105 protein-coding genes and 1 riboswitch (2 of these 106 running past the window's edge) are annotated in these 115,343 nt (G+C 56.5%); of the genes, 50 read left to right on the top strand and 55 right to left on the bottom strand.

All coding sequences use genetic code 11. The features are described 5' to 3' along the window. Window positions 1-240, top strand: the final stretch of a protein-coding gene (gene mltF, locus Q334_RS18125; RefSeq protein WP_051527544.1) for a membrane-bound lytic murein transglycosylase MltF. Its footprint begins 1,206 nt before the window's first position; 240 of the gene's 1,446 nt are visible here — the last part of the coding sequence; its start codon lies off the left edge, out of view; it ends in the stop codon at window positions 238-240. On the opposite strand, the gene tadA is transcribed toward mltF, so the two are convergent. Beyond that, window positions 237-731, bottom strand: coding sequence for a tRNA adenosine(34) deaminase TadA (tadA, locus tag Q334_RS0105625; protein ID WP_027312355.1), 495 nt, complete (start codon window positions 729-731; stop codon window positions 237-239). The two genes, mltF and tadA, sit on opposite strands and share 4 nt — an antisense overlap. A gap of 93 nt (window positions 732-824) precedes the next feature. On the opposite strand from tadA, the gene Q334_RS18130 reads away from it, so the two are divergent. Further along, window positions 825-1,295, top strand: a complete 471-nt coding sequence (locus tag Q334_RS18130; RefSeq protein WP_051527545.1) for a CBS domain-containing protein — start codon at window positions 825-827, stop codon at window positions 1,293-1,295. Between the two features lie 137 nt (window positions 1,296-1,432). On the opposite strand, the gene guaA is transcribed toward Q334_RS18130, so the two are convergent. The 3 genes from guaA to Q334_RS0105645 form a co-directional block, all read right to left on the bottom strand. After that, the gene (gene guaA, locus Q334_RS0105635; RefSeq protein WP_027312356.1) at window positions 1,433-3,013 is read right to left on the bottom strand and encodes a glutamine-hydrolyzing GMP synthase; all 1,581 of its coding nucleotides are present in this window, start codon (window positions 3,011-3,013) and stop codon (window positions 1,433-1,435) included. A gap of 93 nt (window positions 3,014-3,106) precedes the next feature. Beyond that, window positions 3,107-4,576: an IMP dehydrogenase gene (gene guaB / locus Q334_RS0105640; protein WP_027312357.1), complete on the bottom strand. Its 1,470-nt coding sequence runs from the start codon at window positions 4,574-4,576 to the stop codon at window positions 3,107-3,109. A gap of 92 nt (window positions 4,577-4,668) precedes the next feature. Then, window positions 4,669-5,253, bottom strand: a complete 585-nt coding sequence (locus tag Q334_RS0105645; protein WP_027312358.1) for a DNA-3-methyladenine glycosylase I — start codon at window positions 5,251-5,253, stop codon at window positions 4,669-4,671. A 79-nt stretch (window positions 5,254-5,332) separates the two neighbouring features. Here Q334_RS0105645 and xseA point away from each other — a divergent pair, with 79 nt between their 5' ends. Beyond that, window positions 5,333-6,745, top strand: coding sequence for an exodeoxyribonuclease VII large subunit (gene xseA, locus Q334_RS0105650; protein ID WP_027312359.1), 1,413 nt, complete (start codon window positions 5,333-5,335; stop codon window positions 6,743-6,745). Window positions 6,746-7,488: 743 nt separating this feature from the next. Here xseA and Q334_RS0105655 read toward each other — a convergent pair. Continuing rightward, a complete protein-coding gene (locus tag Q334_RS0105655) occupies window positions 7,489-7,803 on the bottom strand; it encodes a phasin family protein (RefSeq protein WP_027312360.1) in 315 nt (104 codons plus the stop codon). A 248-nt stretch (window positions 7,804-8,051) separates the two neighbouring features. Here Q334_RS0105655 and Q334_RS0105660 point away from each other — a divergent pair, with 248 nt between their 5' ends. Beyond that, window positions 8,052-8,855 carry a tetratricopeptide repeat protein gene (locus tag Q334_RS0105660; RefSeq protein WP_027312361.1) on the top strand — a complete coding sequence of 268 codons (804 nt, stop codon included), beginning with the start codon at window positions 8,052-8,054 and terminating at the stop codon, window positions 8,853-8,855. A 63-nt stretch (window positions 8,856-8,918) separates the two neighbouring features. Beyond that, entirely contained in the window at window positions 8,919-9,395 is a 477-nt protein-coding gene (locus Q334_RS0105665; protein WP_027312362.1) for an RDD family protein, read from the top strand. Window positions 9,396-9,438: 43 nt separating this feature from the next. On the opposite strand, the gene lptG is transcribed toward Q334_RS0105665, so the two are convergent. Further along, window positions 9,439-10,512, bottom strand: coding sequence for an LPS export ABC transporter permease LptG (gene lptG, locus Q334_RS0105670; RefSeq protein ID WP_035460856.1), 1,074 nt, complete (start codon window positions 10,510-10,512; stop codon window positions 9,439-9,441). After that, window positions 10,509-11,636 carry an LPS export ABC transporter permease LptF gene (lptF, locus tag Q334_RS18135; protein ID WP_035460858.1) on the bottom strand — a complete coding sequence of 376 codons (1,128 nt, stop codon included), beginning with the start codon at window positions 11,634-11,636 and terminating at the stop codon, window positions 10,509-10,511. The genes lptG and lptF overlap by 4 nt, the downstream gene beginning before the upstream one ends. Before the next feature lie 283 nt (window positions 11,637-11,919). On the opposite strand from lptF, the gene Q334_RS0105680 reads away from it, so the two are divergent. Both Q334_RS0105680 and Q334_RS0105685 read left to right on the top strand, forming a co-directional pair. Further along, window positions 11,920-13,401 (top strand): leucyl aminopeptidase, encoded by a 1,482-nt coding sequence (locus Q334_RS0105680; protein ID WP_035460861.1) that lies wholly within the window; start codon window positions 11,920-11,922, stop codon window positions 13,399-13,401. Window positions 13,402-13,505: 104 nt separating this feature from the next. Then, window positions 13,506-13,943 carry a DNA polymerase III subunit chi gene (locus tag Q334_RS0105685; protein WP_027312365.1) on the top strand — a complete coding sequence of 146 codons (438 nt, stop codon included), beginning with the start codon at window positions 13,506-13,508 and terminating at the stop codon, window positions 13,941-13,943. Here the strand turns inward: Q334_RS0105685 and Q334_RS19865 are convergent. Then, a complete protein-coding gene (locus tag Q334_RS19865; RefSeq protein ID WP_051527547.1) occupies window positions 13,926-14,531 on the bottom strand; it encodes a hypothetical protein in 606 nt (201 codons plus the stop codon). The two genes, Q334_RS0105685 and Q334_RS19865, sit on opposite strands and share 18 nt — an antisense overlap. A gap of 208 nt (window positions 14,532-14,739) precedes the next feature. On the opposite strand from Q334_RS19865, the gene Q334_RS0105695 reads away from it, so the two are divergent. The 3 genes from Q334_RS0105695 (at window position 14,740) to Q334_RS0105705 (ending at window position 19,091) form a co-directional block, all read left to right on the top strand. Continuing rightward, window positions 14,740-17,589 carry a valine--tRNA ligase gene (locus Q334_RS0105695; RefSeq protein WP_027312366.1) on the top strand — a complete coding sequence of 950 codons (2,850 nt, stop codon included), beginning with the start codon at window positions 14,740-14,742 and terminating at the stop codon, window positions 17,587-17,589. 108 nt (window positions 17,590-17,697) lie between these two features. Then, window positions 17,698-17,910 (top strand): cold-shock protein, encoded by a 213-nt coding sequence (locus tag Q334_RS0105700; protein ID WP_027312367.1) that lies wholly within the window; start codon window positions 17,698-17,700, stop codon window positions 17,908-17,910. Further along, window positions 17,907-19,091, top strand: a complete 1,185-nt coding sequence (locus Q334_RS0105705; protein ID WP_027312368.1) for a BaiN/RdsA family NAD(P)/FAD-dependent oxidoreductase — start codon at window positions 17,907-17,909, stop codon at window positions 19,089-19,091. The genes Q334_RS0105700 and Q334_RS0105705 overlap by 4 nt, the downstream gene beginning before the upstream one ends. Here Q334_RS0105705 and Q334_RS19870 read toward each other — a convergent pair. The 6 genes from Q334_RS19870 to Q334_RS0105735 form a co-directional block, all read right to left on the bottom strand. Beyond that, on the bottom strand, window positions 19,079-23,557 hold the full coding sequence (locus Q334_RS19870; RefSeq protein ID WP_051527548.1) for a PAS domain-containing protein: 4,479 nt from the start codon (window positions 23,555-23,557) through the stop codon (window positions 19,079-19,081). The two genes, Q334_RS0105705 and Q334_RS19870, sit on opposite strands and share 13 nt — an antisense overlap. Window positions 23,558-23,691: 134 nt before the next feature. Further along, window positions 23,692-24,399 carry a purine-nucleoside phosphorylase gene (deoD, locus tag Q334_RS0105715; protein WP_027312369.1) on the bottom strand — a complete coding sequence of 236 codons (708 nt, stop codon included), beginning with the start codon at window positions 24,397-24,399 and terminating at the stop codon, window positions 23,692-23,694. A gap of 32 nt (window positions 24,400-24,431) precedes the next feature. Further along, window positions 24,432-25,643, bottom strand: a complete 1,212-nt coding sequence (locus Q334_RS0105720; protein ID WP_027312370.1) for a phosphopentomutase — start codon at window positions 25,641-25,643, stop codon at window positions 24,432-24,434. Window positions 25,644-25,653: 10 nt separating this feature from the next. Further along, on the bottom strand, window positions 25,654-26,976 hold the full coding sequence (gene deoA, locus Q334_RS0105725; protein ID WP_027312371.1) for a thymidine phosphorylase: 1,323 nt from the start codon (window positions 26,974-26,976) through the stop codon (window positions 25,654-25,656). A 9-nt stretch (window positions 26,977-26,985) separates the two neighbouring features. Then, entirely contained in the window at window positions 26,986-27,756 is a 771-nt protein-coding gene (gene deoC, locus Q334_RS0105730) for a deoxyribose-phosphate aldolase (protein ID WP_027312372.1), read from the bottom strand. Beyond that, window positions 27,753-28,187 carry a cytidine deaminase gene (locus Q334_RS0105735; RefSeq protein WP_169735595.1) on the bottom strand — a complete coding sequence of 145 codons (435 nt, stop codon included), beginning with the start codon at window positions 28,185-28,187 and terminating at the stop codon, window positions 27,753-27,755. The genes deoC and Q334_RS0105735 overlap by 4 nt, the downstream gene beginning before the upstream one ends. Before the next feature lie 365 nt (window positions 28,188-28,552). On the opposite strand from Q334_RS0105735, the gene Q334_RS0105740 reads away from it, so the two are divergent. Beyond that, window positions 28,553-29,629 (top strand): PA0069 family radical SAM protein, encoded by a 1,077-nt coding sequence (locus tag Q334_RS0105740; RefSeq protein ID WP_027312374.1) that lies wholly within the window; start codon window positions 28,553-28,555, stop codon window positions 29,627-29,629. 79 nt (window positions 29,630-29,708) lie between these two features. On the opposite strand, the gene Q334_RS0105745 is transcribed toward Q334_RS0105740, so the two are convergent. Continuing rightward, complete coding sequence (locus Q334_RS0105745; RefSeq protein ID WP_035460863.1) at window positions 29,709-30,515, bottom strand: ABC transporter substrate-binding protein; 807 nt, start codon at window positions 30,513-30,515, stop codon at window positions 29,709-29,711. 285 nt (window positions 30,516-30,800) lie between these two features. On the opposite strand from Q334_RS0105745, the gene Q334_RS18150 reads away from it, so the two are divergent. Beyond that, window positions 30,801-33,821 (top strand): putative bifunctional diguanylate cyclase/phosphodiesterase, encoded by a 3,021-nt coding sequence (locus Q334_RS18150; RefSeq protein ID WP_051527549.1) that lies wholly within the window; start codon window positions 30,801-30,803, stop codon window positions 33,819-33,821. A gap of 257 nt (window positions 33,822-34,078) precedes the next feature. Continuing rightward, entirely contained in the window at window positions 34,079-35,644 is a 1,566-nt protein-coding gene (locus Q334_RS18155) for a methyl-accepting chemotaxis protein (RefSeq protein WP_051527550.1), read from the top strand. Between the two features lie 14 nt (window positions 35,645-35,658). Here Q334_RS18155 and Q334_RS18160 read toward each other — a convergent pair whose 3' ends face one another. Further along, on the bottom strand, window positions 35,659-36,465 hold the full coding sequence (locus Q334_RS18160) for a substrate-binding periplasmic protein (protein WP_081414350.1): 807 nt from the start codon (window positions 36,463-36,465) through the stop codon (window positions 35,659-35,661). Window positions 36,466-36,504: 39 nt separating this feature from the next. On the opposite strand from Q334_RS18160, the gene Q334_RS18165 reads away from it, so the two are divergent. Continuing rightward, window positions 36,505-36,894, top strand: coding sequence for a GFA family protein (locus Q334_RS18165; protein ID WP_051527552.1), 390 nt, complete (start codon window positions 36,505-36,507; stop codon window positions 36,892-36,894). Here Q334_RS18165 and Q334_RS0105770 read toward each other — a convergent pair. Continuing rightward, entirely contained in the window at window positions 36,891-38,357 is a 1,467-nt protein-coding gene (locus Q334_RS0105770; RefSeq protein WP_035460865.1) for a helicase HerA-like domain-containing protein, read from the bottom strand. The genes Q334_RS18165 and Q334_RS0105770 overlap by 4 nt on opposite strands. A gap of 290 nt (window positions 38,358-38,647) precedes the next feature. Between Q334_RS0105770 and dbpA the strand changes: the two genes are divergently transcribed. Together dbpA and Q334_RS0105780 are read left to right on the top strand one after the other, a co-directional pair. Beyond that, entirely contained in the window at window positions 38,648-40,024 is a 1,377-nt protein-coding gene (gene dbpA / locus Q334_RS0105775) for an ATP-dependent RNA helicase DbpA (RefSeq protein WP_027312377.1), read from the top strand. Between the two features lie 10 nt (window positions 40,025-40,034). Then, window positions 40,035-40,313, top strand: coding sequence for a peptidylprolyl isomerase (locus Q334_RS0105780; RefSeq protein WP_027312378.1), 279 nt, complete (start codon window positions 40,035-40,037; stop codon window positions 40,311-40,313). Here the strand turns inward: Q334_RS0105780 and Q334_RS0105785 are convergent. The 8 genes from Q334_RS0105785 to Q334_RS0105820 all read right to left on the bottom strand — a co-directional run bounded on the left by Q334_RS0105785 (window position 40,264) and on the right by Q334_RS0105820 (window position 52,802). Beyond that, a complete protein-coding gene (locus tag Q334_RS0105785; protein WP_027312379.1) occupies window positions 40,264-43,185 on the bottom strand; it encodes a CHASE domain-containing protein in 2,922 nt (973 codons plus the stop codon). The genes Q334_RS0105780 and Q334_RS0105785 overlap by 50 nt on opposite strands. Before the next feature lie 223 nt (window positions 43,186-43,408). Further along, window positions 43,409-44,908: a CoA-acylating methylmalonate-semialdehyde dehydrogenase gene (locus tag Q334_RS0105790; RefSeq protein ID WP_027312380.1), complete on the bottom strand. Its 1,500-nt coding sequence runs from the start codon at window positions 44,906-44,908 to the stop codon at window positions 43,409-43,411. 62 nt (window positions 44,909-44,970) lie between these two features. After that, window positions 44,971-45,861 carry a myo-inosose-2 dehydratase gene (iolE, locus tag Q334_RS0105795; RefSeq protein WP_027312381.1) on the bottom strand — a complete coding sequence of 297 codons (891 nt, stop codon included), beginning with the start codon at window positions 45,859-45,861 and terminating at the stop codon, window positions 44,971-44,973. A 9-nt stretch (window positions 45,862-45,870) separates the two neighbouring features. Further along, the gene (gene iolD / locus Q334_RS0105800; RefSeq protein ID WP_027312382.1) at window positions 45,871-47,718 is read right to left on the bottom strand and encodes a 3D-(3,5/4)-trihydroxycyclohexane-1,2-dione acylhydrolase (decyclizing); all 1,848 of its coding nucleotides are present in this window, start codon (window positions 47,716-47,718) and stop codon (window positions 45,871-45,873) included. 8 nt (window positions 47,719-47,726) lie between these two features. Beyond that, window positions 47,727-49,646, bottom strand: a complete 1,920-nt coding sequence (locus tag Q334_RS0105805) for a bifunctional 5-dehydro-2-deoxygluconokinase/5-dehydro-2-deoxyphosphogluconate aldolase (RefSeq protein WP_027312383.1) — start codon at window positions 49,644-49,646, stop codon at window positions 47,727-47,729. Window position 49,647: 1 nt separating this feature from the next. Then, window positions 49,648-50,787 carry a Gfo/Idh/MocA family protein gene (locus Q334_RS0105810; protein ID WP_027312384.1) on the bottom strand — a complete coding sequence of 380 codons (1,140 nt, stop codon included), beginning with the start codon at window positions 50,785-50,787 and terminating at the stop codon, window positions 49,648-49,650. A 13-nt stretch (window positions 50,788-50,800) separates the two neighbouring features. Next, entirely contained in the window at window positions 50,801-51,661 is an 861-nt protein-coding gene (locus Q334_RS0105815) for an ATP-binding cassette domain-containing protein (protein ID WP_027312385.1), read from the bottom strand. Between the two features lie 10 nt (window positions 51,662-51,671). Continuing rightward, window positions 51,672-52,802, bottom strand: a complete 1,131-nt coding sequence (locus tag Q334_RS0105820) for an ABC transporter permease (RefSeq protein ID WP_027312386.1) — start codon at window positions 52,800-52,802, stop codon at window positions 51,672-51,674. A gap of 415 nt (window positions 52,803-53,217) precedes the next feature. Here Q334_RS0105820 and Q334_RS0105825 point away from each other — a divergent pair, with 415 nt between their 5' ends. From Q334_RS0105825 to Q334_RS18170, 6 genes are all read left to right on the top strand, one after another. Then, the gene (locus Q334_RS0105825; RefSeq protein ID WP_027312387.1) at window positions 53,218-54,177 is read left to right on the top strand and encodes a sugar ABC transporter substrate-binding protein; all 960 of its coding nucleotides are present in this window, start codon (window positions 53,218-53,220) and stop codon (window positions 54,175-54,177) included. Between the two features lie 185 nt (window positions 54,178-54,362). Further along, a complete protein-coding gene (locus Q334_RS0105830; protein WP_027312388.1) occupies window positions 54,363-55,223 on the top strand; it encodes a MurR/RpiR family transcriptional regulator in 861 nt (286 codons plus the stop codon). A gap of 36 nt (window positions 55,224-55,259) precedes the next feature. Beyond that, window positions 55,260-56,249 (top strand): inositol 2-dehydrogenase, encoded by a 990-nt coding sequence (gene iolG / locus Q334_RS0105835; protein WP_027312389.1) that lies wholly within the window; start codon window positions 55,260-55,262, stop codon window positions 56,247-56,249. Window positions 56,250-56,515: 266 nt separating this feature from the next. Beyond that, on the top strand, window positions 56,516-58,138 hold the full coding sequence (locus tag Q334_RS0105840) for a methyl-accepting chemotaxis protein (protein ID WP_027312390.1): 1,623 nt from the start codon (window positions 56,516-56,518) through the stop codon (window positions 58,136-58,138). A gap of 71 nt (window positions 58,139-58,209) precedes the next feature. Then, on the top strand, window positions 58,210-58,452 hold the full coding sequence (locus Q334_RS0105845) for a DUF3820 family protein (RefSeq protein WP_027312391.1): 243 nt from the start codon (window positions 58,210-58,212) through the stop codon (window positions 58,450-58,452). A gap of 176 nt (window positions 58,453-58,628) precedes the next feature. Continuing rightward, a complete protein-coding gene (locus tag Q334_RS18170; protein WP_051527553.1) occupies window positions 58,629-60,248 on the top strand; it encodes a methyl-accepting chemotaxis protein in 1,620 nt (539 codons plus the stop codon). Here the strand turns inward: Q334_RS18170 and Q334_RS18175 are convergent. Together Q334_RS18175 and Q334_RS0105860 are read right to left on the bottom strand one after the other, a co-directional pair. After that, the gene (locus tag Q334_RS18175) at window positions 60,245-61,588 is read right to left on the bottom strand and encodes a flavin monoamine oxidase family protein (protein WP_035460867.1); all 1,344 of its coding nucleotides are present in this window, start codon (window positions 61,586-61,588) and stop codon (window positions 60,245-60,247) included. The genes Q334_RS18170 and Q334_RS18175 overlap by 4 nt on opposite strands. A 39-nt stretch (window positions 61,589-61,627) precedes the next feature. Next, complete coding sequence (locus Q334_RS0105860; protein WP_027312392.1) at window positions 61,628-62,110, bottom strand: FKBP-type peptidyl-prolyl cis-trans isomerase; 483 nt, start codon at window positions 62,108-62,110, stop codon at window positions 61,628-61,630. A gap of 103 nt (window positions 62,111-62,213) precedes the next feature. Between Q334_RS0105860 and Q334_RS0105865 the strand changes: the two genes are divergently transcribed. Next, window positions 62,214-62,609, top strand: coding sequence for a fosfomycin resistance glutathione transferase (locus Q334_RS0105865; RefSeq protein WP_027312393.1), 396 nt, complete (start codon window positions 62,214-62,216; stop codon window positions 62,607-62,609). Here Q334_RS0105865 and Q334_RS0105870 read toward each other — a convergent pair. Then, window positions 62,599-63,228, bottom strand: a complete 630-nt coding sequence (locus Q334_RS0105870) for a LysE family translocator (RefSeq protein ID WP_027312394.1) — start codon at window positions 63,226-63,228, stop codon at window positions 62,599-62,601. The two genes, Q334_RS0105865 and Q334_RS0105870, sit on opposite strands and share 11 nt — an antisense overlap. A gap of 123 nt (window positions 63,229-63,351) precedes the next feature. Further along, on the bottom strand, window positions 63,352-64,317 hold the full coding sequence (locus tag Q334_RS0105875; RefSeq protein WP_245593662.1) for a LysR family transcriptional regulator: 966 nt from the start codon (window positions 64,315-64,317) through the stop codon (window positions 63,352-63,354). Between the two features lie 93 nt (window positions 64,318-64,410). Here Q334_RS0105875 and Q334_RS0105880 point away from each other — a divergent pair, with 93 nt between their 5' ends. Genes Q334_RS0105880 through Q334_RS0105890 form a run of 3 tightly spaced genes read left to right on the top strand, consistent with a single transcriptional unit; the run spans window position 64,411 to window position 65,678 of the window. Continuing rightward, window positions 64,411-65,016, top strand: coding sequence for a glutathione S-transferase family protein (locus Q334_RS0105880; protein WP_027312396.1), 606 nt, complete (start codon window positions 64,411-64,413; stop codon window positions 65,014-65,016). Between the two features lie 15 nt (window positions 65,017-65,031). Continuing rightward, a complete protein-coding gene (locus tag Q334_RS0105885; protein ID WP_051527554.1) occupies window positions 65,032-65,421 on the top strand; it encodes a nuclear transport factor 2 family protein in 390 nt (129 codons plus the stop codon). A gap of 50 nt (window positions 65,422-65,471) precedes the next feature. Beyond that, on the top strand, window positions 65,472-65,678 hold the full coding sequence (locus tag Q334_RS0105890) for a tautomerase family protein (RefSeq protein ID WP_027312398.1): 207 nt from the start codon (window positions 65,472-65,474) through the stop codon (window positions 65,676-65,678). Window positions 65,679-65,835: 157 nt separating this feature from the next. Here Q334_RS0105890 and Q334_RS0105895 read toward each other — a convergent pair whose 3' ends face one another. Then, window positions 65,836-66,468, bottom strand: a complete 633-nt coding sequence (locus tag Q334_RS0105895; protein ID WP_027312399.1) for an NAD(P)-dependent oxidoreductase — start codon at window positions 66,466-66,468, stop codon at window positions 65,836-65,838. Between the two features lie 103 nt (window positions 66,469-66,571). Here Q334_RS0105895 and Q334_RS0105900 point away from each other — a divergent pair, with 103 nt between their 5' ends. After that, a complete protein-coding gene (locus Q334_RS0105900) occupies window positions 66,572-67,477 on the top strand; it encodes a LysR family transcriptional regulator (protein ID WP_027312400.1) in 906 nt (301 codons plus the stop codon). On the opposite strand, the gene Q334_RS18180 is transcribed toward Q334_RS0105900, so the two are convergent. Continuing rightward, complete coding sequence (locus Q334_RS18180) at window positions 67,474-67,944, bottom strand: MarR family winged helix-turn-helix transcriptional regulator (protein ID WP_051527555.1); 471 nt, start codon at window positions 67,942-67,944, stop codon at window positions 67,474-67,476. The two genes, Q334_RS0105900 and Q334_RS18180, sit on opposite strands and share 4 nt — an antisense overlap. A 174-nt stretch (window positions 67,945-68,118) precedes the next feature. Here Q334_RS18180 and Q334_RS19875 point away from each other — a divergent pair, with 174 nt between their 5' ends. Then, window positions 68,119-68,745, top strand: a complete 627-nt coding sequence (locus Q334_RS19875; protein ID WP_051527556.1) for a class I SAM-dependent methyltransferase — start codon at window positions 68,119-68,121, stop codon at window positions 68,743-68,745. Further along, window positions 68,738-69,130, top strand: coding sequence for a hypothetical protein (locus Q334_RS0105915; RefSeq protein ID WP_027312401.1), 393 nt, complete (start codon window positions 68,738-68,740; stop codon window positions 69,128-69,130). Before Q334_RS19875 ends, Q334_RS0105915 begins: the two co-directional genes overlap by 8 nt. A gap of 47 nt (window positions 69,131-69,177) precedes the next feature. On the opposite strand, the gene Q334_RS0105920 is transcribed toward Q334_RS0105915, so the two are convergent. From Q334_RS0105920 to Q334_RS0105995, 16 genes are all read right to left on the bottom strand, one after another. Then, window positions 69,178-71,055: a putative bifunctional diguanylate cyclase/phosphodiesterase gene (locus Q334_RS0105920; protein ID WP_027312402.1), complete on the bottom strand. Its 1,878-nt coding sequence runs from the start codon at window positions 71,053-71,055 to the stop codon at window positions 69,178-69,180. Window positions 71,056-71,348: 293 nt separating this feature from the next. After that, window positions 71,349-71,912 (bottom strand): HupE/UreJ family protein, encoded by a 564-nt coding sequence (locus Q334_RS0105925; RefSeq protein WP_051527557.1) that lies wholly within the window; start codon window positions 71,910-71,912, stop codon window positions 71,349-71,351. 17 nt (window positions 71,913-71,929) lie between these two features. Further along, on the bottom strand, window positions 71,930-72,604 hold the full coding sequence (gene ureG / locus Q334_RS0105930; RefSeq protein ID WP_027312404.1) for an urease accessory protein UreG: 675 nt from the start codon (window positions 72,602-72,604) through the stop codon (window positions 71,930-71,932). A 49-nt stretch (window positions 72,605-72,653) separates the two neighbouring features. After that, window positions 72,654-73,319, bottom strand: coding sequence for an urease accessory protein UreF (locus tag Q334_RS0105935; protein WP_027312405.1), 666 nt, complete (start codon window positions 73,317-73,319; stop codon window positions 72,654-72,656). Beyond that, the gene (gene ureE, locus Q334_RS0105940; RefSeq protein WP_027312406.1) at window positions 73,312-73,767 is read right to left on the bottom strand and encodes an urease accessory protein UreE; all 456 of its coding nucleotides are present in this window, start codon (window positions 73,765-73,767) and stop codon (window positions 73,312-73,314) included. Before ureE ends, Q334_RS0105935 begins: the two co-directional genes overlap by 8 nt. 26 nt (window positions 73,768-73,793) lie before the next feature. Beyond that, window positions 73,794-75,497 (bottom strand): urease subunit alpha, encoded by a 1,704-nt coding sequence (gene ureC / locus Q334_RS0105945; RefSeq protein ID WP_027312407.1) that lies wholly within the window; start codon window positions 75,495-75,497, stop codon window positions 73,794-73,796. Next, window positions 75,494-75,814: an urease subunit beta gene (locus Q334_RS0105950; protein ID WP_027312408.1), complete on the bottom strand. Its 321-nt coding sequence runs from the start codon at window positions 75,812-75,814 to the stop codon at window positions 75,494-75,496. Before Q334_RS0105950 ends, ureC begins: the two co-directional genes overlap by 4 nt. A gap of 15 nt (window positions 75,815-75,829) precedes the next feature. After that, the gene (locus Q334_RS0105955) at window positions 75,830-76,132 is read right to left on the bottom strand and encodes an urease subunit gamma (RefSeq protein ID WP_027312409.1); all 303 of its coding nucleotides are present in this window, start codon (window positions 76,130-76,132) and stop codon (window positions 75,830-75,832) included. A gap of 9 nt (window positions 76,133-76,141) precedes the next feature. Continuing rightward, the gene (locus tag Q334_RS0105960) at window positions 76,142-77,023 is read right to left on the bottom strand and encodes an urease accessory protein UreD (RefSeq protein WP_035460870.1); all 882 of its coding nucleotides are present in this window, start codon (window positions 77,021-77,023) and stop codon (window positions 76,142-76,144) included. A gap of 9 nt (window positions 77,024-77,032) precedes the next feature. Beyond that, entirely contained in the window at window positions 77,033-77,728 is a 696-nt protein-coding gene (urtE, locus tag Q334_RS0105965) for an urea ABC transporter ATP-binding subunit UrtE (protein WP_027312411.1), read from the bottom strand. Between the two features lie 3 nt (window positions 77,729-77,731). After that, on the bottom strand, window positions 77,732-78,565 hold the full coding sequence (urtD, locus tag Q334_RS0105970) for an urea ABC transporter ATP-binding protein UrtD (protein ID WP_027312412.1): 834 nt from the start codon (window positions 78,563-78,565) through the stop codon (window positions 77,732-77,734). Then, complete coding sequence (gene urtC, locus Q334_RS0105975; protein WP_035460872.1) at window positions 78,562-79,671, bottom strand: urea ABC transporter permease subunit UrtC; 1,110 nt, start codon at window positions 79,669-79,671, stop codon at window positions 78,562-78,564. The genes urtD and urtC overlap by 4 nt, the downstream gene beginning before the upstream one ends. 4 nt (window positions 79,672-79,675) lie before the next feature. Then, window positions 79,676-81,301: an urea ABC transporter permease subunit UrtB gene (gene urtB / locus Q334_RS0105980; protein ID WP_027312414.1), complete on the bottom strand. Its 1,626-nt coding sequence runs from the start codon at window positions 81,299-81,301 to the stop codon at window positions 79,676-79,678. Between the two features lie 74 nt (window positions 81,302-81,375). Next, entirely contained in the window at window positions 81,376-82,665 is a 1,290-nt protein-coding gene (gene urtA, locus Q334_RS0105985) for an urea ABC transporter substrate-binding protein (RefSeq protein WP_027312415.1), read from the bottom strand. A gap of 287 nt (window positions 82,666-82,952) precedes the next feature. Then, on the bottom strand, window positions 82,953-83,534 hold the full coding sequence (locus Q334_RS0105990; protein WP_027312416.1) for a manganese efflux pump MntP: 582 nt from the start codon (window positions 83,532-83,534) through the stop codon (window positions 82,953-82,955). 119 nt (window positions 83,535-83,653) lie between these two features. Beyond that, window positions 83,654-83,747: riboswitch (yybP-ykoY riboswitch) on the bottom strand. A gap of 55 nt (window positions 83,748-83,802) precedes the next feature. Then, window positions 83,803-84,096, bottom strand: a complete 294-nt coding sequence (locus tag Q334_RS0105995; RefSeq protein ID WP_027312417.1) for an ArsR/SmtB family transcription factor — start codon at window positions 84,094-84,096, stop codon at window positions 83,803-83,805. Between the two features lie 140 nt (window positions 84,097-84,236). Here Q334_RS0105995 and Q334_RS0106000 point away from each other — a divergent pair, with 140 nt between their 5' ends. Then, window positions 84,237-85,211, top strand: coding sequence for a permease (locus Q334_RS0106000; protein ID WP_027312418.1), 975 nt, complete (start codon window positions 84,237-84,239; stop codon window positions 85,209-85,211). Between the two features lie 95 nt (window positions 85,212-85,306). Then, complete coding sequence (locus Q334_RS0106005; protein WP_027312419.1) at window positions 85,307-85,972, top strand: Dph6-related ATP pyrophosphatase; 666 nt, start codon at window positions 85,307-85,309, stop codon at window positions 85,970-85,972. Window positions 85,973-86,007: 35 nt separating this feature from the next. Here Q334_RS0106005 and Q334_RS0106010 read toward each other — a convergent pair whose 3' ends face one another. From Q334_RS0106010 to Q334_RS0106025, 4 genes are all read right to left on the bottom strand, one after another. Beyond that, entirely contained in the window at window positions 86,008-86,274 is a 267-nt protein-coding gene (locus Q334_RS0106010) for a hypothetical protein (RefSeq protein ID WP_027312420.1), read from the bottom strand. A gap of 146 nt (window positions 86,275-86,420) precedes the next feature. Next, complete coding sequence (locus Q334_RS0106015) at window positions 86,421-86,939, bottom strand: GNAT family N-acetyltransferase (protein WP_027312421.1); 519 nt, start codon at window positions 86,937-86,939, stop codon at window positions 86,421-86,423. 15 nt (window positions 86,940-86,954) lie between these two features. After that, window positions 86,955-87,908, bottom strand: a complete 954-nt coding sequence (locus Q334_RS0106020; RefSeq protein WP_027312422.1) for a bifunctional Delta(1)-pyrroline-2-carboxylate/Delta(1)-piperideine-2-carboxylate reductase — start codon at window positions 87,906-87,908, stop codon at window positions 86,955-86,957. Between the two features lie 14 nt (window positions 87,909-87,922). Further along, window positions 87,923-88,960 carry a proline racemase family protein gene (locus Q334_RS0106025; RefSeq protein ID WP_027312423.1) on the bottom strand — a complete coding sequence of 346 codons (1,038 nt, stop codon included), beginning with the start codon at window positions 88,958-88,960 and terminating at the stop codon, window positions 87,923-87,925. A 282-nt stretch (window positions 88,961-89,242) separates the two neighbouring features. Here Q334_RS0106025 and Q334_RS0106030 point away from each other — a divergent pair, with 282 nt between their 5' ends. The 10 genes from Q334_RS0106030 to Q334_RS0106075 all read left to right on the top strand — a co-directional run bounded on the left by Q334_RS0106030 (window position 89,243) and on the right by Q334_RS0106075 (window position 101,816). After that, complete coding sequence (locus tag Q334_RS0106030; RefSeq protein ID WP_027312424.1) at window positions 89,243-90,490, top strand: HD-GYP domain-containing protein; 1,248 nt, start codon at window positions 89,243-89,245, stop codon at window positions 90,488-90,490. Between the two features lie 253 nt (window positions 90,491-90,743). Beyond that, window positions 90,744-92,360, top strand: a complete 1,617-nt coding sequence (locus Q334_RS0106035) for a peptide ABC transporter substrate-binding protein (RefSeq protein WP_027312425.1) — start codon at window positions 90,744-90,746, stop codon at window positions 92,358-92,360. Between the two features lie 42 nt (window positions 92,361-92,402). After that, a complete protein-coding gene (gene oppB / locus Q334_RS0106040) occupies window positions 92,403-93,329 on the top strand; it encodes an oligopeptide ABC transporter permease OppB (protein WP_027312426.1) in 927 nt (308 codons plus the stop codon). Between the two features lie 4 nt (window positions 93,330-93,333). Continuing rightward, the gene (locus tag Q334_RS0106045; protein ID WP_081414353.1) at window positions 93,334-94,266 is read left to right on the top strand and encodes an ABC transporter permease subunit; all 933 of its coding nucleotides are present in this window, start codon (window positions 93,334-93,336) and stop codon (window positions 94,264-94,266) included. Between the two features lie 2 nt (window positions 94,267-94,268). Then, window positions 94,269-95,258 carry an oligopeptide/dipeptide ABC transporter ATP-binding protein gene (locus tag Q334_RS0106050; protein ID WP_035460874.1) on the top strand — a complete coding sequence of 330 codons (990 nt, stop codon included), beginning with the start codon at window positions 94,269-94,271 and terminating at the stop codon, window positions 95,256-95,258. Next, entirely contained in the window at window positions 95,251-96,273 is a 1,023-nt protein-coding gene (locus tag Q334_RS18190) for an ABC transporter ATP-binding protein (protein WP_051527558.1), read from the top strand. The genes Q334_RS0106050 and Q334_RS18190 overlap by 8 nt, the downstream gene beginning before the upstream one ends. Window positions 96,274-96,341: 68 nt before the next feature. After that, window positions 96,342-97,754: an SLC13 family permease gene (locus tag Q334_RS0106060; RefSeq protein WP_051527559.1), complete on the top strand. Its 1,413-nt coding sequence runs from the start codon at window positions 96,342-96,344 to the stop codon at window positions 97,752-97,754. 24 nt (window positions 97,755-97,778) lie between these two features. Further along, window positions 97,779-98,657, top strand: coding sequence for a LysR family transcriptional regulator (locus Q334_RS0106065; RefSeq protein ID WP_027312430.1), 879 nt, complete (start codon window positions 97,779-97,781; stop codon window positions 98,655-98,657). A gap of 103 nt (window positions 98,658-98,760) precedes the next feature. After that, entirely contained in the window at window positions 98,761-99,408 is a 648-nt protein-coding gene (locus tag Q334_RS18195) for a methylamine utilization protein (RefSeq protein ID WP_051527560.1), read from the top strand. Window positions 99,409-99,485: 77 nt separating this feature from the next. Continuing rightward, window positions 99,486-101,816 (top strand): bifunctional diguanylate cyclase/phosphodiesterase, encoded by a 2,331-nt coding sequence (locus tag Q334_RS0106075; protein ID WP_027312431.1) that lies wholly within the window; start codon window positions 99,486-99,488, stop codon window positions 101,814-101,816. 9 nt (window positions 101,817-101,825) lie between these two features. Here the strand turns inward: Q334_RS0106075 and Q334_RS18200 are convergent, their stop codons facing one another. Both Q334_RS18200 and Q334_RS0106085 read right to left on the bottom strand, forming a co-directional pair. After that, a complete protein-coding gene (locus tag Q334_RS18200; RefSeq protein ID WP_051527561.1) occupies window positions 101,826-102,353 on the bottom strand; it encodes a YbaN family protein in 528 nt (175 codons plus the stop codon). Between the two features lie 106 nt (window positions 102,354-102,459). Beyond that, on the bottom strand, window positions 102,460-104,238 hold the full coding sequence (locus Q334_RS0106085; protein ID WP_027312432.1) for an aminopeptidase P family protein: 1,779 nt from the start codon (window positions 104,236-104,238) through the stop codon (window positions 102,460-102,462). Between the two features lie 541 nt (window positions 104,239-104,779). On the opposite strand from Q334_RS0106085, the gene Q334_RS0106095 reads away from it, so the two are divergent. The 7 genes from Q334_RS0106095 to Q334_RS0106125 all read left to right on the top strand — a co-directional run bounded on the left by Q334_RS0106095 (window position 104,780) and on the right by Q334_RS0106125 (window position 112,680). Continuing rightward, window positions 104,780-106,579 carry a GGDEF domain-containing protein gene (locus Q334_RS0106095; RefSeq protein WP_027312433.1) on the top strand — a complete coding sequence of 600 codons (1,800 nt, stop codon included), beginning with the start codon at window positions 104,780-104,782 and terminating at the stop codon, window positions 106,577-106,579. A gap of 64 nt (window positions 106,580-106,643) precedes the next feature. After that, window positions 106,644-106,853, top strand: a complete 210-nt coding sequence (gene hemP, locus Q334_RS18205) for a hemin uptake protein HemP (protein WP_245593663.1) — start codon at window positions 106,644-106,646, stop codon at window positions 106,851-106,853. Between the two features lie 128 nt (window positions 106,854-106,981). Beyond that, window positions 106,982-108,949, top strand: a complete 1,968-nt coding sequence (locus Q334_RS0106105; RefSeq protein ID WP_211249497.1) for a TonB-dependent hemoglobin/transferrin/lactoferrin family receptor — start codon at window positions 106,982-106,984, stop codon at window positions 108,947-108,949. An 18-nt stretch (window positions 108,950-108,967) separates the two neighbouring features. Beyond that, window positions 108,968-109,999, top strand: coding sequence for a hemin-degrading factor (locus tag Q334_RS0106110; protein ID WP_027312435.1), 1,032 nt, complete (start codon window positions 108,968-108,970; stop codon window positions 109,997-109,999). A gap of 15 nt (window positions 110,000-110,014) precedes the next feature. Beyond that, window positions 110,015-110,857, top strand: coding sequence for a heme/hemin ABC transporter substrate-binding protein (locus Q334_RS18210; RefSeq protein ID WP_051527562.1), 843 nt, complete (start codon window positions 110,015-110,017; stop codon window positions 110,855-110,857). 4 nt (window positions 110,858-110,861) lie between these two features. Beyond that, window positions 110,862-111,863 carry a FecCD family ABC transporter permease gene (locus Q334_RS0106120; RefSeq protein WP_027312436.1) on the top strand — a complete coding sequence of 334 codons (1,002 nt, stop codon included), beginning with the start codon at window positions 110,862-110,864 and terminating at the stop codon, window positions 111,861-111,863. A 1-nt stretch (window position 111,864) separates the two neighbouring features. After that, entirely contained in the window at window positions 111,865-112,680 is an 816-nt protein-coding gene (locus tag Q334_RS0106125) for a heme ABC transporter ATP-binding protein (RefSeq protein ID WP_035460878.1), read from the top strand. Window positions 112,681-112,736: 56 nt separating this feature from the next. Here Q334_RS0106125 and Q334_RS18215 read toward each other — a convergent pair whose 3' ends face one another. After that, window positions 112,737-113,051 (bottom strand): hypothetical protein, encoded by a 315-nt coding sequence (locus Q334_RS18215; RefSeq protein ID WP_035460879.1) that lies wholly within the window; start codon window positions 113,049-113,051, stop codon window positions 112,737-112,739. Further along, window positions 113,052-113,756: a M48 family metallopeptidase gene (locus Q334_RS19880; protein WP_162157417.1), complete on the bottom strand. Its 705-nt coding sequence runs from the start codon at window positions 113,754-113,756 to the stop codon at window positions 113,052-113,054. A gap of 67 nt (window positions 113,757-113,823) precedes the next feature. On the opposite strand from Q334_RS19880, the gene Q334_RS18225 reads away from it, so the two are divergent. Both Q334_RS18225 and dinB read left to right on the top strand, forming a co-directional pair. Further along, window positions 113,824-114,711 carry an RluA family pseudouridine synthase gene (locus tag Q334_RS18225; protein ID WP_081414356.1) on the top strand — a complete coding sequence of 296 codons (888 nt, stop codon included), beginning with the start codon at window positions 113,824-113,826 and terminating at the stop codon, window positions 114,709-114,711. 66 nt (window positions 114,712-114,777) lie between these two features. Then, a protein-coding gene (dinB, locus tag Q334_RS0106145) for a DNA polymerase IV (RefSeq protein WP_035460881.1) crosses the window boundary here: on the top strand, window positions 114,778-115,343 show its 5' portion. 517 nt of this gene lie beyond the right edge of the window; the window shows 566 of its 1,083 coding nt (coding positions 1-566); the start codon lies at window positions 114,778-114,780; its stop codon lies off the right edge, out of view.

A 115,343-nucleotide genomic window follows, 5' to 3' on the forward strand; every position in this document is an offset into this window, starting at 1 on the left:
AATCCTGACCGCTGGAGCGATGTACGCCAGTTTTTACCCAAGTTGGCGCATAAGCGCTGGTACAGCCAAACCAAGCATGGCTATGCCCGTGGCTGGGAGCCGGTGATCTACGTGCGCAATATCCGTCTTTATCGGGAAATCCTGCGTTTAGAGCAGTTACCCGCCAATACCGTCATTCCAGCGGCCAAACCTAAACTACCCAAAATAGAGGTGTTTAAGCGTATTCCGCCCACTCTTTAGTCATTTTCTTTAGCCGCTTGCTTAGCCTGTTTTTTAGCGGCACGCCGTTGTTGGAAAAATGCACTAAGTTGCTGGCTGCAAGCCTCCGCCAACACCCCCTCCTGCCACTGCACCTGATGATTCAAATAGGGGGCATCCAGTAAGGCGGCACGGCTACACACCGCACCGGCTTTAGGCTCACGGGCGGCAAATACCAACCGCTGTACCCGCGCATGCACCAAGGCACCAGCACACATACTGCAAGGCTCTAGGGTGACATACAGGGTGGTACCGGTCAGACGATAATTGCCCAGCTTGGCCGCCGCCTCACGCAGCACCAGAATTTCCGCATGGGCACAGGGATCATGACGACTAATGGGTGCATTAAACGCCTGAGCCAGGCAACGTCCCTGCTCATCCACCAATACCGCCCCTACCGGCACCTCTCCGGCCGCTGCGCCCTGGGCAGCCAGCTGCATCGCCTGCTCCATCCAATACTCATCTTGCGCCATCTACCCTATCCTCTTTACTACCCTGCCCGCATCAATATCTTTTCCAGCCAGGCTGCTATGCTTCATTCAATACCAAGCCTAAGGGAGACTTGCATGAAGACTGTTGCCGAGCTGATGAGTACCAAGTTGCAGCTACTCAAGGAAACCGACACCCTGGCCCATGCTCGGGATCTGATGCGCCAATACAATATCCGCAACCTGCCTGTAGTGGCCAGTGACGGCCAAACCTTCGCCGGCATTATCAGTCAACGCGCCATTTTGAAGGAATCCTTTCGCCTGGTCAGCCAGCATGGCGTGGCTGGCATGGCCGAACAAGAGAGTATGATCTTAGTGGCCGAAGTGATGGCAAGGGATGTCATTACCGCCACCCCTGAAACCACACTCGTCACCGCGGGCCGTTACTGTATGGAGAACAAACACGGCTGCTTACCCATCCTCAATGACCAGGGCCATTTAATGGGGTTGATCACCCCTTCGGACTATGTGCGCCTCTGTGTCGAGATGCTGGAGAAAAAAGAAACCCAGGCCGCTAAACGGCGGGCAAAAAAACACCCTCAAGCCTGATGGCTGAGGGTGTTGGTTGATAAGAGCGCCAGCAGGCTGGAGAAAAACCTTGAGGCACGCCTCGACAAGCCTTTCAGCAACCTGCCAGTGCTCTGGCAGACAAGCCCGGCGTCAGCAGCCAGGCTCAGCACGGGCCACTATTCCCACTCAATAGTGGCCGGCGGCTTGCTGGAGACGTCATAAGTCACCCGCGAAACCTGTGCAATCTCGTTAATAATCCGGCTGGAAACCGTCTCCAGCAGCTCGTAAGGCAAGTGCGCCCAACGGGCTGTCATAAAATCAATGGTCTCTACTGCACGCAGAGCAATCACATACTCATAACGACGACCATCGCCGACTACCCCCACCGACTTGACCGGCAGGAACACGGCAAAGGCTTGGCTGGTTTTATGGTAGTAATCTGCTTTACGCAGCTCTTCGATGAAGATCGCATCCGCCTCCTGCAGGATAGCCGCATACTCCGGCTTCACCTCCCCCAGAATCCGTACCCCTAAGCCGGGGCCAGGGAAGGGATGGCGGTAAACCATGTCGTAGGGCAGACCTAGCTCCAAACCGATTTTGCGCACTTCGTCTTTGAAGAGTTCGCGCAGCGGCTCAACCAGCTCAAACTTCATATCTTCCGGCAGACCGCCGACGTTATGGTGAGATTTGATCACATGGGCCTTGCCGGTTTTGGCGGCGGCAGACTCGATCACATCAGGGTAGATGGTGCCCTGCGCCAGGAATTTTACATCCTGCAGCTTGGCTGCTTCGTCATCGAAGACTTCAATAAAGGTGTTACCGATAATTTTGCGCTTGGCCTCAGGATCAGCCACGCCCTGCAGTTTACCCAGGAAGGTCTCGGCAGCATTCACCCGGATCACCCGCACGCCCATATTGTTGGCGAACATTTCCATCACCTGGTCGCCTTCGTTTTTGCGCAACAGACCATGATCAACGAATACGCAGGTGAGCTGATCACCAATGGCACGATGTAACAACGCCGCCACCACGGAGGAGTCCACCCCGCCAGACAGGCCGAGCAGGACTTTATTACTGCCTACCTGGGCACGTACGGTGCGGATGGCATCGTCAATAATATTGGCAGCGGTCCACAACGCCTCACAGCCGCAAATGTCTTTGACGAAGCGGGACAGAATACGACCACCCTGCTTGGTGTGGGTCACTTCGGGATGGAACTGCACCCCAAACAGCTGCTTAGCGGGATGGCACATGGCAGCAATAGGCGCGCTCTCAGTGGAAGCCACCACGTGGAAGCCTTCGGGAATTTCGACCACTTTATCGCCGTGGCTCATCCACACATCCAGAATCAGCGAACCGTTGTTGGCGATATGATCTTCAATGCCTTCCAGCAGACGGCTGCCGCCTTCACAGATACGCACCTGGGCATAGCCAAACTCACGCTTGTCGGAGCTGGCTACTTTACCACCCAGCTGCTCCGCCATGGTCTGCATACCGTAGCAAATACCCAGCACCGGTACCCCCAGGGTAAAGACCACTTCCGGCGCACGGGGCGAGTTCAGCTCTGTCACTGACTCAGGGCCACCGGCCAGGATGATACCTTTAGGATTAAAAGCGCGAATATCCGCTTCGCTCATGTCGAAGGGGTAAATTTCGCAGTACACACCGATCTCCCGTACCCGACGCGCGATCAGTTGGGTGTACTGGGAGCCGAAATCGAGGATCAAAATCCGCTGAGCATGAATATCGATAGCCATTCGCTGTCTCCATGTCCGCCTGCCGTTGGCAAACGGCTACGGGAAAACAAAAGTGGGGCTGACAAGCCAGCCCCACCCGAGTCGAGTTAGTAATTAACCAAGGCGGTAGTTAGGCGCTTCCTTGGTGATGGTCACATCATGTACGTGTGACTCACGCATGCCCGCATTGGTAATGCGCACAAACTGAGGCTTGGTACGCATTTCATCGATGCTGGCACAGCCGGTGTAACCCATGGAGGAACGCAGGCCTCCCATCAGTTGATGCACTACCGCTGCCAGCGGGCCCTTACAGGGCACCCGGCCTTCAATCCCTTCGGGAACCAGTTTTTCTTCGCCGGCTTTGGCATCCTGGAAATAACGGTCAGAGGAACCGGTAGCCTGCGCCATCGCCCCGAGCGATCCCATACCACGGTAGGACTTAAACGTCCGCCCCTGGTATAGCTCAACCTCACCAGGTGCTTCATCGGTACCGGCCAGCAGGCCACCAACCATGATCACACTGGCACCCGCTACGATGGCTTTCGCCAGGTCACCGGAGAAGCGCACACCGCCATCGGCAATCACGGGAATGCCTTTTTCATTCATCACTGCAGCAACATTGGCCACTGCACTGATCTGTGGTACCCCAACCCCAGCCACAATACGGGTTGTACAGATAGAGCCAGGACCAATCCCCACTTTTACGCCATCCGCGCCTGCTTCAGCCAGTGCCAAAGCAGCTTCTGCAGTGGCAATGTTACCGCCGATCACCTGTACCTGAGGGAAGGTCTGCTTCACCCAGCGCACCCGATCAATAACCCCTTTGGAGTGACCATGGGCGGTATCCACGATAATGACATCAACACCCGCTTCAACCAGCGCTTTCACCCGCTCGGGGGTTTCTGCACCCGTACCCACGGCGGCGCCGACGCGTAGACGTCCATCCGCATCTTTACAGGCATTGGGGAAGGCTTCTGCTTTGTGCATGTCCTTCACCGTGCGCATCCCTTTCAGGCGGAAATTCGCATCGACCACCAGTACTTTTTCAATGCGATGCTGACGCAGCAAACGAATCACTTCGTTGTTGTTCTCATCTTCCCGCACGGTTACCAGGCGCTCCTTGGGGGTCATAATATCCGCCACCTTGGAGTCCAGGTTTAGCTCAAAGCGCACATCGCGACTGGTCACGATTCCCACCAACTCGCCATTGTCCACCACCGGGAAACCGGAGTAACTGGAGCGACGGGTCAGTTCGAGCACTTCCCGCACGCTGGTGCTGGAGGTGACCGTAACGGGGTCTTTAACAATGCCGCTTTCGTATTTCTTAACCTTGCGCACTTCCTCAGCCTGACGCTCAATCGTCAGGTTTTTGTGGATAATGCCAATCCCGCCTTCCTGGGCCAGAGCAATGGCCAAACGCGCTTCAGTCACGGTATCCATCGCAGCGGATACCAGCGGCAGGTTTAGGGAGATTTCACGGGTCAGACGAGTCTTGAGAGAGACGTCCTTCGGCAGGACTTCGGAATAGCCCGGCACCAGCAGAACATCATCAAAGGTGAGTGCTTCTTCAGCGATACGCAACATAATCCGCCACCTTAAGGGAGAGCAAGGGGGATAAAAAGAAGCGCCTCATTGTACCTTTCCGCGTAGGTTAGGTAAATGCCAATTCGCCTTCCTCAGCGACGGGCCTGCTCACAACAGGCTTGGTAACAATGGCAACTCACTTCGTGATCATTCACCATGCCCACGGCCTGCATAAAGGCATAGCAGATGGTGCTGCCAACAAAGTTAAAGCCTTTCTTTTTCAGGGCCTTCGACATGGCATCAGATTCAGGACTGGTTGCCCTGGGGTCATCGCCATCCCCCAAGCGATTGATCTGGGTTTTACCCCCGACAAACTGCCACAGGAATTCGCTAAAATCCTCTCCCTGCTCCTGCATCGCCAGATACGCCTTGGCATTACGGATAATGGACTGCACTTTTAGACGATTACGCACGATGCCTGGGTTTTGCAGTAGCTCCTCCACCTTAGCCTGGTCAAAGGTTGCGATCAGCGCCGGATCAAAATTGGCAAACGCCTGCTCATAATGGCGCTGCTTTTTCAAAATAGTAATCCAACTCAATCCCGCCTGTTGGCCATCCAGACAAAGTTTGGCAAAGAGTTCCTGCCCATCCACCACCGGACGTCCCCAGACATGGTCGTGGTAGTGTTGATATTCCGCATCCTGGCTCACCCAACGACAACGCTTTAGCTCCGCCACAGTCGCCTCCTGAGAAGATAATCCCGTCATTCATCCATGCTAAGATGGCTCCCTTCATGGCTAAGGAACATGACACCTGATGAGCGAGCTGTCTACCCAGGTTTATCGCGTCAGCCAGTTAACCCGTGAGGTACGGCTGTTATTAGAGCAGGGCTTTGCCCAGATTACCGTTAGCGGGGAAATCTCTAACTTCAGCAGCCCCAGCTCAGGTCATTGGTACTTCACCCTCAAAGATGGCCAGGCGCAAGTACGCTGTGCCCTGTTTCGCCATCGCAATCAGCTGGTGCGCTTTCGTCCCAAAGATGGCGATCAGGTTAACCTACGCTGCAAAGTCAGCCTCTACGAACCCCGGGGGGACTTCCAGTTAATTGGTGACTATCTAGAGCCGGCAGGCCAAGGGCGCTTGCAACTTGCCTTTGAACAACTCAAACAGCGCTTAGCCAGCGAGGGACTGTTTGATCTTGCCAATAAGCAGTCACTACCGACTCACCCTCAGCACATTACCCTGATTACCTCCCCCACCGGCGCCGCTATTCGTGACCTGCTCAGCGTGTTACAACGCCGTTGCCCCAGCATTGCAATTGACCTGATTCCGGTGGCCGTACAAGGACAGGAAGCCACTGGACAAATTTGCCGCGCCCTGGCACTGGCCAATCGCTTACAGCAAACCGATGTGATTATCCTTGGTCGCGGCGGCGGCTCGTTGGAAGATCTCTGGCCCTTCAACGAAGAAAGCGTCGCCCGGGCTATCCACGCCAGCCGCATTCCGGTGGTCTCCGCGGTGGGCCATGAAACCGATGTCACCATCAGCGACTTTGTCGCCGATGTGCGTGCCCCCACCCCTTCTGCGGCGGCAGAGCTAGTCGCCCCGGATCAGCAGCACTGGCACAAGGCCTTGCGGCAACTGGGACAACGCCTACAACTGGCTATCCAGCGCCAGCTGCAACAACAACAGCAGCTTTTACAGCGCTACCAACAACGCCTGCGGCACCCCCAACAACTCCTCCAGCAACGTGCACAACGCCTGGATGAGTGCGAGCAACGCCTGCAGCGTCTGCTCAAAAAACAACTCAGCCAGCAACAGCATCAGCTACGCAGCCTCAGCAATCGCCTGGCGCAACAGCGCCCGGACAAGCGCCTGCAACAGCAACGTTTACGCTTAGAAGCACTGCAACAACGGCTGCAGCGTCAGCCACAGCAACTCCCCTTACAACAGCGGCAACTGCAACAGCTCCGGCAGCGACTAACAGATACCCAGCAACGCTGCCTGCAACAGGCACGGCAGCAACTGCAGCAGCAGGCACAAAGCCTGCATCTGGTCAGCCCACTGGCGACACTGGAGCGCGGCTACGCCATCGTGCAAACGCCACAAGGACAGGTGCTGCGCAGAGCCGATGAGATTCAACCTGGCCAAGCTATCACTATCCGCCTGCATCAAGGCAGACTGGCAGCCCAGGTACAGCAGACTTTGCTTGATAGCGATAAAACTTAATGAGAAATATTATTATTATGATTGACAGCTATGACTAGCCATCTATAATCCCCCCTCAGGAAACGCACATGTTCTCACCCCTGGGTGGTGTTCATCGGTTGTTTTCTCTCATCAAAGCTAATCACGGTTCTTTACCCCGCCCTGTGCGGGGTTTCTTTTTTTCCCACCAATAACGTCAATGCTGCAAGGTCTCACTCGTAGCAATCCCATCACGACAAAAAAATAATGATAATTATTATCATTAGCATTGACACACTAATCCCACACCCTATAATGGTCCCTGAAACGCAGATGTCCTCCTCCCTTCAGGTTGTGTGACATGGGTTGTTTCTCTCATCAAAGCTAATCACGGTTCTTTACCCCGCCTTGTGCGGGGTTTCTTTTTCCCGTCCACATGCTCTCCACTCAGAACGCCCCCCTTAACAACAGCATCCGTCCTGTTGCATGTAAATCCTCTAACCCAGGGAGCACTGAATAGCTGGATATTGGCGAGCACGTATTAATGTCAATTTAACTAAATGAAAATTATTATCATTTTTATTGACTATCAAATACTGCCATCCTACTATGCTTTCCGGGAAAGCAAATTACCTGGTGATACCCAACTCATCAGTTGTTTTCTCTCATCAAAGCTAATCACGGTTCTTTACCCCGCCCTGTGCGGGGTTTCTTTTTTACTTGGCGGCATAAACCACAAAGCCAGGCGAAGGCCTGGCTTTGTGCATGCAATTAAAAGTACCCGCTTACTTATTTAGACCCTGCTCAGCTAACTTCAGTAGGGCCTGACGCGTTTCTTCAAAAATCGCCAGATTGCGTCCTCCTGCCTGGGTCAAGGTCGACTCCATTGCCTTATTGAACTCCTGCTGCAACTGCAACACCTCTTCCGGACTCTCGCACTGGCTCAGGGCCTTAGCCTGCTGCATGGTGGCTTCCACACACTTCTGCGTGCAGGCCATCTGTTCGGCAGCCAGGGCTTCCAGCATCTTGGTTTGAATACCTACCATCTGCTGGACCGGCTGAAGCAGACTTTGCATTTGCTGATTCAAAGTGTCTTTCATGGCTGTTTCCTCATGCCAGGAGTTGCCTACCTATATAAGCACAGTTTTTTACTAAGGGAGAAGCCCAGACATATTTCAACTCAACACCGCTTTCGGTCAATTTTCTTCAAGGGCTGATTTTGCATAGAATAGCGGGGCTGCATTAGCCAACCCTAAAGCAAGCCACATGACAGCCCAGTGCTGCACATGGATCGCCAGATAACCTCCCCCCGTTATCCGGGCATCACGGCATGGAGAGAAGCGAAACCATGAAAAAGTATTTGTTATCCGCCGCCACCCTGTGCTGGCTTAGCCTGCAAACACCTGTACTGTTTGCTGCCAGTCTGGATGTCGCCAACGAAGCCTTTACTGCCAAGGATTACAGCAAGGTATTCCAGCATGCGGAGCCTTTGGCCAAACAAGGCAATCCGGAAGCTCTCTATCTATTAGGACAACTCTATGAGAACGGCTGGGGGGTCAATGCCGATCTGGAGAAAGCCAAGAGCTACTACCAAAACGCCACTATTCAGGGCCATCCTCAAGCCCTTACTGCATTACGCAGCCTGAAAAACCAAGAATATTTGGAAGAACTCAAACAGGTGCAGCCTCAAGCTGAAGCCGGTGACGCCAAAGCACAAAACCGTCTGGGCAAAATGTATGAGTTTGGCCAAGGGGTAGAGCGTGATCCCGCCAAGGCGCTGCACTGGTATACCCAGGCCGCTAATCAGGGCTATGCCGAAGGCCTACTCAACTTGGGCCGTTGCTATAACCTGGCCTTGGGCGTCGGGCAAAATTTTGCTAAAGCGGAGGAGTACTACCGCCAGGCAGCAGGCAAAGGCCTGGATGAAGCCATGTTCTGGCTCGGTTCGCTGTACTTTAACAAGCACGGTCAGGATAGCAGTGAAGACACTGACGTCATTGGCTATGCCTGGCTGAAAAATGCCGCTAATAAAGGCCATGCCATTGCTATCAAAATGATTTCACGACTAGAACTGAAGCTTGATACTGACCAACTGACACGGGCACAGGTACTGGCTGAGAAGCTGCATACCCAGCTCCACCCTGCCCAGTAATGCCGTGTTCATCGACCCAGGCTTTACCCCCAGGGTAAAGCCGCCTCTGTTTAGGATCACCCCATGCCTCGTCGTTTTGCCGATGCAGACACCGCCAGCCAACTCCCACCCGCCTCACTTTGGCGACGTCTGGCGGCTATCTTTTATGACTTTTTACTCTGCGTTGCCATGCTGATGGTGGTCACCGGCATTCTGCTGCTGATCAGCAATCAGGATGTCCCCCTAGGCGAAACCCAAGCCATTGGCGGCCCTGTTTATAAAAGCATTCTGTTTTTGAGCCTGTTTGTCTTTTTTGCCAAGTTTTGGACCTGGCCTGGACAAACCCTGGGCATGCAGTCCTGGCGTATTCGCGTGCAGAACCGCGATGGCAGCCCCATTAGCCTGATGCAGGCCATGCTGCGTTTTTTCGCCGCCTGGTTATCCGCTGCCTGCTTTGGCCTTGGCTATCTGTGGATGCTGTGGGATAAGGAAGGACTGACCTGGCATGACCGCTTTTCCGAAAGCCGGGTCGTGGTGGTACCGAAAATTCTGCGTGAATAACCAAAATGGGGGCCAAGCCCCCATTTTGCAGATCACCACACCATCAGCGCACTCGTTTGAGTAGCCAGGAACCCAGCCCCAAACAAAGCACCAACAACCCCAATACCGCCAGTAGTGGTGAAATGCCCGATAGCGTTACCACCGGCCCCAACAGGTCTTGAGCGAGGCGGAAGGCTACCCCGACAATCACGCCACTAATGACTCTCTGCCCCATACTGACGGAGCGTAATGGGCCAAAAACGAACGACATTCCCACCAGCACCAAAGCAGCCACCGCCAAGGGTTGCAGCATTTTTTGCCAGAACGCGAGCCAATAACGATCCGCTTCCAATCCCTGCTCCTGCAGATAGTTGGCGTACTGCCACAAGCCAGGCATCGGCAGATAGAGCGGATCCAGCACCACCAGATTGAGCAACTCGGGGGTTAGCTCGGTCTGCCATGGTTCCTGTTCGCGTTGCTGTGCCTGCCAGCGCGGAGGCTCTACCGTTTCAAGCTTGGCCTCACGCACCTGACTCAGCAGCCATTGCCCGTCCTGATACTGTGCCTGCTCTGCATAGCTGGAAGACACTAAGCGCTGCTGTTCATCAAACTGATAACGGCTCACGCCATAAATCAGCCCCCGGCTATCCACCGCATTAAAGTGAATAAAGGTATTGCCCTCACGGTGCCACACCCCATAGCGGCTGGCCAACTCATCCTGCTTACCCAGAGCCACCGCCCGGATTGAATTTGCCTGAGGCGCACTTTGCGGCACCCACCATTCCCCCACCAGCATCACCAACAGCATCAACAGCAAGGTGGGCTGCATCACCGCTCTGGCAATACGCCACAGACTAATCCCGGCGGCCCGCATCACGGTTAATTCGCTTGAGCCTGCCAACACCCCCAGGCCAATCAAAGCCCCCAACATCGCACTGATAGGCAACAGTTCATAAAGCCGGGCCGGCAGGGTCAACCACAGATAATGCGCAATCACCTCAAGAGTGTAGGCCTCCCCCAACTCATCCAGTTCATCCAAAAAGGCAAACAGCAAGTCGAGCCCTAATAACACCAGGAGCGCTAACAACACCGCCTGCAACACATGGCGGGCAATGTACTTATCCAGAATGCTGATCATGTTGCGCTCCCCTGCGCTGAAGACTGACCCGCCTGCATACGCCGGTATTGACGCTCACGCCACCAGTCAGGCCCCCACATCAAGGCTGCCCCCAGGACCAAGAACAGCAGATGAATCCACACCAGCCCCAGCTCCGCTGGCAGACGTCCCTTGAGGACCTGGGTGCGCGCCCAGGACAATAAAAACAGATACGCCAAATACAGCAGGATGGAAGGAATCAGTTTGGCAAAGCGTCCCTGACGGGGATTAACCTGAGCCAGGGGGATCGCCAACAGCGTCACCACCAATACCATCAGGGGTAAGGAAAGACGCCACTGCAGATGGGCCCAGTCCCGTTCGGGTTGTTCAAAGCGCAGTAGCTGCAAGGTGTTCAGTGTCTCAGCCCGGTCAATCTCGGCGGCGATGGTAGACTCCTCCACCCGTGCGCCATACTCACTGAAGCGGGTATGCTCCTGCTGCAGTTGGCCCGCTAACAATTGATAGCGATAACCATCCTGCAATACCCAGTAACGGGCCTGCTGCTCATTATCAAACTGCTGACGCCCTTGCTTGGCGATGATCACCACCTGCTGTTTACCATCGCCACTGGGCATCGCAATAAAGACGTTCTCCATCTCGCCTTTGTTTTGCCCCAGACGCTCAATGTAAGTCACCCGGGTTTGATCACTGCTCTTTTGAAAACGACCAGGAGTCAAATGCTCCAGGGCGGCAGCCGAAGATTGTTGCTGCAAGATAATCGCCGCCTGACGCAGCCCCCAGGGAGTCACCACCAGACTAAATAGGCCAATCAGGGCCGCTAACAGCAGGCTGTATTTAAGCGTCCAGCGCAGCACCTGGGGACGACCAATACCGCAGGCATGCAACACCGTCATTTCGCTTTCCAGATAGAGACGGCCATAACCGAGCAGAATGCCAAGAAACAATCCCAACGGCAGAATCAGCTCCAAAAAGCCCGGTAAGCGATAGGCCATAATGCTGAGCAACACGCCTGGGTCGAGCTTTCCCTCTGCCGCCTCAGCCAAATACTTGATCAGGCGTCCCCCCATAATAATCACCAGCAGCACCAAACTGACTGCCAGCAGATTGAAGGTAATTTCGCGCCTTAAATACCGAGCTGCTATCACGCCTGTATCCCTGTCTTGAACCGGTGCCCATTGTAGCGGGCAGGGCTGTCAGGCTCCAGCAGAGCAAGCCACCCCTCGCCAAAATGACCCTGAGTGGTGGGCGCAAGCGAAATCGGAAAAAAAATCCTTCGCAATCCTTCCTCCAGCCCTAGCTGTCTGTTTTATGATGTGACCACTGGGCTGCCGCTTGATGGAACTCAAGTGCAGCAACGCCCCCTTAAAGCGCTCTGATTCTTCGTCACTACCCATGTAGACGCGCTTACAGACAATAAAAGGAAAGCCCATGCCTGTTAGCTATCATCTGACCACGGATTCTGTTCTGCAAAGCCCGCAAAGTTGTGTGGTGGTCGCCCTCTATGACGATGGCAGCCTGAGTCCTGCCGCTGCACAACTCGACCAAGCCAGCCAAGGCCAGTTAAGCCAGCTGGTGCAAGCCGGTCGGGTCAAAGGCAAAAGCGGCAGCACGCTTTATCTCCCCTTAGTCAGTGGAGTGAACAGCAGCGTACTGTTGCTGGGCGCAGGCAGTCCTGGACTCAGCCCCGCCAAATTCACTGGCCTGGCGAAAAGCGCTATCAAAGAATTAAATGAGCGCGGCATCAGCGATGCGGCCCTGTTCCTGGCGGAAGTCGACGTCAAAGGTCGCGGCCAGGCCTGGCGGGTACGCCAACTGGTTGAGGCCAGTGAGCAGGCGCTCTATGTGTTTGATCAGCTGAAGAGCAAAAAAGCCGATGCTCCCAGCCTAAGCAACCTGACCCTGGCGGTCGCCGTCAATGAGGCCCAAGCTGCCAGTGAAGCTCTGAAGCAGGGCATGGCTGTCGCCCAGGGCGTCACCCTGGCGAAAAACCTCGCCAACCTGCCTGGCAATATCTGCACTCCGACCTACCTGTCTGATACCGCCCGCCAACTGGCCGATCAGTATGCCAACCTGCAAGTTCAGGTACTCGATGAAGACGCCATGCGTCAGCTGGGCATGCACTGCCTGCTGTCCGTCGGTAATGGCAGTGACCAGCCCTCCCAGCTGATCACCCTGGAGTACAAGGGCGCAGCAGAAACTGAACAACCCTATGTATTCGTTGGCAAAGGCATCACCTTCGACACCGGCGGCATCAGCCTCAAACCCGGCGAAGGCATGGATGAGATGAAGTTCGACATGGGCGGTGCCGCCAGCGTATTGGGCCTGATGAAAACCGTTAGCGAGCTGCAATTACCGATCAACGTCGTAGGGGTAGTGGCTGCCGCCGAGAATATGCCCAGTGGTCGCGCCACCAAGCCCGGTGATGTGGTGACCACTATGTCCGGTCAGACGGTGGAAATCCTCAATACTGACGCAGAAGGCCGCCTGGTACTCTGCGATGCCTTGACCTACGTTGCCCGCTTCAAGCCCGCCACCGTGGTCGATATCGCCACCCTGACCGGTGCCTGCGTGATTGCCCTGGGCCACCACACCACCGGCCTGATGGCTAACGATCAGGAACTGGCCAATGCGCTGCTGCAAGCAGGTGAGCAGGCTAATGACCGTTGCTGGCAGTTGCCGCTGTTCGATGAATACCAGGAACAGCTGGACTCCAACTTTGCCGATATCGCCAACATCGGTGGCCGTCCTGGCGGCAGTATTACCGCCGCCTGCTTCCTGTCCCGCTTCACCAAGGAGTATCGCTGGGCCCACCTGGATATCGCCGGTACCGCCTGGGTCAGTGGCAAGCAAAAAGGCGCCACTGGACGCTGCGTGCCACTATTGGCGCAATACCTGTTTGATCGCATCTAAGCGTAATCACTCGCTGCACCAAGAAAGCGCCTGACATTCCAGGCGCTTTCTTTATACTGCCGCCTAGTATCTTGCGCAGCAGCTTCAGCAGACGGACTCCTTTTATGCTTGAACGTGCAGACTTTTATCTGCTGGCCCAAACCGATCTCCAGGCGCGTTGGCGCTTACTCACCACCCTGCTCAGCCGTCAGTGGCCGCAAGGCCATCAGTTTCATCTACATTGTGACAGCGCAGAAGAAGCCCAGACGTTGGATACTTTGCTCTGGCAACAGGAGCCCAGCAGCTTTCTGCCCCACCACCGCCTGGACCAGGACTTTAGCGGACACAGCCCCATCACCCTGGGTTATGGCGATTATTGGCCAACGCCTCAGCCCGGCTGCATCCTGGTTAATCTGGCTGCCGATATTCCGCCCCAGCTCAGCCACTTTCAGCGGGTGCTGGAAATTGTGGTGCAGGGAGAACCCTGGCTGAGCCGCCAGCGTGAGCACTACCGCCATTACCGCAGTCTCGGCCTCACCCCTCAACTACATCGGCTGGGTTAGGTCAGTTACGCCATTAAATGCCTCAGGCAGCAACTTACCGGCATCCTGGGGCAAGGCCTGACCTAACCAGGGAGCCATCGCCTGGGGCCACAATACCTGGGCAGCCGCCTGGGCCACGGCGGCTGTAGCCGTGGTGCTGCCAGCCTCCGCTTGCACCGTCTCAGTCGCAGCGCTGGCTAATGGCTCAGCCAACACCTGGGTCTTGCCCTGCTGCACCAGTAGCACAGCCATCTGATTGGTGTCTGCATTCCACACCATTGCCGCCTTATCTGCTAAGGGGGCGGTTACCGGGGCCTTCGACAGCACATAAAACAGTGGCCCCTGCTGTGAAATCTGCTCGGCGGTATAAAGCAACGCCACCGTCTGTTGATAATGCTGCTCCCCCACCAAGGCGGTTAAACGGTCTTTGATCAGGGGTTGTTCAAACAGGCTGACTGCCCGGGGTTCAAACCCCACCAGTGGCTTCAACAGCGCCCACATCAGCTGACTCTGTGCCCCCATCAACAAGGGCGCAGCACAGGCGGACAGCACACACAGCAACACGGCGGCCACTCCCCAACGGGAGGCCACTGTGACAATCGCGTTCATATTTCACTCCGAAGTAAAAGAACCCACAGCGCCTTGGCAGGACACCAAGCGCCCGCATCTTACTCTGGCCAATGCCGCTTCGCCAGGGGTTCGCCCTCAGCCCTCTGGCGGGGTATAATCCCCGCCCAATATCGGGAGCCCGCATCCCCCTTGCGACTGTTCTCCCTAACCCTATTCGGCCCCTTTTCGGCACAGATGCAGAGTTTCCATGGATAAGACCTTTAATCCCCACGCGATTGAACAAAACTGGTACCAAACCTGGGAAGAACGCGGCTATTTCGCCCCACAAGGCGAAGGCCAGCCTTACTCCATCATGATTCCGCCCCCCAACGTCACCGGCAGCCTGCACATGGGCCACGGTTTCAATAATGCGGTGATGGACGCGCTGATTCGCTATCAACGGATGAAGGGCTGTAACACCCTGTGGCAAGTGGGTACCGACCATGCTGGTATCGCCACCCAAATGGTAGTGGAGCGTAAACTGGCAGCGGAAACCGGGCAAAGCCGCCATGATCTGGGCCGGGAAGCCTTTCTGGAAAAAGTGTGGGAGTGGAAAGCCGAATCCGGTGGCAATATCACCCGTCAGATTCGTCGACTGGGCTCCTCGGTGGACTGGTCACGTGAACGCTTCACCATGGACGATGGTTTTTATAAGGCCGTGCAGGAAGTCTTTGTCCGCCTCTATGACGACAAGCTGATTTACCGTGGCAAGCGTCTGGTGAACTGGGATGCCAAGCTGCACACCGCCATTTCTGACCTGGAAGTGCTGTCTGAGGAAGAGCAAGGCTCGCTCTGGCACTTCCGTTATCCCTTGGCCGATGGTGCCACCACCGCCGAGGGCAAAAACTATATCGTTGTGGCTACCACCCGTCCGGAAACCATGCTCGGAGATACCGCCGTTGCGGTTAACCCGGAGGATGAGCGCTATCAGCATCTGGTAGGCAAATTTGTTGACCTGCCCCTGGTCGGCCGTCGTATTCCCATCATTGCCGATGACTACGTTGACCGTGAGTTTGGCACCGGCTGCGTGAAGATCACCCCGGCCCATGACTTTAACGACTACGAAGTGGGCAAGCGTCACGCCCTGCCGATGATCAACATCATGACACTGGACGCGGCTATCCGCAGCGAAGCTGAAGTCCTGGATCAGGATGGCCAGCCCTGTGATGCCTACCCGGCCACACTCCCTGCAGCTTATGCAGGTCTTGATCGTGCCGAGGCGCGCAAGCAAATTGTGGCGGACTTTGAAGCCCAGGGCTTACTGGAAAAAATTGATCCCCACACCCTCAAGGTTCCCCGTGGTGACCGCTCTGGCGTTGTGATTGAGCCCCTGCTGACCGATCAGTGGTTTGTGGCGGTTGCCGAACTGGCCAAGCCTGCCATTGAGGCGGTCGAACAAGGGGAAATCCAGTTCGTTCCCAAGCAGTATGAAAACATGTACTTCGCCTGGATGCGTAACCTGCAGGACTGGTGTATTTCCCGTCAGCTCTGGTGGGGCCACCGTATTCCCGCCTGGTACGATCAGGAGGGCAATGTCTATGTTGCCCGCAGCGAAGCCGAAGCCCGTAGCAAATACCAGCTCGCCGATGAGGTGGTGCTCAGCCAGGATAACGATGTACTCGATACCTGGTTCTCCTCCGCCCTTTGGACCTTTGGTACCCTGGGCTGGCCAGAAAATACTAAAGAGCTGCAAACCTTCCACCCCAGCTCCGTACTGGTAACAGGTTTTGACATCATCTTCTTCTGGGTTGCCCGCATGATCATGATGACCATGCATTTCATCAAAGATGAAAACGGCAAGCCTCAGGTGCCCTTCAAGACCGTTTACGTGCATGGTCTGGTGCGGGATGGTCAGGGTCAGAAGATGTCAAAATCCAAGGGCAACGTGCTGGACCCGATTGACCTGATTGACGGTATCAGCCTGGATGAGCTGGTCGCCAAGCGTACCGCCAACATGATGCAGCCCCAGCTGGCAGCCAAAATCGAAAAAGCGACCCGGGCCGAGTTCCCTGAAGGCATTGCCGCCTACGGTACCGATGCACTGCGCTATACCTTCCTGTCGCTAGCCTCCACCGGTCGCGACATTAAGTTCGACATGAACCGCATGGAAGGCTTCCGCAACTTCTGTAACAAGATCTGGAACGCCGCCAAGTATGTGCTGATGAATACCGAAGAGCACGACTGTGGCCAACAGGGCGGTGAGATGGAATACACCCTGGCTGACCGTTGGATTATCAGCCGCTTGCAGGTGGCCGAACAAAAAGTCACTGAAGCCCTCGACAGCTACCGCTTCGATCTCGCCACCCAGGCGCTCTACGAGTTTGTTTGGAACGAGTACTGCGACTGGTACCTGGAGTTGTCCAAGCCAGTGCTGTGGAACAAAGAGGCAAGTGCAGCCCAGCTGCGTGGCACGCGTCGCACCCTGATCCGGGTGCTGGAAGCCATTCTGCGCCTGGCACATCCCTTTATGCCCTTCATCACCGAAGAAATCTGGCAGAAGGTCAAACCCCTGGCGGGCAAAGAGGGCGACACCCTGATGCTGCAGCCCTGGCCGATCGCCAACATGGATAACTATGATGCCGCCGCAATTGAGGATCTGGAGTGGGTCAAAGGCGTCATTATCGGTATTCGTAATATCCGCGGTGAAATGAATATTTCCCCAGCCAAGACCCTGACCGTGCTGCTACGCAATGGTAGCCCTGACGACCAACGTCGCCTGGAAGAGAACCGCGCCTTCCTGCTCAAGCTGGCCAAGCTGGAAAGCCTGGAGTGGTTAGAAGGCCAGGCCCCCTTGAGCGCCACTGCCTTAGTGGGTGAAATGGAAGTGCTGGTTCCCATGGCAGGCTTGATCGACAAAGAAGCCGAAATCGCACGTCTTAGCAAAGAGCTGGACAAGCTCAGCAAAGATATTGAGCGCACCCAAAGCAAACTGGATAACCCAGGCTTTGTTGCCAAGGCACCGGCACAGTTGGTGGAGCAGGAGCAAAACCGCCTCAATGAGATGCGCCAAACCCAGGCCAAACTGGAAGAAAAACTGGCGCAGATGCAGAGTCTGTAACAACCGCTATACCTTGTCCTCCATGGCACAAGGGTCGATCTAACCCAGCCAAGACCCGGATCACCCGGGTCTTGTAGCTTTTCCCTCGTCTCAATAAAGGAAAAAGATATGTCAGTATGGCTAACTGGCAGCGTGAAATGGTTTAACGACAGCAAAGGCTACGGTTTCATACTGCGTGACGATGACGACGATGAAGTGTTCGTCCATTACAGCGCTATTCTTGGCGAAGGCCATCGCACCCTGAGAGCAAACCAGCGCGTGCGCTTTACCCTCAAGCAAAGTGATCAAGGTATTCAGGCCGATCAGGTCAGCCCCCTATGAAAATTGAACACAGTGAAGTCATCATTATTGGCGCCGGCGCAGCCGGGCTGATGTGCGCGCTCAATGCAGGTTATCGGGGCCGTCAGGTACGGGTGTTAGATCACGCCCGTCAGGCCGGTCGCAAGATTCTGATGTCCGGTGGCGGGCGCTGTAACTTCACTAACCTCAATGCCACTCCGGCAAATTACCTCTCCGCCAATCCACACTTTTGTATTTCCGCCTTGAAGCGTTACCGTCCTCAGGACTTCGTCGAACTGGTGGATCGGCATGGCCTCGAATATCACGAAAAAAGCCCAGGGCAACTATTCTGCGATCATTCCAGCAAAGACATCCTGGCGATTCTGCTGACCGAATGCGAATGGGCTGGGGTGGATATTCAGCTGCAAACCAGTATCGAACAGGTCCACTTTGACGGTCAGCGCTTTATTCTGGATAGCCAGCGCGGACGTTACAGCTGCGACTCCCTGGTGGTGGCCAGTGGCGGTTTATCCATTCCCACCATGGGGGCAAGTGGTTTTGGTTATGATCTGGCCCGCCAGTTTGGTCTGGAGGTACTGCCGGTGCGTGCAGCCTTGGTGCCTTTCACCCTGCAACCCGAGCAAAAGGCCCTCTACGCCCCTCTATCCGGTTTAAGTACCGAGGTAGAAGTCCATTGCCGCGGCAAAAGTTTCCGCGAGCCAATGCTCTTTACCCATCGAGGTATCAGCGGCCCCGCGATGCTACAAATCTCCACCTATTGGGAAGCGGGCGACAGTCTCAGTATCGACTTTTTCCCAGGGCAGAGTGCTTTTGAGCTATTCAAACTTGGCCGCCAGCAACATCCCCGCGCCCAGCTGAGCACCCTGCTCAGCCAATTACTCCCTAAACGACTAGGCCAAACCCTGGCCGAGCAATTAGATGCCCGCCATGAATTACAAAGCTACTCCGATCAGCGTTTAAAGGAGTTAGCAGAACGCCTGCATAGCTGGCAGATCAAGCCTGGCGGCACCGAAGGTTATCGCACCGCCGAGGTCACCCTGGGCGGAGTGGATACCCGTGCACTGTCCTCTAAAACCATGGCGGTCAATGCGCTGCCCCAACTGTACTTTATTGGTGAGGTGGTGGATGTCACCGGTGAACTGGGGGGATACAACTTCCAGTGGGCCTGGGCCTCGGCGGTGGCCGCGGCTCAGGCGGTGTGAGCGCGTAAATACTGCTCAATCTCAGTGGCAAAGACTTGATCAGCCCGCTGTAAGCGCTGCATTAACGCTTCCACCTGATCAGACTGCTCAGCCTTGATCGCTTGTTCCAACTCCGCTGCGGCCTGTTGCAGTGCCAGCGCCATTAATTGGCCGGCACTGCCTTTCAAGCTGTGCGCGTCTTCACGCAAACGGCGCCAATCCTGGCTCTTTAGCGCAGCCTGCATACGCTGCCAGCGAGGCTGTCGCTGGCTTAAAAACAGGTTGAGGATTTCTTCCAAGTCCCCTTGGCTATCGGCAAATAACTGCAGTAGCTCAGCATTATCCCAAGTCGGTAAAGCCGTCGTATCCGCGGCCTCTAGAGTAGAGATAGGCTGCTCTTCCAACTCATCCTGAGTGGCAAACTCCTCCCCCGGTATACCCAATAACCAATGCTGTAATTTGGCTTTCAGGTGTAGCAAACGTAGCGGTTTGCTCAGGTAATCACTCATACCCGCCGCCAAACACTTCTCCCGATCACCTTTCATCGCATTGGCAGTCAAGGCAATAATCGGCAACGCGGTATAACGCTCCCCTCCTGCCCCGGCACGGATTTGTCGGCTAGCTTCATAGCCATCCATGTCCGGCATCTGGCAATCCATCAGCACCAATGAGTAGGGATCCTGAGTGGCCTGCTGCAAAGCTTGCAGAGCCTCCAAGCCATTGGTGGCCAAATCCGCCACCAAGCCCAGCTCTTGTAACATTAAACGCGCAACTTCCTGGTTCACGACATTATCATCCACCAACAAAATGCGCGTACCAGGCGGCCAATTCAGCTGCACATGCTCCTGCTGCTGCAACTGCCCTTGCACGTAGCGCGTTACTCCATCTTCACCTTCAGTCAACAAGGCAATCAGGGCATCGTATAGCAGGCTAGGATTGAGTGGCTGGGTCATTGCCAACCAGAGCTCATCCTGCTCTGCTGAAAGCCAATTGCCCATCACTACGCCTAACTTACCGGCAGGCCAGTGCAACTGACGCCACTGCTGTACTCCTGAATGCTCATCACGCACTTGCTGCTCATGCACTAACAACACCAATGGTCGCTGTGGCTCCAACCCCTGCATATAGGCTAAACAGGTATCCAGATCTGCCAAAAAGACAGGTTGCGCTCCCCAGCTCTGCAATTGTTGCTCCAAAACACGCCGCTGCACAGGGTGGGGCTCTACTGCCAGGATTTGCATACTCTCTAACCCTGTGGGGTAGCGCTGGTTAGCATTTTCACTGGCGGCCAAACACACCTCAAACTCAAAACGACTCCCCTGCCCTGGCTGACTATGAACCCAAATATCCCCCTGCATGAGCTGACAGAGCTGCTTACAAATCGCCAACCCCAGACCTGTCCCGCCATACTCACGGGTGGTGGATGCGTCAACCTGAGTGAAAGGATCAAACAGCCCCTGCTGCTTTTCGCTGGCAATACCAATGCCGCTGTCTTCTACCCATCCATGCAAGCGCCATCCCCCCGCTTGGGGGCTGAGACGACAACCCAGATACACCTCTCCTTGCTCAGTAAACTTCAGGGCATTGCCAAGTAAGTTCAGCCAAATCTGACGCAGGCGCCCAGGATCTCCTTTGACGCTGCTAATGTTAACCCCACTGACATCCATGACCAGCTCCAATCCTTTTTGCTGAGCTTTAATGGCAATGGTCTGACAGACTCCCTCAATCACTTTAACCAGATCAAACTCCAATACCTCAAGCTCCAGCTTACCGGCATCTATCTTGGAAAAATCGAGAATGTCATTAATCAGTCCCAGTAAGGTGTCCGCGCTATTTTGTGCAATCTGTAATTTACGCACGGCCTCTTGATCACGAACCTGGCGGGTTAACAGATTCAACATGCCTAACACGCCATTCAGAGGGGTACGAATCTCATGGCTCATAGTGGCGAGAAATTCGCTTTTCGCCAAAGCTGCCTGTTCGGCTTGCTCTTTGGCTGCAATCAGTTGCATTTCTACCTGGCGTCGCTGCTCCGCCGCGAAAATAGAGCCAATCAGGGTAGCAGAGGCAATAACAAAGGCTTCTTCACTTTGCTGCCATTGCCGCTTAGGCCCTATATGCTCCGCACAGAGCACACCGACGATGCCTTGTCCGGTGGGAATCACCGCATCCAGCATAGAGCTAATGCCATAGGGCTTTAGATAGCCATCAATAAAGCTTTGCGTCGCTGGATGTTTAAAGGTGTCATCAATGGTGAGGTGAGCATCCATCGACATCGCACGAAAATAAGCTGGATGTTCACGCTTATTCAGCACCAGACCTTCACCGCTATGGCCCTGCTGTTGATCAAACAGACTCACACAGGCGAGCTGTTCACCATTTTCACTAAAGCGCCAAATACTAACCCGGCATACCTGCAGTGCCTCACTGATACGTTTGGTCAGCTCTGCTTTGGCCGCCTGCAAATCCCCTTTCATCACCGCTGGATGCAAGGTCAACTGCGCCAAGGTGCGGTTATGCCGCAGCGCCTGTTCATGAGCTAATTGTGTGCGCTTACGCACATCAATATCCTGGAATGAGCCAAACAGACGCACGCAACGTCCATTGCGCATCTCCGCCTCACCATGACTGGCCACCCAATGCTCACGACCATCACTGGTCAACATTTCTAACTCCAGGTACCAGGGGGTACCATCTTGCTTGGCCCGTTCAACCGCCGCTTTTATTTGCTCACGGCTGCGGCCAGGCTTATAGAACGCCAAGGCTTTGGCTTCGCTAGGCTGATAATCTGGCCCCACGCCATGGAGCTCTTTATTCATTGCCGACCAATTCAGCCTGCCACTCGCCATATCCAGATCCCAGGCACCAATACGCATTTGCCGGCTCATGGCCTCCAACATACGTTGCTGGAAGAGTAATTGTTCCTGCCTGTGCTTCTGCTGGCTGATATCCAACTGAGTGCCAACCATCCGTACTGCTTTACCATCACTATCCCACTCGACTACCTGCCCGGTAGTCAGCATCCAGACCCAGCCGCCATCCTTATGACGCATCCGTAACTCACAGGAGCAAATCTCCAACTCCCCTAGCCAGCGACGCCTCACCTGATCTTCCGCCACTGGCAAATCATCGGGATGCACTAACCCACGCCAGGTATCAATGCTTAACGGCTGAAGATCTTCCAGGCTGTAGCCCATGCTCTGTGCCCAGCGCTGATTAAAATCCAACTCACCCGTTTGAATTTGCCAATCCCAAATCCCTACGCCAGTACTAGCAATGACCTGCTCTAGCTGTAGTTGATGAGTTTTCAAAGCTTGGCGTTCACTCAGACTTTCAATAACCGTCCATAAGTATTGTTGGCCACTGCTACCGATATAGGCTGTCGATCTGAGTAAAACAGGATGTTTTTCACCTTTTAGATAAATTTCTTGCGGCTGATCCGCGTTAAGCAACTGCTCAGGCAGAGGACTATTAAAGAGATCGCGCAAATGAGCAGGCATAGACTGAGCGAAACGCTCTGCTAGATAAGGATTCCAGGAAATCAGTTTGCCGCTGGGATATTCACTCAGGGCAATCCCCAACGGCACCAAATTAAGAAAGCCTTCCAATCGTTCTTCATGCTGCTGCTGGCGTTTGCTGACCCGCAATAAGAGTAAACAGGGCAAAATAATCAGCAACCAAGCCCCGACGAGAACGGAGCGAACTAACCGAGCATTATGCGCCTGAACTGGCCAGCCCTGCTGTGGTATCGCAGCTAACTGCCAGCTACCACCAGGTAATATGACTCGCTGTAGCTCTGGCTCTTGTTCAAACAAAGTTTCTTGCCCCCAAAACACTTGGCCCTGGGAGCCCTGGCTATCCTGACCGCGTAAGGCAATTTGCATCCGCTGTGCAGCATCCAGCAATCCACCACGTTGATACAGATGCTCGACATCAATCACCGCGGAGACCAGCCCCCAAAAGTATCGCTCCTCGTCTTGATCAAGGAATACTGGAATACGACCAATAAAGCCCTGTCCGCCCTGCACTAAGTTCACTGGCCCGGCTACGACCATTCGGCCACTATTTTTGACCGCTAATGCAGCTTGGCGCTGTTGTGGATGTGCGCCCAGATCCAGTCCTAATGCCCCCTGGTTATTCTCCAAGGGATAGATCATCCGAATCACCATCTCAGGGGCGGCACTCAAAACACGCAAGCTGGTATTACCAGCAAATAAAGGCGCAGCAAATTGAGCGTAACGGCTTTGATTCATCTGAGGCTCGACACTGATGGCCGCTACGATGCCCTGTGCTGTCTGTAAATCTGCATGAATAGCCCCTTCTAACGAGGCACGAAGATTGGCCAACTGCGCCGCCACTTCCGCACGCACCTGACGCTGATAAAGACTGTTATTTAAGCGATCAAGATAAAAACCAATCGCTGCTAACACTAGAGCCAACACCAAGGTAATCAGGTGAAAAAGACGTAAAATCTGCTTGGCTGTCATGCTCGCTCCTGCGCTCTGCCTCCATGCTATGTAGCTGCACCCGCCAAGGCATTCAAGCAAGCCCAGATTACCAATATAAAAAAACCCCGCAGCGAGCGGGGTTTGGCATCTTTGCTAGCTTATTCGGCAGTGAATTAGGCCGTCAGCGCATCCAGAGCAAGCTTCAACATATCGTTAAAAGTGGTCTGGCGTTCTTCGGCGGTGGTCACTTCGCCGGTACGGATATGATCGGACACCGTCATAATGGCCAGGGCATTGGCATTAAACTCTGCAGCGGCACCGTAAAGGCCTGCCGCTTCCATCTCCACCCCCAACACTCCATGTTTTTCCATCACATCAAACATGCTGGCATCGGGGCTGTAGAACAGGTCCGCCGAGAACACATTACCGATCCGCACCGGCAGGCCGCCTGCTTCGGCGGCATCGGCCACCTTGCGCAGCAAGGAATAGCTGCAGATAGCGGCAAAGTCATAGCCCTTGAAGCGGGTACGGTTAACGTTGGAGTCGGTGCAGGCACCCATGGCAATGATGACATCCCGCACTTTGACATCGGTGCTGATCGCACCACAGGTACCAACCCGTACCAGGTTTTTGACGCCGTATTCGGTGATCAGCTCCTTGGCGTAAATCGAGCAGGAAGGAATGCCCATGCCGGAACCCATCACCGAAATCCGCTTACCCTTGTAGTAGCCGGTGTAGCCAAACATATTGCGTACATCGGTGACCAACTCAGCCTGCTCAAGGAAGTTTTCCGCAATATACTTGGCCCGCAAAGGGTCACCAGGAAACAGGCAGGTTTCGGCAAAGGCACCAGCAGGCGCATTAATATGGGGAGTAGCCATCTGTGTCTCTCTTTATTCAGGGCTGCAGCGAGTTAGAAAAAGGACTCGCCATATTGCATGGGTTCTAACTTAAACAGGGTCGCCAGACTCTGACCCACATCGGCGAAACTGCGCCTTAAACCAAGGCTGCCAGCTTGTACCTGCTGGCCATAGACCAACACCGGCACATGCTCACGGGTATGATCGGAGCCAGGCCAGGTAGGATCACAGCCGTGATCCGCCGACAGAATCAATACATCCTCAGGGCGCAGTTTAGCCATAATCTGCGGCAAACGCTGATCAAAGTACTCCAGCGCCGCAGCATAACCGGCCACATCACGACGATGCCCATAGCTGGAATCAAAGTCGACCAGATTCGTGAAGATGATGCTGTTATCCGCCTGCTCATCCATTTGCGTCAGGGTGGCATCAATCAAGGCCTCAAGTCCGGTTGCCTTGATCTTCTGGGTAATCCCCTGGTGGGCATAGATATCGGCGATTTTACCGATACTCACTACCTCACCACCGGCGGCCACCAGTTTGTCCAGCACCGTTGCCGAGGGGGGGAGAACGGAGTAGTCACGACGGTTGCCTGTACGCTGGAAGCTGGCCGCATCCTCACCAACAAAGGGGCGGGCAATCACCCGGCCAATATTGAGGGGGTCAAGCAGCTCACGCGCCAATTCACACAGAGCATACAGGCGCTCTAAGCCAAAGCTTTGTTCATGGCAGGCAATCTGGAACACTGAGTCCGCCGAGGTATAAAAAATCGGCTTACCCGTGCGCATATGCTCCTCCCCCAAACGCTCGAGGATTTCCGTACCTGAGGCATGGCAGTTACCCAGGTAACCGGGCAGTTGTGCGCGCTGCACCAGTTCGTCCAGCAGGCTTTGTGGGAAGGACTCGCTCTTGGCGTGAAAGTAGCCCCAGTCAAAGAGTACCGGCACCCCGGCCAGCTCCCAGTGACCAGAGGGGGTATCCTTACCGGAGGACAGCTCCTCCGCCCAACCGTAAGCTCCTTTTATCTCCACCTCGGGCAAACCCTGTGGATAGCGCCCCGTCGAGCCTGCGCTGGCTTTACCCAACCCCAGGCTCAACAGATGGGGAATCTGCAAGGGGCCGGTCCGTCCCCGCTCGGCCAATCCCTGGGCACAACGCTCGGCAATATGGCCGAAGGTATCGGCGCCTACATCGCCAAAACGCTCGGCATCAGCAGTAGCGCCAATGCCAAAGGAGTCGAGCACCAGAATGATTGCACGGGCCATGGTTGTCTCCTTAGGGGGCAATACGTTCATACACGGCAGGCAGGGCCGCCGGCGCCTGCTCACCCAGACTGATCGCAGCCTGTACCTGGGCAGCCGCTTCCTGCCAATCGGCCTCAGTACGGGCATGAATCATGGCCAGCGGACGTTGGTTATCAACAGACTCACCCAGAGCAATGATTTCGGTTAGCCCTACTGAGTAATCCAGTTTGTCATCCGCCCGACGCCGTCCGCCTCCCAGTGCCACCACGGCGAGGCCCAGCTCACGGGTATTCATCTGCGTAACCACGCCTGCTTGCTGAGCATAGACAGGCTTAACGATGGCCGCCTGAGCCAGGTGGACATCATAGCGCTCGATAAAGTCCAGCGGGCCACCCAAGGTGCTAACCATCCGCGCAAAGGCTTCTGCGGCGCGGCCGGAATCCAGCGCCTGCTGTAGTTTATCTCTGGCGGCGGCTTCGTTCTCTGCCAAGCCGCCAAGCATCAGCATTTCGGCACAGAGTGCCATGGTGACCTCATGCAGGCGCGGATTACGCTCGTCACCGCGCAGGTAACGTACCGCCTCACGCACTTCCACCGCATTGCCCGCTGACCAGGCTAAAACCTGGCTCATATCGGTAATCAGGGCAGAGGTTTTCACCCCGGCACCATTGGCCACCGTCACCAGGCTTTGCGCCAGCTCTTTGGACAGCTCGTAGCTGGGCATAAAAGCACCGCTACCGGCTTTAACGTCCAATGCCAGGCCTTGCAAACCAGCCGCCAGCTTCTTCGACAGAATGGAAGCGGTGATCAACGGCACAGATTCAACCGTTGAGGTCACATCACGGGTGGCATAAAAGCGCTTATCCGCCGGGGCCAGGTTGCCGGTTTGACCGATAATGGCCACCCCCACTTCCTTCACCACCTGGCGGAACAGGGTGTTATCCGGGGCCGTGTTATAACCGGGAATCGCATCAAACTTATCCAGCGTACCGCCGGTATGACCGAGACCTCGGCCAGAAATCATCGGTACATAACCACCACAGGCAGCGACCATTGGCCCTAACATCAGGCTGACCACATCCCCCACCCCACCGGTGGAGTGCTTATCCAGTACCGGGCCATTGAGGTTGAGACTGGCCCATTCCAGCACCTCGCCAGAATCACGCATAGCCTGGGTCAGGGCAATACGCTCATCCATGCTCATCCCCTGGAAATACACTGCCATTGCCAGCGCAGCAATCTGCCCTTCGGTCACGCTTTCATTGCGAATACCGTCAACAAAAAAGTCGATTTGCGCCTTGGACAGGGCCTTGCCATCGCGTTTAGCCCGAATAATTTCTTGAGGTAAAAACATAATGGCTCCTTAGTATCCCTGAGCGGTGACGCTATCTTTGCCTTCAAGCGTTGCCACCAAGCTACCTAACAGGCTGCTCGCACCGAAGCGAAAATGGGCCGGGGTCACCCACTCCTGCCCCAGAATATCGGCAGCCAACTGCAGGTAGGCTTGCGCCTCTGCTGCACTGCGCACGCCACCCGCGGCTTTAAAGCCACAGGCTTTGCCACTATCACGAATGGCGCTGAGCATAATCTCTGCCGCTTCCAGGGTGGCATTCACAGGCACTTTACCGGTTGAAGTCTTGATAAAGTCCGCACCCGCTTGAATACAAATCTCGCTGGCCTGACGGATTAGAGCAGGGGTTGCCAGCTCACCGCTTTCAATAATCACCTTCAGCTGAGCCTGATTGCCACAAGCCTGTTTACAGGCAGCCACCAGCTCCGCTCCCAGCTCGGCATTGCCTGCCATCAACGCGCGATAGGGGAACACCACATCCACTTCATCGGCCCCTGCGGCTACCGCGCGTTCGGTTTCACGCACCGCTCGCGCCAAATCTTCACTGCCATCAGGGAAGTTAGTCACGGTGGCGACTTTAACCTGGGTTAACCCCTGCGCATCAAGCGCCTGACGGGCGCTGACAATCAATTCGGGATAAACACAGATCGCCGCCGGCGCCCCAAAGGCAGTGTTGGCTGAGGCACAGAGTGCCGCCACCTTGGCCGGGGTATCGGTGCTATTGAGGGTGGTTAAATCCATCATGCTAAGTGCCTGACGGGCAGCCTGTTGCAATGCATTCATGAAGGTATCTCCTGCGCGGGAGCAAACTGGAAAGAAGCGGGTAATAACTCGGCCACCTGCCAGCGCTGTTGCTGCTCAGTATCGCAGGTGGCGATCACTTCTGCCTCAGCGGCAAAAAACTCGGCAATCACCTGGCGACAAGCGCCACAGGGGGAATATAGCCGACCACCCGGCATATAGATCAGTAGATTGGCAAAGTCTTTGGCTTGATAGCCCTGGGCCAGCGCAGCATAAATCGCCGTACGCTCAGCGCAGTTGGATAGGCCATAGGATACGTTTTCAACGTTACAGCCCGGAATCAGGGTGCCATCTTTGAGTTGCAGCGCGGCTCCCACCGGAAAGCGGCTATAGGGAATATATGCACGGCTGGCGGCGGTTTGCGCCAATGACTTCATAGAGGCAAAAACAGCGGGGGTGAGTTCCACGGCCATATTGCACCTTGTTGTTCGTATGATGGATAACCGAAGTGATCAGGCAGGGGCGGGCAAGAATACGCCGCCAGAGAACAGAGATCCAGGTGAGTCCTGCTTAGGATGCTCTAGAACCGTCAACCTTAGTGCAGTAAAACACCGGTAGGCACCTGCCGCAATACAACGATCTCTCCCCTGGCAGGCACCACCGGAGCGGCCTAGATTACCCAGTCTTAAGCTGGTTGCCAAGCACTTTCAGACCACACGGTTAGATTTTTACCTAAAGGTAAGAAGTTTAGTCAACTTTTTCCTTTACAGGTTGATCTTTCTGCCTAAAATACTGTTCATATATACAGCATTCTACCTATCTGAACACTAGGTGCCCTATGTCTGATCCGGACTGGTTATTAGCCCAAGCACACCCCCATCGTGGCGCCTTGAATAATCTGCCCAACCGTTTTGCCAAACATCATAGCGAACGGGAGGACGATGGCTGGCAACTGCTGGTAGCGGACTCTCATCCGCACACTCAGGTACAGCAGGAACGAGTAAAAACCATCCTCAGCCATAATGACTCCCCCGACCTGCCCTTCCACACCACCCTTAACCCCTACCGTGGTTGTGAACATGGCTGCATCTACTGCTTTGCCCGGCCCTCTCATGCTTACTGGGATTTATCGCCAGGCCTGGACTTTGAAACCCGCCTGATTGCCAAAAGCAACGCCGTTGAGGTACTCAAAAATACTCTGCAGGATCCCAAATATCAGGTCGAGCCCCTGGCCTTGGGTGCCAATACCGATGCCTATCAACCGCTGGAAAGCCGGTTGCAAACCACCCGGCAACTCCTCGAAGTATTGTTGGATTATCGTCATCCGGTCGGTCTGGTCACTAAGGGCGCCTTAATTCTACGTGATCTATCCCTCTGGCAAGCCCTGGCTGCACAGGAGTTAGCCAGTGTGCGTATCAGCCTGACCACCTTGGATGAGGATCTGCGCCAGCGTTTAGAGCCCCGTGCCGCCACCGTCAGCGCCCGTCTGAAAGTGATAGAGCGCCTCAGTCAGGCCGGGGTACCGGTGGGGGTGATGCTGGCACCGGTGATTCCAGCTTTAAACGAGCATGAACTAGAGCAGTTATTAGCTGCAGCGGCCAATGCCGGTGCCAAGTGGGCAGGCTATATTCTGCTGCGCTTACCCTTGGAAGTAGCGCCTTTATTTCGTGATTGGCTACAGCAGCATTATCCACAGCGCGCTCAGCATGTGATGAGCCTGGTACAACAAAGCCGCGACGGTAAAGACTACGATGCCCGCTTTGGTCAACGCATGCGGGGCCAGGGCAAATTTGCCGAGTTACTGGCCCAGCGTTTTCGTCTGGCCTGTAAACGCTATGGCCTGAATGAACAGGCCGCACCGCCTTTGCGCACCGATCTGTTTCAGCCGCCTAACCAGCAGTTCAGTCTGTTTTAGCCCAACATCCTAAGCTTGGCCCCTCCACAGCCACACGAAATAGCCAAGCCAATCGTACAGACGCCCATGCAACAGAACCTTATTGCAGCAAAATAGCTGTCAGCCCGGCACGCTGTGCCGCCGCTTGCAAGCGCCCGTCTGCTTGAACCTGCTGCAGGAAACGATTCAGCACCGCCAGCATGCCCTGCTCACCTTTTTTAACGGCGTAGGCATAATCAGTTGGTGCCAAGGCCTGGGGTGGGGCCAATAGTTGCGCCCAAGAGGTCAAACTCGCCATGCGTTTGCCATAGGGGTAATCCGTCATCAAGACATCTGCCCGGCCACTCATCACCTCTTCTTCACGCGCCTTAAAGCTATCGACGGTACGCAGCGTGGCCTGTTTAAGCTGTTCCCGCATCACTGGCTCCATATAGGTGCCCGCCATCACCACCACGACATTGCCTGGCTGGTCAATATCCTGCCAGCGTCGAATAAAACGGGTGTTTTTATTCATCACCGCATAGATGCCACTGCGCAGATACGGCTGGCTAAAATCGAGATACTGCGTACGATCTGCCCGCACGCCAACACCGTGCATCGCCACATCACAGTGCCCTTCCGTCAGATTACTGATCAACTGAGTAAAGCTGCTGTCAACGAAATTCAGCTTAACTTGCAGGCTAGCAGCCAGTGCTTCAGCCATGTCGATATCCAAACCTTCCAGCACCTGGGTACGAGGGTTACGGTAGCTGATAGCGAAATAATCCGGCCAAATGCACACATTGAGCTGCCCACGTGCCTGAACCTGTTGCAATACGTCCGCCGCCGCTCTATCAACTCCCCATAGAGTTAAACTCAGCATCCAGACTACCAACCAGGCAACACTGGGTTTAAGCAAGTTAGGCATAACCGATACTCCTAAGGGATAGCCGATGGGGAAAGGCAGACAGGCTATTATGCAGCCACAAGAGCCGCTTCCATTGATCTACCCCAGGGTTTGAATTGGTCAATGGCTTAAACTAGCCCTTGCACTGTTTATTGCGGTAGGTTGCAGCAGTAAAAAATACTGACGCGTTAGCGGAAATGGCGATTGAGCAATAACAGCTACTGAACGGAAGAGTGCAGCCTAATGTATGCCCTGTTCGTTGTACTGGCCAAAGCCAGAGAATGCATTCATTGAAGTAAGCAGGCGATGCCCACCACTGTCAGTCTGAATCGATTACTGATTATTTTACTTATCAGCACCTGCTCCTTGGTCTTGATCACCCTGCTGCTTATTAACTTCTGGCAATACAGTCTGCAACGCCAAGAGACCCTGCAAACCCAACTGCGCACCGCCGAAGGCAGCATTACTCATATGCTGGAAAGCCTTGATGTCAGCATGCGCGCCCTCAGTGATCAACTTTTGCCCGCGCTGGATGCCCGCGCCCATACCGAGGCACTGGAACGCCGACTCCAGCAAAGCACCGCCTACACCCCTCATATCCGTCAGTTGGTGCTCAGCCAAAATCAACGCATTCTTGCCAGCAGCCTGGGTGACAGTGATCGCGGCCAGTTGCTGGACTTCAATGCCCTGGGCATTCCTGAGCCTAATAGCAGCGCCGTCAATCCTCGTCGTATTCGCCTTGATATTGGCCCCTTAATCAACAGCCGCTACCTCCCCTTAGCGGAGGCCGATGCAGGCCCCCAACCACGCTATTTAATCCCTTTGCTTTACCCTCTGGGCCAGGCCCCTAAGCAAGGTAATCTGCAGTTAATATTGGCCTTAAGCGCCGAATCCTTGCAGGACCTCATCCGCGAGGCTGGACTCAGCTCTGAGCAGGTAGGTCTCTTTACCCTGAGCCATCAATACAGCCTGCTGCCGGGCTTCACTACCACTGATGACGAGCGCCTCAACCGCTGGCATCAATGGCGCCAACAATTGCTCCTGTCCGGAGCCGAAGAACAACGTTTTAGCCAACAGACACTAGGACTGCCCAGCAGTTTTGCCCAACTGCGCCTCTCCCCCCGTGCACCTTTAGTGTTAATTGCAGAAGAATCCCTCAGTGACCATCTGCGCTCCTGGCTAGCAGAAACCTGGGTGCTGTTACTTATTTTGAGTCTGTTGATTCTAGCTACGGTGATTTTGGCTGTTTTCTTTGCCTTGGACATCAAGCAGCGCCTAGCAGTACAACAACAATTGCGCCTGCTTAACCGCGCTCTCGACCAATCCCCCAATGCGGTCGTGATCACTGATCGTCAACGCCGCATCGTTTATATCAATCAAGCCTTTAGTGAACTCTTTGGTTATGCCCCCACTGAAGTGCTGGGCCACAGCCCTAGCCTACTAAAGTCAGAACAAACCCCCGCACAGACCTTTCATGACCTTGATGAACATTTACATAAAGGGGAAACCTGGCACGGTGAGTTTGTTAACCGACGTCGTGAAGGAGAGCTGCTATCCATCGCCTGTTCTATTTCCACCCTGACAACCGATGGAGAGGCCAGCCACCATATCGGGGTCATGCAGGATATCAGCGCCCAAAAGCGAGCCGAGCAGGAAATTCGCATTGCCGCCAAAGCCTTCGATATTCAAGAAGGCTTAATGATTACCGATGCTGCGCAGCGTATCCTGCGGGTCAATCAAACCTTTACCAGCATCACCGGTTATCGCCAGCAAGATGTAGAGGGCTATACCCCTGCCATTCTGAAGTCTGGCCGGCACGATGCCAGCTTCTACTTGGCCATGCAGGAAAGCCTTAACAGCACCGGTTTCTGGGAAGGGGAAATCTGGAATCGTAAAAAAAATGGCGAGATCTACCCAGAGTGGCTGATGATCCGTAGCGTCACCGATGAACAGGGTGCCGTCCTCAACTATATTGGCTCCTTTACCGATATTACCCAACGCAAGGCCCAGGAAGCCCGTATTCACCAACTGGCCTTCTACGACCCCCTGACTCACCTGCCTAACCGCCGCTTACTCAGCGAACGCCTGCAACATGCTTTGCAACGCCGTAACCGCCGCCCTCAATATGGCGCCTTAATCCTGCTGGATTTAGATCACTTCAAACTGATTAACGACACCCAAGGCCATGACAAAGGGGATGCCCTGCTCGGTCAAATGGCCCAACGCCTAAGCCACTGTGTCCGCCGGGAAGACACCGTTGCCCGTATGGGGGGCGATGAGTTTGTAGTGCTGCTGGAAGAACTCAGTGACCACCCAGACCAAGCGTGGCTACAAGTACAGAAGGTGGCGATGAAAATCCTGGTACAGGGACGTACGCCCTTTACCCTGGGGGAGAATGAGTTCCGCATCAGCGCAAGCTTAGGGGTCTGCCTGTTTAATAGTAGTGAACACAGCGCTGATGAGCTGATTAAACAAGCTGATATCGCCCTCTATGAAGCCAAACATGCAGGTCGTGACCGCTATTGCTTATTCTCTACCCCCATGCAAGAGAAGCTGGCCGCTGATACCGAGCTCGAACGCGCCCTGCATTTGGCGCTGCAAGACCACCAACTCAGCCTGCATGTCCAACCACAGTATAATGGCGCGCGGCGCCTAATCGGTGCGGAAGTCCTGCTCCGCTGGCCCGAGCGCAGCGACGTCAGTACCAGCCACTTTATTGCCCTGGCGGAGCACAGTGACCTGATTCTGCAAATTGATGCCTGGGTATTGGAGTACAGCTGCCAGCTGCTCAAACAATGGCAAGCCGACTTGCCCAGCGGCTTCCAACTCAGTATCAACGTCAGTACCCGTCAGTTTATGCAACCAGACTTTGCTGAGCGGGTAGACAAACTCTTACAACGCTATCAGCTCGCCCCTGCCTTACTGCGCCTGGAGATTACAGAAAACCTGCTCATCAGTGATCTGCAGCAGGCCCAACAAATCATGCATGCCCTCTGCCAATTAGGGGTAGAACTGGATCTGGACGACTTTGGCACCGGTTTTTCCTCCCTTGCCTATCTCAAGCGCTTGCCGTTAAAACACCTGAAAATTGACCGGAGTTTCGTGCAGGATCTGCCCCAGGATAGCGCTAGCGTGGCCATTGCCCGCGCCAGTATCCAACTGGCCAATAACCTGGGAATGCAGGCCCTGGCAGAAGGGGTAGAAAACCAAGCCCAATTCGAACTGCTGCAACAGCTCGGCTGTCATGGCTACCAAGGTTACTGGCTGGCACGCCCCATGCCCCCGGCAGCTTTTCTGCGCCTACTGCGGGATAGCCGTTCGGGCTAAATCCTGTCAGATAGTCCTTCGCTATCATTAGCAAAGCTCATCTTGACCACTATCATCGCACTAATATTCATCGCACTAATATGACGGTTCTATGACCTCCACCCCCTGAGACCCAGGCCTTTGATCCAGCGCAACCCTTCCCCCTAGTGACGGCGTAAACTGACACGCGTTCAGTCTGTGAGCGACCTGGAGCCACCGCTCAACTCTACCCACCGCAATTAGCATCAATAGTGCTAACTGAGTGCCAAGGACGCCCCATGAAGGTTAATCAACCCGTCACCGATCAAGCCGTTAGCGTTAGCCCGACAGACCGTATTCTCTCTACTACCGACAGCAAAGGCAGAATCACCTACACCAATCCCGACTTTGAACGCATCAGTGGCTACTCCCAAGCAGAATTGCTCGGTCAGGCGCACAATATTGTGCGCCACCCTGATATGCCTAGCGCCGCCTTCGCTGACCTCTGGGATCACCTCAAACAACAGCAAAACTGGCGAGGCCTGGTGAAAAACCGCTGTAAAAATGGCGATTACTACTGGGTCGATGCATTTGTCACCCCCATTGTCGATCCTCAGGGACAAACGCTGGAGTATCAGTCTGTCCGTATCGCCGCCGATGCGAATGCAGTGAAGCGGGCAGAGCGTGTCTATCAACGCCTCCATCAAGGCCAACGCCCCCTGCCGCCGACCTGGTTGAGTCCGACACTGGCCCTCTGGGGAGTGGGACTGACCCTGTTCAGCAGCCTGGCCCTCAGTCAGCTACAGCCCACCCCCTGGCTGGTGCTGCTGCTTAACCTCATGCTAGGTGGGGGCGCCTTGGCCTATTTATGCCATTTTCACCGTCGACTACAGCGTTTAGTCCGTCGCCAACCCCAACAAAAAAGTGCTGAACTCATGAGTTACCTCTACAGCGGCCAGCAAGACCTGGTTGGCCGTTTAGACTACCTACTCGGCTCCCAACATTTACAACGCCTGGCCATGGCGGCCCGCTTAGCCAATGAATCCAGCCGCTTACATCAGCAAGGGGTGCAAGGCTTGGAGGACACCCGCAACTTACACGATCGTATCCATACCCAGCACCAACATACCGAACAAATCAGCCTCGCTATCTCGCAACTCAACGAAGCCATTGCCCATATTGCCGAGCAGGCCAGCCATATTCAGGAGCAAGCCAGCCAGGTACAACACCTGAGCCAACAGGGGCGAGGCCAAATGCACACCCTCAGCCAAGCGATCAGCACGCTTAATCGCAACCTGCAAGCCTCCCGCCAGAGCATTCACTCACTGCGCAACAGCAATGAGCAAATCAGCCAACTGCTCAATCTGATTATCGAAATTGCCGAACAAACCAACCTACTAGCACTAAATGCCGCCATTGAAGCGGCACGGGCAGGGGATCAGGGAAGAGGTTTTGCCGTGGTGGCGGATGAAGTACGCAAACTGGCCCAGCGTACCCAGGGCGCAACAGAAGAAATCCATCAGGCCATTGCGGCCGTTAACGACAATACCGAGTCAACCGTAGCGCAAATGCAAGCCGGGCATAACAGCCTGGAGCAAGCCCTCGCCCATAGCGCCAAACTTGATGAAGACTTACAGCTAATGTTGGAAGCCCTGGAACACATGGCCGCCCATATTGGCTCCACTGCCAGTGCGACGGAGCAACAAGGGAGCGCCTGTCAGGATATTTCCCACACCCTCGGTTCACTGAGTGAACTGGCGGGGTCTAACCGTCACGATGTCGCCCGCCTGGATCAACGCCTCAGCCTGATTGCCGAGGCGATGGGCGCCAATGGTCGCTTAGCGGAAAGTTTCAACCAGCGTTAACGCCAATCCTTAGTTTACATCCAGGAATAGTCGGACAGCATGGAGGCTGGCCGCTGTTGCTCCACTAATTTCTGCACCTGTTCCGACAGCTGTTGGCGCCAGGCGGGGGAGTTACATTCGGACTTTTTCGAAACCGTAAAATAGAGGTTTTCAATCGACACCGGCTTACTCAGTGGCTCGAACTTCCCTTTAAAATCAGCCTGCTCAAGCAGCGGTAATGCTTGATAGAGTTCGTAAATCACATAGTCCGTGCGCCCCATTTCCAGCTTGGCAAAGGCTGTTTCAATGCTGCCCACCTCTTCAATCGCTAGATGCTCACGAGCATAGCGATCGAAGTCTTCACCAAAACTGTTATTAATCAGAGTACCGCCCCGGCGCCCCTGCAAGTCTGACCATTGCTGATAATTAAAGGTTTCGCCCTGGCGCACCCAAATCACGCTGGGGATCTGCATAAAAGCAGGCTCAATGTAGTCCATATAGGCTTTGCGGGGTTCGGTCATAAAGGCACCGGCCAGCATGTCCACTGCGCCACTCTCCGCCTCATATTGGGCCCGTGCCCAGGAGCCACGATCACGCACCACCAGCTCCTGGCCAAGTGGTGTCACCGCCTCACGCAACAAATCCACACTAATTCCAGTCAAAAAGCCTGGGTGATTAGCATTGCGGTACAGAATCGGTGGATACTCCGCATTCCCCGTAGCGATAATGCGGCTACACTCCTTCGCCCCTACAGCAAAGGAGGCCCCCACTAAACAGATGGCTACTCCCAGCCGGAGAATGTTGCTCCATTGACTACTTAGACTAACCTGAAGCCTGATCATCACCTTACCTCAATGGTCACTACAACAAACGGAGCCCCTATGACCCCGATACGTGGCCGCTGCCTCTGTGGCAGCATTCGTTACTCTCTCATGCAAACACCTGATAACTATCAGTTTTGCTACTGTGACACCTGTCGCCGGGCACATGCCAGTGCTTTTTCCGTTGGGGCAACTATCGCCAGCCAAAATTTTGTTCTGGATCAAGGCCAGGAGCTGCTCAGCTACTTTGAGTCTTCTCCCGGCAAACGGCGTTACTTCTGCCGCCACTGCGGCACTCACCTCTATGCCTGGCGCCCTGCCCAACCTGAAGCCCTGCGCCTGCGTATTGCCACCCTGGATACCCCACCTCCCATGCATTTTGCCGGGCATCTTTATGCGGAAGAACAACCCCAGTGGTATCGACAAGCAACTGCAGGTGCAACTGATTAGCGTTTAAGTAAAGAACCCAATACGCCGCGAATCAAGGCCCGCCCTAAATTTGATCCAATGGAGCGGGCCACACTCTTCATAAAGGACTCGGCGATTCCCTGACGGTTACTGCTCGCTTGCCCCGCTGCACGCCCTGCTCTGGCCTTGCTTTGTACCCTCTCCGGCATCGACTGAGCCTGCATGCGTCGTTGTAATTCCTCGTGGGCAGAGTGCGGGTCTACCGCCTGAGCATAACGTGCCAACAGCGGCTCCTGGTTGATCCATTGCTGACGCTCAGCGGCAGTCAAAGGGCCGATACGTGAACGCGGCGGCGCCATTAAGCAGGGTTGCACGGGGGCAGGAACACCTCCCTCCTGCAACATCGACACTAAGGCCTCCCCCACCCCCAGGGTGCTGATCAACTCCTCACAATTCACCCCCGGATTTTCACGGAAGCTCTGCGCCGCTACCTTCACTGCCTGACGCTCTTTGGGGGTATAAGCCCGCAATGCATGCTGAATCCGATTACCCAGTTGGGCCAAGATGCTGTCGGGAATATCCGCCGGACTTTGGCTGATAAAGTAGATTCCCACCCCCTTGGAGCGAATCAGGCGCACGACCTGCTCCACCTTTTGCAGAAAAGCTTTAGGGGCATCCTGAAACAACAAATGGGCCTCATCAAAAAAGAATACCAACTCCGGTTTACCCTTATCCCCCACCTCCGGCAGGGTCTCGAACAGCTCCGCTAATAGCCACAGCAGAAAGGTTGAGTACAACCTCGGCTTATTGATCAGACTATCCGCGGCTAACAGATTAATCATGCCGCGTCCTTGGCTGTCACGACGTAGTAAATCCTGGATTTGTAAGCCAGGCTCACCAAATAGCGCCGCCGCCCCCTCTCGCTCCAGTACCAGTAAGCGCCGGGAAATCGCCGCCAAAGTGGCCTTGGCCACCCGTCCGTAACCCTGATCCAGCGCCTCTGGATGCTCACCCAAAAACTGCAACGTGGTCTTCAAATCTGCCAGATCCAGCATTAGCAACCCCTGGTCATCGGCATATTGGAATGCCAGAGTCAGGGCCCCCTCCTGGGTATCATTCAATTCCAGCAAACGCGACAGTAACTGTGGCCCCAGCTCGGACAGGCTCAGCCGTACCTGAATACCCTGCTGGCCCGCTAAATCCCAGCAGGCCAGGTGATTAGCAGCAAAATCGAAATTCGTCAGTCCGATATGATCAAGCCGTTGCTGCACCTTGGCATGAGGCTGCCCTGCTGCCCCCAGCCCGGATAAGTCCCCTTTGACATCAGCGACAAAAACCGGCACCCCTAATCGGGCAAAACCCTCTACCAGCCCCTGCACCGTAACGGTTTTGCCGGTGCCGGTCGCGCCGGCAATCAAACCATGGCGGTTAGCGTATTTAGCCAGCAATTCAATGGGTTGGCCGCTTTGCTGCAAATGGCCACCGATCACAATTGATTCCTGCATCCTTCCTCCTCGGCAGCCTTTGCCGCCCGTCCGTTAATTCCCCTCGGGGACTCACCCGAAAAGTGCTATACTGCCGCGCTACTTTGAATGGTCAGGCTTTGCAGTCAGAGACCTTCATCGCACAACAAACCACGAATGACTTGGCCTGCAGCGTGATAAACGCTACTTATTCACTCAGATGCTATTAACAGGGTCACAGGAACCACTACACCACTGCTCAATCCTGTCACCAGCGTCATCGCTCATCCTGAGTAACCAGGCTTAACCCTTTTGCATAATTGAGGCCCTGAGTGCCAACCTTAAGTTTTTCCAGCCTTGCCCTTAACCCTGCCCAGCTTAGCAATCTTGAGCAGCTTGGTTACCAACAGATGACGCCGATCCAGGCGCAAAGTCTGCCAGTTATCCTCAATGGTCAGGATGTACTGGCCCAGGCCAAAACCGGCAGTGGTAAAACTGCCGCCTTTGGCATCGGCCTGCTGGAACGCTTAGGGGACGCCAATCAACAGGTGCAGGCGCTGGTACTCTGCCCTACCCGTGAACTGGGTACCCAGGTAGCCGAGGAGCTGCGCCGTTTGGCTCGCTATCGCCCCAATACTAAGATTCTGCTGCTCTGTGGCGGGGTCTCCATCGGCCCGCAAATTGGCTCCCTCGCCCATGGCGCCGACATCATCGTCGGCACCCCTGGACGGGTGATGGATCACCTGCGCAAAGGCACCCTATCCCTGCGCCACTGCCACACCCTGGTACTGGATGAGGCAGACCGTATGCTCGATATGGGCTTTATCGATGCCATGCGCAGTATTGTCAAAACCCTGCCCAGCAAACGCCAAACCCTGCTGTTCTCCGCCACCTATCCCGACACCATTGCCGAAATCAGTGCTGAATTTCAGCACAAACCCCAAGCGGTAAGCGTAGAAGCGGTACACAGCCACAGCCAGATTCGCCAGTACTTTTATCAGGTTGATAAAGCTCAGCGGGCGGATGCGCTGTGCCAGCTGCTCTGCCATTACACCCCGGAGGCGACCATGGTGTTCTGTAACACCAAGGTGCAGTGCAACGAGCTGAATGACTACCTCAACCAGGCTGGCCATGCCAGCGTCACCCTGCATGGTGATCTGGAGCAGCGCGAGCGTGACCTGGTGTTGTTAAAGTTTGCCAACGGCAGTGCCTCCGTGTTGGTTGCTACCGACGTTGCCGCCCGCGGCTTGGACATTCCTGACCTGCCCGCCGTCGTGAACTTTGAACTGTCACGCCAGCCTGAAGTGTATGTGCACCGTATTGGCCGTACTGGACGGGCCGGTAAAGAAGGGCTGGCGATGAGTTTTTACTCCGAATCGGAGAAGTACAAGCTTGAAGCCATCAGCACCGCCCTGGGGCAGGAGTTGAAAAATGGTCGAGTACCGAACAAATCCTTGAACGCCAAGCCACCTTTACCGAAGATGGCCACTCTTTGTATCGCTGGCGGCAAGAAGGACAAAGTCCGTGCTGGTGATATTCTAGGCGCGCTGACCGGTGATGCAGGTATTTCCGGTAAGCAGGTAGGCAAGATCCACATCTTCGATTTCGTCAGCTATGTGGCGGTAGAGCGCCAGGTAGCCAAGCAGGCCTTAAACCGCCTGCAAGAGAAAGGCCTGAAGGGTCGCAAGTTCAAACTCAAACGTATCTAAGGAGACTGACATGGCCGTTGCCAGCGCTCGTCATATTCTGGTGAAGACCCAGGAAGAAGCCCAAAAACTGAAAGATCAGATCGCCGCCGGTGCCGACTTTGGTGAACTGGCCAAGAAGCACTCCCTCTGCCCCTCTGGCAAGCAGGGCGGCGACCTGGGTGAATTCCGCCCCGGTCAGATGGTAAAACCCTTTGACGAAGCGGTTTTCAAAGGACCGGTGCTGGAAGTACAAGGGCCGATCAAGACTCAGTTTGGCTATCACCTGCTGCAGACCCTGTATCGCCGCTAACCCCCCAGGTCTGGAGTAGATAGGTTAACTGCTCCAGGTTAACCGGCTTGGTCAGGAGCGCATCCATCCCCGCTTGACGGCAGCGCTCCTGCTCTTCCGGCATCGCATTGGCGGTCCAGCCGATGATCAATGGCCAAGTCTGATCCAGGTAATGCTGGCGCAAGGCTTGGGTTAAGGCATAACCATCCATAACCGGCATATGGCAATCGGTAATCAGCACATCCACCGCCACTTGCTCGCCCCCACCACCTGCATGACGGCTAGCAAAGCCCTTCTCCGCCGTTGTTGCCAAACACAGCGCTAACGCCTGCTCACCGTTTTCAGCCAGCTCCACCTGAATGCCCAGGTGAGCCAACTGGCGCTGCAACAACAAACGATTAGTGGGGTTATCATCCACCGCTACCACCCGTAAGCCCTGCCCTCGCGGCCAAAAGCACCAGGGTTGATCATGCAAGCAGAACACTAAATTATTCAGTTCTGCCGCTTGTTTGGGCGGTGCTACCGCTTTCGCCAGGGTTAATTCCAGACTAAAGCAGCTACCCTGCCCTTCCTGACTTTGCAAACTGAGACGCGCATCCATTAACTCCGCTAAACGCTGACAAATCGACAACCCCAGCCCCGTGCCACCATAGAGTCGTGAAGTATCGGCATAGGCCTGGGTAAAGGGGCGAAATAGGCGCTCTTGTACCGAGGAGGCAATACCAATCCCGCTATCCTTCACACTTAAACGGATACGCTGCCATTCTGCCCGCTGCTGGATCACCTGCGCCTCTAATATCACCTGCCCCTGTTCGGTAAACTTCAAAGCATTATTAATCAGGTTATGCAGGATCTGCCCTAAGCGCAGCTCATCCCCCAGCAACCAGGGGGCTAACTCGGGGTCCAACTGCTGACGTAACTGTACTCCCTTGGCCGCCGCCTGATTTTGATGGGTTGCTAAGATATCCTCCGCCAACTGGGTCACCGCAAAAGGCCGATGCTCTAACTGCAATTTGCCAGACTCGATTTTGGCGTAGTCCAACACATCATCAATAATCCGCTTCAAACCTATTCCGGCTCGCTTTGCCACCTGCAAGTTCTGCTGATGCCCCGCTGGTAAACTGGCCTCACTGAGTAAATCCAGCATCCCTAATAAACCATTGAGTGGGGTACGAATTTCATGGCTCATGGTAACCAAAAAGGCATCTTTACTTTTGCCTGCCAGCTGCGCGGCCTCTACTGCTTTTTGCAGCTCGCGCTCGGTACGTTCACGCCGTTTAATCTCCTGACGTAAAGCAGCAGTCCGCTTATCCACCTGGGCATGTACCAATGAGGTGCGATAGGCACTATTAAGAAGAAAAGCTGCCATTAGCCAAATCAACCCCAGCCCCCCCAAGGAGAGTAGCTGGGCCTGGCCACTGGCCCCCGGCACCCAATAACCAGGCGCTAATTTCAATTGCAGCCGTAGTTGGGTTCCTGCTAAGTCAATATAACGATCCATTACCTTGGGCATTGGCTGACGGTAATCACCGCTTTCATAGAGGATACGGGTCGACTCCAACTGGCGCTGGGTCAGGCAGGCCAACAACCCCAAGCGTCTAGACTCCCGCTCTAACACCTGTAATAAACCATCTAGGCGGAACACCACCAGCGCCATTCCCCGCAATACACCATCCTCGGCATAAACCGGATTAAAAATCAGGCCACCTTGAGCCGGCTTGTCCGTTCCCACCAAATCCAATACCTGCGTGGCCTGCGGCAAGCGGGTACGCAGGGTTGTCTGCAACGCTTCCCGTCTGAGAGGATGGGATAACACATCAAAGCCTAGGGCTTGCCGATTGGACTCTAATGGCTGAAAGAGAAATGCTGGAAAATACTCAATCCGTGGCTTAGCCAGCATCGGTTTGCCCTGCTCATCGAACTCTTTAATGAGAAACGGCATACCTAATAGCTGACCAGCACGCTGCTCAAAAGCCTGCCGCTGCTCTTGACTCACCCGTGGCAACCACGCCAAAGCCTGCACACCAGGGCTTTCCACCGCACTCTGGGTGTAAAGGTTGAAACCTTGCGGGGTGGGGTCTGGCGTGGCTCGCAGAAAACGGCTCAACGCATCCACCTCATGCTCCAACCGTGCTACAGCCTCACGTAGCTGCACCTCTATATACTCACCCTCCTGCACCTTCTCCCGTCGTGCCTGAGCCTCCTCTACCCGCTGCAAAAACAACTGTGCCACCACCAAAACCACAACACAGAGCAGGACGGGTACCATCACCGCTAGGTAAGTGCGCCAGCGGCGAAACTTAGGCAACATCGGCAAATAGCACAGCGGCAGGAACATCAACACCCCGATGCTGTCCCCTACCCACCAGGCCAAACCATTGCTAAACAGGTGTTCACTCGCCACCCGCCCACTCAGCCATAATGTAGTGATGCCAACGGTGGCGGAGACAAGAGAAGCCAGAGGGACGGCCACTAATAGCGAACGGATAATGGTGCTATCTGACCTCTCCTTATCCAGTACCCAGCGCAACAGCATGAGCCCCACTACCGCCTGCAGGGTGGCCCCCAAAGCGATCACCAGGTTAATGCCGGCATCCAAGCCACTGGGGTTCAGCCACAACCCCGGGGTGCTATTCGCCAGAAAAGAGCCAAGCAATACCCCCGGCCACAGCCGCAGTCCCCCTGCAAATAAGCCCAGCAAAGCCACTCCGGCAGCAGGCCAAATCGGCGAGGCATAACCCGGCGGCAAAGCCAGCAGCAAGCTTAGCCGGGCACAGACAAAATAGGCCAAAGCCAGCAGTAATAAGCGCAGCCAGGTCAGTTCATTCAACGCTCGCCAATCCTGCTGATAGCGGGCGAGTAAATGCCAAAACTGATGTTGTGGGTTCCCCATTGGGCAAAAAGTCCTTGTCCATGCTCAACCCAAACTGGATGCAGCCGTCGAGCAAATCACGCAAGTGTGTTGAATAACTGGCGTTACTTTCGTTTGCTAACAAGAGTAGGTGAATAAGAGTAGCAAGGCCGCCTGAGACAAAAACAAAAAAACCGGTAAGCCAGCTTACCGGTAACAGAGGGCATCCATGCGCACGCAGGGTGGGAGGCAAGCCTCCCTGTCACTACTTCATTGTTGGCATCACAAACTCGGCCCCGGCACGGATACCGGTGGGCCAGCGGCTGGTGATGGTTTTCATCCGGGTATAAAAACGCACCCCATCCGGGCCATGCATATGCAGAGGGCCAAACAGGGAGCGCTTCCAGCCACCAAAGGAATGAAACGCCATCGGCACCGGAATAGGCACGTTAATGCCCACCATGCCCACCTGGATTTGCTGGGCAAACTGGCGGGCACAGTCCCCGTCACGGGTAAAGAGCGCCACCCCATTGCCATACTCATGGGCATTAATCTGCGCCACCGCCTCGGCAAAGCTGGCGACCCGTGCTACCGCCAGCACCGGACCAAAAATCTCTTCCCGATAAATCCTCATCTCGGCCGTGACCCGGTCAAACAGGCAGCCGCCAATAAAATAACCGGACTCATGCTCAGCCACCTGCAGTGATCGCCCATCAACCAATAGCTCAGCCCCTTCCGCCACGCCCTGATCAACATAGGCCCGCACCTTGGCCAGATGCTCCTTGGATACCAGCGGCCCCATTTCCGGCTCATCCGCCGCCAAACCATTGCCGACCTTGAGGGCCTGCACCTTGGGGATCAGGGCCTGCAACAGGCGTTCGGCTGTATCCTCCCCCACCGGCATCGCCACCGAGATCGCCATACAGCGCTCCCCCGCTGAGCCATAGGCGGCTCCCATCAGGGCATCCACCGCTTGCTCCATATCCGCATCGGGCATGATCACCATGTGATTTTTCGCCCCACCCAGGGCCTGTACCCGCTTGCCATGGGCAGAGGCGGTAGCATAGATGTACTCGGCAATCGGGGTGGAACCGACAAAGCTCACCGCTTCCACATCGGCATGGGTGAGCAGCACATCCACCGCTTCTTTATCACCGTTGACCACATTGAATACCCCATCCGGCAATCCGGCCTGTTGCAGCAGCTCGGCCAAGCGCAGCGGCAAGCTGGGGTCTTTCTCGGAGGGTTTGAGGATAAAGGTATTGCCACAGGCCAGCGCCACCGGGAACATCCACATCGGTACCATGGCCGGGAAGTTAAAGGGGGTGATACCGACGCAGACCCCCAGCGGCATCATCATCGACCAGGAGTCGACATTGCTGCCAACATTGAGCGAATGCTCACCTTTTTGCAGATGGGGAATGCCACAGGCGAATTCCACCACCTCCAACCCCCGTATCAACTCACCCTTGGCATCGGACAACACCTTGCCATGTTCGCTGCTGATAATGGCCGCCAGTTCAGCGCTATGCTGCTCTAACAACTCTTTGAATTTGAATAGAATTCTGGCGCGGCGCAGGGGCGGGGTAGCAGCCCAGGCGGGAAAGGCCGCTTTGGCCACCGCCACCGCCTCGGCGGTTTCTGCCGCCGTGGATAACACCACCTGCTTACTCACTTCGCCAGTGGCGGGGTTATATACCGGGGCAAAACGCCCCCCTTGGCTGGGACGTTGCTGCCCACCAATAAAATTGACTACCCTGGTCATGGTTACCTCGCTGGCCGCCAGCTAACTGGCGGCGGATTGAGTCGAAAAACCAAGAAGAGGCGTTACAGCCCTGCTTTGGCGACCGCCGCCGCCAGGTGCTGATAGCCCATCCTGGCGTAGGTAAGGGGGTGGGCGACGGCGGGGTCCTGCTCGGCCTCCACCACCAGCCAGCCCTGATAATCGATGGCTTTGAGTGCCTGCATCACTGCGTCGTAGTCAATGCAGCCATCGCCGGGCACGGTGTAGACCCCTTCCAGTACCGCCCGTAAAAAAGGCAGATCGATATTTTTGGCATGGGCCAATACTTGCGGGCGTACATCCTTGCAGTGCACATGGCAGACCCGTTCAGGATAACGGCGGATCAGATTCAGCGGATTGCCCCCCGCCCAGGTGATATGGCCGGTATCCACCAGCAGGCCGACTGAAGGGCCGGTGTGCGCCATTAACAGCTCCACCTCCTCCTCTGTCTCCACCACCGTACCCATATGGTGGTGATACGCCAGGCGCACCCCCTGGCTTTGCAGGTAATCCCCCACCTGGGTCATGCGCTGGCCAAACTCCTGCCACTGCTCAGGGCGTAGTTGTGGCCGTTTCGATAAGGGGGTATCCATCTCGCCGTGGATACAACCACTGACCTCGGCATACACCATCACTTCGCAACCACAGGCCTTGAGCAGTTGCAGATGATCCTGCAGGGCGGCGATTTCCTCTTCCGCGCTACGCTCCAGCAAGCGCGAGCTATACCAGCCGGAGATCAGCTGACGCTGGTACTGGGCCAGAATCGGCTTGAGTAACTCCGCCTGACGGGGAAACTTATTGCCCAGCTCCACCCCGGCATAGCCCGCCTGGCGTGACTCTTCCAGGCACACCTCCAGCGGCGTATCGCCCCCCAGCGAGGGCATATCATCGTTACTCCAGGTGAGGGGGTTAATTCCAATACGTACCTTGCTCATAGCCGTTACTCAGTAAGGTTGTTGTTGTTTGGCAGTGGCATTACGGGCACGGGCCTCGGCCACCTGGGGACGTGTCGATACTTCCGCCACCGCTACCTCCCACCAGTTCCCCCCCGCTGCCGTAGTGGGCATCGGGTCGGTGTCGATGGCGATCAGATAGGTTTGCTGACTGGCCCGGGCACGGGCAAAGGCGGCCTCCAGCTCGGCAATGGAGCTGGCCTGCTCTGCCTGTGCCCCCAGTGCTCGGGCATGGCTGGCAAAATCGGTTTTCGGTGCCCCCGCCGGGCCAGTCAGGCAATCCTGCAACAGGTTATTGAAGGACTCTCCGCCGCAACCGCGTTGCAAACGATTGATGCAGCCAAAGCCACGGTTATCCAGCAGCACAATAATCAGCTTATGGCCGAGCATGACGGAGGTGGCGATTTCCGAATTCATCATCAGGTAGGAACCATCCCCCACCATCACCACTACCTCACGCTCGGGGCTGGCCATCTTCACCCCCAGGCCACCGGCAATCTCATAACCCATGCAGGAGAAACCGTATTCCAGGTGGTAGCCCAGCTCATGCTGGGGGCGCCAAAGCTTGTGCAGCTCCCCCGGCAGACCTCCGGCGGCACAGACCACCGTGGTGTTGGCATCACTGCCCCGCAATACCGCGCCTATCACTTGCGCATCGCTGGGTAGCCCCTGACTGGCGTTGGGCGCAGCCAGGGCGGCATCGGCCAGGGCTAACCATTCCTGCTGCCAGCCCTGGTAGTGTTCACGCCAGGCGGGATCGACCTGATAGTGCGGCAGGCTGGCCTGCCAACTCATCAAGCCCACCTGGGCATCCGCCACCAGCGGCAGGGCTTCATGCTTGTAGGCATCCGGCACGGCCACATTAAGACTCAGTAATGGCTTGGTGCTGAACAGAGTGCGCGAGCCGGTGGTGAAGTCCTGCAAACGGGTGCCCACCGCGATGATTAAGTCCGCCTCGGCGGCAGCACGGTTGGCCGCACTGCTGCCCGTCACCCCCAGCGCCCCCAACAGCTGGGGATGATCCCAGGGTAATACCCCTTTGCCGGCCTGGGTTTCCGCCACCGGAATACCCGTGGCTTCCACCCACTGCTGCAGGGCCTGCACCGCCCCGCTGTAATGCACCCCGCCACCGGCAATCAGCAGCGGCCGCTTGGCCTTGGCCAGCTGCGCCAAGGCCGCTGCCAGCTGTTCCGCATCGGGCTGTGGACGCCGCAAGCGGTGCACCTTGCGGGCAAAAAACCAGTCGGGAAAGTCATAAGCCTGGGTTTGCACATCCTGGGGTAAGGCCAGGGTCACCGGGCCGCAATCCGCCGGATCCGTCAGCACCCGTATCGCCGCTGGCAGGCTGGTGATCAACTGCTCTGGCCGTTGAATACGGTCAAAATAGCGGGACACCGGTTTAAAGCAGTCATTGACGCTCAGGGTAGGGTCACCCGCTTGCTCAAGCTGCTGCAACACCGGATCAGGGGTACGGCTGGCAAAGGTATCGCCCGGTAATAAGAGCACAGGCAAACGATTGACGTAGGCCAGCGCCGCTGCGGTCACCATATTGGTGGCACCGGGACCAATGGAGCTGGTACAGGCCATAAAGCGCCGCCGCCGTTGTTGCTTGGCATAGGCAATGGCCGCCAGCGCCATGCCCTGCTCGTTATGGGCACGGTAGGTGGGAAACTGCGGCTGCACCTGTTGCAGCGCCTCCCCCAAACCGGCCACATTGCCATGGCCAAAGATGGCAAACATCCCGGCACAGAGGGGCAGCTCCTGCCCATCCAGTTCGACAAACTGGGCTTGCAGATAACGCACCAGTGCCTGGGCCACAGTTAAACGTTGACTCGTCATGCTGCCTCCTACGCGGCCTGGGCGTACTTACGCGCCCGCCAGAATTCGATCATACGGCCATAGTTGGCGGCGATGGCGGCCACCAGCTCGGCATCACTCAACTCCCCTGCCAACCACTGGCGCGACGGTTTGGCAAAGATGGTGCGCCCCACTGCAAAGCCCTTGCACACGCCAATACCGGCGGCCTGATTAAAGCCATCACGCAACTGGTCTTCCGGCGCATCCAACCCCAGCAGTACCACGCCACGGCAATGGGGGGCCCGCGCTGTAATCACCTGTTCGATATGGCGCCAGGCGGCACGGCTGGGGGAAGGCAGCTTCCACCAGTCGGGATAGACCCCCAGGTTGTAGAAGCGGGTCAGGGCGCGGGCCAGGGTGTACTCATCGGTGGCACTGCCCGCCGGTGGGATCACCTCCAGCAGGAACTCATGGCCGGAGTGACAGCAGGCCTGATACAAATCCTGCACCTTGCGCTCCTGCTCCAGCCGCAAGTCGATGGCATCATCCGGGTGATAAAACACCAGGCACTTCACCACCTGTTCCTCCGGCCAGCTATGCAGTTGCTGGCCGACATTATTGCCGTACTCGAAACGCAGCGGCCGGGAGCCGGGCATTTCCACCGGGCGGCCGATCCACCAGCCCTGCCCCGTCAGTTCATTGAGGCTGGCCTGGCCATAGGTGGTGTCCGCCAGAATGCCGGCCCGCCCCTGTAACTGATAGGTCTCAGCGGTCTGTTGCGCCCCCTGCAGAATCAGGCGCTTGAGTTGTTCGATGCGCTCTTCACTGGCACCGGCCTCGCGGGCCATATCGGCCAACTGCTTGCGGTGGTCAAAGGCCAGCACACAGAGCTCCGGCCACTGACGCCGCCGAGTCGTGACCCGGTGCAGGTAGGCCAGGGTGCGATCCTGATCCGGCCGCGCGATCTGCTCGGCATGGGCGAGGTAGTAGTCCAGCTCTTCAGCGCTCGGCATCGCCGGCGCACAGCCATGGCGGGAAACCACCAGGGCGCCGCAGGCATTGGCATAACGGCAACATTGCTGATAGCTCTCGCCAGCAATCCAGCCACGCAGAAAACCGCTGATAAAGGCATCCCCCGCCCCCAGCACGTTGAGTACCTGCACCCGTACCCCCGGCACACTGATGCCCTCATCCAGACTGGCGGGAATCGCCGCCGGAAACACCGAGCAGCCCAGGGCACCCCGTTTGCACACCAGCACCGCATCGCTCAACTGCCGCACCCGCTTAAGGGCCTGCAGGGTATCGGTGCTGCCACCGGCAATGTGGAACTCCTCCTCGGTGCCAACAATCAGGTCGAAGTGCGGCACGATGCTTTGCAGATGGCTGCTGACACTGTCATTGGAGATAAAGCGGGTCTCGCCATCACCTCGTCCGGTCAGCCCCCACAACACCGGGCGGTAATCAATATCCAGCACCCGCTTGGTACCGGCGGCCTTGGCATAGGCCAGGGCGGTGCGGCTGACCCTATCCACCGCTGCGGTGGAAAAGTGCGTACCGGTAATCACCAGGGCCTTGGCCGAGGCGATAAAGTCCGCATCGAAGTCCTCCGTGCTGATTGCCATATCGGCGCAGTTTTCCCGGTAAAAAATCAGCGGGAAGCTGTCTTCATCTTTAATCCCCAATAACACCAGGCCGGTTAAACGCTGGGGGTCGGTGCGCACATGGGAGACATCCACCCCGGCACTGGCCAGGGTCTCGCGCACGGCGCGGCCCATGTGTTCATCCCCCACCCGGGTCAACATGGCGGACTTCAGCCCCAGGCGGGCGGTGCCAAAAGCGATATTGCCGCTGGAGCCACCGAGGTACTTCGCCATGCTGCTGGCGTCCTCCAGCCGGGCACCAATCTGTTGACCGTAGAGGTCGATCGCCGCGCGCCCCAGCACAATCAAATCCCGTTGCTTCGCTGTCATCTTAGGCTCCTCCAATCTCCGCCAGTTTTACCCAACGCTGCTCGGCATGGGACAACTCCACCGCATCCAACACCCGATTGACCTGATAGGCAGCGCGGAAATCCGGCCACATGGGCCGGTCCGCAGCGATGCCTTCAATCAGATCCCGCACTTCCACCACCTTCATGTCGTTGTAACCCAGGCCATGGCCACCGGCGACGCAGAAGTGGGCATAATCCGGGTGTTCCGGGCCGACCAGAATGGTGCGAAAGCCCTGACGATTAGTGGCGCCCTGATAGGTAAAGAGCTGCAATTCCGATAAGCGCTCCTGATCAAAAATCAGGCTACCCTTGGTCCCCGTCACCTCAAACCAGAGGCCATTCTTACGGCCACAGGCAATGCGGCTGGATTCCAGGGTGCCCATGGCACCATTGGCGAAACGGGCCAGCAGGTGGACCTGATCATCGTTTTCCACCGCGGCAAACTGACCGGGTTGCTGTGCCAGGGGGCGCTGCTGATGGACAATCTGCAAGTCCGCCACCAGTTCCGTGATCTCCCCCAGCAGATACTGGGCCATGTTGATAATGTGGGAGCCCATATCCCCCAGGGTGCCGGAGCCCGCCAGCTCGCGGGTTAAGCGCCAGCTATGGGGGGTATTGGGATCGGCCAGGTAATCCTCGTTGTGGGTGCCGCGAAAATGCACCACCTCACCAATCTCGCCGTTGGCAATGATTTCCCGCGCCAGCTGCACCGTCGGGTTTTTGGCATAGTTAAAGCCCACCAGGGTTTTCACCCCGGCCCGCTCCGCCGCCTGCACCATCTCCAGCGCGTCGGCACTGGAGAGTGCCAGCGGTTTTTCACTGTAGACATGCTTACCGGCGGCAATCGCCGCCAGCGCCATCTCTTTATGCAGATAGTTGGGGGAGCAGATATCCACCACATCGATATCCGGGTCCTGCACCAGGACACGCCAGTCACCGGTACTGCGCTGAAACCCCAGTTCCAAGGCTTTTTCTGCCGCCAGCTCCGGCGTCACCTCGGCCACCATTGCCAGCTCTATCCGGGCAGATAGCGGGAACACCGCCGGCGCCGCATGGAAGGCGATACTGTGCGCCTTGCCCATATAGCCGGTGCCGATCAGACCAATACGTACTGACTTCATCACTGCTTCCTCATCAGGCACTTTTGGCAGAAGCCTGGGCGGCCTGCCCCGCTTCCAGATAATGACTCTGGCCACTGCTGGCGGCGGCATCGGCGCGGGAAAACTCGGCCAACTCAGCCTGCAGGGCCTCCATCTCCTGGCCACCGGCCATCATCTCCAGCACCTGCTCACGAGTCACATCGGTTTTCAGATAAGAGCCCAGACTCTGGCCACGATTGAGCAGGGTAAAGCGGTCGGCAATCGGGTAGGCATGGTGGACGTTATGGGTAATCAGAATCACCGCCAGCCCCTTGGCGCGGGCGCGGGCCACCACCTTGAGCACGTTGGCGGACTGTTTCACCCCCAGGGCGGCGGTGGGCTCATCCAGAATCAGCACCTTGGCGCCGAAGTGAATCGCCCGGGCAATCGCCAGACACTGGCGCTCACCACCGGACATGGTGCCAATCGCCTGATTGGGGTCCCGTACCCGAATGCCCATTTCGGCTAATCCCGCGATGGCAATCCGGTTGGCGGTATCGATATCGAAGCGTTTAAACGGCCCCCAGCCTTTGGTGATTTCCCGCCCCATAAAGAAGTTGCGGGTAATGCTCATCAGCGGCACCAGGGCCAGATCCTGATAGACCGTGGCAATGCCCATATCCAGCGCATCCCGCGGGGAGGTAAAGCGCACCGCTTTGCCCTCAAACAGGAACTCGCCTTCACTGGGGGGATGCACCCCCGCCAGGGTTTTGATCAGGGTCGACTTGCCCGCACCGTTATCCCCCAGCAGGCAGTGCACCTCGCCTAACTTGACCTGCATATTGATGTTTTGCAGGGCGATCACCGAGCCAAAGAAGCGGCTGACGTTGTTGAGTTCGATAATGTATTCGCTCATGGCAGACTCCTTAGCGCGCTTCGGTGACTTTTTTGCGGATCATGTTGTTAAACAGCACCGCGATCAGCAGCATCACGCCGAGGAACACCCGGAACCAATCCGAGTCGATGCCGGTGAAGAAAATCCCCATCTGCACCACCCCGAAGATCAGCGCCCCGAAGCAGGCGCCAATCACCGAGCCATAGCCACCGGTGAGCAGCGCCCCGCCAATCACCGCCGCGATAATCGCCTCAAACTCCTTCAGCACCCCCCGGTCGGCAGCAGCAGAACCAAACTCCAGCACCTGGCAGGCGGCATAGAGAGTGGCGCAGAAGGCGGTGAACATAAACAGCAGGATCTTGACTCGATCCGTCGGCACCCCGACGTTTTTCGCCGCTTTGGCATCGCCACCGGCGGCAAAAATCCAGTTGCCAAAGCGGGTACGCAGCAGCACCCAGGAACACACCAGCGCCAGCAGGAACCACCACACCACCACCATAGGGATACCGGTGACCACCGGGGTATCACCGTACATATCAATCCAGCCGTTCTGCCCCAGCCAGAGGAACAGGCCCTGGCCGATTTCACCGCCAAAGAAAGGGGCCAGCCAGTCACTTTCGGCCTTCTCATTAACCCCGGAAATGATGGTGCGGTTGGTCAGCATGATCGACAGGGCGATGGTCAGGCCGCGCAAAATAAACAGAAACGCCAGGGAGACAATAAAAGACGGCAGCCCGGTGCGTACCACGATATAGCCATTCAAGAAGCCAATCGCCATCGCCCCGGTAAAGGCAAACAGGATCGAGGCCCACACCGGCCAGCCCCAGTAAATCGCCGGAATGGCAATCATCATCCCGGCAAAGCCGATCATCGAACCTATCGACAGATCAAACTCGCCGGCGATCATCAGCAGGCAGGCGCCAATGGCAATAATCCCCAGCTGGGCGGACACCACTGTCCAGTTCATCACCCCATCGATGGCGAACATACCGGAATCCCAGGCCACCAGGGCAAAGAAGAAAAACACCAGAATCGAGCCCGACACCGAACCTAACTCCGGGCGACTGAGCAGGCGCTTGGCCCAGGACACCTGGCGCACACGCTCATCGACCGCGGCGGCAGCGCCGGATACAGGAGAAGCAGATGTTGCTTGCACTGACATGAGGCTTACCTCTTGTTGTTATCTGAAGCCGTTATGAGTGGTTAAACCTGACTAAACCACGGATGCAGAGTCCTGCTTTAGAGCAGTTTAGCCACTCCGTCATTTCGGAATATCTGCAAGATAGAATAAATTTTCTATTTTTGCAAAGCGATAAAACATAAATTCTAATCATATCCTGCCATCCATCTAGCACCCTTCGTTATAAGAGGGCTTAAACAAGGTAAATGACTGGTGTTCAACCGAACAAAATGACAATTATTCGATTATCTCGCTTGACAGCATTAGAAAATAAACCATTATCAAAAGCGCAAATGGAATATTTGTTCCAAAACAAACTCGTTCCAAACGCAGTGCACAGGGGATGATGGCCAATCCCGCCCATCCCAATCTGAGACACACCTCACCCGGAGGAACTATGAAAACACTAATAAAAAAAGCCTCAGCCTTCGCCATTGCCGGTTTGGCCAGCGTCGGACTGATGACAACCAGCCCGGTCACTGAAGCCGCCGGCGAACGTATTGTCTTTATCAGTCACGCCCCCGACTCCGACTCCTGGTGGAACACCATCAAGAATGCGATTAAAGATGCCAGCGAACACCTGGGGGTCACCGTTGAGTACCGTAACCCCCCCAGCGGTGACCTGACCGACATGGCCCGTATTGTCGAGCAGGCTGTGGCCTCCAACCCCCAGGGCATCGTGCTCAGTATCGCTGACTACGATGTGCTGAAAGGGCCAGTGGAAAAAGCTACCCGCAAGCTGATCCCGGTCATCACCATGAACTCCGGCACCCACGCCCAGAGCGAACAGCTCGGTGCCCTGCTGCATGTCGGCCAGCCGGAATATGACGCCGGTTTCGGTGCCGGTAAAAAAGCCAAAGAGGCGGGGGTAACCAACTTCCTCTGCGTCAACCACTACATCACCAACCCCGCCTCGGTTGAGCGCTGCCAAGGCTTTGCCGATGCACTGGGGATCGAACTGGGTAACCAGATGATTGACTCCGGCTCTGACCCCACCGATGTGGAGAAAAAAGTGGCCGCCTATCTACGCCAAAACTCCAATACCCAGGCGGTGCTGACCTTAGGCCCCACCTCTGCCGAACCCACACTGCGAGCGGTGGACAAGATGGGACTGGGGGGCAAGATCTTCTTCGCCACCTTTGACCTCAGTGAAGAGATTGCCACCGGCATTAAAGATGGGGTGATCAACTTTGCCATCGACCAACAGCCCTACCTGCAAGGCTATCTGCCAGTGATGGCTCTGACCCTGTACAACCGTTATGGCGTGATTCCGGCCAATCACATCAACTCTGGCCCTGGTTTTATCACCAAGGACAACATTGCCATGGTGGAAACCCTGGCTGGCGAATACCGCTAAGCGAGAGGGCGGCCTCTTCTGCTCCGGCAAACGAGGCCGCCACTGGATGCCAAGCCTCTGCACGCTCAGCAAGGGCTTATTCGCCGCTGTCTTAGGGTATGATGGCGGAACCGGGTCTCCACCGGTTCCGTAGGATAAGTAGGGCCACTTCACACGAAGATGGCCGCTGAGAGAAAGAGCCTGTTATGACTGAGCCAGCCCCCAATACCCTGCAAAGCCTGCAGGAAGCCATTACCCAACGCCACCATGATCTCAGCAAACGCTTACAGCAGGTTGCCCGCTTTTTGCTTGAGCATCCCAACACCGTGGCGCTGGAAACCGTGGCGGTGATTGCGGAGCAAGCCGGCGTGCATCCCTCCACCCTGGTGCGTTTTGCCGCCGCCTTCGGTTATAGCGGCTTCAGCGAAATGCAGCAGTTGTTCCGCCATAAACTGGTCGAACACTCCACCAGCTATTCCGAACGGGTAAGACTGGCGAAAAGCCAGGATGCCAGTCGCGGAATCAGCAGCCACGGCATTCTGCAGGAGTTTGTCGATGCTAACTCCCTGTCCCTGGAGCACCTGCCGCAGATGACTGCTCCCGCTAATCTGGATAGCGCCATCGATCTGTTGCAGCAGGCCCAGGCCGTGCATGTGGTGGGTCTGCGCCGCTCCTTTGCGGTCGCCAGTTATCTGGTCTACGCCCTGCGCCATATCGACCGCCGCGTGCACATGATCGATGGCAATGGCGGCATGCTGGAAGAACAGGCCAGTGTACTGGGCAAGGGCGATGTATTAGTCGCCATCAGTTATAGCCCCTATGCTGCTGAAACCAGCGGGGTAGTGCACCGTGCCCATGAGCGCGGGGTGCCGATTATTGCCATTACCGATTCCAAGCTCAGCCCGCTGGTCCCCCTGGCGGATGTTTATTTCGATATTAAAGAGGCCGAAGTGCGGGGCTTTCGCTCCCTCACCTCCTCCCTCTGTTTGGCCCAAAGCCTGGCCATTGGCCTGGCCTATCGCCTGGATCAACCCGAAACCCGCGCCCGGGATGCCCTCACCAGCTAACCCCGCGCACTTGCCTCATTGAACCGGAGACCCTCAATGTTGGAATTCTGTTTATTCGGCGCCGGCCGCATCGGCGCTATCCATGCCGCCAATGTCGCCGCTCACCCACAGGCACGGATTCGCTATGTGGTGGACGTTAATCAACAGGCAGCCGCCACACTGGCCAGCCAATTGGGCGCCCGAACTGCCAGTGTGGAACAGGCGCTGGCCGACCCGGCGGTTAATGCCGTGATTATTGCCAGCTCCACCAACACCCATGCCGAGTTGATGATTGCCGCCGCCCAGGCTGGTAAAGCCATCTTCTGTGAAAAACCGATTGACCTGGATATTGCCCAGGCCCGCGCCTGTGCCGAGGTGGTTGAGGCCGCTGGCGTACCCTGCTCCCTCGGTTTTAATCGCCGTTACGATCCCAGTTTTCGTAGCCTGCACAACCGTATTCAACAGGGACAGATTGGTCATCTGGAGCAGGTCATCATCACCAGCCGCGACCCCAGCCCACCACCGGTGAGCTATATCCAGGTCTCCGGGGGATTATTCCGCGACATGATGATTCATGATCTGGACATGGCCCGCTGGCTACTCGGCGAAGAGCCCGTAGAAGTCTATGCCAGTGCCAGCTGCCTGGTTGACCCCGCTATCGCTCAGGCCGGTGATGTAGACTCCGCCATGGTGATCCTCAAAACCACCTCAGGACGCCTCTGCCATATTAATAACAGCCGCCGTGCCTGTTACGGCTACGACCAGCGCCTGGAAGCCTTTGGCAGCCAGGGCATGCTGCAGGCCGGTAACCATCACCCCTCCAGCGTCCGCTTCAGTGGTGAAGCCGGGGTAGTGGGCGACAAGCCACTGCACTTCTTCCTGGAGCGCTATGCCGATGCCTATCGCATCGAACTGCAGGACTTCGTTGATGCGGTAGTGGAAGGCAAGACGCCCTACACCGGTATTCAGGATGGTGTCCGGGCGCTGGAGCTGGCAGATGCCTGCCTGGCCTCCTATCAAAGTGGCCAACGGGTGCGACTCAGTTAAGCAGCCCTGCCATTTTCCATTCCATCTCAGGCAACCCGGCCTCGCCGGGATTGCCCACCCAATCCCGCCAACCGCCTCAGCAATTACGTCAGCCCTTGACGATGATCAATACCCGCTGCTCAACAATCACTCAATCTTAGCCCTGCCGTTCAACACCCTGCCAGGCATGGATGCCCCTCGCCTGCAGGCCCGGGCAGCCGCCTTGTGGGTCTGGCTCCCGATTTTAACCCCTGGGTTAAACGCTGAATGACACCAAGGAGCCAAACATGCACACCCTACTTAAACAACTCAGCGTCAGGGCCAAACTGGGCCTGATCCTCTGCCTTTTTACCGCCCTGGCCATTTCCATTAAGGCCTACGATCTGATGGGGCTGCGGGCAAAATTGCTGGAAGCACGGGAGCAACAATCACGCTACGCCGTGGAGCTAGCCATCAGCACCCTCGATGCCCTCAGCCAGCGTCCCGACCTCAGCCCAGCACAAGCCCAACAACAGGCGCTGCAGCTCATCCAGGCGATGCGCTATGGCGGTCAGGAATACCTATGGGTCAACGACCTCCAACCCAGCATGCTGATGCACCCCTTTAAGCCGGAGCTAAACGGGCAAAACCTTAGCCGCTTAACGGATCCCAGCGGCAAAGCGCTGTTCAATGAAATGGTGGAGGTCGCCAAACGTGATGGCCAGGGGCTGGTCTCCTATCTCTGGCCCAAGCCTGGACACGACCAACCCGTGGCGAAGATTTCCTATGTGCAACTATTCAAGCCCTGGGGCTGGGTCGTTGGTACCGGCCTCTATATTGATGACATTGATGCATTGTTTTGGGCTGAAGTACGGGACTCCTCCATCTTTCTACTGCTGACCCTCGGCGCTCTCTTGATGGTCGCCCTGCTGATTGCCCGCGCCATTACCCAACCGCTGGGCATGATCCGCGAGCTGATTGTCGAAGTCGCCGGCGGCGATCTTACCCGCCGTCTGCAGTACGACAGCCGGGATGAATTGGGCCAGGTCTGTGAAGCCCTCAATCACACTCTCACGGTTCTGCAGGAGCTGATCCGTAACCTCAGCGATAACGCTCAGGAAATCACCCAGGCCAGCGCCGATATGGATCGCACCACTAAGGAAACCTGCCTGGGCATTCGTCAACAAACCCAGGAAACCGAGCAACTGGCCACGGCCATGCACGAAATGTCCGCCACCGCTCAGGATGTCGCCCACAATGCCCAGCGCACCGCCGACACTACTCTGGAGGCCGATCAAGCCGCCCAGGCAGGACACCGTTTAGTGGAAGACAGTATCCGCCTGATCTGCTCCCTCGCCGATGCGGTGCAGCAGTCAGTGGCAACCGTCCATACCCTGGAGCAACATACGGAAAATGTGGGGGGGATTCTGCAGGAGATTGCCGCCATCTCCGAACAAACCAACCTGCTGGCACTGAATGCTGCCATTGAAGCCGCGCGGGCGGGCGAGCAAGGCCGTGGTTTTGCCGTAGTCGCCGATGAAGTGCGCAAACTGGCTCACCGCACCCAGGAGTCAACCCAGCAAATCAATGAACTGAATGACAAACTGCGCCTGGCCTGCAAAGCCGCCGGGGAGGTGATGCGCCAGGGTCACGAACAGGCACAAACCAGCGTGACCCAGGCCCAGCAAACCGGCCAACATCTGCATGCCATCGTCAATCAGGTCAGCCAGATTCGGGATATGAACACTCTGGTGGCCGCCGCCGTACAGCAACAAAGTGCCGTTGCCGAGGAGATGAACCAGAATCTCAGTTCCATTGCCTCAGTCGCCGAACAAAGCCGCAGTGGCGCCGAGCGTATTGCCAGCCACTCCAGTCGATTGGCACAGATGGCCCAGGAGCTACAACGCTGGTCAAGCCGCTTTCAGGCTTAAGCTTAGCTGGGGTATCCTGCAGGCCCGGCCAGCCAGGCTGGGCCTTGACCTTGTTTACGCAGGAGACCGCGGTGACTCACCAGCTTGACCCCAGCACCCTCAATCAGGACAACCTCCTGCGTCTCGCCCGCACCCCGATGCCCTATGGCCGTTTCAAAGGGCGCATGCTGATCAACCTGCCGGAAGAATACCTGCTCTGGTTTGCCAAACAGGGCTTTCCGGCAGGCCAACTCGGTGAATTACTGGCACTGTGCCTGGCCCTTAAAATTGAAGGCCTCGATGCCCTGGTCAAACCCTTGGTTGCTTCCTCATAACTGAATGAATTTGATAGCACATTAAATAAAAATCATTATCAATTACTGTCGCAATTCTTTAACATTGCCCCGCTTTAATACATCGCGGCTGCCTGGAGCCTGCCTCGACAGTCAGCCGATCTTATGACGATAGGGCCACCGCTATCATCATCGCGGTCGTGCCCAAGGAGCTCCTTATGAAGCGGTTGTTGCAGTCCCTTCCCGTTCGGGCCAAGCTCGGCCTGATTATTACCCTCTTTAGCCTACTTACCCTGGGTATCAGCCTGCAGAGCGGGCTCGAACTGAAACGCGAACTCCTGGATGCCCGCCAGCAACAATCCCAGGTGGTGGTTGAACTGGCCCTCGGTATGCTCAAACAAATTCAAGCCGAGCAGGGCGACAGCCCCGCCGCACAAGCCCAGGCACTGAAGATGCTGCGCAACTTGCGCTATGGCGAGAGTGACTACCTGTGGGTTAACGATCTCAATGCCAAAATGCTGATGCACCCCATCAACCCCAAGTTGGAAGGGCAAGATCTGCAGCAAGTCAAAGATGCCAAGGGCTTTAATGTATTCCAGGCGATTGTTGAGCTTGCCAAGCGCCAGGGACAGGGCTCCGTCAATTACTGGTGGCCAAAACCCGGGCATGCCGAAGCGGTGGAAAAAATCTCCTATATCCACCACTTCCAACCCTGGGGCTGGGTCATCGGCACCGGTCTCTATGTTGATGATATTGAAGCTTTGTTTTGGAGCAGCATGGGTTTGGTGGTAGTAGAAATTGTGCTGGCGCTCAGCCTGATTATCCTGCTCTCACTGGCCATTGCCCGCTCCATTACCTCTCCACTAAAGCGGATTCAGCGCCTGTGCCAGGAGCTGGCGCAAGGTAAACTCACGTCCCGCCTGCCCGCCCGGGGAACAGACGAGCTAGGACAGGTTTGCGCCAGTCTCAATACCAGTCTTGATAGCTTACAACCGCTGCTCAAACAGCTCAGCGCCGGCTCGCAGGATATGCATCAGGCTACCCATGCCATGCAGCAGGCCACTCAGGAAACCTTCCAGGGCATTCATCAGCAGAGCCAGGACACAGAAAGCCTGGTGATGGCCATGACCGAAATGAGCGCTTCCTCCATCCAGGTCGCTGACCATGCCCGCGATACCTTACAACTGACAGAAAGCGCCGATCAGGCTGCACAACGTGGACAACAGTTGGTAGAGACCAGCATCAGCCGCATCTGCTCCCTCGGCGAAGCGGTGGAGAAATCCGCCGAGCAGGTACGCCAACTGGGCACCCATGCCGACATGGTGAGCCAGATCCTGGAAGAGATTGCCGCCATTTCCGAACAAACCAATCTGCTGGCACTGAACGCGGCGATTGAAGCTGCCCGTGCCGGTGAGCAGGGCCGTGGTTTTGCCGTGGTCGCGGATGAAGTACGCAAATTGGCCCAACGCACCCAGGAATCTACCCAGCAAATTCATCATCTCAATGACAAGCTACGAGTTGCCAGTCAGGATGCCGCTGAAGTCATGCAGCAGGGCCTGAGTCAGGCCAATGCCAGTATGGAACAAGCACGCCAGGCCGGGGGCCAACTGGCGGATATCGTTCGTCAGGTCAGCGACATTCGCAATATGAGTGCACAGGTGGCAGCAGCGGTACAGCAGCAAAGCGCGGTGGCGGAAGAAATGAGCCAGAACCTCAGCAGCATTGCCAGTGCCGCCGAACAGAGCCGTCATGGTACCCAGGAAGTGGCAGAACGCAGCAGTAAACTAGCGGAGCTGGCACAACGCTTCCAGCATTGGAGCGGTCAATTCCAGGCCTAAACGGCTGACTCCAGCAGGGTATTAGCAGCAGCAATCCCTGATAAATAGGCGCCATGGACGGTGCCAAAATAATCGCGACTGGCGGCCTCGCCAGCCAAAATAAGCCTCCCACCCCATAATTGGCCAAGACGCTCCCGATAAACAGGCTGATAGCCCACCGCATTGTAGCTATAGGCACCCAGGCTAAAGGGATCCTGTCCCCAACGGCTGAGCTGATAATCCACAGGCTCTGGAATCTGCTGGCCAAACACTCCTCTCAGTGCCTGCATGGCACTTGCCACCCAGGCCTCATCCGGCTGCTGTTCAAGTGTCCTGGCCTGCTCCGCCGCAGTAAATCCCAACAATATGGGTAGCCCGGTCATGCCGTGCAAATTGACCCACTCTGGCCAGGGGGTATTTTCCTGCGCCAACTCCAACCAGCTCAGCTGTTCAGGCCAAAAGACGTGTTCGAAACGCAAATAACATTTATTCAGCAGCCCCATCGGTAATGCCTTAATCGCGTCCGTCAGAGGCTTAGGCAAAGGAGGAGAAAAAACGATCTGGCCCTGTTGTAGCACTCCCATCGGCACCGTCAGCAGAACATAATCCGCCTGCCACTGTTGGCCATTCGCGCTCAGTAAACGCACCTCGTCCTGCCAGTTAATCGCCACGATGGGATGCTGCAAATGCAGCTGTAAATCACGCCCTAACCACGCTGCCAAGGCCTGATAGCCCTGGGGAAAGAGGGCATCCTCCCCGGCGAAGGTTTGCCCCGCATCCGCCCAGCGGGCCGAAAGTTCGGCTGCACTGCCACCGTATTCATGCTCCCAGACAGAACTCAGCACAAATCGCAGCCATGGCGTCAGTTCAGCCGGTAACTGTGGCAGTAGCTGTTCTTCCAGCCAATCAAGCAGGGATGCGGGGTCATCATCCTCAAGCTGCTCTAATTGCCAGAGAATACGCTGTTGCAGCTGCTCCAGCTGTTGCCGTTGTGACTGTTGCAGGGGGCGGCTATCAGCTCCATACACCTGGACTTGCTCACCATCAAATGGCCATAGCGGCACGTTTGCTTGTGCGGCTAACGCCGTAATGGGATTACCCTGAGTACCATGGATCCAGGAGGCCCCCATATCCACCGGGGCATCGCTCCAGTGTTGGCTGGTATGCAGTCGTCCACCCAGACGGTCACGTGCCTCCAGCACCTGCACCTGCCAACCGGCTTGTTGCAAGCGCTGGGCGGCAGCCAGGCCAGCCATCCCTGCCCCCACCACCAACACACGCTTAGTCTGGGCAGAGCTGACCAGCGGCAGGGGAAGTAACAGGCTGGTCAATAAGCTTTGCAGTAACCGACGTCGCTGCATCTTCCCCTCCAGGCTGAACGATAGAAGAGTCAGCTGCTCTTAATGATGATGGCCGCCAACCCCGTGGGCATGGCCATGGGCAATTTCTTCGGCACTGGCGGCGCGCACTTCCACCACCTCAATAGCAAAGGTCAGGGTTTCACCGGCCAAGGGGTGATTGGTATCGACTGTTACCATAAATTTGCCCACTTTTTTTACCGTTACCTGCCGCGCGCCCTGCTCGGTATGCACCACAGCCACCATCCCTGGGCGCCACTTTTTCGCCCCTTGCAGGTGTTTCACCGGCACTCGCTGCTCAGCCTCCTCGACCCGCTCACCGTATGCCTGCTCCGGACTCAGAGTCACACTCAGGCTATCCCCTGCCTGTTTACCGGCCAAGGCTTGCTCCAAGCCGGACAGAATATTGTCATGGCCATGCAGATAAGCCATCGGCTGACGCTCATAGCTGGATTCCAGCTGCTGGCCTTGGGCATTACTCAGGGTATAGTGGAACAGCACCACACGGTCTTTTTCGATCTGCATACATACTCCCATTGGCGGCAGACAAATAAAGCGCTAAGCATACCCGCCACCTGCCAGTCTGACTATGGTCCCTAGCGCAGGGCCAGCGACTAAGGAGATCTCCATGCTACAGGGACTCAATCACCTCACCCTGACCGTCAACGAGCTAGAACGTTCCCTGGCCTATTATCAACGCCTCGGCTTCAAACCACTGGTGCGCTGGGATAAAGGTGCCTACCTCACTCAGGCGGATATCTGGTTATGCCTGAATCTCGGCCACGCCAAGCCCAGTGAGGACTACAGCCATATTGCCTTTAGTGTCGATGCCGCTGAATTTGCCAAGCTGCAGCAACAGCTGGCAGACCTGCCTTGCTGGCAACAGAATCAAAGTGAAGGAGAGTCGCTCTACCTGCTTGACCCGGACGGGCACAAACTAGAGCTGCATGTGGGAGGCATGGCCAGTCGCCTGGCCAGCCTGAAACAACACCCCTATGCGGGGTTAATCTGGCTTACTGACTAACCGCCAGCTTGGCGCCAAAGCCCAGCAGTAATACACCGGCGATACCATCCAGGCTACGCGCCACCCGGGGGGTAGCCATCCACAGGCGGGCCTGATTGACCAATAACACCAGAATACCCTGCCACAGGGTAGCAATGGCAAAGTGCAGCCCCGCCATAAACATCGACTGCCCTAAAGCAGAGTGAGCCGGATCAATAAACTGCGGCAAGAAAGCCATGTAGAAAATGATTGGCTTGGGATTCAGCACATTAGATAGAAAGCCTTCACGCAACGACACCCAGCTGCTCACCTGCTTAGCCTGCACCTGTGGAATCGCCATGCCCTTGGCATGCCAAGCGGCCTTCAAGCTCTGGTAGCCTAGCCAAATCAAATACAGCGCCCCCGCTAGCTTCAGCGCCATAAAGGCCTCCGCCGAGCCCAGCAAAATCACCGATAGCCCCGCCGCCGAGATACTGGCATGAACAAACAGGCCACAACAGATACCAAAACTGGTCAATAACCCATCACGCCAGCCACCCCGGGCGGCATTACGCATCACCATCAGGGTATCCAGCCCTGGCGTCATGGTTAACAGGGTGATGGCGATTAGGAAAGGAATCCATTGAAAGTGCTCAAGCATGATCGGCTCCGGATCAACTGCAAACAATCGAGACGCTCAGCTTCGCTGTCCTGTCCAAAGTGGTCAATGGGGTTTTGCTAATTGTTATGGTTAGCCAAGCTGAAGGATGCCTCAACAGGACAGTTAGCGGGGAGCAGTCGACTCTCCATGCTCAGCAAACCACTGCTGTAAAAAGCGGATACATTGCAGCACGCTGGGGGGCACAAAATTCCGCACCGGATAAAGCGCATACAGGGTCAAAGGGGGCTTGGCCGCCTCCGCCAATACCTCTACCACCTCCCCACGCTGCAATGCCTCACGACAGACAAACTCTGGCAAAAAGCCAACCCCCAGGTTGCGTTTGACCGCCTCCAGAATAAACAGGGTGTTATTGACTCGTAGTCGTCCTTGCACGGCGATGCCGTCCTCCAGTGGCCAAACCCGTCCCCCCTGGAAATAGCTGTAGATAAAACAAGGGTGCTGCTGCAAATCCTGTGGCAGGTGTATTGCAGGGTGATGGGCTAAATAATCCGCCCCGACGCAGACCCGATAGGCAAACCGGGTTAAGGGCCGCCCGACATAATTCACATCCACCGGCTGACTGGAAGCACGAAAGCCCAGATCAAACCCCTGCTGCAGTAAATCGACACTGTCATCACTCAGATGAATGTCCAACTCAATATCGGGATAAGCCTGCATAAAGTCAGCGAACATCTTCGATAAATCAGTAATCCCCAGGGCCATTGGCGCATTGATCTTCAACTTGCCACGGGGTTGTTGTTGCAACACCTGGAGGAAATGATCCGCCTCATCCAGCTGCGCCAAAATTCCCCTGGCCCGCTGCAAATACCCCTCGCCAGCATAGGTCAACTGCAGAGCACGGGTGGAGCGATGCAGCAAGCGCACCCCTAACTCCTCCTCTAAGCGACTGATCTCCTTACTGATCATCGACTTAGAAAAGCGGGTTTGCTCCGCTACCCGGGTAAAACTCCCCAGATCAGCCAAGCGCACAAATAACTGCATTGCCCGTAATCGATCCACCCCTCCCCCCAGGCTGTGCAGCCTTAAATTGTCATCAATATGGAAACAGTTGTTCCACATTACAGCCATATATGAAAACCATCAAACTCCCTAGGCTATCTCCGTGGTTAAGCAAACGCTGTGTTACGCAAACCTTTCGCCAACCCATAATTGGAGAATGCTATGTACAAGCTATATTTCCTCCCCGGTGCCTGCTCACTCGCCACCCAAGTCGTGCTGCATGAATTAGGGCAACCCGTACAGCTCATCAACAAACAACAGGTGGCTGACTTTAACCAGATTAACCCCGTCGGCACTGTGCCCGTACTGGTAGACAACGGCCAGGCCTACCGTGAAGGGGCCGCCATCATGCTGTACCTGCTGGATAAGCACCCCAACACCCTGCTGCCCAACAGTGGTCAGGCACGTCTGCAGGGCATCCAAAACATCCTGTTTGCCAATGCCACCATGCACCCTGCCTATAGCCGCCTGTTCTTTATCGCGCAAAATATCAGCGCTAACACTGCCCAGGCGGAAGCCTACCAGCGGGCCAGTCAAGCCATTAACCAACTCTGGCAAGTAGTAGAGGAACAACTGGCCCAGCAACCCTTCCTCGGTGGGGCGCAACCTTCTGCTGCCGACATCATGCTCACGGTCTACTCCCGTTGGGGTGGTGCCTTCCCGGTCACCATCAATATCGGCCCCCGCACCCAGCAGATGCTCGACCACGTCCTCGCCATGCCCAGCTTCCAACGCGCCCTGGCGGCGGAACAAGCACAAGCAGCCTAACCACAGGAGAACACCATGGCCCACGCCCTGACTGGTATCGGTGAAGAGCAATTCCAAGCGCTGATGCAACTGGTACGTGACTACTGCGATGGTCTTTATCAGGGAGATGTCGCCAAGCTACGCGCCATCTTTCATCCGGATGCCTTCTTAAAGGCTCCGGGCCTGCGCCGCAGCCTGGAAGAGTGGTTGGCGGCGGTGGCTAGCCGCCCCGTCCCTGCCCAGCAGCAAGCACCCTACCGCTTCAAACTGCTGGCCATTGAAATCATTCAGGATCAGGCCATGGTCAAACTGGAGTGCCCCCTGTTTCAGCACTTCTATGTCGACTACCTCGGCTGTCTGAAAGAAAACGGCCAGTGGCTGATCGTCAACAAGATGTACACCGACCTGCAACAGCCCTTGGCTTAATCCAACTGGCCTAACCCGCACTCAATGCGACACAACAACGAGGAAACACCATGCCCTACGTCAATATCAAAGTGACCAAAGAAGGCCTCAGCAAAGCGAAAAAAGAAGCCCTGATCAAAGGCACCACTCAATTGCTGGTTGAGGTACTCGATAAAAACCCCGCCACCACCTTTATCGTGATTGATGAAGTGGATACCGATAACTGGGGGATAGGCTATGACCAGGTCACCACCCTAAGGCAAGCCAAGCAAGACTAATGGCAATCGAAAGGGGCTGTCAGCACAGCCCCTTGGGCTTTGCCAATCTCCCTGCATGCAGCACAGGCTACAGCCATAACACTCAGCCAATACAAAAAGGGCACCACCCCTACCCCTCCCTGGAGTAACGGCAGTGCCCTGGCATTCATCTGAATAATTAGTAAGCCACCCCAATCCGCTGGCGCTGATAGCGTTTTGCCTCCACTTCATCCAGCAGGGCCTTGGCATAGTCTTCCACGCTGATGCGGGAATGGCCTTCACTATCAGTCAGCAACTGATCCCCCCCTAGGCGATACTGACCCGTGCGCTGGCCTGGGAAGATCTCCGCCGCCGGGCTGACAAACAACCAATCCACCTGGCTATTACTGGTGCGAAATACCTGCAAGGCTTCGCCCTGGGCCTGGGCTTCGCCTTTGTATTCCTCCGGGAAGCTCGGCAAGCTAAGCAGGGTTTGCCCCGGTGCCACTTCCAGGCTACCAGCCCCCCCTACCCATAGCAGACGCTGGACGGAGGTATCGGGCAGCAGGTTCAGCAGGGTCTTGGCGGTGTTGGGCACAATCTGGTGCGCACCACTGGCGCGACCACCAATGCTGACAATCAGCACCTCGATATCGGCCAGTGCCTGTAGCAATGCATTGTGATCCTGGCTATTCACCTGACGCACCTCGGCATTGAGGCTGACCTTGCTTGGCTCACGCACCAAGGCGACTAACTGATGACCCCGCTCCTGTACTTCACGGGCAAGGTTGCTACCAATCCAACCACTGGCACCCAATACGGCAATTTTCATTTCATCTTCTCCACAGGTTTAAGATGGAGCCAGTTTATTGATACAAAACCCTTCGATAAATTAGCTAAAATGAAGCTATTTAGTTCAGATAGCGAACAAATACATGGATCGAATCGAGGCCATTCGCAGCTTTATCGAGGTTGCCAGTTGCGGCAGCTTCACCCAAGCCGCCGAGCGCTTGGGGCTCAACCGCATTCGCATCAGTCGCCATATTCAGGAGGTAGAGGACTGGCTGCAAAGTCGCCTGCTACATCGCACCACCCGACAGGTCAGCCTGACCGAAGCAGGCCGGGCCGCCCTACCCCTATGTGAGCAACTGTTGAATCAGGCTGCCCGTCTGGAGAGTGAAATCCGTCCGGCGACCAGCCAGTTGCAAGGCAGCATTCGTCTGGCCAGCCCAGTGGGGCTAGGTCAACATTGGCTATATGACTTGGTGGAAACCTTTTTGCAGCGCCATCCGCAGGTGCATATTCACCTGCAACTGGCGGATGATGACGCCGATTTAGTCGATGAGCGGGTCGATGTTGCCCTGCGCTTTAGCCAGCAACCGGCAGCACAGTTGATCGCACGGCGATTGATGCAAGTACCCACCTTTGTCTGCGCCGCGCCAAGTTACCTGCGGCAATGTGGTGAGCCACAACAGCCGCAGCAACTTAGCAGCCACAATTGCCTGACTCATCTGGATAGCCAAAGCTGGACCTTCAGCCAACAGGATCAACCCTTGGAGGTCGCGGTGCGGGGCAATTTCAGCGCCAATGAGATGGGAGTACTCACCCGCGCCACGGTACAGGGCTTAGGCATTAGCCTGTTACCGGCGGACTTGGCCCAACCCCATATCGAAGCGGGCCGCTTACGTATTCTTTTGCAGGATTTTCCGTGTCGCCATGCCTGGCTGTGGGCCGTGTACCTGTCACGCAGTTATCAACAGCCGCTGGTACGCACCTTTATCGACTTTGCCGCCGAGCAATGGCAAGGGGGTATTAGCGTTAAGCTGCCCCCCTCTGCTTAATCCTCGTTAGCGGGGGCAGGCTCTTCACCCTCAGCCCAGCTCTGCAGCATCGCCTGCAGTAATGCTGGCCACTGCTGCTGTTGCTCGGTGCTGAGTTGTTGCAGCAGATGTAATAACGGCTGATATACCTGGCTGCGGGCACGTGCTAACAGTTGCTGGCCCGTATCCGTAATCAGAATATGCTGGGCGCGGGCGTCATACCGGCACTGTACCCGCTGTACCAGCCCCCGCTTTTCCAACTTGTTGACCATCAGACTGGCGGATGACTTTTGCACCTGCATTTCCGCCGCCAAGGCAGATAAATGGGTGCGGTCATCATGCTCGGCGGAGGGGCGCTCCGGCAGCTCCGCCGAAGCAATCTCGACCAGAGACAGATACTCAAACTCGCTATAGCTCAGTTCTGTTACCTCTCCCCAGGCGCGGGAGAGCTGGCGGTGCAGCTGGATCAGCAGCAATTCATCACTCATGGTGTTGCCTAAATTGTTGGTTTGCCTAACTTTCTTGCTTTGCCGGGCGCAGGTCAAGCCTGGCAGCTGACAGTCACGCTATTCATTTCCGTAAATTTAGTTTGTTTTCCTAACTTATTATCACTATAGTTTGCCTACCTAACTAAACAATTAATGAAATAAGCAGGTAATACGATGAGTAACGATAGCCCCATCTGGGCGGATGAACAGGTCGACTGGTATGTGCAAAATTGGGGCGAGCATCCGCTTTTCAGCGAGTTGCCCCATTTACTCAACCTGCCTTGTCAGGCTGACATTATTGACCTGGGTTGCGCCAGCGGTGGCCTGATTGCTGCACTCTGCGGTTATCTTCAACAAGGGCAGTTGACGGGCATTGACCCCAGTCCCCGCATGCTGGAGTACGCCAAGGCCCGCGCCTTAGCGCCCAATCCCAAGGTCACTGTAGCGTGGCGCCTTGGCCAAGCCGAACACCTGCCCTGTGCGGATCAGTCTGCCGATTGGATACTGGCCTTAAGCAGCGTGCAGCACTGGCAGGATGTCCACCAGGGTTTGCGTGAATGCCAACGGGTACTGCGTCCTGGTGGTTATCTGTTACTGGTTGAGGATATCTGGCAGGAGCTGGAGATGCCGGAGGGCGTCACCCCACCTGCGGATGCCGATGAACCGGCTCTCCTCCCCTGGCCAGTACTAGAACAAGCGCTGGAACAGGTATTTACCCACGCCTATCGTCGCTGGCGCCACCAAGGTCAGGGCTATGCCATGCATTTCACTCTAATTCAAAGGGAGCCAAACCATGTTTGATCTCAGCCTGCCATTAATGGCACTCGCCCTGTATCTACTGATCTGGGAGAAACTTCCCCACTGGGGCAGCTGGTTTAACGGGCTGCTGGAACGCAGTCCAAGCGGGTTGCAGTATCTGTATCAAGCCTGGCGCTGCCCTTACTGCTTTGGCTTTTGGGCCTGCCTGCTGCTGAGTGTGTTAACCGAACGCCAGCTGTTCCTGCACCCGGCGGAGGCCCCAGCCTGGCTGGGTTACCTGGCGCAACCGCTGTATCGTTTTCTTGATGCGCTGGCCGCAGCCACCCTGGTGATGTTAGGTAACCTAAGCCTGAAAGCACTGGCTGGCCCCGCCATTCGTGGCCATCAAGTACAGCAGCAATGGTTAGATCAACAGGCGCAAAAGTAAGCCTACCCTTACCTTTGCCGCTCCGTTATTGGCTACGCTGTACACCATTATTGGCTACGCTGTAATAGTGCCACCATTGCCTCAACCTCTAGGGGTTTGGCGTAGAGGTAGCCCTGGCCCTGATCACACCCCAGCTCAGTGGCTACCTTTTCTTCGTCTACCGTTTCAATACCCTCTGCCACCACCTCCAAACCGAGGTAATGAGCCAGGCTGACAATGCTGGTGACAAACATGCGTTGGTCTTCATTTTCATGCAGGTGACGGATGAAGCTCTTGTCGATTTTCAGCTTATCGACCTTCAACTCACGCAGGTAAGACAAAGAGGAATAGCCGGTACCAAAATCATCCAGAGCAATGGTGACCCCACAGGCTTTCACACTGGCAATGATCGCTTTGGAACGGGCAAAGTCGATCATGGCGATATCTTCGGTCACTTCCAGCACCAACTGCTCCGGTGCTAAGCCTGCTTGCTGAGCCTGCTGTTGCACCCAAGTGGCCAAGTCTTCATTAAAGAGGCTGGTCGACAGGTTTAATGCCACCGTCACTCCCGACGGCCAGTACAGCTGTTGCCGACTGAGATCATGTTTCAGGCGAGCAAATAACCACTCACCAAAGGCCTTTCCTAGGCCATTATTTTCCATCAAAGCCACCAGCTCCAGGGGGGCGATGGCGCCATAGTCCGGATCTTGCCAGCGTACCAGTGCCTCCGCTCCCAGTAAGCGTCCATCGCGCAACTGATAAATCGGCTGGTACACCAAACGTAGCGGTCCCTCCACCAACCTTTCTTTAAGAACCCGTTGCAAACGCAGCAAGAGGTTACGGCGGCGACTTTCCTGCTCCCTCATCCAGCCCTCAAAAATCACCAACGAGTCGGCGTGATCCTTACGCTTAGCTTCAGCCAGCGCCAAACTAGCCTCATCAAACAGCAAGTCCGGATCCACAGATTGCGCTTCACCAATAAAGGTCACCCCTATCCCGGCATCGACCCAAATCACCCGATCCTGGGCTTTATATTCAAATACCAGCTGCCTTTGCACCGCACGCAACCACACCAGCACCTGGGCCCGTTTACTCTGCTGCTTAAACAATAAGGCAAAGACATCACTATCTAAGCGAGCAATCAGTGCATCTTTAGCCAAGCTACGGCGCAAAACTTGTGCCACCTGACGTAGTAACTCATCCCCCTCCGCTTGACCTAGCGCATCGTTGACTTGGCGGAAATGGTTCAAATCAATCAACACCAATGCCCGCGGCTTATACTCACTGCGCAGGTTCTTTTGGAAAGCACTACGATTTAAGAGGCCGGTTAGCGAATCCTGCATCGCCAACGCGTTATAACGCCTGGACTGGCGCCAGAGATAAAGCACTAGCAACCAACCACTGATCACCAAACCGGTCAGGTTAATCGAAAGCTGTCGCTGACTGGCTTTAATCCCATCTAACTGTTTTGAGGCCTCAGGCCCGGTAAAATTAAGCAGCATCAGCTCATGGATAGGCGCTTGAAAGGCTTCAAACTCCTCGAACATTGTCATCACGACAGCATCCTGCGATTGACTGTTCAGAATTTGGGGTTCAGCCGCCTGGAGTTGCTGCCAAAGCTGTTGAGCCAGTTCTTCTGCACCAAAGCGGCGCCTAAGCTCTTTGGTTTCTCTACCCTTTAAGAAAACAGATAGACGATTCCAGAGCAGGTCGTAGCTCAGCAGCAACTCGCGCTGCTCAATCACCCCTTCAGCATAGAGGCGCAGGTTATAGACGAACTTACGGTGATCCAACTGCAGCTGGGCGAGAGACCAGGCATTGGTTTGAATATGGGCGGACAGCAGATGAGCATTGCGGTAATAGCCATTAAGCGAGACGACCGACAGCCCCAGAAAAATCAGCGAAATCAGATAAAGTGCCAGCTTAGACAGTCTGCTTGTTTTCATAGCCGGCCGCTTACTTTAATGCCCAATCGTTTTTTCATGCTTAGCCACTTCCTTACCCAACAACTGATGAGTCTAAGAACAACCTGGGCCCGCTATTAATGCAAAAATCCTAATTCAGCACAATTTTATATAAACACAATCATGACTTCTTACAGTCATATCGCCAGGAATCTCAACAAACAACGGGTCGGTTAGTGCACTAACCGACCCGTTACCGAATAACGCCGCCAAACCTTTACTCACTTGCTAACAGCGTATTAACAACAGCGCCACTGCCAACAACAATCAGCGCATTACAACAGCGCCAACACTCCGGCACCGCTCATTCCCAGACCCAGCCAGGGCCACAGGCGCTCCTGCAACCGCCCCGCCAGGGCCATGCCCCCCAGGTGCAGCAATAACGTCATCAGGGCAAAGCCCAACACATAGAGCCCGGCGCTGGCGGCCTGGGGCAACTCCGCACCATGGGCCTGGCCATGAAAGAAGGCAAAGCTCGCTACCACCGTCAGGGTCAGGCTGAAGGATAATTGCGGCGCCCACACCAGCACCCCACCCAAGGCAATCACCGAAACGGCAATCAGCACCTCAGTGGCGGGCAGCTGCCAACCGGCCATGGCGCTCAAGGCACCCGCCACCATCATCAACACAAAGGTGAAGGGCAGCGCCAACGCATCCGCATGGGGCTGGCGCACCGCCCATACCCCAACGGCCAGCATCACCAGCAGGTGATCCCAGCCCAGCAACGGGTGCATCACCCCGGCTAACAAACCACTGACTTCATGGCCGGAATGGGCCAGGGCCGGGGTGGATAACAGCGTGGCAGTGGCCACGAACAACGAACGCAAAACAGTACCCATCATAAGACTCCTGTCAGTTACACCAATGCCTGGGCCATGGCGGGAATAGCCAACGCAGGCTGCACGCTCACTTGCACCTGACGCTTGGCCAACATGCCCTGCTCGACAATAAACGCAATCACCTGGGCCAAACCGTCACCCCGAATCAAATTGGTGAAGACAAAAGGCTTGTCGCCGCGCATCCGTTTGGCATCACGCTCCATCACCTCCAGCGAGGCATTCACCATCGGCGCCAGATCGGTCTTGTTGATGATCAGCAGGTCTGATTTGGTGATGCCGGGGCCGCCCTTGCGCGGGATTTTGTCACCGGCGCAGACATCGATCACATAGAGGGTTAAATCCGACAGCTCCGGACTAAAGGTGGCGGAGAGGTTATCGCCGCCGCTTTCCACCAGCACCAGTTCCAGTCCGGGGTGGCGCTGTTGCAGTTCTTCCACCGCCGCCAGGTTCATCGAGGCATCCTCACGGATCGCGGTATGGGGGCAACCGCCGGTTTCCACTCCGATAATACGATCCATCTCCAGGGCCTGATGACGCAGCAGAAACTCGGCATCTTCCTTGGTGTAGATATCGTTGGTGACCACCGCCAGATTGTAGTGCTCACGCAGGGCCAGGCAGAGCTGGCGCAACAGCGCGGTTTTGCCGGACCCCACCGGGCCACCGACACCGACCCGCAAACAGGCTTGATTCATCATGATTCTCCTTGCCAGCGCCAGTCATCGCCTGCGCTGGGTTGCAACATTAACTACGAAATAGTCGGGAATACTGGGTCTCATGCCAGCTGGAGGCCATCACCACCCCCGGTAAACTGCCACCCAAGTGCTCATCCTCCAGCGCCGCTGCCTGCTCTAGCCAGTTTGCCAATTGTGGCAACAGTGCCATCAGCACCTGCTGCGCCTGGGTTTGGCCAAGGGGAATGGTTTTACTCGCCACCGCCACCTGATTCTCCAGCCAGCTCCACAGCCAGGCCTGGGCCCCCTGGCGCGCACTCAGGCCAAGATGCAGAGCAGCACGGCTAAACATCAGCAACAAACTCGGGTCAGCGGGAGCGCCCTCCAGCGACACCGGCAAGGAGCGCAGCAAACGCTGCAGCGCCAAGCCCTGTTGCAGGTCTTCAAACTCCAGTTCCTGGGTTTCACGGCTGGCCAGCAGGTAATCATTCCAACGCTGCAGGGCCTGCTGATCCTGCCTCTGCCAGGCCTGGTAAAAACGCTGCAGCAGGGGCAAGTCGAGGCGCACCAGGCTCTGGCTAATCACCAGCTCCACCCAGGCTTGCAGGCTGGCGGCATCGCTGACCCACCCCCTTTCAATAGCGGACTCCAGGCCAGTGGAGTAGGCAAAGCCGCCAATCGGCAGGGCCGGACTGGCCAGGTAGAGCATGCCAAAATCGGCGGCGGGCTCAGCCATGCTGATGTCCGTGGCTGTGAGCGGCCCCCTGGTAGGCACCCCGCTCCGGATTAAAGGGGGCCTGCACCCGGCTCAGTTGCAGGCCAAGCTGGAGCAGCATGTCCTCCAGCACATGATCGGGCTGGAAGCGCAGCCAGCGCTCCCCCACTTGCAGGGGCACATGGCGATTGCCGAGGTGGTAACAGGCCTTGGCAAAGCTGAGCCAATCCTCACAGCGGGCTTCACATAGGGGTTCGACCTGGGCTTTGACCCGCACCAGCACCCCTTCACTGCTGGCCAGCAAGGTGCCTTCCTGCAATACCTGGCCACGGCGCACAAATACCCCCACATCACGCCCCGCATCGGTGAGGGCACGAAAGCGGGCTTTCTGCCGTTGTTCAAAGCTCAGGGTCAACTCATCTTGCGGCTGATCAGCGGCAGGCTGCAGGTTGTCGGTCAGTTCAAGCATGGGCATTCCTTCTTCTCTTGCGGGCATTAAAACAGGCTGTAACGCTGGGCCAGCGGCAGCTCGGCCAGAGGTTCGCAGTGCAGTAACTGGCCATCACAGCGCACCTCATAGGTTTGCGGGTCCACCTCCAGCTTGGGCAGGTAGGCGTTATGCACCATATCGGCCTTGCTCAGCTGACGAATGCCCTGGCAGGCACTGAGCTGGCGCGCCAATCCCAGGCGTTGGCGCAGCCCCGCCGCCAGTGCCGCCTGGGAGACAAAGGTCAGACTGGTAGCGGCACTGGCCTGACCATAGGCGCCAAACATAAAGCGGTAATGCACCGGTTGCGGGGTGGGAATAGAAGCATTGGGATCACCCATCGGCGCGGCGGCAATGGCACCACCTTTGATGATCAGCGAGGGCTTGATACCGAAAAAGGCCGGTTTCCACAGCACCAGATCCGCCAGCTTGCCCACCTCAATCGAACCCACCTCATGGGCGATACCGTGGGTAATCGCCGGGTTGATGCTGTATTTGGCGATATAGCGCTTGGCGCGGAAGTTATCGCAGCCACGGGCCTGATCCTCCGCCAGTAAGCCACGCTGCACCTTCATCTTGTGCGCGGTTTGCCAGGTGCGGCTGATCACCTCCCCCACCCTGCCCATGGCCTGGCTGTCGGAGGCAATCATCGACAGCGCCCCCAGGTCATGGAGGATATCTTCGGCGGCGATGGTTTCCTTGCGAATGCGGGAGTCGGCAAAGGCCACATCCTCCGGAATGGCCGGGTCGAGGTGATGGCAGACCATCAGCATATCCAGGTGTTCATCCACCGTATTGACCGTATAGGGACGGGTCGGATTGGTGGAGGAGGGCAGCACATTGGGTTCACCGCAGGCCTTGATAATATCCGGCGCATGGCCGCCACCGGCCCCCTCGGTGTGATAGGTGTGGATGCAGCGGCCCTTGAACGCCGCCAGGGTATCCTCGACAAAACCGGACTCGTTGAGGGTGTCGGTATGGATGGCAATCTGCACATCGTATCGCTCCGCCACCGACAGGCAGCAGTCGATGGAGGCCGGCGTGGTGCCCCAGTCCTCGTGCAGTTTCAGGCCAAAGGCACCGGCTTCGAGCTGCTCTTCCAGCGCCTGCGGCTGGCTGGCATTGCCCTTGCCGAGAAAGCCAAAGTTCATCGGCAGGCTATCGGTGGCCTGCAACATGGTGGCCAGGTGCCAGGGCCCTGGGGTACAGGTGGTGGCATTAGTACCGGTGGCGGGACCAGTGCCGCCACCCAGCATGGTGGTGGTGCCGCTCATCAGCGCCTCCTCCACCTGCTGCGGGCAGATAAAGTGAATATGGGCATCCACCGCGCCAGGGGTGAGGATTTGCCCTTCAGCGGCGATCACTTCGGTACCGGGGCCAACGGCAATGGTCACCCCCTGCTGGGTATCCGGATTGCCGGCCTTGCCAATCGCCAGAATACGGCCCGCCTTCAACCCCACATCGGCCTTGACGATGCCCCAGTGGTCGAGGATCAGGGCATTGGTAATCACCGTATCCACCACCTCGGCACAGCCCAGCTGGCTCTGCCCCATGCCATCGCGGATGACCTTGCCGCCGCCGAATTTGACTTCATCGCCATAGTGGGTGAAATCCTGTTCCACCTCGATCCACAACTCGGTGTCGGCCAGACGCACCCGGTCGCCAACGGTGGGGCCAAACATATCGGCATAGGCCTGACGGCTAATCTTCATGCGGATTCCTCCTGCAGCGGCCCCATCACTTCGCCACGGAAGCCGTAAACATGCTGGCGTCCGGCAAAGGGCACCAGTTCCACTTCGCGGTGCTGACCCGGCTCAAAACGTACCGCCGTCCCCGCCGGGATATTCAGCCGCCAGCCACGGGCCGCGGCACGATCAAACTGCAAGGCCGGGTTGACCTCGGCAAAGTGATAGTGGGAGCCGACCTGCACCGGCCGATCCCCCAGATTAGCAACACGGATACGCTGGGTCGGCCGGCCGGCATTCAATTCGATCTCGCCCTCGGCCAGGGCATATTCACCTGCAATCATCTGGCGCTCCTTGGCTTAAATAATGGGCTGGTGCACGGTGACAAGCTTGGTGCCATCGGGGAAGGTGGCCTCCACCTGCACCTCCGGAATCAGCTCGGCCACGCCGTCCATCACCTGTTCACGCTTGAGGATGTGCCGCCCTTCACTCATCAGGCTGGCAACGCTTTTGCCATCCCGCGCGCCTTCCATAATGGCGGCGCTGATCAGCGCCACCGCTTCCGGATAATTGAGCCTGAGGCCCCGCGCCAGCCGCCGCTCGGCTAACAGCGCCGCGGTAAAAATCAATAGCTTGTCTTTGTCTCTTGGACTGAGTTCCATCACGACCTCTCAGGTAGACCAGATACGGGGGGCACAGGGGGCACGCCCCAGTAACAGGGGGCGAATATGCTGCCAGGCCTGGATAAACTGCTGGCGCGCCTGTTCGGCACAGCCACCGCGATAGCGCAGCAACAGCACCCCGCGGCGATAACTGAGGGCGCAGCAGTCGCTGGCCAGCTCAGCGCGGAGTAGCTCGATTAACTCACTGGGGCGCTCAGCAAAGCCCGTCGCCAGCAGGGTACCGAGCAAGGGTTGCTGCCCCAGCCCTGCTTGGTTGCGTTGCATGGCCGCCAGATTGCGCGCATCCAGCTGTAGATGCTCCAGCAGCAGTGGTCGGCCATCCTGCCACAGCTCCAGCCGTTGGCTGAGGCGGCCACGGCTGAAGCTCTCCTGATTGGCGGGACGGCCCAGGCTAATCAGCTCCCAGCCGATAAATTTGCAGGCGCCCTGGAGCTCAATGCGGGTTGTCATCACCCCGTTGGCACCGGGGAAAATAATGGTCTCCTGGGGCAGCCACTCCCCTTCCGCCTGCTCCAGCCTGAGCAGAATATGCTGGTGCTGTTCACCGCCAGCCGAGTCGGCCTTGTAGATTTTGCCCGCCGAGGGGGTGGTGAGCAGCGCCTGGGCACCGGGCTGCCACTGCAATTGCAGGCTGAGGCGATCACCTGATACCAGCCCCCCCGGCGGATGGAGCAGATACAGGTGGCAGTAATCCCCTTCCGGATAGAAGGGCCGCTGCACCCGCAAGGGGCCAAAGAAGTCCATCTGACTTAAGCGGGTACGGGCACCGCTGCGGCTAAAGGCCAGTTGCAGCTGGGCCAGCCAGCGCCGTTGCTCGCCATAGCCGGAGGGAGGCTGACACCTGAGTAAAGAGCTTACCAACTGATTCATCTTGGCCCCTTACACACTCAAATAGGCGCGCACCAGCTCGTCATCCAGCTCGGCCATCGGCCCACTGGCGACCCGGCGGCCACGATCAAGCAGGGTAAAGTTGTCCGCCAGACGGCGGGCAAAGGGCAGCTTCTGCTCCACCAGCAGTACCGTCAGGCCCATCTCACGATTGAGCTTGAGGATGATGTCGCCAATCTCCTGCACCACATTGGGCTGAATGCCTTCGGTAGGTTCATCCAGAATCAGCAGTTGCGGGTCCGTGACCAAGGCGCGGCCAATCGCCAGCTGTTGCTGCTGACCACCGGACAGATCACCGCCCCGGCGCTGGCGCATGGCATCCAGCACCGGAAACAGCTCAAAAATAAACGCCGGAATCTGCTTGGCCCCATCACGGCGTGCCGGCAGGCCAATCTGCAGGTTTTCCTCCACCGTCAGCAGAGGGAAAATCTGCCGCCCCTGGGGCACATAGCCCACCCCCAAAGGGGCACGCTGCTCGGCACTGAGGCGGCTTAACTCCTGCTCGCCCAAACGAATCGAACCCGAGGCCAAGGGCAACAGCCCCATAATCACCTGCAGCAGGGTGGTTTTGCCCACCCCATTGCGCCCCATCAGGCAACTGCAACTGCCCTTAGGTACGCTCAAATCCAGATCCCACAGGGTGTGGCTTTCACCGTAAAACTGATTAACTTGGCTAACTTCCAGCATCCCTTATTCCCCCAGATAAACCTGGCGCACCTGCGGGTCCGCCTGCACCTGATCCATACTTCCTTCCGCCAATACCGATCCCTGGTGCAGCACCGTCACCGGCGCCTGCAGGGAGCGGACAAAGTCCATATCGTGCTCGACCACCACCACCGAATGCCGACCCGCCAGGGTGCGCAGCAGCTCGGCGGTGCGATCCATCTCCTGGTGGGTCATGCCCGCCACCGGCTCATCCACCAGTAGCAGCTTGGGGTTTTGCATCAGCAACATGCCGATCTCCAGCCACTGTTTCTGCCCGTGGGATAGCGCCCCTGCCCGTTGCTGACGTGCCTGTTGCAGGCCGATTAGCTCCAGCACCTCTTCCATCCGCTCACGCTGGGCGGCGCTGATCCGCGCGTTCAAGGTTGCCCAGACGCCCTTATTGCCCGCCATCGATAGCTCCAGGTTTTCCCACACGCTCAGGGGTTCAAACACCGTGGGCTTCTGAAACTTGCGGCCAATACCGGCCTCGGCAATTTGCGGCTCGCTCAGTTGCAGCAAATTGATCTGCTGACCAAACCAGGCTTGGCCTTTGTCTGGCCGGGTTTTGCCGGTGATGATGTCCATCATGGTGGTTTTACCGGCACCATTGGGGCCGATGATGCAGCGCAGCTCGCCTTCACGGATGTAGAGATTGAGGTTGTTGATCGCCTTGAAGCCATCGAAGCTCACCTCCAACCCTTCCAGATAGAGGATGTAGCCCTTGGAGACATCCAAACGACTGCTGGCCTGGGGCTGAACAAAACTAAACACCTGATCGCGACGCCCATACTCGCGCAGGTAATGGGTCAGGCTGGTCATACGCCGGCCTCCTTCCCGTTAAAACGCAGGGCCGCCAGACTCTGGCGTAGCGGCACCCCCGCCAGTCCCTTAGGTAATAACAGGGTGACCAGGACAAACAGCCCACCCAAAGCAAACAGCCACACCTCCGGCAGGGCAGCGGTAAAGTAGCTCTTGCCGTAGTTCACCAGCAGCGCTCCCACCACCGCGCCATAGAGGGTGGCACGGCCCCCCACTGCCACCCAGACCACAATCTCGATGGAGTTCAGCGGGGAAAATTCCGACGGGTTGATAATCCCCACCTGGGGTACGTAAAGGGCGCCGGCGACCCCGGCCAACATGGCGGAAAAGACAAACACCGCCAGCTTGATATGCTCGACCCGGTAGCCGATAAAGCGCACCCGGCTTTCGCTATCGCGCACCGCCACACAGACCCGCCCCAAGCGTGAGGCGATAATCCAGCGGCAGGCCAGATAGCCCAGCCCCAAGGCCAGCGCCGAGGCGACAAAAAGCGCCAGCTTGACCCGGCTCTCCTGCAGGCTGTAACCGAGGATGTCTTTAAAGTCGGTCAGGCCATTGTTACCGCCAAAGCCCATCTCATTGCGGAAGAAGGCCAGCATCAAGGCATAGGTCAGTGCCTGGGTGATGATCGACAGGTAGACGCCGGTCACCCGGCTGCGAAAGGCCAGATAGCCAAACACAAAGGCCAGCAGCCCCGGTACCAGCACCACCATCAAGGCGGCGAACCAGAACTGATCAAAACCATACCAAAACCACGGCAGCTCCTGCCAGTTGAGGAACACCATAAAATCCGGCAGCTCCGGATGGCCATAGACCCCCCGCTCACCAATTTGGCGCATCAGGTACATGCCCATCGCATAGCCTCCCAGGGCAAAGAAAGCACCGTGCCCCAAGCTGAGGATGCCGAGATAGCCCCAGACCAAATCCACCGCCAACGCCAGCAAGGCATAGCACAGGTATTTGCCCAATAGGGTCAGGGTGTAGGTGGACAGATGCAGCGGATGCTCCGCCGGAATCAAGCCATGCAGCGCCAGCGCGGCCAGGGTAATCAGCACCAGCAGGCCGAGAAAGCGCCGGGTACTGGGATTGAGAATGGACTCTGCCATCGTCTTAGGCCTCCGCTGCCCGGCCCTTCTGCGGGAAGAGTCCGCGTGGGCGTTTCTGAATAAAGAGGATGATGAACACCAGCACCAGAATCTTCGCCAGCACCGCACCGGCATAGGGCTCCATCACCTTGTTGGCGACCCCAAGTGACAGTCCCGCCACCAGGGTGCCCCACAGATTGCCGACCCCGCCAAACACCACCACCATAAAGGAGTCGACGATATAGGCCTGGCCAAGATTGGGGCCAACGTTAGTCAACTGTGACAAGGCCACCCCTGCCACCCCAGCGATACCGGAACCCAGGGCAAAGGTGAGCATGTCTACCCGCGCACTGCGAATCCCCATGGCGCGCGCCATCTGCCGGTTTTGCGACACGGCGCGCACCTGCAGACCGAGGCGGGTATAGCGCAGCACCCAGAACAGCAAGGCGAACACCAGTAGGCAGAAAGCGAGGATATAAAGGCGGTTAAGGGTCAGGGCAAACAGCGGGTTCAGCTCCCAGGTGCCACTCATCCAACTGGGGCTTTCCACCGAGCGATTCAGCGGTGAGAAAATGCTCCGCACCAGTTGCTGCAAGACCAGGCTGATACCAAAGGTGGCCAAGAGGGTTTCCAGCGGGCGACCATAGAGAAAACGTATCACCCCACGCTCAATCGCCACCCCTACCAGGGCCGCCACCACAAAGGCGGCGGGCACGGCCAGCAACAGGGAATATTCCAGCGCCTGCGGCAACAGCTGTTGAATCACATAGGTGGTGTAAGCCCCCAGCATCATCAGCTCACCGTGGGCCATATTGATCACCCCCATCACCCCAAAGGTGACGGCCAGACCAATCGCCGCCAGCACCAGCACCGAGCCCAGGCTCAGGCCAAAGAACAGGGTTTCCCCCATGGCGTAGAGCTCGGCCTTGTGCTCAATCGCGGTCAGGGCACTGGCGGCGGCTTGCTGTACTTGCGCACTGGCCTGTGGATTCGCCGCCTGCTTGGCCAGCGCCGCCCGCACCTGGGGATAATAATGTTCACGCAGCAGGCCAATCGCCTGCAGCCTGGCAAAGTCATCACCCTCCTCTAATTGTGCTAAGGCCAGCACCATCTGCATCGCCTGCTGCACCCGGCGGCTGCTCTCACTGGCATAACGCTCACTGAGCAGGGTACGGGTGTCGGCATCCAGGCTATCCATCAGTCGCAGCACTGCCTGCTCGCGCACCTCCGCTGCGGGGTGATGAAGATTTAGCGCCGCCCGCTGGGCCCGAATGCGCGAGCGCAGACTGTTGTTGATGCCGATTTTTTTCAGCTCACGCTTGCCCAGCACCTGGCTCTGCTCGGGTGCCAGTGCATCGGCCACCCGCAGCTCGCTGCCCTGCTTGCCTTGCCCAAACACCACCCGACCATCCTGCTTGCGGTGATACAGCTCCCCTTCTAACAGGGCGGTCAACAGGGTTTCGCTATGGGGTGCGCCGCTGGCGGCGATGGCATCCACCCCCTGGCCAAGACGCTCAAAATCACGTTGTTCCAGCAATGCCAGGGCAGCCGCTAAGGCCGGTTGCCAGGTCTCCTGCTGATCGGCACGCAATGGCTGGCTGGCACCGAGCAGCAGTACCAGTGCCAGCCCTAGTTGCAGCAATGCTTTCATCCATTCTTCCTTGCTGATAAGGCGAAACAGACACACCCTGGTACAGTGTTCGCACCAGGGTGTAGCCGCTCAGATTAGAAGTTTTGCCCGGAGCACTTGCCGGTCTGGGTGTTGTAGTTGCCGCACATCAGGGGTGCCGTCCAATCGGCGGTGAGGTTTTTCGACCCCTCCAGGTAGTCAGACCAGGCATCCCCCATCACCGTACTGGGGGTGTTCCATACCACCTGGAACTGGCCATCGTCCTGAATTTCGCCAATCAGCACCGGTTTGGTGATGTGGTGGTTAGGCATCATGGTGGCGTAACCACCGGTGAGGTTAGGCACCGTCACGCCGATAATGGCTTGCTGTACCTTGTCGGGATCTGTGGTGCCGGCTTTTTTCACCGCCTCCACCCACATATTGAAGCCGATGTAATGCGCCTCCATCGGATCATTGGTAACGCGCTTGTCGTTGTTGATGAACTCCTGCCAGCTCTGGATAAAGGTATCGTTGGCCTCGGCATCGACGCTCATAAAGTAGTTCCAGGCCGCCAGGTGGCCAACCAGAGGCTTGGTGTCGATACCAGAGAGTTCTTCTTCACCGACGGAGAAGGCCACCACCGGAATATCCTCGGCACTGATGCCCTGGTTACCCAGTTCTTTGTAGAAGGGCACATTGGCATCACCGTTAATGGTGGAGACCACCGCGGTTTTCTTACCCGCGCTGCCAAACTTTTTGATATCCGCGACGATGCTCTGCCAGTCGGAGTGACCAAAGGGGGTGTAGTTAATCAGGATATCCTCATCCGCCACCCCTTTGGCTTTCAGGTAGGCTTCGAGAATTTTGTTGGTGGTGCGCGGATAGACATAGTCGGTTCCCGCCAGTACCCAGCGCTCCACCCCCAATTCATTCATCAGGTAATCCACCGCCGGCACCGCCTGCTGGTTAGGCGCGGCACCAGTGTAAAAGACGTTTTTGGAGGACTCTTCCCCTTCATACTGCACCGGGTAGAACAGCAGCGAGTTCAGCTCTTCAAACACCGGCAGCACCGACTTGCGCGAAACCGAGGTCCAGCAGCCAAACACCGCGGAGACCTTATCCTTGGAGATCATTTCCCGCGCTTTTTCCGCAAACAGCGGCCAGTTGGAGGCTGGGTCAACCACCACCGGTTCCAGCTTTTTGCCGAGCAGACCACCCTTTTTGTTCTGCTCTTCAATCAGCATCAGCATGGTGTCTTTCAGGGTGGTTTCAGAGATGGCCATGGTGCCGGACAGGGAGTGCAGAATACCGACCTTGATGGTCTCTTCCGCTACCGCCGCGGCACTTAACGTCAGGGAAAAACCGGCAGCCAGCAGGGCAAGTTTGGCGGACTTCACAGGCTTCATAGGGTACTACTCCTTCAGTTCTGAGTTCGGGTAAGGGGAACCAGGCGCATCGTCTTTCACACCCGACCGAGCTTCAGCAAAGCCTGTGCCAGAACAACAAAATCCTTATAAATCAAATATTTAAATTAAAAATAGGGATAAAACAGACATCTCAGTTAAGCCACGCGGATAAAAACGCCGCAAAACTCACCAAAAGAGTGCGCCAGCAGCCCGTAACACGCCTTAGCCTGGTGCAAGGCGCGTCATCAGTCACTGCATAAAAGGGGCTTAAAGGCGTGCACCGCCTGTCAGCGCGCCAGCATGGCCGCAGCACCAAAAAGGTGCTCATAGAGAATCCAGCCGCCGATGCCGAGCAAAATCAGTCCACCCAGGCACTCCGCTTTTTTGCCAAGCCAGCCCCCCAGGTGCTGGCCAAGCAACATGCCCAGGCTGACCATCAGGGTGGTGGCTAAACCGATCAACAGCGCAGCCAGGGCAATCGGCACCTCCATCAGGGCAAAACTGATGCCTACCGCCAGGGCATCCATACTGGTAGCCAGGGCAGTCAGCAATAAGCCCCAGCTCCAGAATGCGGGAGACTGAGCTTCAACCGGTGCAGCGGGTTGGCAACCCTCATAGAGCATTTTCAGCCCCAGACCAACTAGCAGGGCAAATGCCAGCCAGTGATCCCAGGCCTGTATCCAGGGCAGGGCCAACCAGCCCAGTAGCCAGCCTAAAACTGGCGTCAGGCCTTCCACCACGCCAAAAAACAGGCCGGTACGCAGGGCAATCGATAAGGAAACATGAGGGCTGGCCGTTCCCCTGGCCAGGGCCACGGCAAAGGCATCGGTCGACATCGCCAGGGCGATTAAGAAGAGAGACAGGGTCACGGTTCACTCCTGGCTGAGTGGTTAATACCTAAGACAGGACGAACCCCAGCCAAGACTCTCTGGTCTTGTGTGCGGTTCACAGTGCTCAGCCGTCACTGTTTCCTGTCTTGGTCTCACCTACCTCAGTGGAGGTTGTCTGCACCACGGCCACTGGGCCGATTATGTTGATACAGACGCCTGCAAAGTCTGCAGACCGGTTACTCCCCAAAACGGCGGCCACCTTAGCAGGGCTGGCGCCGTCAAACAAGTGATCAAGAGTATGAGCCGCCTATTGGCAATGCCCCTGGCAGCACTCCTCCTGCAAAAAGGCGATCAGCTCATCCAGCTTGGCGTAATTAGGCTGGCAATAGATGCTACGGCTCTGCTTGTCCTGGTGGATCAGGCCAACATTGGCCATACGGCTGAGGTGGTGGGATAGGGTCGATCCCGGAATCGCCAAGGCTCGCTGAATGTCCCCCACCATCGCCCCCTCTGGCCCAGCTTTCACCAGATAACGGTAAATGCCCAGACGGTGCGCATTACCCAACTCCGCCAAACAGGCGGCGGCTTGTTCTAACTCCATTGGCTGCTCCTCCTTACAGTCGCTTCACCAATGCGGGTTGCGACCATCAAGTTATTTCTAAATTTCTAGAAATTTAATTGACCATTGCAATAAGCTCAAGCTAGATTATTTCCATAAATCTAGAAATATAGGAATCAATCATGCAACCTGACCTTCGTAGCAGTCTGGAGATGTTCGCCTTTCTCGCCATCGAACTGCCCTTGCTGTTTCTGCTGATCAGTACTCTAGTGGGGGTGCTGCAACGCCAGTTTCCCGCGCAACGCATCCAGCAACTGCTGAGTGCTGACCATGCCCGCAGCTATTGGCTGGCCGCCGCCCTGGGAGCCATTACGCCCTTTTGCAGCTGCTCCAGCATTCCCATGCTCAAAGGTTTGATCCGCGCCCAGGCCGGCTTTGGCCCGATGATGGTGTTTTTGCTGGTCTCGCCGCTGGTTAATCCCATTCTCGTGGTGTTATTGCTGGTGACCTTTGGTCTGTCCCTGACCAGCATCTATGTCGGCTCCGCCCTGGTGGTCGCCCTGCTCAGTGCCTGGCTACTGCAGCGCCTTGGCTTTGCCCGCTTTCTCAAGGCGGCTGCGCCGGCCTCGACCTGCGCCAGCCATAGCTGTGGCAGCAGCACGACTCCGGTTAGCCAACCAACAGGTTGCGGCGCGGCACCTGCGCTACCGCGCCTCACCCCTCAAGGCTTCACCACTAAACTCTTCACTTCTCAATTCAGGGCGGCCTTACAGGAAGCCTGGCGCGACCTGCGCAGGCTCGCCCCCCTGCTGTTTATCAGCATTCTGATTGGCAGCCTGATTTACGGCTTGGTGCCCAGTGAGCTGATCGAAAGTCTGGCGGGTAGCGACAGCCCCTGGGCCATTCCGTTGGCGGCGGTGATCGGCATTCCACTCTATATCAGTGCCACCGCGATGATTCCGCTGGCCTCAGCGCTGCTGGCCAAAGGTGTGGGGGCCGGGGTGCTGCTGGCGCTGATTATTGGCAGTGCCGGGGCCAGCCTGACTGAGCTGATTCTGCTCAGCCACCTGTTTAAGCGCGCCCTGTTAATCGCCTTTGTGTTGGTGGTAATCAGCATGGCGATCAGTGCCGGCTACCTGGCCTGGCTGTTTTACTAGCCCCTTTAATGGCTGGACGGCGGTTTTAGCGATTCCGTCCTGACGTCAATAGCCGTAGACTGCCGCTGCATGCTTAATCGTCACAAGGAATCCCGATGGCTCACCCTACCCTGATGTCCTGGAGCAGCGGCAAAGACAGCGCCTGGGCACTGTATCAACTGCAACAACAGCCCGAATACCAGGTAAAGGGGCTGTTTTGCACCCTCAATGCCGAGTTTCAGCGGGTAGCCATGCACGGGGTACGCAAGGAATTGGTGGAGGCCCAGGCTGCGGCCGCCGGCCTGCCGCTGTACTGGATCGACATCCCCTACCCCTGCAGCAATGCCGATTATGCCGCCCGCATGAGTGCCTTTATCGACCTGGCGCGGGAGCTGGGCATTACCCACATGGCCTTCGGTGATTTATTTCTGCAGGATGTACGCGCCTACCGGGAAAGCCAACTGGCCCCCACCGGCATGACACCGGTGTTCCCCCTCTGGGGTCAAGCCACCCCTGCCCTGGCCCGCACCATGCAGGCTGGCGGTTTAAAAGCCCGCTTAACCTGTGTTGACCCGCGCCAGCTCAGCGCCGAGATGGTAGGCCGTGATTTTGATGCGGCCTTCCTGGCGGATCTACCGCAACAGGTCGACCCCTGTGGCGAGAATGGCGAATTCCATAGCTTTGCCTATGCTGGGCCGATGTTTAACCAGCCCATCCCGATTCGTACCGGTGAAATCGTCGAGCGTGATGGCTTTTGCTTCGCCGACTTGCTGCCCGCCTGATATGGCCATTCATAGCATCTGATAGAGTGCCTGGGTTACCTCCCCAGGCATTGCACACCCTGCTCACTTAATTGCAAACGGGTACTTTGCTGACACACCTGGCTAATTCGTTGGGCTGAGAGCATGGTGGCCTGTTCCAGCTGCTCCAGCGACAGGCTAGACTCTGTCGACTGCTGTAACGCTTGCAAAATGGCACTCTCATCCATTTTGAAATGGAAAATACGGGCAATCATCCACTTCACTCCGATTACCCCTAGCAGGGTTAAGGCCACCGCAATGCTAATGATGACTTCCAGACTCACAACAGGCTCCTGAGATATTGCTGGCGAAACAGGCACAGCCTAGCCGACACAGGTAAGTTCAGCGCTGATACAAAGCAAAAGAAGCATGGTTAACGCTGGGTACAGTGTTGCCACAACGCCCCACACCAATGCTCACAAGGAGCTGATCAGCGCGCCTGACAGCTCTCATATTGATACAGATTATTCATCGCACCATAGAGCTCCTGTTGCCCCTGCAGCACAAAACCCAACTTCTGCAGCAGCCCGTTGGAACTGGCATTATCCGGCAGGGTCACGGCCAATACCCGCTCAAGTTGATAGTGCTGGCGACTGTGCTGTAGCACGGCCTGAGCCGCTTCGTAGGCATAGCCCTGCCGCCAAAATGCAGGTAAAAAGGCATAGCCCAGGTCGGGCCACTCCAGTTCATCCCGCTTTAAGATGCCGCACATCCCCATTGGCATCCCCCCTGCCTTGCTCTGCACCAAACACAGGCCAAAACCATAACGGCTATAGCTAGCCAGAGGCCCATTACGCAGGTAATGCTGGGCATCCTCTTGGTTGCGCACCTTTTTATCGGCGATATAGCGAATAAAACTCTCGTCATTAAGCAGGCGGAGAATAAAGTCGCTATCGTCCAGATTAAATTGACGCACGATTAGCCGGTCAGTGCTGCAGAGAAGGCTCATGGGGATATCCTTAGTTTAGGGGTGATTACCCTCAGTCAATTGGCGATAGACCAGTACCGCGGCGGCAAGGTCTTCCAGTGAGGCGCCAACCGACTTAAACAGGGTGATTTGATCTGGATGTTGACGCCCCGGATGCTGGCCCCGGCACAGTTCGTACAGATCAGCCTGAATGCTTTCTGGCGTCAACACACCGGTAGCCAGGGGGATGACAATATCACCGCCTTCTTTGCTGGCCCCAGCACGGGTATCCACAAACACCTGAGCCCGTCGGATCGACTCATCATCGGTTTCCCGCATATTGGGCTTATAGGCCCCGACCAAATCCAGGTGAGCGCCAGGCTTCAGCCATTGCCCCTGCACCAGGGGGGTGGCGGACAGGGTAGCGCAGCTGATGATGTCAGCACTGGCACAGGCACTGGCCAGATCTGCCACCGCTTCCACCGCCACCCCCTGGTCACGCAGCTCCGCTGCCATCTGCTGGCTCTTGGCCAGACTGCGCCCCCATAGACGAATACGTTTTAACGGCCGCACTGCACTGTGCGCCTCAATCAGGTTGATTGATAAACGTCCGGTGCCCACCATCAACAACTCTTCGGCATCGGCGCGGGCCAGATAGCGCGCCGCCAGAGCAGAGGCCGCGGCGGTACGTCTGGCGGTCAGTTCCCCTCCATCAATCAACGCTCGCAGTTGACCGGTTTGACCGCAACTCAGCAGGTAATGACCGTTGATGGCGGGTTCACCACGTTCCGCATTATCAGGGAAGACTGATACCACCTTGACCCCGATAAAGGCACCCTCTTGCCAGGCTGGCATCAATAGCAGGGTTGCATCGCTACCACCTGGCACCTTGACGTCATAGTGCAGGCGCTGGGGCATACTGCAGCCATCGCGAAAGATCTGCTGCAATGCCTCAATTAACGGCGCCCAGGGCGTAGCGGTGATTACTTGTTCGGCAGAAACCCATAGCATGGTTGGCTCCTTGGTTATGATGTCCACAGTTGATTCAAGCGGGTGGGGATGCTGAGACCAGTGCCCAGGGGATCCGCTTCATCCCAGATAAACTCAGCCTGGCCAACGGGATAGCCACGGCCACTGACCCGTACCCGCACCTGTTGGCGGGCTTCATCAATGCTGTGCAAGCTGGCACGAAAACCCTGGCCACTTAAACCACGGTATTCCCGTACCTGGCCGGCTTGCAGTTCTCCCTTGGCCCAGGCTAAGGCCATTCGCGCGGTGACACCGGAGCCCGTGGGACTGCGATCAACCTGACCATCACCAAAAATACAGAGGTTATAACTAACAGGATGGGGGCCTGTCTGGCAGACCGGTTGCTCTTCATCGGTAAGAATGGTGCCATACAGAAAGCCCAAATCAGGCTCATCCGGGTGCTGAATACTAAACTGGGCACGCAGAGTATTGGTAATCAAGCGCCCTGCCGCCACCAGCTGCTCATAGGGGGTGGTAGCCAGGTTAAGTCCCAAACGGGCTGCCGGTAGCAGGGCATAAAAGGCGCCGCCGTAGCTGATATCCACCCTGATCAGACCAAAACCGGGCAACTCAATACGCACATCCCGTTGATAGACAAAAGCCGGCACGCTGGCAAAGGCCACCTCACCGGTCTGCCCCTGTTCATTGACTTCCACCTCTACTTCCACTGGGCCACAGGGGCACTCCAGCACAAAGCGGGTCAAAGGCACCTGCGCAGGCACTAATCCTTGCTCCAGAGCAAAGCGCCCCAGGGCAATAGTGGCATGACCACACATGGTGCTGTAACCACCATTGTGGGTAAACAGCACGGCCAACGCCGCCTCGGGATGACCAGGGCGCACCGGCCACACACCGTACATATCAGCATGGCCGCGGGGCTCCTGCATCAGCAACTGCCGTACCCAGTCGTGATTTTCCAGCGCGTCCCGGCGCTGCTCCAGCACCGTATTACCCGCCAAAGCCGGCATGCCCTGGATAAAAATGCGCACCGGCTCCCCGGCGGTGTGCATGTCCAGCACCTTGAGTGTCTTCATCATGGCTCCTTGCTGACAGCGAATCAGCAAACTGCATATTGTATTCAATTATTAATCAGCCACATCCAACCAGAAAGCAGGCAGAGAGACAACCTTCTCCGCATAAATCTCCTCCTTAGACGCCAGCCCTCCTATTTTGTTGAGACTATCCTCATATACACAAAGAGGTTAAGCCGGCGCTGAATGGGCAGGTAAGCTTGGTAAATGTATAAGTTGCTGATTCTTTGCTAAGTTTTCCTGGCTTGGTCGCCATTCGGCAGCCACCTGGAGCATAGGTGTAAGGTGTCTTCTGTTAAGATCAAACCCTCACAAATCAAGATAGGCTACTTTATCGAGCTACCGGTCAGCTGGATGAAGCACCCCTTTTTGACCAGCAAATTCAAAGTTGCCAGTCAGGATCAGATTGCCGTGATCCAAACACTGGAGCTGGAGTTTGTTTACCTCTATCCCGAAAAGAGCACCATCCTGGCGGCCCCTCCGCAGGAAGAGCAATCCAGCCAAACCGTCGATGAGGTCAAAGATCAGCTGGAGCAGGAGAAGCAACAGCGGATTGAGCAAGCCAAAGAACAACGCCGGCAAATACAACGCACCGAGAAAGCTTTTCGCCAGTCAATGGCCAAGGTACGCGCCATCATGACGCTGATTAGCAGCCGCCCTCTGCAAGCAATTGAGGATGGTACTGAGCTGATTAATGATCTGGCCGATACCATCCTCAATGCCGATGCCCTGGTACTGCATTTGATTTCCCAAGCGGGCAAAGAGCAGGAGAACATCTACTACCACGTCTTAAACGTCTCCACCCTGGCAATGATGTTGGGTAAAAACCTTGGTCTTAGTGCTGAGCAGGTCAAGCTAATCGGCATCGGCGCACTCTTTCACGATATCGGTAAGTCAAAGATCCCCAGTCCTATCCTGCGTAAAACAGAGCCCCTCACCACTCCTGAGCTCAACCTGTTCAAACTGCACACCCGCTACGGGGTGGAACTATTAAAGTTGACGGAAACCTTCCCCGAGCAAGCCTTACCCATCGTCGGTCAGCACCATGAGTTTCTTGATGGCAGTGGCTATCCAGAAGGCTTGAAGGGCGTAGCGATCAATACCCTGGCCCGGGTGGTAACCGTCGTGAATGAGTTCGACAACCTCTGCCATCCCCCTAATCAGAAAGATGCGCGCTCACCGCATCAAGCCATGTCGATTCTGTTTAAAGGCATGCAAGGCAAACTAGGACAGGCTGAAGTGGAGCAGCTGATCAAAATGATGGGGGTCTACCCCCCCGGAACCCTGGTGCGCCTCAGTGACGAACGCATTGGCTTGGTGATGTCGGTGAACAGTAAAAAACTGCTGTATCCCAATGTGGTGGCCTATGATGCGGAAATCCCGCGGCTGGAAGCCCCCATCCTCAGCCTGGAAGAAGGTAAGCTCAGCATCAGCGAAGTCCTCAAGCCCAGTGACTTACCACCGGAAGTGTACGAATACCTTAACCCCCGCGCCAAGATCAGCTACTTCATTCAAGACGAAGAGCGACGCTAACCTCCTCCCCCGGCACGGACGCCAACTCATATCCCTGCGCCTTCACCTACAAAATTTCTACACTTCGCCCGCAAAAGAATATTGTATGCAATATACAAATAATTAGGCTTAAGATGACAGCTAGCCGTTTTTTGTCCTGGCGAACCAACAAGAACAATACCGCTGCCTGGCAGCACTCCCTCCCTTGTTGATCCGCCTCGTTGCTGCGCTACCTGTGTCGTCCGTTCTAAACAAAAAAATAAAGGAAGCTGGTATGCCGACATCCCTTAAGCCCCATACCCTGTCACGCCTAAGCACCACCCTCGCCCCCTGGCTGGTCAGTGCCGCCCTGATGTTTAGCCCACTGAGCCAGGCCGCAGCGATGCCGCAGCAGCTCACACTGAACAATGGCGCCGAGGTCAGTTCCCTTGACCCCCACAAACTGGCCGCCGAGCCCGACTTTAATATCGGCAAGGATCTGTTTGATGGACTGGTCTCCCAGGATGCCGATGGCAAGATCATCCCGGCCCTGGCCATCAGCTGGCAAAGTTTTGATGACAACACCCGCTATGTGTTCAAACTGCGCCCGGACGCCAAGTGGTCCAACGGCGATCCCATTACTGCGGCGGACTTTGTCTATAGCTTCCAGCGTCTGCTCGACCCGGCCACCGCCTCACCCTACAGCTGGTTTGCCGCCATCCCACGGATCAAAAATTCGCAAGCCATACTGGAGGGCAAGCTGCCCGCCACTGAACTGGGGGTGCGTGCTCCCGATCCCCTCACGCTGGAAGTAACCCTGGAGGCGCCGGTCCCCTTCTTTGTCAAACTGCTTTCCCATCCGGTGATGTTCCCCGTCCACCCCGCCAGTATTGCCGCCCATGGTGATGGCTGGACAGCTCCTGGCAAGCTGGTTTCCAACGGCCCCTTTATGCTCAGCAGCTGGGACGTGAATGAAAAAATCGTGCTGGTGAAAAACCCCAACTACTGGAATGCCGCCGAGGTCAAACTGGAGCAACTGACCTTCCTGCCCATTGGCGATGCCGCTGTCGCACTCAAACGCTATCTGGCCGGTGAGCTGGATGTGCTGATGAGCATTCCCAGCGAGCAGCTGAAAAAAATGCAGGCGGAACGCCCACAGGAACTGATAGAAATCGCGCCTTCGCTGCACTCCTCCTACTACGAGCTGAACACCCAGCTGCCTCCCACCGATGATGTGCGGGTGCGCAAAGCGCTGGCCTATGCCATCAACCGTGATGCGCTGACTCAGTACGTCACCGCCAATGGTGAGCTGGCCAGTTACTCCCTGTTACCGCCACAGATTGATGGCTTTGCCGGTGGCCAACCCGCCTATGCTGCCCTGACCCAAGCCGAGCGGGAAAGCCTGGCCAAACAACTGATCAGCGAAGCTGGGTATAGCGCGGACAAACCGCTCAAATTCAGCATGGTGATTCCCAGCTTTAAAGGGGATCAGAAAGTCGCTCTGGCCCTGGTCAATATGTGGCAGCAAGTCCTGGGAGCCGAGGTGGAAGTGACCAAGCTGGAACCCAAGGTGTTTTATGCCACCAAGAGCGGTTACCACGTTTACCGCGGTGGCTGGGTGGCCGATTACAACGAGCCCTCCACCTTCCTCGATGTATTTGGTGCCACCGGCTCGAACAAATCCGGCTATGCCAACCCCAGCTACCAGAGTCTGCTTGATCAAGCCAAGACCGCCCAAGACCCCAGCCAGCTTTACCAACAGGCCGAGGCCATGCTGACCGAGGACTTCCCCCTGATTCCGCTCTATCGTGCCGGTTATCAGCTGGGGCTGAAAAAGCCAGAGGTGCGCGGCTATAGCCTGTCCAACCCTGAGCAAAACTACTACCGCCGCGACGTCTACCTCGCCAACTAATCCGAAGGAAGGAGCGGGGCAGCCTGCTGCCCCGTCGGCCCTATGCTGAGTTTTATTTGCAAACGTATTCTGGTGGCGATTCCCACCCTGCTGCTGATCGCGCTGATCGCCTTTGCCATGATGCAGTTGGCGCCTGGCGGGCCCTTTTCGGGGGAAAAGGACTTGCCCCCCGAGGTAATGGCCAACCTGATGGCCAAATACCACCTGGACAAACCCTGGTGGCAACAATTTGGCCTGTACCTGAGCGGCTTACTGCAAGGTGACTTTGGCCCCTCCTTTGTCTACAAGGACTTCAGCGTCACCACCCTGATTGCCAATGCCTGGCCGATCTCCGCCCAAATCGGCATCTATGCCTTTGTGCTTGCCCTGCTGCTGGGGGTCAGTTTGGGGATCATCGCCGCACTCAAGCAAAACACCTGGATCGACTACAGCCTGATGACCCTGGCAATGACCGGTGTCGTTCTGCCCAACTTTGTCCTGGCGCCGCTACTGGTGCTGATCTTTGCCGTGCAACTGCAGTGGCTACCAGCAGGTAACTGGAATGATGGTGCCTGGTCCCACCTGATTTTGCCGGTGCTGACCCTGGCACTGGGCCTGGTGGCCAGCATTGCACGGATCATGCGGGGCAGCATGATTGAGGTGCTGCACAGTCCCTTTATCCGCACTGCACACGCCAAGGGTTTGCCACTGTTTTATCTCCTTAGCCGTCACGCCCTGCGCCCAGCCCTGTTACCCCTGGTGAGCTACCTCGGCCCGGCTTTTGTCGGCATCGTCACCGGCTCCATGGTCGTGGATGTGTTCTTCACCACCGGCGGTTTAGGCCAACACTTTGTCAACGGCGCCCTCAACCGTGACTACGGCATGGTGATGGGGATTACCCTGCTGGTTGCCACCCTCACCATCGGCTTCAACGTCCTGGTCGACATTCTCTACGCCTGGATTGATCCCCGTATTGAGCTGGAGAGCTAATACCATGCTACTGCCTAGTCAAAAACAGCAGCTCAAGGCACTGGCCGACAATCTCGAACAAGAGGGCACGGTTCAGGGCCGTAGCCTCTGGGCCGATGCCAGACGCCGCTTTCTGCGTAATCGCGCCGCCCTGGTCAGCCTGGTACTGCTAAGCAGCATCCTGGCATTGGTTCTGCTTGGCCCTTACTTTACCCCACATGATGGAGCCAATATTGATTGGAGTGTGTTAGCCGACATTGCCAGCCTGGGCCAGCCCAGTCTCAGTTCCGGCCATTACTTTGGCACCGACTCCCTCGGGCGCGATCTCTTTGCCCGCTGCCTGCAGGGAGGACAGATCTCCCTGTTGGTCGGCCTGCTCGGTAGCCTGGTGGCGGTGCTGATCGGCACCCTTTATGGCGCGGCCGCCGGCTTCTATGGTGGTCGGGTCGATGCACTCTTTCTGCGCCTGATTGAAGTGCTCGACTCCATTCCTTTTATGTTTCTGGTGATCATGCTGGTCACCGTATTTGGCAACCATATCGTCTTAATCTTCGTGGCCATTGGCGCGGTGTCCTGGCTGAGTCTGGCACGGATGGTACGGGGCCTCACCCTCAGCCTGAAACGCAAGGAGTTTATTGAAGCCGCCCATGCCGGTGGCCTGCGCCGCTTCACCATTCTCTACCGTCATCTGCTGCCGAATGTGCTGGGACTAGTGATGGTGTATTCCTCGCTGATGGTGCCTTCGCTGATTCTGTTTGAATCCTTCCTCAGCTTTTTGGGCCTGGGGGTGCAGGAACCCCTCACCAGCTGGGGAGCCCTGATTGCCGAAGGCGCAGCAACCATGGATGTCACCTACTGGCAACTGCTGTTCCCCGCCGCCCTGCTGGTGCTGACGCTGTTTTGTTTCAACTTTATTGGTGACGGGCTACGTGATGCCCTCGACCCTAAGGATCGCTGAGCATGTCCACCGCCTTACTTGAAGTGCAGCACCTGCGGGTGCGCTTTCACACCCCGGATGGCTGGGTAACCGCCGTACAGGATCTGAGCTTTCGTCTGAATGCTGGGCAAACCCTGGGTATTGTCGGTGAGTCCGGCTCCGGTAAAAGCCAAACCGCCTTTGCCCTGCTTGGCCTGCTCCCCCCTAATGCCGAGGTCAACGGTCAGGCCTGGTTGCAGGGGCAACCCTTGCTAGGCCAACCCCGTGCGGTTTTGAACAAATTACGGGCAGAGCAAATTGGCATCATCTTCCAAGATCCCATGACTGCCCTTAACCCCTACCTCAAAATTGGTCGCCAACTGGCAGAGGTGCTGGTTATCCACCGTGGACTTTCCTGGCAGCAGGCACGCCACCAAGCCCAGGGCATGCTGGATGCAGTAAAAATTCCCGCCGCAGCCAAGCGCATGCAGCAATACCCCCATGAACTTTCCGGCGGCATGCGCCAACGGGTGATGATCGCCATGGCCTTGCTCTGTCAGCCGAAGCTGCTGATTGCCGATGAGCCCACTACCGCCCTGGATGTCACGGTACAGGCGCAAATTCTGCAGCTGCTGGGGGAACTGCAACGGGAGTTTCATACCGCCATCATGCTGATCACCCATGATCTGGGCGTGGTTGCGGGCGCCTGTGATGAAGTGCTGGTGCTCTATGCTGGCCAGCAGATGGAGTATGCGCCGGTGGAACCGCTGTTTTATCAGCCCAGCCATCCCTATACCCAGGGCTTACTCCAGGCCGTCCCCAAACTGGACGGCCCGATTGAGCGCCTGACCACCCTACCCGGCAACCCGCCTAACCTGTTACAACTCCCCCCCGGCTGCGCTTTTGCTCCCCGGTGCCCACAGGCTTTGCCCCAATGTCATCAGCATCCTGCGCCCTTACAGCCTTTCGCTGAACGGCGGCTAAGAGCCTGTCATCTGCCTGCCAGTGAGATACAGGAGGCACACTATGCCTAATCCCTTTACCCCCCTGCTCAGCGTGCAGGATTTACGCGTCCATTATCCTGTGGCCAGTAGCTGGCCCTGGCAGCCTAAACGCTGGCTCAAAGCCGTCGATGGAGTCAGTTTTGATCTCTTTGCTGGCGAAACCCTGGGGATTGTTGGTGAGTCCGGCTGTGGCAAGTCCTCCCTGGCCCGCGCCCTGCTACGCCTGGCCCCGGTCCGCTCCGGCCAGTTACTCTGGCAAGGGCAGAATTTACTCAGTCTCAATGAGGAACAACTACGGGCCCAACGCCAGCACATGCAGATGATCTTTCAAGATCCCCTGGCCTCCCTCAACCCACGGATGACCATTGGCGACATTATCAGCGAGCCCCTGCGTACTTACCGGCCACAACTCAACGCCAGTCAACGGCGCCAGCAGCTACGCCAGGTGATGGATCGGGTAGGGCTGCTACCCTCCGTGGTCAATCGCTATCCCCACGAGTTTTCCGGGGGACAGTGTCAGCGGGTGGGCATTGCCCGGGCATTGATTCTGCAACCCAAGCTTATCGTCTGTGACGAGCCGGTTAGCGCCCTGGATGTGTCGATCCAGGCCCAGGTCGTCAACCTGCTCAAAGATTTACAACAGGAGCTGGGACTCACTCTGGTCTTTATTGCCCATGACCTCAGTGTGGTACGCCATCTTAGTGATCGTATTCTGGTGATGTATCTGGGCAAGGGCATGGAGCTGGCCCCCGCCAGCCAGCTGTACCAACAGCCGCGCCATCCCTATACCCAGGCTCTGCTTTCCGCCGTGCCGCTGGCCGATCCACGACGCCAACGCGCTAAGCAGATTCAACTACTGCCAGGGGAACTGCCCTCCCCTCTTGATCCACCCGCCGGCTGCGTCTTCCATGGCCGCTGCCCACTGGCCAGCCCCCGTTGCAGCCAGGAGGTCCCCAGCCTGCAAAGCCTAGCGCCAGGAGCGTTGCAACGCGTGGCCTGTCATCATCCCGCACCCTCAGCCTGGCTGAGGGAGGGCTCAGCATAAACGATTGGCTTGCTCCCGGTTTCCGCTTGCAAACTAGAGCCTCCATCAGCCAAGTGCTTGGAGGCTCTATGTCTGACTCCCCTTCCTCTCTGCTACGCCTGCCCGCCGTCCAGGGCTGGCCCTGGCGGCCTCTGACAGCCGCCTTACTGCTCAGTCTGATCACTGCCTGGGCCAATCTCTATCTTGCCTGGCCACAAACCGCTGTTCTGGCCTTAGCCTTAGTATGTATCCTGCTCTGGGCCAGTAATTGGGTAGCGGAATACTGGCCGGCGCTGCTGCTGTTTTGCAGTGCCTCTATCCTGCAGCTCGCCCCCCCAACCGTGGTATTTGCTGGCTTTTTCTCATCCCCATTCTGGTTGCTATTCAGCGGCATGGTATTAGGGGCAGCGGTGCGTCATACAGGCCTGGGGCAACGGGCGGGGCGGCTGCTGAGCCGTTTGGTCGGACACAGCTACACCGGTCTACTAACCAGCTTAGTCGGCGTAGGCATGCTCTTAGCCTTTCTCATCCCCTCTTCCATGGGACGCCTGATGCTGCTGATTCCCCTGGTATTGGTATTAGCCGAACAACTGGGTTATTCCCCTCACTCCCAGGGCCATCTGGGCATGGTTCTGGCCACTGCTTTAGGTACCTGTCTACCGGCATACAGTATTCTGCCCGCCAATGCCCCCAATATGCTGCTGGCGGGATTGGCAGAGCATCTCTATCAGCAACCACTGGGTTATTGGCAATATTTGCTGCTGCATTTTCCCGTACTCGGTCTACTGAAGGGGGTATTAATTATTGGGGTAGTGCGCTGGCTCTACCCTGCCCCATCCCCCACTCGACAACCCGCTGCGGACATCAGTGTGCATCCCTGGCAGCCCCAGGAACTACGACTGCTAGCCTTGTTGTTGCTCTGCCTAGTCTTATGGCTAAGCGATAGCTGGCATCGACTGGCTCCGGGCTGGGTGGCACTGGCAGCAGCACTGTATTGTTTATGGCCAGGAACAGGCTTGGTGAGCAAACAATGCCTGAATACAGAGATTAACTATGCTTCGCTATTCTTTGTCGCCGGCATTATGAGCCTGGGAGCGTTGATCGAACACAGTGGCCTGGGCCAACTGCTGATCACCCAGCTCTTACCGGGCCTGAATCTCGCCACCGGGCAGGAGCTGAGTAATCTGCTTAAAATAACCGGCCTTGCCACTCTGGTAGGCTTACTCACCAACCTGCCCGGCATTCCGGCCGTTATGACCCCGATGGCGGAACAACTGGCCCAGACCAGCGGCCTCAGCCTGGTTACGGTGTTGATGAGTCAGGTACTGGCCTTTGCCAACGTTCTCTTACCCTATCAGGCCCCACCACTCGTCAGCGCCATGCAACTGGCACAGTATCCACTAGGGCCAATGAGCCGCGCCTGCCTTTGGCTGTTCTTCCTGAGCCTGGCATTGTTATTACCTTTGGATATGCTGTGGTGGTATGGATTAGAACTCCTATGAACCCCCTCCTTAAGGAAAGTCGGCATGGATTTGTACCAACTGCGCACCCTGGTGCGGGTCGCTCAAGAGGGCAGTATCACCCGTGCCTCCGAGTCTCTGCATCTAAGCCAACCAGCCGTTAGCGCGCATATCAAGGCCCTGGAGGACAGCCTAGGTCTATTGCTATTTGAGCGTCATGCCCAAGGCATGCTGCTCACCCCCCAGGGTGAGCAACTGGTGGCCAAGGCCGAACTCATCCTGCAAGCTCATCAGCAACTCCTCCTCGAAGCCACTCGCCTTAAAGGCGAATTAAAAGGCGAGTTGCGCCTCGGGGCGAGCAGCCACGCCCAACCAGCCTACCTCGGCCAGCTGTTGCTGCGCCTAGCACAGCAGTATCCAGAGTTGCATGTCGAGCTACGCCACTATAGCCAGCGCTCAGCGTTACTGCTGGATCTCGATAAGGGACGATTGGATGCGGCCTTCTGCCATGATCAAGAGCCCTCCCCAGCTAAACTGATTAGCCAGGAAGTCGCCTGCCAGGGCATTTTTCTCGCCGCGCCACCCAGTTGGGACATCCTCCAGCCCCCCTTGGACTGGTCGGCTCTGCAAGCCCGCCCCTGGATCCTGCCTAGTGATAACAGCGGCTGTGGCCAGGCGGCAGAAAATTTGTTCCAGCAACTGGGATGGCGTCCGCAACAAATCATTCGCAGTGACCGGGAAGCCATTACCCTGCAGCTGATTCAAGCAGAGGCAGGGCTGGGTTTACTCCATGCCGATACCGCCAGGCTCGCGGAAACCGCAGGGCAGGTTTGCTTGCTCCACCTACTCCCAGGTGCCCTGCGTCTGCACCTTGTCTATCCTCGACAACGCCAACAGGATGTACTGATTCAAGCCGTTCTCAATGCCCTTCCCCCCTTCAATTGACTTCTTCGCTACCGCTGACTATGCCTGTGCAGGGGAACTCCCCTTCCTTAGCCCTGTCTCAGTGCTGATTCGCTCCGCTAGACTCACTCTGCTAGGACGTCCTATGCGCACTCTGACCTGTTATGCGTTTATCGCCACCAGCCTGGCTTTAACCCTGCCACTCACCAGCTCCCTGAGCCTGGCCGCCAGCCTGCAATTGCAACTGACTGATCAACAGGGCCAGCCCCTGGCCAATGCAGTGGTGGAGGTCATCGCTCCTGCGGCCACTGATGTGCCACCGCAGCAGGCACAGGTGCGCCAACACCAGCGTCAGTTTATTCCCCATGTCAGTGCGGTGCCGGTGGGCAGCGCCGTCAGCTTTCCCAATGACGATCATTACCGCCACCACGTTTATTCCTTCTCGGAAGCCAAGATGTTTGAGTTGCAGCTCTATCAGGATGAGAGAGACCATGCCCCTGTGATCTTTGATCGCCCAGGCTTGGTGGTGTTGGGCTGTAATATCCATGACTCCATGCTGGCTTATATCTACGTCGGGCAATCCCCCTGGCTGGGAGTGAGCGACCAACAGGGGCAGGTTAATTTATCCGACCTCCCCCCTGGCCCTTATCAGGTAAAACTCTGGCACCCCTGGCAGCTACAAAGCCAAACGCAGCCACTCAGCGCCGGTCAACATCAATTAAGCCTGACGGTGAAGCCCCCCACGCCAGACAAGCCCATGCCAAAGTACTATGATCCTCTCAGCGACTATTAAGACTGTTAATCGATTCATCGGAGCCTTGGCTGTCTGGCTGTCCTAGCCAAGCGCCCCATACCCGTTCAAGGATGCTCATGCTGACCAGCTTTCGTAGCCAGTTACTGGCGTTGTTAATCTCCCTGGTAGCTTTGGTGGGAGTCGCCACCATGGTGGCCACCCTGGATACGCTCAAACTTAGCCTCGAACAGGAAGGCTCTGAGCGCCTTGAACGCAGTGCCAACGTGTTTAAAACCACGCTGCAGCTACGCGCTGAGCAACTCCTGACTGCGGTGCGTATTCTTGCCTCTGATTTTGCTTTTAAACGTGCCATTGCCACTCGGGAAGAGGCCACCATCGCTTCGGTATTGGATAACCACGGCTCCAGGATCAATGCCGAGCTGGTCTTTTTACTCAGTGCCGAAGGACAGATTCTGGCTTCCACCAATGCCAAGATGACTCAGGGCAGTGAGTTCCCTATTGAAGATTTATTTGCCCATGCCATGCAGCAAGGGGGAGTCACGGATGTCACCGTTTTGGTCGGACAGCCCTACGAGATCGTGATGGTGCCGGTCAAGGCCCCTAATTTGATTGCCTGGATTGGCATGGGCTTTTTACTGGATCAACAGCTGGCCGCCGAGACCAAGCTCACCACCAATCTGGACATCGGCTTTATTGGGTTTGATCAAGGCCGTCACCTGGCACTGGCCTCGACTCTGAGTGAGGCCGATCAGCAACGTTTTACCGCAGAGTTCAGTCAACAGCGCCCACCACTCAATCAACCCTTTCAAGCGATGAACGATCGCTATCTGAGCATTCTGGTGCCTTTGGCCACCGCCGGTAATGAACCGGTTTTTGCCTCTCTACACTTGGACAATAACCAGTTGCTACAAAGCTATTTGGCGCTTCGCCAACAGATGGTGTGGTTATTCGCCTTCAGCATCGCCATTGCCATCGTGTTGGCCCTGCTGCTTGGCCGCCGCCTGAGTCATCCGGTTGCCCTCCTGTCCCGCTATGCGCAGGCCATTGGCCAAGGCAATGGGGTTAGCGCCCCAGCCTTGAAGGGAGAAATGGGCTTACTCGCCAATACCCTCAGCCAGATGCACAAGGATGTGCAAGAGCGGGAACAACGGCTGCTGTTCCAGTCCAATCATGATGAACTCACCGGCCTCTACAACCGCAATGCCGCTGAACATCAACTGGCAGAGTGTCTGGCCCTGAACCAATCTGGCACCCTGATTCACCTCTGCATCCGTGACTTCAAACAAATTAACTCCTCGCTGGGCTATCACAACGGTGATCAGGTGCTCTGCCATCTTGGCAAACGCCTGCAGGATACCAGTCCGGGCCTTAGCTTTAGTGCCCGCTTAGGGGGGGATGAGTTTTTATTGGTTTGTCAGACCCATTTGCATGACGACACCCTGATGCAATTGCTGCAAACCCTTGAAGCCCCGCTGTTGATTGAAGGCTCTCATATCGGTCTGCGCCTGGCAGCAGGGGTAGTGAACTACCCTGCCCAAGGCCATGAGGTGGATGCACTTTTCCGCCGGGTGGATATTGCCCTGCAAATGGCGAAAACCCACAACCTTTGCTTGTGTCGCTATCAAGAAGGCTCAGATGAGCGCTATCTGCGTGAGCTGCAGATTATCCGCAGCCTGGATGAGGCCATGAGCACGGGACAAATCTATATGGTTTACCAGCCCAAAGTGCAGATTCAGCAGGGCCGCTGCCTGGCTGCCGAGGCATTAATCCGCTGGCAACACCCGGAACTGGGCTTTATTCCACCGGATGAGTTTATCGCGCTGGCCGAGCACTCCGGCAATATTAATCGCCTCACCCTGTGGGTATTGGAACAGGTACTTGAGCAACAGATTCGCTGGCGTAATCAACAGATTGAATTGCAGATAGCGGTGAACCTTTCCGCACTCGACCTAGCCGAGCCCGAGCTGCCAATACAAATTCTGGCCTTATTACAGCGTTATCAACTACCAGCTCAGGTGCTATCGCTTGAGGTGACGGAGGGCGCGGTAATGCAAAATCCGGAACAGGTTATCCGTTCACTACAACAACTACGCGAGGCAGGTCTGAGCTTAGCCATTGATGACTTTGGCACCGGCCACTCCAGCCTGGCTTACCTCAAACGCCTACCGGTCAATGAAGTGAAGATCGACAAGGCCTTTGTGCAGCAGATTGAACACAACCAGCAGGATCGTTTGATTGTAAGCACCACCCTGCAACTGGCACATGGTTTAGGTTTAAAAGTGACGGCAGAAGGGGCTGAAACCGCTGAGGGCTGCGACATTTTGCGCCAACAGGGTTGTGACTTGGTGCAGGGTTACTTCTTCAGTAAACCCTTAAAAGCCACAGAGCTGGCGCAATGGCTTGAGCACTTCGCTGCACCGAGCAGTGGATCTCGGCCAACGAATTGATCGCGCTCGTTACAGGCTAGGTTGAGGGGTGCGATGCTGCTGCACCTCCTCCAACAACGGAATGCTGGCCAGGTAACCACTGACCCCCATCAGCACTAGGCTATAAGCCAGACAGGCCCAGATGTTTGGCAACATCCACAGGCCCACCAACCACCCCAGGGCGAGCATCAGATAGGCCAGCTTTTTGGCTTTGCGGGGCATGGCCCGATACTGCTGCCAGCTTTGAATGCTAGGCCCCGTCCAGGGATGCTGAAGCAATGCCTGATAGCAGCGCTCACTGCCCTTAGCGAAACACCAGGCGGCAAAGAGGACAAACAGGGTACCAGGCAAACCCGGCAGGATAATCCCGATTACCCCGAGCACTAAACTCAGACTACCTAACAGTATCCATAGGCTTTTGCGTAGGGCCATCGCTGCGCTCTTCTGTTGCCGATCTCTGTCAATACTGGTCATAGTGGACGGAGAAAACAAGGGTTGAGCGTCTTGTCGACGACCAGACTGGCCCTGTAACCAATCAGAGTAACGGAACAGGTGCATGGGTTTTTCCTCCACTCAGACTCAAACACTGCTGAGGCTTAGTATGAAAAAACCCATGTCAGGATAGAAATTGATTAAGCCAAATAGCTTAATAGCGAAAAGCTAATCACTCATTTGACCAGGGCTGACAAGCCTGGGCCAACCATGCTTGCTCTTCTGCCTGCAAGTAGGGTGACAACTCAGCGTACACTCGCTGGTGATAAGCATTCAGCCAAGCCAGCTCATCCACGCTCAAGTAACCCGGTAACAGCGGTGCCAGATTAATCGGTGCCAAGGTAAGGGGCTCGAACCGATAAAACTGGCCAAATTCGGTACGCTCTGCTGGTACCACCTGCATCAGATTTTCAATACGAATGCCATATTCCCCTGAGCGGTACACCCCTGGCTCAATCGTCACCACCATCCCCGGCTGCAGAGCAACATCAATCCAACGCTGACTCAGGCTATGGGGGCCTTCATGAACATTCATAAAAAAGCCCACGCCATGGCCAGTGCCACAGGCATAGTCGATACCTTGCTGCCACAGTGCGGCTCGTGCCAACACATCCAATTGGGTACCCCGGGTGCCTGCTTTAAAGTGCGCCTTGGACAGACGAATCAAACCCTGCAACGTCAGGGTGTAATCCAACCGTTGTTGCTGCGATAAGGGGCCAAAGTTGAAAGTACGGGTGATATCCGTCGTGCCCTGTTCATATTGGCCACCCGAATCAAGCAGGAAGAAGCTCTCAGCCTGAATTCGCTGGTTACTCGCCGGGGTAGCGCCGTAATGCATCATCGCACCATGGGGCCCAAAACCGGCAATAGTGCGGAAGCTATCAAGGTGATAACCAGGCTGACTGGCACGCAGACGTTGCAGCTCCTCCTCCACACTCAATTCAGTCGCCTCTCCCTGGGGAACGGCCTGCTCCAACCAGCGCATCAAGCGCACCATCGCAATACCGTCATAACGCATGGCCTGTTGCCAGTGAGCAAGCTCGCGGGGATGCTTAATCGCTTTCAGCGCGGTTGAAGGCTGCGCTCCCTCAACCCAGTGCACCGAGCCGGGCAAGGCAGTGACCAAACCCATATGAATCCGTTGCGGGTCCAACAGTATCCGCGCCTCTGCAGGCAACTGTGCCAGCTCCGTATACACCTGCTGGTAAGCCAATACTTGCACTCCCGCGGCCTGCAAATGCTGCTGCAGTCTGTGATTCAGCTTCGTCAAATCGATAAAGAGTACAGTGTGGGTAGGTGTCAGCAGTAAATACGCTAAAGCCAGGGGATGATAGGGCACATCCTGACCACGTAGGTTCAGTGCCCAACCGATATCATCCAGGCTGGCAATAATATGATGATCCGCTCCCTGCGCTTGTACCGCTTGATATAAACGCTGCAGACGATGATGTGCAGGCTCCGCTTCCTCCCCCTGTTGATGTAAATAGGCAGGGGCCATCGGCAACGGCGGACGTTCACTCCAGATGGCGTCCAGGCCGTTAGCCTGGGGGGCAAGGGTGAGTCCTGCCTGAGTGAACTGACGTGCCTGGGCCAGACTTAAACAATCAGGCTCAAAGCCCAATGTGGCTCCGGCTGCCAAGGTTGTGGCCAACCATTCGCTAGGGCTCGGCACCCCTGGATCGACTTGACGAAAGAGCTGGATACCGGAGCCCTGTAGCTGCTGTTCAGCCTGAATATAGTAACGCCCATCAGTCCACAAGCCGGCCTGTTGTGCCGTCACCACCAGGGTTCCTGCCGAGCCATCAAAACCGGATAACCAGGCTCTCCCCTGCCAGTGCGCAGGGACATATTCACCATCATGGGGATCAGCGCTGGGCTGGTACCAGGCATCCAGACCTTGTTGTTGCATCCAGGTACGAAGGGCAGCCAGACGAGCAGCAGGATTAGGCATAACAACCTCTTGGCTAAGGCAAATTCAGGGAATGACAGGTCGCCAAACATGGCTCTGCCAGCCTAGCCAAGGCAACAATCGCATACAATATTCACCACCTTCCCCCCGCAGGACTTTTCCTCCCTTTCCTGCTTGAGGGTGGAAAAAGAATAACCCAGCATGGTGCGAGTCATGCTGGGTCGGTTAGAAGGGAAATCTAATTGATCCTAAAACTGGTACGCCATCGTCAAACGCACATCACGTCCGGGCTCCGGTACACCAATCCAGCCTCGGCTCGCATGAAAGCCCATTGCACTGTGCTCTTGGTAGTAATGATCCAATAGATTATTGATGATCAGACTAACCTCCAACTCAGGATGGGATTCTGGGCTCCAGCACCCAAGCGCCCTATCGAGCCTATCTCTGTGAGGCTGCTACACTTTCCCTTAGCCTTTGATTGCTTGAGCGATTAATTTCCACTACAAAGTGAAACCTAGGTTCAGCAGTATCTTGTTTGCAGCGAACCGGGCCAGGAAGGCCCGATAGATCACAGGTAAGTCAGATGACGAAAGTGTTACGCACCTTACTGCTGTTTAGCTTGTGTTTGGTCGTGTCTGCCTGGGCCAGCACCCATACACCAGGAAGTTTAGTGCTGCCAGAACAAAGCAGTGTCTTACACCCCTACAGCCAAATACTGCCGCAAAAACAAAGCTTAAGCTGGCAAGAGGCCTTTGCACTCTGGCAAGCCGGCCAATTTCAGCCCTGGCAAACAGAACTTCCCCAGGAGGGGGAACTCTGGCTAGCCCTGAGCCTCAGCAATCCCTATCCGCAACCAGTCTTAGCTACTCTGGACATTGAAGGCCGTCCCGGCGCCCTAGAAATGTATCTGCTTGATCATAATGATCAGTTAATACGCCTGGTACAAAGCCATAGCAGTGGTCAGCAGAGTCCCAGTACACAACTCAGCCTCCCCTTTGAGGCCAATGGCCAGTTACAGGTGCTGCTGCATATGCAGTCGATCAAGCGCAGCCCATTGATCAATGTGCTAATGCCTCAGCCGATGATCAAACAACATGGCAATGCGTTATTCAGCCTAGGACTTTATCTAGGGGCGCTACTGTTAATGGCCTGTTATAGCCTAGGGGGCTGGTTACTCACCCGTCAGGCAAACTTTCTCTATGGCACCCTCTTAATCGCCACCACCCTAGCCTTTCTACTGGACTCACCACGCTATGCCGACTGGCTACCCCGCTTTAATCACTACTTACTCAACTGGGGTTGCATCACACTTGCTTTAATAGGCCTGAACCGCTTTTGCTTTAATCTGTTTGCTCAAGCGCTCCAAGGACAAGGTCAGGCCCACGCTTGGCAGAAACGTTTGCAGTTGGCTAGTGGCTTGCAACTTGCTTCCTTGCTGCTGGCATTATTACCCACATCGCTGTTTCCATACGGTCTTGCCCTGGGGATTACCCTATGGCTTGGCAACCTCGCGCTCCTGGTTTACCTCAGCATTCGCATGTTAAGACAACAGCATCCGGCTGCCTGCCCTCTGCTCGGAGCCTGGGCAGTGCTACTAGCCGGACTCTGCCTACATTTATTACTTTTTAGCGCCGACATACAGCTACAGCTCGACTGGACCCTACCGGTCAGTTTTATTAGCGCACTGGGGTTGCTCACCCTGGCACAAAGCATTCATATCCGCTCCGTACTCCAGCAAGATCAGCGTAATCAACGCCAAGTCTTATTAGCCCAACGCCACCTTAATGAAACCCTGGAAAGCATGGTGGAAGAGCGCACCCAAGCCTTGCGTGATGCCAACAAACGTTTGGTTGAACAGTCCCACACGGATGCCCTCACTGGCCTCTATAACCGCCGCCACATGGAACAGTATTGGCAACAAAGACAAAGCTCGCCCCGGGAAGAAATGAAGCCCAGTATTCTGATGCTGTTTGATCTTGACCACTTTAAGCAGTTTAACGATACCTATGGCCATCAATTAGGCGACCGGGTGCTGCGCCATGTCGGCCGTATTCTCCGCAGTCAATTAAGTCGCAAGAATGTGAAGTGCTTCCGCTGGGGCGGGGAGGAGTTTCTATTGCTTGCCGAAGATATGGGCCTGCACGAAGCAGAAAACCTGGGCAAACTGCTGCAGGCCAAACTTGCCAGTTTGCAACGCCTTGAGCTACCCCGTATCACCGCCAGCATTGGTATTACGACGATTCAAGACAATATGGATCTGGATCAGGCGTTACAAAATGCTGATATGGCGTTGTACAAAGCCAAAGCTCTGGGCCGCAACCGTATTGAGCTGGCACTGCATATTGAACCCCTGAATCAAATCAGCCTGCCGCTTTCCAATTAAGCTTATAAACCATGGCCTGGCTAAACCTTGGCGGAATGGCGTTGACTTAAATCAATTAATGATTATGATTATCATTAAGTTTCAGCAAGACAGCTCCGCCATCATGACCAACATCACCCCCTCCACCAGCTCCCGCCGCCAGCTCACCATCAACGCTGAGCGCATTGCGAGCCAAGAGCTGCTGGCCCCTGGCAAAGAGCTGGTAATCGTGCATAACCAACGCGAGTACAAACTGAGGATAACCTCCAACGGCAAGTTAATTTTAACTGCCTGATTTAGCCAATCTGGCCAGCCAGCCCCCCAGACCACCCCTTCAGTGTCCAGGTAGCAAGCAAGGCCCCGCAACCCCTATGGAGTTCTGGGACAATGCGCTTGTTTCCACTTAGCCTGCTAGCTTCCGCTATGCTGACCACCTTAGCTGCCCAAGCCGCTGAGCAACTCAAAGCGGTTACAGTCACCGCTACCCGTAACCCTAGCAGTAGCTTCCACACCCCCGCCATGGTGGATTTAATCGATGCCGATGATGCCGCCCACACCCTGGCTAGTAGCCCAGCTGAACTCCTGCAGGGCATCGCCGGTCTGGAAAGTGGCGGTTCAGCCCGACGCAACAGTCAAACCTTCAGCCTGCGCGGTTATGAGGAAGATGGCCTGCTCATCCTGGTGGATGGTGTGCGCCAGAAGTTTGAAGCCGGTCACGGCAGTGGTTTCTACTTAGATCCCCAACTGATTCAACGGGTCGAGGTGGTACGTGGTCCGCACTCAGCCCTCTATGGCAGTGGCGGCCTGGGTGGGGTGATTGCCTTCAGTACTAAGGATGGCCGGGATCTGCTTGCCGCCGATCAAGAGCATGGTGGTTATTTCAGTATTGGAGGACGTAGTGATCGCCATGAAAAGGGCAGCAACCTGGCGCTCTATGGCCAACAGCAACAGTGGGATTACCTGGCCAGCCTCAGTCTAAAAAGCAATGAGTCCATTCGCCTTGGAGATGGCAATCACTTGGCGGCAGATGATGATATCGCCTCAGGCCTGTTCAAACTGGGTTGGCAAGTCAATCCGGATCGTCGCTTGCAACTCAGCCACCTGGCCTATCACGCCAAGGCCCTGGAGCCCCGTAATGGGCAGAGCAGCACCGCCAGCGACCGCTCAGATAAAACCATTCAAAGCCATACCAGCCAACTCAGCTATGCGGATCAAGCCAGCGATAACCATTGGCTCGACTGGCAGGTACGCCTCTACCACAACCTGATTGACCTGGATGAAAGTCTACAAAGCACCAGTTCTGCGCTGAATCAAAGTGGTGATCGCATTCAACGTGAACTCCAAACCTGGGGTCTGGCGTTGGATAACCAGAGCCGCTTCGAGCATGGCAGCCTCACCCAGCTGTGGAGTTATGGCCTGGAATGGTCGAGCGAAGAGCAGGATGGCCAACACAGCCGCCGCAATGTGGCCGATGGCATCCCCGATGCTGAAGCACGTTTCTACTCCGCTTACCTGCAAAATGAGCTGAACTGGGACAGTGGTTGGGGACAGTGGCAACTGATTCCCTCCCTGCGTTATGACGACTTCCATTCCGACAACAGCCAAGGGCTTAACCAAGACCGCAATCAGGTCTCCCCTAAGCTCGCTCTGTCATGGCAACCGCAACCCTGGCTGCTCGGCTTTGCCAGCTATGCTGAAGCCTTCCGGGCTCCGACCATCTCGGAAACCTATCAAACCGGCACCCACTTCGAGATTCCTCGCATGGGGGCCAACCGCTTTATTCCCAATCCCAACCTACGCCCGGAAACAAACCGCACCCTGGAATATGGCTTCGGCCTCGACTTTGCCAGCGTGTTCAGCGCTGAGGATCAACTGACCTTCAAAATCAGTCGCTTCGATACCCGCAGTGAAGACTTCATCGACTCCAAGGTCAATATGAGCTTCTTCCCCAGCTGCTGCGGCACCACCCAGGCAGTCAACGTCGCCAATGCCAAACTCTGGGGTAATGATGCCCAGCTCAACTATCAGAATGCCTGGCTAACCTACCGGCTGAGCTATAGCCGCATCAATGGCCGCGATAGCGCTACAGGGGCTTATCTGGGTCGCCTGACGCCCACCACCTGGGTCTCTGACTTAGCCTGGAAGCTAGGGGATGAGCAGCAACTCGGCTGGCGCTTCAAGCGTGCCAAAGCCCACTTAAAAGTGAACAGTGCCAGTGAGCAGCGGGCGGCCTATGACCTGCATGATCTCTATTACGAGATTCGACCCAGCCAACAACTGCGCCTCAATGCCAGCATCGACAACCTCTTCGATGAAGACTACAGCGCCGCCTATGCCGGCAGCAAAGGCAGTGGCCGCAGCCTGAACCTGAAAGCCACCTATCAATGGTAAGTTTGTAGGAAGCCATATATGAACGCCTATACCGACCTTTACTCTGCCTGGCAGCAACTGCAGCAGTCCCAACCCAAACTACGTGCCCGTGAAGCCGCCCAACACCTGGGTATCAGCGAGGCGGAATTACTCGAGTGTCGCCGTGGTCAGGACAGCATTGAACGCCTGGTCGCCGAACCTGCAGCCATCCTGCAAGCCATTGAAAAGCTAGGGCGGGTGATGGCCTTGACCCGTAATAACGAGGTCGTGCATGAGCGCAAAGGTCTATACAGCAATCTCAGTTTCCAGGGCCCAATGGGGCTGGCGCTCAACCCTGACATCGACTTACGTCTGTTTATGAATCATTGGTATTGCGCTTTTGCCGTCAGCGAACAGGGTCGTCACAGCCTGCAATTCTTCGATCGAGCCGGGGTGGCAGTGCACAAAATTTATCTGCTGGAGGAGTCTGATCAGCAGGCCTACCAGGCCTTGCTGGAGCAGTTTATCGAACCTTCCCCCGCGCCACTGCACTTTACCCCCTACCCACAGCAACCTGATCTGGCCGATGAACAGATCACCGTGGCCGCACTGCGCCAGGACTGGTTGGCCCTGCAGGATGTACATGACTATCACGCCATGCTGCGCAAGCATAAGTGTGGCCGGCAGCAAGCACTACGTCTGGTGGGGGAGGATCTGGCCCAACCCCTGCCCATCGAGGCCATTGCACAGATTCTGCAACGAGCCCGTGATCAACAGTGTGAAATCATGGTGTTTGTCGGCAATCGTGGCTGCATTCAAATCCACACCGGCCCGGTGCAGCATCTGGCCGCCACCGGCCCCTGGTATAACGTGCTGGATGAAGCCTTCAACCTGCACATCAATCTCAGTGGCTTGGCACAGGCTTGGATTGTGCGCCGCCCTTCCAGTGATGGCCCCATCACTTCGATTGAGGTGTTTAATCAGCAAGGTGAGTCCGTTCTCACGCTGTTTGGCAAACGCAAACCGGGACAACCGGAGCTGTTGCTCTGGCAGAGTCTGGTGGCTGAACTCAGCGCCAGTCTGGCGGCTTAAGGATCGAGGCTGGTGATGCGTATTCTGCTTAACCTGCTGCTGGCATGCACGCTGGCCTTAAGCCCGCTGGCCCAGGCCCAACCACGGCTGCTCAGTATTGGTGGTACCCTGACTGAAATTCTCTACGCCCTCGGCGCTGGCGAACAGTTAGTCGGCACCGACACCAGCAGCTATTACCCGGCGGCGGCCGAAGCGCTGCCCAAGGTCGGCTATCAACGAGCACTGGCGGTGGAAGGCATTCTTTCCCTCCATCCCGAACTGGTGCTGGCCAGTGGCGAAGCAGGTCCTGCCACCGTCCTGGCGCAGCTCCGCGCCGCAGGAGTCAGGGTAGAGGTGATCGACACGCCACCCACCCCGGAGGGCTTGCTAAGCCGTATTGAACGCTTGGCCGTCCTGACCGGCAGAGAACAGCAAGGACTGGCGCTACAGCAGCAGATCAGTGAACAACTGCAGACGCTGCAACTGCCCCCCCAATGGCATCGCCCCCCTAAACTGCTGTTTATCCTCCAGCATGGCAATGGCAGCCCGATGGTGGCGGGACGGCAAACGGCAGTCGATGAGCTGATTCATCTCAGCGGTGCACTCAATGCCATGGCTGATATCAATGGCTACAAACCCCTGACGCCGGAAGCCTTGGTCCAAGCCGCCCCCGATGTGATTCTGGTCAGTCAACAGGGTCTGGCACAAAGCGGTGGTGAGGCCGCCCTGCTCGCCCAGCCTGGCATGGCCCTCACGCCGGCAGGACAGCAACAGCGTATCCTCAGTATGGATGCGCTACTGGTGTTAGGCATGGGGCCACGCACGGCAGAGGCGGCGTTACACCTGCGTAGTCAGCTGCAAGCCTGGTTTGGAGGCTAGTCGCATGCAGGGTTACCTCACCTCGGCCCGTCCCTGGCCCAAGCTGGGACTCACCTTACTCCTGACCCTCTTGCTAGCCTTGGGCCTCGGCGCCTTCCAGTTGCCTTGGCAGCAGCTCAGCAGTGAAGGCTGGCAACCACTGCACTGGCAGGTGTTATTGCACATCCGCTTACCACGCATCCTGATGGCACTATTAATCGGTGCCGCTCTGGCGATCAGTGGGGCCGCCATGCAGGGGCTGTTTCGCAATCCTCTGGCAGACCCTGGTTTACTGGGTGTCGCCAGTGGGGCGGCGCTGGGGGCGGCGGCGGTGATCGTCCTCTTACCGGACTTGGGCAGCTGGTTAAGCTTCTACGCCATGAGCCTGGCCGCTTTTGGTGGAGGCTTGCTCTGTTGCTGGTTAATCTTCAAATTAGCCCGACAACACAACTGGATCTCAGTGGCCCAACTGCTGCTGGCCGGGATTGCCATCAACGCATTGGTTGGTTCAGCCACCGGCTTCTTAACCTACCTCAGCGATGATCAGCAACTGCGCACCCTGACCTTTTGGGCGATGGGCAGTCTAGGCGGTAGCCTATGGCCGGTCGTGGGGGTTGCCGCCAGCCTGTTGCTACCCTGCTGCTGGCTGCTGCAGCGGCAAAGTCATGCCCTCAACCTGTTGCTCCTGGGGGAACAGGAGGCCCGCTTGCTGGGCCTGGATAGTGAACGCGCCAAACGCCGCCTGGTATGGCTCTGTGCTGCCTGTGTCGGGGTTTGCGTGGCCTGTAGTGGTCTGATTGGTTTTATTGGCTTGATGGTTCCGCATCTGGCCCGTCTGGCCTGGGGTGCGGATCATCGCCTGCTATTACCCAGCTCAGCACTGTTGGGAGCCGTGTTGTTACTACTGGCCGATACCCTGGCCCGTACCCTGCTCAGCCCTCAGGAGCTACCTGTTGGCCTGCTTACCAGCTTGCTCGGCGGCCCCTTCTTCCTCTGGTTACTGCTGCGCCAGTTTAAGGATCAGTAGGATGAAGACCTCGGATATCATTTTGCAGGCTGGTCAAATAAGGGTGGAGGTTGGCACACGCCAGCTGTTGCAACTGGAGGATTATCAGTTGGCTGCTGGCCAATTACAGATGCTGCTGGGCCCTAATGGCGCCGGTAAATCTACCCTGCTCAAGGTACTGAGTGGCCAACTCAGCCCCAGCCAGGGTCAGGTCTATTTGCAGCAACGCCCCCTGGCGGACTGGTCACTGGCAGCCCTGGCACGGCAACGAGCGGTACTCAGCCAACAGCCGTTGTTAGCCTTTCCGTTACGAGTCTGGCAGGTGGTGCAACTGGGCTTCAGCCCCTGGCCGGAGATTAAGGTGGATGAGGTGCTATTGCGCCATTATCTGGCACTGGTCGACGGCGAAAACTGGTTTCAGCAATCCTACCCTTCTCTGTCCGGCGGCGAGCAACAACGGGTACAGCTGGCGCGCGTGTTGGCACAACTGTTACATCGCTTTCCACAGGGTACAGAGGATTTAACTGGCAAGGTGCTGCTACTGGATGAACCCCTGGCGGCACTGGATTTGCGCTATCAGCATCAGGTATTGCAATTGCTGCGGCGTCTGTGTCAACGAGGTTTGGCGGTGGTCTGCATTATCCACGATATCAATCTGGCCGCCCTATATGCCGATCAGTTGCTGTTACTGCAACAGGGCACACCAGTCTTTACCGGTCAGGCCGCGCAATTGGCGGAGGCGGACTGGCTCGGTCAGGTTTACGGTGTCGCTGCCCAGGCCGTTCCCCACGTGCAGCAGGCCAAACCCCAGTGGCAGTGGCTCTTACCTGATCCCTAACCGACAAGAGCCTGACGTTGCTTAAGGCTTGGCACAGGCTCTTGTCTCACTCGTACTTAACAGCAGCCGCTGCCTTCCGCATGATCATGGTCGTGATCATGCTCAGGGCCGGCTTCCTGTGTCTCCACTTCGATTTCCACCAGGTTACAGGCTCCTGGACGAACCAGCAGCTGACCAAAGTGACTGGGATCTTCATCCTCGTCTGCGCCGTCATTCACCATCAGCGCCAACTGAGACTTGCCTTCATCCAGTGCCTCAAAGTTGATGGTCAAGGGCAGCCCCTGCGGCCAGTGCACATGAAGTTCAGTCAGGGTGAGTTCAATTACTTCCCCTTCCGGGGTAACGCCTTGCAGGCGGGGCAGATTAGCCATTTAAAGCTCCTTAGCCGAGGGACGGCCAGTTAACCAGAGCTGCTGCGCATGTTGGCGCAACCAGCGACGATGTTCGGCCCAATCCGGGCAAAAGGTGGCTACCCTCTGCCAAAAACTGGGTTGATGATGAAAGTGGGTCAAATGAGCCAGTTCATGGATAACTACATAATCACAGACCGGCAAAGGGGCCAGGGCCAAGCCCCAATGTAAACGAATAATACCGTCACGGGTGCAACAACCAAAGCGACTGCGATAGGCCTTAACCTCCACGCGCTGTGGCTGCTGAGCCATCTGCCCTGCCCAATACTGCACCCGTTTGTTTAAACCTTGATGCGCTTGGGTCGACAACCAGGGCAATAACGCCTGCCAACTCCGCCATTGCAGGGGTAATAACAAATAGCCCGGCTGCCACTGTGGTTGGGGCTCTGGACGCCAGGCGAGGGTATAGGGTTCAGCAAACCAGTGTAATTGCCTGGGCAACCCCTGGGCCGGGGCCAACTCCATGCTGGGGCTCGCCAGGCGCTGCTGTAGCCAAGCTTGGCGTGATTGTAATAAGCGTTCGATTTCAGCATCGGCAACAAACACCGGCGCCAGCACCTGTACCCGTCCATCCTTTACCCGCAGGGCCAACGTTTTACGCCGACGGGCACTGCGGATCACCTCGACCTGAGGGTGATGCAAACTGAGGGCTGATGACTGGCTCATGGGCATTTGGGCCCCTGCTAAAAATCGCGTACTATGCGCCTTCTGTCGTTTCCTGACAAGGTCAGTCATGAAGTCTCAAACCCTCCAATTGCGCTTGGATATTGCAGATAACCAACACACTGCCGTCGACCTGTTAGCACAGGCCAGCGGCCTGCCCAAGGGACGCATAAAAGATGCGATGATCAAGGGTGCCGTTTGGTTGAAAGCACCAGGCAAGCCAGAGCAGCGCCTGCGCCGTGCCACCAGCAAGCCCCACAAAGGCAGCGTCTTGAGCCTGTATTATGATCCTGCCTTGCTGGAGCGTGAGCCCCCCCAGCCGCAATGCCTCTACCATAACCGTCATTACAGCCTGTGGTATAAACCGGCTGGCCTGTTAGCCCAGGGCAGCCAGTGGGGCGACCATTGCAGCCTGCTGCGTCAAGCCGAGCTACAACGACAACAGCCACTGTGGCTGATCCACCGTCTCGATCGGGAAGCCCAGGGGTTAATGCTCTTAGCCCATGACAAGCTAGCGGCCAAACACCTCTCCACCCTGTTTCAACAACAGCAACTCAGCAAAGGCTATTTAGCCTGGGTCAAAGGACTTCTGCAGACGCCGCACTGGTTGCAATTGGATGCAAAACTAGATGGCAAACCCAGCCTGACCGAAGTCTTTACCCTGCAACAGGATCAACAGCACAGCTGGCTGGCGGTGCGATTACATTCAGGTCGGCAGCACCAGATTCGTCGTCATCTGGCGGGCATTGGCCATCCCTTAATGGGAGACCCGCGCTACGGCCAAGACAATGCCTGGCCAGGTGGCTTACAACTGTACTCCGCCCACTTGGCGTTTACCTGTCCGCTAAGTGGCAAGCAGCATGACTTCCGCTTGTTTGATCTGCACCCAGCCAGCCGTAATGCCCTGCCCGCCGACCTGCTCCAGGCCTGGCAAGACAGCCTGCCCCTCATCGTTTAAATCAGCACTTGCAGGTTATCCGCCAGGCTCGCAAAATAACTGGATTCTTATCCAGTTATTTTGCTTATGAGCGATCAGCCCCAGCGTAAAATCATTCACTTTGACTGCGACTGTTTTTTTGCCGCAGTTGAAATGCGTGACAACCCGGCCTGGCGCGATATTCCGCTGGCCATTGGCGGTGACCCAGGCCGACGCGGGGTGATTGCCACCTGTAACTATCCCGCCCGGCGCTTTGGCGTGCGCTCTGCTATGGCCAGTGCCCATGCCTTAAAACTCTGCCCTGACCTACTGCTGATCCCCGGCAACATGGCCAAGTATCGTGAAACCAGCCAGGGCTTTCGTCGCATTCTGGAAGACTACAGCGAACAGATTGAACCCCTGTCTCTGGATGAAGCCTTTATTGATGTCAGCGGCAGCCACCTGCACCAGGGCAGCGCCACCCTGATAGCCGAAGAAGTCAGACAACGGGTGCGCGAAGAACTGGGAATTACCGTCTCAGCGGGGGTCGCACCGAATAAGTTTCTCGCCAAAGTGGCCAGCGATTGGCACAAACCCGACGGCATCATGGTGATCCGTCCCGATCAGGTGGAAGCATTTGTTGCCGCCTTACCGGTGGAAAAAATCTGGGGGGT

The sequence above is a fragment of the Balneatrix alpica DSM 16621 genome (genome assembly GCF_000619885.1).
Lineage (GTDB): Bacteria > Pseudomonadota > Gammaproteobacteria > Pseudomonadales > Balneatricaceae > Balneatrix > Balneatrix alpica.

Coding starts and splice junctions, on each gene's coding strand:
- tadA (WP_027312355.1), bottom strand. CDS start 731: ATGGCGCAAGATGAGTATTGGATGGAGCAGGCGATGCAGCTGGCTGCC.
- Q334_RS18130 (WP_051527545.1), top strand. CDS start 825: ATGAAGACTGTTGCCGAGCTGATGAGTACCAAGTTGCAGCTACTCAAG.
- guaA (WP_027312356.1), bottom strand. CDS start 3,013: ATGGCTATCGATATTCATGCTCAGCGGATTTTGATCCTCGATTTCGGC.
- guaB (WP_027312357.1), bottom strand. CDS start 4,576: ATGTTGCGTATCGCTGAAGAAGCACTCACCTTTGATGATGTTCTGCTG.
- xseA (WP_027312359.1), top strand. CDS start 5,333: ATGAGCGAGCTGTCTACCCAGGTTTATCGCGTCAGCCAGTTAACCCGT.
- Q334_RS0105655 (WP_027312360.1), bottom strand. CDS start 7,803: ATGAAAGACACTTTGAATCAGCAAATGCAAAGTCTGCTTCAGCCGGTC.
- Q334_RS0105660 (WP_027312361.1), top strand. CDS start 8,052: ATGAAAAAGTATTTGTTATCCGCCGCCACCCTGTGCTGGCTTAGCCTG.
- Q334_RS0105665 (WP_027312362.1), top strand. CDS start 8,919: ATGCCTCGTCGTTTTGCCGATGCAGACACCGCCAGCCAACTCCCACCC.
- lptG (WP_035460856.1), bottom strand. CDS start 10,512: ATGATCAGCATTCTGGATAAGTACATTGCCCGCCATGTGTTGCAGGCG.
- Q334_RS0105680 (WP_035460861.1), top strand. CDS start 11,920: ATGCCTGTTAGCTATCATCTGACCACGGATTCTGTTCTGCAAAGCCCG.
- Q334_RS0105685 (WP_027312365.1), top strand. CDS start 13,506: ATGCTTGAACGTGCAGACTTTTATCTGCTGGCCCAAACCGATCTCCAG.
- Q334_RS19865 (WP_051527547.1), bottom strand. CDS start 14,531: ATGAACGCGATTGTCACAGTGGCCTCCCGTTGGGGAGTGGCCGCCGTG.
- Q334_RS0105695 (WP_027312366.1), top strand. CDS start 14,740: ATGGATAAGACCTTTAATCCCCACGCGATTGAACAAAACTGGTACCAA.
- Q334_RS0105700 (WP_027312367.1), top strand. CDS start 17,698: ATGTCAGTATGGCTAACTGGCAGCGTGAAATGGTTTAACGACAGCAAA.
- Q334_RS0105705 (WP_027312368.1), top strand. CDS start 17,907: ATGAAAATTGAACACAGTGAAGTCATCATTATTGGCGCCGGCGCAGCC.
- Q334_RS19870 (WP_051527548.1), bottom strand. CDS start 23,557: ATGACAGCCAAGCAGATTTTACGTCTTTTTCACCTGATTACCTTGGTG.
- deoD (WP_027312369.1), bottom strand. CDS start 24,399: ATGGCTACTCCCCATATTAATGCGCCTGCTGGTGCCTTTGCCGAAACC.
- Q334_RS0105720 (WP_027312370.1), bottom strand. CDS start 25,643: ATGGCCCGTGCAATCATTCTGGTGCTCGACTCCTTTGGCATTGGCGCT.
- deoA (WP_027312371.1), bottom strand. CDS start 26,976: ATGTTTTTACCTCAAGAAATTATTCGGGCTAAACGCGATGGCAAGGCC.
- deoC (WP_027312372.1), bottom strand. CDS start 27,756: ATGAATGCATTGCAACAGGCTGCCCGTCAGGCACTTAGCATGATGGAT.
- Q334_RS0105735 (WP_169735595.1), bottom strand. CDS start 28,187: ATGGCCGTGGAACTCACCCCCGCTGTTTTTGCCTCTATGAAGTCATTG.
- Q334_RS0105740 (WP_027312374.1), top strand. CDS start 28,553: ATGTCTGATCCGGACTGGTTATTAGCCCAAGCACACCCCCATCGTGGC.
- Q334_RS0105745 (WP_035460863.1), bottom strand. CDS start 30,515: ATGCCTAACTTGCTTAAACCCAGTGTTGCCTGGTTGGTAGTCTGGATG.
- Q334_RS18150 (WP_051527549.1), top strand. CDS start 30,801: ATGCCCACCACTGTCAGTCTGAATCGATTACTGATTATTTTACTTATC.
- Q334_RS18155 (WP_051527550.1), top strand. CDS start 34,079: ATGAAGGTTAATCAACCCGTCACCGATCAAGCCGTTAGCGTTAGCCCG.
- Q334_RS18160 (WP_081414350.1), bottom strand. CDS start 36,465: ATGATCAGGCTTCAGGTTAGTCTAAGTAGTCAATGGAGCAACATTCTC.
- Q334_RS18165 (WP_051527552.1), top strand. CDS start 36,505: ATGACCCCGATACGTGGCCGCTGCCTCTGTGGCAGCATTCGTTACTCT.
- Q334_RS0105770 (WP_035460865.1), bottom strand. CDS start 38,357: ATGCAGGAATCAATTGTGATCGGTGGCCATTTGCAGCAAAGCGGCCAA.
- Q334_RS0105780 (WP_027312378.1), top strand. CDS start 40,035: ATGGCCGTTGCCAGCGCTCGTCATATTCTGGTGAAGACCCAGGAAGAA.
- Q334_RS0105785 (WP_027312379.1), bottom strand. CDS start 43,185: ATGGGGAACCCACAACATCAGTTTTGGCATTTACTCGCCCGCTATCAG.
- Q334_RS0105790 (WP_027312380.1), bottom strand. CDS start 44,908: ATGACCAGGGTAGTCAATTTTATTGGTGGGCAGCAACGTCCCAGCCAA.
- iolE (WP_027312381.1), bottom strand. CDS start 45,861: ATGAGCAAGGTACGTATTGGAATTAACCCCCTCACCTGGAGTAACGAT.
- iolD (WP_027312382.1), bottom strand. CDS start 47,718: ATGACGAGTCAACGTTTAACTGTGGCCCAGGCACTGGTGCGTTATCTG.
- Q334_RS0105805 (WP_027312383.1), bottom strand. CDS start 49,646: ATGACAGCGAAGCAACGGGATTTGATTGTGCTGGGGCGCGCGGCGATC.
- Q334_RS0105810 (WP_027312384.1), bottom strand. CDS start 50,787: ATGAAGTCAGTACGTATTGGTCTGATCGGCACCGGCTATATGGGCAAG.
- Q334_RS0105815 (WP_027312385.1), bottom strand. CDS start 51,661: ATGAGCGAATACATTATCGAACTCAACAACGTCAGCCGCTTCTTTGGC.
- Q334_RS0105820 (WP_027312386.1), bottom strand. CDS start 52,802: ATGTCAGTGCAAGCAACATCTGCTTCTCCTGTATCCGGCGCTGCCGCC.
- Q334_RS0105825 (WP_027312387.1), top strand. CDS start 53,218: ATGAAAACACTAATAAAAAAAGCCTCAGCCTTCGCCATTGCCGGTTTG.
- Q334_RS0105830 (WP_027312388.1), top strand. CDS start 54,363: ATGACTGAGCCAGCCCCCAATACCCTGCAAAGCCTGCAGGAAGCCATT.
- iolG (WP_027312389.1), top strand. CDS start 55,260: ATGTTGGAATTCTGTTTATTCGGCGCCGGCCGCATCGGCGCTATCCAT.
- Q334_RS0105840 (WP_027312390.1), top strand. CDS start 56,516: ATGCACACCCTACTTAAACAACTCAGCGTCAGGGCCAAACTGGGCCTG.
- Q334_RS18170 (WP_051527553.1), top strand. CDS start 58,629: ATGAAGCGGTTGTTGCAGTCCCTTCCCGTTCGGGCCAAGCTCGGCCTG.
- Q334_RS18175 (WP_035460867.1), bottom strand. CDS start 61,588: ATGCAGCGACGTCGGTTACTGCAAAGCTTATTGACCAGCCTGTTACTT.
- Q334_RS0105860 (WP_027312392.1), bottom strand. CDS start 62,110: ATGCAGATCGAAAAAGACCGTGTGGTGCTGTTCCACTATACCCTGAGT.
- Q334_RS0105865 (WP_027312393.1), top strand. CDS start 62,214: ATGCTACAGGGACTCAATCACCTCACCCTGACCGTCAACGAGCTAGAA.
- Q334_RS0105870 (WP_027312394.1), bottom strand. CDS start 63,228: ATGCTTGAGCACTTTCAATGGATTCCTTTCCTAATCGCCATCACCCTG.
- Q334_RS0105875 (WP_245593662.1), bottom strand. CDS start 64,317: ATGGCTGTAATGTGGAACAACTGTTTCCATATTGATGACAATTTAAGG.
- Q334_RS0105880 (WP_027312396.1), top strand. CDS start 64,411: ATGTACAAGCTATATTTCCTCCCCGGTGCCTGCTCACTCGCCACCCAA.
- Q334_RS0105885 (WP_051527554.1), top strand. CDS start 65,032: ATGGCCCACGCCCTGACTGGTATCGGTGAAGAGCAATTCCAAGCGCTG.
- Q334_RS0105890 (WP_027312398.1), top strand. CDS start 65,472: ATGCCCTACGTCAATATCAAAGTGACCAAAGAAGGCCTCAGCAAAGCG.
- Q334_RS0105895 (WP_027312399.1), bottom strand. CDS start 66,468: ATGAAAATTGCCGTATTGGGTGCCAGTGGTTGGATTGGTAGCAACCTT.
- Q334_RS0105900 (WP_027312400.1), top strand. CDS start 66,572: ATGGATCGAATCGAGGCCATTCGCAGCTTTATCGAGGTTGCCAGTTGC.
- Q334_RS18180 (WP_051527555.1), bottom strand. CDS start 67,944: ATGAGTGATGAATTGCTGCTGATCCAGCTGCACCGCCAGCTCTCCCGC.
- Q334_RS19875 (WP_051527556.1), top strand. CDS start 68,119: ATGAGTAACGATAGCCCCATCTGGGCGGATGAACAGGTCGACTGGTAT.
- Q334_RS0105915 (WP_027312401.1), top strand. CDS start 68,738: ATGTTTGATCTCAGCCTGCCATTAATGGCACTCGCCCTGTATCTACTG.
- Q334_RS0105920 (WP_027312402.1), bottom strand. CDS start 71,055: ATGAAAACAAGCAGACTGTCTAAGCTGGCACTTTATCTGATTTCGCTG.
- Q334_RS0105925 (WP_051527557.1), bottom strand. CDS start 71,912: ATGGGTACTGTTTTGCGTTCGTTGTTCGTGGCCACTGCCACGCTGTTA.
- ureG (WP_027312404.1), bottom strand. CDS start 72,604: ATGAATCAAGCCTGTTTGCGGGTCGGTGTCGGTGGCCCGGTGGGGTCC.
- Q334_RS0105935 (WP_027312405.1), bottom strand. CDS start 73,319: ATGGCTGAGCCCGCCGCCGATTTTGGCATGCTCTACCTGGCCAGTCCG.
- ureE (WP_027312406.1), bottom strand. CDS start 73,767: ATGCTTGAACTGACCGACAACCTGCAGCCTGCCGCTGATCAGCCGCAA.
- ureC (WP_027312407.1), bottom strand. CDS start 75,497: ATGAAGATTAGCCGTCAGGCCTATGCCGATATGTTTGGCCCCACCGTT.
- Q334_RS0105950 (WP_027312408.1), bottom strand. CDS start 75,814: ATGATTGCAGGTGAATATGCCCTGGCCGAGGGCGAGATCGAATTGAAT.
- Q334_RS0105955 (WP_027312409.1), bottom strand. CDS start 76,132: ATGGAACTCAGTCCAAGAGACAAAGACAAGCTATTGATTTTTACCGCG.
- Q334_RS0105960 (WP_035460870.1), bottom strand. CDS start 77,023: ATGAATCAGTTGGTAAGCTCTTTACTCAGGTGTCAGCCTCCCTCCGGC.
- urtE (WP_027312411.1), bottom strand. CDS start 77,728: ATGCTGGAAGTTAGCCAAGTTAATCAGTTTTACGGTGAAAGCCACACC.
- urtD (WP_027312412.1), bottom strand. CDS start 78,565: ATGACCAGCCTGACCCATTACCTGCGCGAGTATGGGCGTCGCGATCAG.
- urtC (WP_035460872.1), bottom strand. CDS start 79,671: ATGGCAGAGTCCATTCTCAATCCCAGTACCCGGCGCTTTCTCGGCCTG.
- urtB (WP_027312414.1), bottom strand. CDS start 81,301: ATGAAAGCATTGCTGCAACTAGGGCTGGCACTGGTACTGCTGCTCGGT.
- urtA (WP_027312415.1), bottom strand. CDS start 82,665: ATGAAGCCTGTGAAGTCCGCCAAACTTGCCCTGCTGGCTGCCGGTTTT.
- Q334_RS0105995 (WP_027312417.1), bottom strand. CDS start 84,096: ATGGAGTTAGAACAAGCCGCCGCCTGTTTGGCGGAGTTGGGTAATGCG.
- Q334_RS0106000 (WP_027312418.1), top strand. CDS start 84,237: ATGCAACCTGACCTTCGTAGCAGTCTGGAGATGTTCGCCTTTCTCGCC.
- Q334_RS0106005 (WP_027312419.1), top strand. CDS start 85,307: ATGGCTCACCCTACCCTGATGTCCTGGAGCAGCGGCAAAGACAGCGCC.
- Q334_RS0106015 (WP_027312421.1), bottom strand. CDS start 86,939: ATGAGCCTTCTCTGCAGCACTGACCGGCTAATCGTGCGTCAATTTAAT.
- Q334_RS0106020 (WP_027312422.1), bottom strand. CDS start 87,908: ATGCTATGGGTTTCTGCCGAACAAGTAATCACCGCTACGCCCTGGGCG.
- Q334_RS0106025 (WP_027312423.1), bottom strand. CDS start 88,960: ATGAAGACACTCAAGGTGCTGGACATGCACACCGCCGGGGAGCCGGTG.
- Q334_RS0106035 (WP_027312425.1), top strand. CDS start 90,744: ATGCCGACATCCCTTAAGCCCCATACCCTGTCACGCCTAAGCACCACC.
- oppB (WP_027312426.1), top strand. CDS start 92,403: ATGCTGAGTTTTATTTGCAAACGTATTCTGGTGGCGATTCCCACCCTG.
- Q334_RS0106045 (WP_081414353.1), top strand. CDS start 93,334: ATGCTACTGCCTAGTCAAAAACAGCAGCTCAAGGCACTGGCCGACAAT.
- Q334_RS0106050 (WP_035460874.1), top strand. CDS start 94,269: ATGTCCACCGCCTTACTTGAAGTGCAGCACCTGCGGGTGCGCTTTCAC.
- Q334_RS18190 (WP_051527558.1), top strand. CDS start 95,251: ATGCCTAATCCCTTTACCCCCCTGCTCAGCGTGCAGGATTTACGCGTC.
- Q334_RS0106060 (WP_051527559.1), top strand. CDS start 96,342: ATGTCTGACTCCCCTTCCTCTCTGCTACGCCTGCCCGCCGTCCAGGGC.
- Q334_RS0106065 (WP_027312430.1), top strand. CDS start 97,779: ATGGATTTGTACCAACTGCGCACCCTGGTGCGGGTCGCTCAAGAGGGC.
- Q334_RS18195 (WP_051527560.1), top strand. CDS start 98,761: ATGCGCACTCTGACCTGTTATGCGTTTATCGCCACCAGCCTGGCTTTA.
- Q334_RS0106075 (WP_027312431.1), top strand. CDS start 99,486: ATGCTGACCAGCTTTCGTAGCCAGTTACTGGCGTTGTTAATCTCCCTG.
- Q334_RS18200 (WP_051527561.1), bottom strand. CDS start 102,353: ATGCACCTGTTCCGTTACTCTGATTGGTTACAGGGCCAGTCTGGTCGT.
- Q334_RS0106085 (WP_027312432.1), bottom strand. CDS start 104,238: ATGCCTAATCCTGCTGCTCGTCTGGCTGCCCTTCGTACCTGGATGCAA.
- Q334_RS0106095 (WP_027312433.1), top strand. CDS start 104,780: ATGACGAAAGTGTTACGCACCTTACTGCTGTTTAGCTTGTGTTTGGTC.
- hemP (WP_245593663.1), top strand. CDS start 106,644: ATGATTATCATTAAGTTTCAGCAAGACAGCTCCGCCATCATGACCAAC.
- Q334_RS0106105 (WP_211249497.1), top strand. CDS start 106,982: ATGCTGACCACCTTAGCTGCCCAAGCCGCTGAGCAACTCAAAGCGGTT.
- Q334_RS0106110 (WP_027312435.1), top strand. CDS start 108,968: ATGAACGCCTATACCGACCTTTACTCTGCCTGGCAGCAACTGCAGCAG.
- Q334_RS18210 (WP_051527562.1), top strand. CDS start 110,015: ATGCGTATTCTGCTTAACCTGCTGCTGGCATGCACGCTGGCCTTAAGC.
- Q334_RS0106120 (WP_027312436.1), top strand. CDS start 110,862: ATGCAGGGTTACCTCACCTCGGCCCGTCCCTGGCCCAAGCTGGGACTC.
- Q334_RS0106125 (WP_035460878.1), top strand. CDS start 111,865: ATGAAGACCTCGGATATCATTTTGCAGGCTGGTCAAATAAGGGTGGAG.
- Q334_RS18215 (WP_035460879.1), bottom strand. CDS start 113,051: ATGGCTAATCTGCCCCGCCTGCAAGGCGTTACCCCGGAAGGGGAAGTA.
- Q334_RS19880 (WP_162157417.1), bottom strand. CDS start 113,756: ATGAGCCAGTCATCAGCCCTCAGTTTGCATCACCCTCAGGTCGAGGTG.
- Q334_RS18225 (WP_081414356.1), top strand. CDS start 113,824: ATGAAGTCTCAAACCCTCCAATTGCGCTTGGATATTGCAGATAACCAA.